Origin of the sequence: Streptomyces aureoversilis (assembly GCF_042657885.1) — a bacterium.
Taxonomy (GTDB): Bacteria; Actinomycetota; Actinomycetes; order Streptomycetales; family Streptomycetaceae; genus Streptomyces; species Streptomyces aureoversilis.
Genome location: NZ_JBHSKJ010000005.1, coordinates 1 through 110,905, shown reverse-complemented (window position 1 = coordinate 110,905; position 110,905 = coordinate 1). Strand labels below are relative to the sequence as shown.

The 110,905-nt window shown below is 72.5% G+C and carries 110 protein-coding genes, 1 tRNA gene and 1 rRNA gene (1 of these 112 cut by a window edge); 74 read left to right on the top strand and 38 right to left on the bottom strand.

Going from position 1 to position 110,905, the window contains the following annotated elements:
- The 3 genes from tmk to ACFPP6_RS10530 all read left to right on the top strand — a co-directional run.
- On the top strand, nt 1–1,545 hold the 3' end of the coding sequence (gene tmk / locus ACFPP6_RS10540; protein ID WP_382039452.1) for a dTMP kinase. The gene continues 1,866 nt to the left of window position 1, outside the view; 1,545 of the gene's 3,411 nt are visible here — the last part of the coding sequence; the start codon falls outside the window, past its left edge; its stop codon occupies nt 1,543–1,545.
- 439 nt (nt 1,546–1,984) lie between these two features.
- Nucleotides 1,985–3,202: a DNA polymerase III subunit delta' gene (locus tag ACFPP6_RS10535; RefSeq protein WP_382039449.1), complete on the top strand. Its 1,218-nt coding sequence runs from the start codon at nt 1,985–1,987 to the stop codon at nt 3,200–3,202.
- A 249-nt stretch (nt 3,203–3,451) separates the two neighbouring features.
- Nucleotides 3,452–5,179: an alpha/beta hydrolase gene (locus ACFPP6_RS10530; RefSeq protein ID WP_382039446.1), complete on the top strand. Its 1,728-nt coding sequence runs from the start codon at nt 3,452–3,454 to the stop codon at nt 5,177–5,179.
- 82 nt (nt 5,180–5,261) lie between these two features.
- On the opposite strand, the gene ACFPP6_RS10525 is transcribed toward ACFPP6_RS10530, so the two are convergent.
- Together ACFPP6_RS10525 and ACFPP6_RS10520 are read right to left on the bottom strand one after the other, a co-directional pair.
- Nucleotides 5,262–5,335: transfer RNA gene (locus ACFPP6_RS10525), tRNA-Thr, on the bottom strand.
- 96 nt (nt 5,336–5,431) lie between these two features.
- Nucleotides 5,432–6,190 carry a thioesterase II family protein gene (locus ACFPP6_RS10520; RefSeq protein WP_382039443.1) on the bottom strand — a complete coding sequence of 253 codons (759 nt, stop codon included), beginning with the start codon at nt 6,188–6,190 and terminating at the stop codon, nt 5,432–5,434.
- A 237-nt stretch (nt 6,191–6,427) separates the two neighbouring features.
- Here ACFPP6_RS10520 and ACFPP6_RS10515 point away from each other — a divergent pair, with 237 nt between their 5' ends.
- Both ACFPP6_RS10515 and ACFPP6_RS10510 read left to right on the top strand, forming a co-directional pair.
- On the top strand, nt 6,428–7,300 hold the full coding sequence (locus ACFPP6_RS10515) for a metallophosphoesterase family protein (protein WP_382039440.1): 873 nt from the start codon (nt 6,428–6,430) through the stop codon (nt 7,298–7,300).
- Nucleotides 7,297–8,088 carry a 4'-phosphopantetheinyl transferase family protein gene (locus ACFPP6_RS10510; RefSeq protein WP_382039438.1) on the top strand — a complete coding sequence of 264 codons (792 nt, stop codon included), beginning with the start codon at nt 7,297–7,299 and terminating at the stop codon, nt 8,086–8,088. Before ACFPP6_RS10515 ends, ACFPP6_RS10510 begins: the two co-directional genes overlap by 4 nt.
- Here the strand turns inward: ACFPP6_RS10510 and ACFPP6_RS10505 are convergent.
- Nucleotides 8,060–9,082: a TauD/TfdA family dioxygenase gene (locus tag ACFPP6_RS10505; protein WP_382039436.1), complete on the bottom strand. Its 1,023-nt coding sequence runs from the start codon at nt 9,080–9,082 to the stop codon at nt 8,060–8,062. The two genes, ACFPP6_RS10510 and ACFPP6_RS10505, sit on opposite strands and share 29 nt — an antisense overlap.
- Nucleotides 9,083–9,329: 247 nt before the next feature.
- On the opposite strand from ACFPP6_RS10505, the gene ACFPP6_RS10500 reads away from it, so the two are divergent.
- From ACFPP6_RS10500 to ACFPP6_RS10480, 5 genes are all read left to right on the top strand, one after another.
- Nucleotides 9,330–10,916 (top strand): ABC transporter substrate-binding protein, encoded by a 1,587-nt coding sequence (locus ACFPP6_RS10500; protein ID WP_382039433.1) that lies wholly within the window; start codon nt 9,330–9,332, stop codon nt 10,914–10,916.
- A gap of 14 nt (nt 10,917–10,930) precedes the next feature.
- The gene (locus ACFPP6_RS10495; protein ID WP_382039430.1) at nt 10,931–11,872 is read left to right on the top strand and encodes an ABC transporter permease; all 942 of its coding nucleotides are present in this window, start codon (nt 10,931–10,933) and stop codon (nt 11,870–11,872) included.
- Nucleotides 11,872–12,858, top strand: a complete 987-nt coding sequence (locus ACFPP6_RS10490; protein WP_382039427.1) for an ABC transporter permease — start codon at nt 11,872–11,874, stop codon at nt 12,856–12,858. Before ACFPP6_RS10495 ends, ACFPP6_RS10490 begins: the two co-directional genes overlap by 1 nt.
- Nucleotides 12,855–14,447 (top strand): dipeptide ABC transporter ATP-binding protein, encoded by a 1,593-nt coding sequence (locus tag ACFPP6_RS10485; RefSeq protein WP_382039425.1) that lies wholly within the window; start codon nt 12,855–12,857, stop codon nt 14,445–14,447. Before ACFPP6_RS10490 ends, ACFPP6_RS10485 begins: the two co-directional genes overlap by 4 nt.
- A 254-nt stretch (nt 14,448–14,701) precedes the next feature.
- Nucleotides 14,702–15,589, top strand: a complete 888-nt coding sequence (locus ACFPP6_RS10480) for a LysR family transcriptional regulator (protein ID WP_382039422.1) — start codon at nt 14,702–14,704, stop codon at nt 15,587–15,589.
- Here the strand turns inward: ACFPP6_RS10480 and ACFPP6_RS10475 are convergent.
- Genes ACFPP6_RS10475 through ACFPP6_RS10460 form a run of 4 tightly spaced genes read right to left on the bottom strand, consistent with a single transcriptional unit; the run spans nt 15,491 to nt 18,523 of the window.
- Nucleotides 15,491–16,648, bottom strand: a complete 1,158-nt coding sequence (locus ACFPP6_RS10475; RefSeq protein ID WP_382039419.1) for a serine hydrolase domain-containing protein — start codon at nt 16,646–16,648, stop codon at nt 15,491–15,493. The two genes, ACFPP6_RS10480 and ACFPP6_RS10475, sit on opposite strands and share 99 nt — an antisense overlap.
- Complete coding sequence (locus ACFPP6_RS10470; RefSeq protein ID WP_382039416.1) at nt 16,645–17,562, bottom strand: DUF6895 family protein; 918 nt, start codon at nt 17,560–17,562, stop codon at nt 16,645–16,647. Before ACFPP6_RS10470 ends, ACFPP6_RS10475 begins: the two co-directional genes overlap by 4 nt.
- Nucleotides 17,559–18,341: a hypothetical protein gene (locus ACFPP6_RS10465; RefSeq protein WP_382039414.1), complete on the bottom strand. Its 783-nt coding sequence runs from the start codon at nt 18,339–18,341 to the stop codon at nt 17,559–17,561. Before ACFPP6_RS10465 ends, ACFPP6_RS10470 begins: the two co-directional genes overlap by 4 nt.
- Entirely contained in the window at nt 18,338–18,523 is a 186-nt protein-coding gene (locus tag ACFPP6_RS10460; protein ID WP_058045576.1) for a hypothetical protein, read from the bottom strand. Before ACFPP6_RS10460 ends, ACFPP6_RS10465 begins: the two co-directional genes overlap by 4 nt.
- A 435-nt stretch (nt 18,524–18,958) precedes the next feature.
- Between ACFPP6_RS10460 and ACFPP6_RS10455 the strand changes: the two genes are divergently transcribed.
- Both ACFPP6_RS10455 and ACFPP6_RS10450 read left to right on the top strand, forming a co-directional pair.
- Nucleotides 18,959–20,236 (top strand): cytochrome P450, encoded by a 1,278-nt coding sequence (locus ACFPP6_RS10455; protein WP_382039410.1) that lies wholly within the window; start codon nt 18,959–18,961, stop codon nt 20,234–20,236.
- A gap of 124 nt (nt 20,237–20,360) precedes the next feature.
- Entirely contained in the window at nt 20,361–21,467 is a 1,107-nt protein-coding gene (locus ACFPP6_RS10450) for a type III polyketide synthase (RefSeq protein ID WP_382039407.1), read from the top strand.
- 112 nt (nt 21,468–21,579) lie between these two features.
- Here ACFPP6_RS10450 and ACFPP6_RS10445 read toward each other — a convergent pair whose 3' ends face one another.
- The 3 genes from ACFPP6_RS10445 to ACFPP6_RS10435 form a co-directional block, all read right to left on the bottom strand.
- On the bottom strand, nt 21,580–22,035 hold the full coding sequence (locus ACFPP6_RS10445; protein WP_058045579.1) for a tellurite resistance TerB family protein: 456 nt from the start codon (nt 22,033–22,035) through the stop codon (nt 21,580–21,582).
- A 168-nt stretch (nt 22,036–22,203) separates the two neighbouring features.
- On the bottom strand, nt 22,204–23,235 hold the full coding sequence (locus tag ACFPP6_RS10440) for a rod shape-determining protein (RefSeq protein ID WP_382039405.1): 1,032 nt from the start codon (nt 23,233–23,235) through the stop codon (nt 22,204–22,206).
- A gap of 219 nt (nt 23,236–23,454) precedes the next feature.
- A complete protein-coding gene (locus tag ACFPP6_RS10435) occupies nt 23,455–25,176 on the bottom strand; it encodes a bifunctional 3'-5' exonuclease/DNA polymerase (protein WP_382039403.1) in 1,722 nt (573 codons plus the stop codon).
- A 75-nt stretch (nt 25,177–25,251) separates the two neighbouring features.
- On the opposite strand from ACFPP6_RS10435, the gene ACFPP6_RS10430 reads away from it, so the two are divergent.
- The 4 genes from ACFPP6_RS10430 to ACFPP6_RS10415 all read left to right on the top strand — a co-directional run bounded on the left by ACFPP6_RS10430 (nt 25,252) and on the right by ACFPP6_RS10415 (nt 27,240).
- Nucleotides 25,252–25,572 (top strand): UBP-type zinc finger domain-containing protein, encoded by a 321-nt coding sequence (locus ACFPP6_RS10430; RefSeq protein ID WP_382039400.1) that lies wholly within the window; start codon nt 25,252–25,254, stop codon nt 25,570–25,572.
- Nucleotides 25,573–26,080: 508 nt separating this feature from the next.
- Nucleotides 26,081–26,368, top strand: coding sequence for a winged helix-turn-helix domain-containing protein (locus tag ACFPP6_RS10425; RefSeq protein WP_382039397.1), 288 nt, complete (start codon nt 26,081–26,083; stop codon nt 26,366–26,368).
- Nucleotides 26,369–26,420: 52 nt separating this feature from the next.
- Nucleotides 26,421–26,765, top strand: a complete 345-nt coding sequence (locus ACFPP6_RS10420; protein ID WP_382040125.1) for a GntR family transcriptional regulator — start codon at nt 26,421–26,423, stop codon at nt 26,763–26,765.
- A 157-nt stretch (nt 26,766–26,922) separates the two neighbouring features.
- Nucleotides 26,923–27,240, top strand: coding sequence for a hypothetical protein (locus ACFPP6_RS10415; protein WP_382039394.1), 318 nt, complete (start codon nt 26,923–26,925; stop codon nt 27,238–27,240).
- 5 nt (nt 27,241–27,245) lie between these two features.
- Here the strand turns inward: ACFPP6_RS10415 and ACFPP6_RS10410 are convergent, their stop codons facing one another.
- The 5 genes from ACFPP6_RS10410 to ACFPP6_RS10390 all read right to left on the bottom strand — a co-directional run bounded on the left by ACFPP6_RS10410 (nt 27,246) and on the right by ACFPP6_RS10390 (nt 30,087).
- A complete protein-coding gene (locus ACFPP6_RS10410) occupies nt 27,246–27,956 on the bottom strand; it encodes a TetR/AcrR family transcriptional regulator (RefSeq protein ID WP_382039392.1) in 711 nt (236 codons plus the stop codon).
- 10 nt (nt 27,957–27,966) lie between these two features.
- A complete protein-coding gene (locus ACFPP6_RS10405) occupies nt 27,967–28,407 on the bottom strand; it encodes a hypothetical protein (RefSeq protein ID WP_382039389.1) in 441 nt (146 codons plus the stop codon).
- Nucleotides 28,394–28,894, bottom strand: coding sequence for a thiol-disulfide oxidoreductase DCC family protein (locus ACFPP6_RS10400; protein ID WP_382039386.1), 501 nt, complete (start codon nt 28,892–28,894; stop codon nt 28,394–28,396). Before ACFPP6_RS10400 ends, ACFPP6_RS10405 begins: the two co-directional genes overlap by 14 nt.
- Nucleotides 28,895–28,899: 5 nt before the next feature.
- Nucleotides 28,900–29,301: a hypothetical protein gene (locus ACFPP6_RS10395; protein WP_382040122.1), complete on the bottom strand. Its 402-nt coding sequence runs from the start codon at nt 29,299–29,301 to the stop codon at nt 28,900–28,902.
- Between the two features lie 120 nt (nt 29,302–29,421).
- Nucleotides 29,422–30,087, bottom strand: coding sequence for a TetR/AcrR family transcriptional regulator (locus tag ACFPP6_RS10390; protein WP_382039384.1), 666 nt, complete (start codon nt 30,085–30,087; stop codon nt 29,422–29,424).
- A gap of 402 nt (nt 30,088–30,489) precedes the next feature.
- Between ACFPP6_RS10390 and ACFPP6_RS10385 the strand changes: the two genes are divergently transcribed.
- Nucleotides 30,490–30,753: a lasso peptide biosynthesis PqqD family chaperone gene (locus ACFPP6_RS10385; RefSeq protein WP_382039381.1), complete on the top strand. Its 264-nt coding sequence runs from the start codon at nt 30,490–30,492 to the stop codon at nt 30,751–30,753.
- Between the two features lie 126 nt (nt 30,754–30,879).
- Here ACFPP6_RS10385 and rpsN read toward each other — a convergent pair whose 3' ends face one another.
- Together rpsN and rpmB are read right to left on the bottom strand one after the other, a co-directional pair.
- Complete coding sequence (gene rpsN, locus ACFPP6_RS10380; RefSeq protein ID WP_382039379.1) at nt 30,880–31,185, bottom strand: 30S ribosomal protein S14; 306 nt, start codon at nt 31,183–31,185, stop codon at nt 30,880–30,882.
- Nucleotides 31,185–31,421 (bottom strand): 50S ribosomal protein L28, encoded by a 237-nt coding sequence (gene rpmB, locus ACFPP6_RS10375; protein ID WP_058045595.1) that lies wholly within the window; start codon nt 31,419–31,421, stop codon nt 31,185–31,187. The genes rpsN and rpmB overlap by 1 nt, the downstream gene beginning before the upstream one ends.
- A 72-nt stretch (nt 31,422–31,493) precedes the next feature.
- Between rpmB and rpmG the strand changes: the two genes are divergently transcribed.
- The 5 genes from rpmG (at nt 31,494) to ACFPP6_RS10350 (ending at nt 33,907) form a co-directional block, all read left to right on the top strand.
- The gene (gene rpmG, locus ACFPP6_RS10370; protein ID WP_058045596.1) at nt 31,494–31,658 is read left to right on the top strand and encodes a 50S ribosomal protein L33; all 165 of its coding nucleotides are present in this window, start codon (nt 31,494–31,496) and stop codon (nt 31,656–31,658) included.
- A 6-nt stretch (nt 31,659–31,664) separates the two neighbouring features.
- Nucleotides 31,665–31,943 carry a type B 50S ribosomal protein L31 gene (locus tag ACFPP6_RS10365; protein WP_382039374.1) on the top strand — a complete coding sequence of 93 codons (279 nt, stop codon included), beginning with the start codon at nt 31,665–31,667 and terminating at the stop codon, nt 31,941–31,943.
- Nucleotides 31,940–33,148 (top strand): CobW family GTP-binding protein, encoded by a 1,209-nt coding sequence (locus ACFPP6_RS10360; protein WP_382039371.1) that lies wholly within the window; start codon nt 31,940–31,942, stop codon nt 33,146–33,148. The genes ACFPP6_RS10365 and ACFPP6_RS10360 overlap by 4 nt, the downstream gene beginning before the upstream one ends.
- Nucleotides 33,149–33,244: 96 nt before the next feature.
- Nucleotides 33,245–33,487 carry a 30S ribosomal protein S18 gene (gene rpsR / locus ACFPP6_RS10355; protein WP_168095153.1) on the top strand — a complete coding sequence of 81 codons (243 nt, stop codon included), beginning with the start codon at nt 33,245–33,247 and terminating at the stop codon, nt 33,485–33,487.
- A gap of 180 nt (nt 33,488–33,667) precedes the next feature.
- Nucleotides 33,668–33,907 (top strand): DUF397 domain-containing protein, encoded by a 240-nt coding sequence (locus ACFPP6_RS10350; RefSeq protein ID WP_106674436.1) that lies wholly within the window; start codon nt 33,668–33,670, stop codon nt 33,905–33,907.
- Between the two features lie 100 nt (nt 33,908–34,007).
- On the opposite strand, the gene ACFPP6_RS10345 is transcribed toward ACFPP6_RS10350, so the two are convergent.
- On the bottom strand, nt 34,008–34,508 hold the full coding sequence (locus ACFPP6_RS10345) for an ATP-binding protein (RefSeq protein WP_382039367.1): 501 nt from the start codon (nt 34,506–34,508) through the stop codon (nt 34,008–34,010).
- A gap of 324 nt (nt 34,509–34,832) precedes the next feature.
- On the opposite strand from ACFPP6_RS10345, the gene ACFPP6_RS10340 reads away from it, so the two are divergent.
- The 5 genes from ACFPP6_RS10340 (at nt 34,833) to ACFPP6_RS10320 (ending at nt 39,531) form a co-directional block, all read left to right on the top strand.
- Nucleotides 34,833–35,696 carry a helix-turn-helix domain-containing protein gene (locus tag ACFPP6_RS10340; RefSeq protein WP_058045601.1) on the top strand — a complete coding sequence of 288 codons (864 nt, stop codon included), beginning with the start codon at nt 34,833–34,835 and terminating at the stop codon, nt 35,694–35,696.
- A gap of 86 nt (nt 35,697–35,782) precedes the next feature.
- Entirely contained in the window at nt 35,783–37,240 is a 1,458-nt protein-coding gene (locus ACFPP6_RS10335) for an aldehyde dehydrogenase family protein (protein WP_382039364.1), read from the top strand.
- Nucleotides 37,241–37,376: 136 nt separating this feature from the next.
- On the top strand, nt 37,377–37,925 hold the full coding sequence (locus tag ACFPP6_RS10330; protein WP_382039362.1) for a DinB family protein: 549 nt from the start codon (nt 37,377–37,379) through the stop codon (nt 37,923–37,925).
- 93 nt (nt 37,926–38,018) lie between these two features.
- On the top strand, nt 38,019–38,627 hold the full coding sequence (locus ACFPP6_RS10325; protein WP_382039359.1) for a PadR family transcriptional regulator: 609 nt from the start codon (nt 38,019–38,021) through the stop codon (nt 38,625–38,627).
- Nucleotides 38,628–38,772: 145 nt separating this feature from the next.
- Nucleotides 38,773–39,531, top strand: coding sequence for a MerR family transcriptional regulator (locus ACFPP6_RS10320; RefSeq protein ID WP_382039356.1), 759 nt, complete (start codon nt 38,773–38,775; stop codon nt 39,529–39,531).
- Nucleotides 39,532–39,604: 73 nt separating this feature from the next.
- On the opposite strand, the gene ACFPP6_RS10315 is transcribed toward ACFPP6_RS10320, so the two are convergent.
- The gene (locus ACFPP6_RS10315) at nt 39,605–39,970 is read right to left on the bottom strand and encodes a YbjQ family protein (protein ID WP_382039353.1); all 366 of its coding nucleotides are present in this window, start codon (nt 39,968–39,970) and stop codon (nt 39,605–39,607) included.
- Between the two features lie 236 nt (nt 39,971–40,206).
- On the opposite strand from ACFPP6_RS10315, the gene ACFPP6_RS10310 reads away from it, so the two are divergent.
- Both ACFPP6_RS10310 and ACFPP6_RS10305 read left to right on the top strand, forming a co-directional pair.
- Nucleotides 40,207–40,929, top strand: coding sequence for a DedA family protein (locus tag ACFPP6_RS10310; RefSeq protein ID WP_382039350.1), 723 nt, complete (start codon nt 40,207–40,209; stop codon nt 40,927–40,929).
- Nucleotides 40,930–41,137: 208 nt separating this feature from the next.
- Complete coding sequence (locus tag ACFPP6_RS10305) at nt 41,138–42,829, top strand: threonine/serine exporter family protein (protein WP_382039348.1); 1,692 nt, start codon at nt 41,138–41,140, stop codon at nt 42,827–42,829.
- Between the two features lie 339 nt (nt 42,830–43,168).
- On the opposite strand, the gene ACFPP6_RS10300 is transcribed toward ACFPP6_RS10305, so the two are convergent.
- Complete coding sequence (locus tag ACFPP6_RS10300; RefSeq protein ID WP_030367366.1) at nt 43,169–43,666, bottom strand: inorganic diphosphatase; 498 nt, start codon at nt 43,664–43,666, stop codon at nt 43,169–43,171.
- Nucleotides 43,667–43,752: 86 nt separating this feature from the next.
- Here ACFPP6_RS10300 and dacB point away from each other — a divergent pair, with 86 nt between their 5' ends.
- The 6 genes from dacB (at nt 43,753) to folE (ending at nt 51,383) form a co-directional block, all read left to right on the top strand.
- A complete protein-coding gene (dacB, locus tag ACFPP6_RS10295) occupies nt 43,753–45,210 on the top strand; it encodes a D-alanyl-D-alanine carboxypeptidase/D-alanyl-D-alanine endopeptidase (RefSeq protein WP_382039346.1) in 1,458 nt (485 codons plus the stop codon).
- A 171-nt stretch (nt 45,211–45,381) separates the two neighbouring features.
- On the top strand, nt 45,382–46,527 hold the full coding sequence (locus tag ACFPP6_RS10290) for a zinc-dependent metalloprotease (RefSeq protein ID WP_382039344.1): 1,146 nt from the start codon (nt 45,382–45,384) through the stop codon (nt 46,525–46,527).
- A 190-nt stretch (nt 46,528–46,717) separates the two neighbouring features.
- Entirely contained in the window at nt 46,718–47,734 is a 1,017-nt protein-coding gene (gene tilS, locus ACFPP6_RS10285) for a tRNA lysidine(34) synthetase TilS (RefSeq protein ID WP_382039342.1), read from the top strand.
- 99 nt (nt 47,735–47,833) lie between these two features.
- The gene (gene hpt, locus ACFPP6_RS10280) at nt 47,834–48,373 is read left to right on the top strand and encodes a hypoxanthine phosphoribosyltransferase (protein ID WP_058047052.1); all 540 of its coding nucleotides are present in this window, start codon (nt 47,834–47,836) and stop codon (nt 48,371–48,373) included.
- A 266-nt stretch (nt 48,374–48,639) separates the two neighbouring features.
- Entirely contained in the window at nt 48,640–50,634 is a 1,995-nt protein-coding gene (gene ftsH, locus ACFPP6_RS10275; RefSeq protein WP_382039340.1) for an ATP-dependent zinc metalloprotease FtsH, read from the top strand.
- Nucleotides 50,635–50,777: 143 nt separating this feature from the next.
- Nucleotides 50,778–51,383, top strand: coding sequence for a GTP cyclohydrolase I FolE (gene folE, locus ACFPP6_RS10270; protein WP_179082001.1), 606 nt, complete (start codon nt 50,778–50,780; stop codon nt 51,381–51,383).
- Between the two features lie 164 nt (nt 51,384–51,547).
- Here folE and ACFPP6_RS10265 read toward each other — a convergent pair whose 3' ends face one another.
- A complete protein-coding gene (locus ACFPP6_RS10265) occupies nt 51,548–52,657 on the bottom strand; it encodes an alpha/beta hydrolase (protein WP_382039338.1) in 1,110 nt (369 codons plus the stop codon).
- Between the two features lie 169 nt (nt 52,658–52,826).
- Here ACFPP6_RS10265 and ACFPP6_RS10260 point away from each other — a divergent pair, with 169 nt between their 5' ends.
- From ACFPP6_RS10260 to ACFPP6_RS10235, 6 genes are all read left to right on the top strand, one after another.
- Entirely contained in the window at nt 52,827–54,680 is a 1,854-nt protein-coding gene (locus ACFPP6_RS10260; protein WP_382039336.1) for a phosphatidylglycerol lysyltransferase domain-containing protein, read from the top strand.
- A 103-nt stretch (nt 54,681–54,783) separates the two neighbouring features.
- Nucleotides 54,784–55,734 carry a dihydropteroate synthase gene (folP, locus tag ACFPP6_RS10255; RefSeq protein ID WP_382039334.1) on the top strand — a complete coding sequence of 317 codons (951 nt, stop codon included), beginning with the start codon at nt 54,784–54,786 and terminating at the stop codon, nt 55,732–55,734.
- Complete coding sequence (locus ACFPP6_RS10250; protein WP_382039333.1) at nt 55,731–56,219, top strand: nuclear transport factor 2 family protein; 489 nt, start codon at nt 55,731–55,733, stop codon at nt 56,217–56,219. The genes folP and ACFPP6_RS10250 overlap by 4 nt, the downstream gene beginning before the upstream one ends.
- 311 nt (nt 56,220–56,530) lie before the next feature.
- The gene (folB, locus tag ACFPP6_RS10245) at nt 56,531–56,890 is read left to right on the top strand and encodes a dihydroneopterin aldolase (RefSeq protein ID WP_058045618.1); all 360 of its coding nucleotides are present in this window, start codon (nt 56,531–56,533) and stop codon (nt 56,888–56,890) included.
- Complete coding sequence (gene folK, locus ACFPP6_RS10240) at nt 56,887–57,480, top strand: 2-amino-4-hydroxy-6-hydroxymethyldihydropteridine diphosphokinase (protein WP_382039330.1); 594 nt, start codon at nt 56,887–56,889, stop codon at nt 57,478–57,480. The genes folB and folK overlap by 4 nt, the downstream gene beginning before the upstream one ends.
- Nucleotides 57,481–57,542: 62 nt before the next feature.
- Nucleotides 57,543–58,037, top strand: coding sequence for a DUF3180 domain-containing protein (locus tag ACFPP6_RS10235; RefSeq protein WP_382039329.1), 495 nt, complete (start codon nt 57,543–57,545; stop codon nt 58,035–58,037).
- Nucleotides 58,038–58,651: 614 nt separating this feature from the next.
- Here the strand turns inward: ACFPP6_RS10235 and ACFPP6_RS10230 are convergent.
- The gene (locus tag ACFPP6_RS10230; protein WP_058045620.1) at nt 58,652–59,818 is read right to left on the bottom strand and encodes an ABC transporter ATP-binding protein; all 1,167 of its coding nucleotides are present in this window, start codon (nt 59,816–59,818) and stop codon (nt 58,652–58,654) included.
- A 136-nt stretch (nt 59,819–59,954) separates the two neighbouring features.
- On the opposite strand from ACFPP6_RS10230, the gene ACFPP6_RS10225 reads away from it, so the two are divergent.
- From ACFPP6_RS10225 to ACFPP6_RS10210, 4 genes are all read left to right on the top strand, one after another.
- Nucleotides 59,955–60,701, top strand: coding sequence for an ABC transporter permease (locus tag ACFPP6_RS10225; protein WP_382039326.1), 747 nt, complete (start codon nt 59,955–59,957; stop codon nt 60,699–60,701).
- Nucleotides 60,701–61,384, top strand: coding sequence for an ABC transporter permease (locus tag ACFPP6_RS10220; RefSeq protein ID WP_256790977.1), 684 nt, complete (start codon nt 60,701–60,703; stop codon nt 61,382–61,384). Before ACFPP6_RS10225 ends, ACFPP6_RS10220 begins: the two co-directional genes overlap by 1 nt.
- 187 nt (nt 61,385–61,571) lie before the next feature.
- On the top strand, nt 61,572–62,507 hold the full coding sequence (locus tag ACFPP6_RS10215; RefSeq protein ID WP_382040118.1) for an ABC transporter substrate-binding protein: 936 nt from the start codon (nt 61,572–61,574) through the stop codon (nt 62,505–62,507).
- 183 nt (nt 62,508–62,690) lie between these two features.
- Nucleotides 62,691–63,707: a hypothetical protein gene (locus tag ACFPP6_RS10210; protein WP_382039324.1), complete on the top strand. Its 1,017-nt coding sequence runs from the start codon at nt 62,691–62,693 to the stop codon at nt 63,705–63,707.
- Between the two features lie 118 nt (nt 63,708–63,825).
- On the opposite strand, the gene ACFPP6_RS10205 is transcribed toward ACFPP6_RS10210, so the two are convergent.
- Nucleotides 63,826–64,968, bottom strand: coding sequence for an NADH-quinone oxidoreductase subunit D (locus tag ACFPP6_RS10205; protein ID WP_382039323.1), 1,143 nt, complete (start codon nt 64,966–64,968; stop codon nt 63,826–63,828).
- Nucleotides 64,969–64,990: 22 nt separating this feature from the next.
- On the bottom strand, nt 64,991–66,019 hold the full coding sequence (locus tag ACFPP6_RS10200) for an SAM-dependent methyltransferase (RefSeq protein ID WP_382039322.1): 1,029 nt from the start codon (nt 66,017–66,019) through the stop codon (nt 64,991–64,993).
- Between the two features lie 121 nt (nt 66,020–66,140).
- Between ACFPP6_RS10200 and ACFPP6_RS10195 the strand changes: the two genes are divergently transcribed.
- Together ACFPP6_RS10195 and ACFPP6_RS10190 are read left to right on the top strand one after the other, a co-directional pair.
- On the top strand, nt 66,141–67,346 hold the full coding sequence (locus tag ACFPP6_RS10195; RefSeq protein WP_382040116.1) for a sensor histidine kinase: 1,206 nt from the start codon (nt 66,141–66,143) through the stop codon (nt 67,344–67,346).
- Nucleotides 67,347–67,410: 64 nt separating this feature from the next.
- Nucleotides 67,411–68,091 carry a response regulator transcription factor gene (locus ACFPP6_RS10190; RefSeq protein WP_382039320.1) on the top strand — a complete coding sequence of 227 codons (681 nt, stop codon included), beginning with the start codon at nt 67,411–67,413 and terminating at the stop codon, nt 68,089–68,091.
- Nucleotides 68,092–68,148: 57 nt separating this feature from the next.
- Here the strand turns inward: ACFPP6_RS10190 and ACFPP6_RS10185 are convergent, their stop codons facing one another.
- The gene (locus ACFPP6_RS10185; RefSeq protein WP_382039318.1) at nt 68,149–69,225 is read right to left on the bottom strand and encodes a DUF5937 family protein; all 1,077 of its coding nucleotides are present in this window, start codon (nt 69,223–69,225) and stop codon (nt 68,149–68,151) included.
- 99 nt (nt 69,226–69,324) lie between these two features.
- Between ACFPP6_RS10185 and ACFPP6_RS10180 the strand changes: the two genes are divergently transcribed.
- From ACFPP6_RS10180 to ACFPP6_RS10125, 12 genes are all read left to right on the top strand, one after another.
- Nucleotides 69,325–69,663 carry a hypothetical protein gene (locus ACFPP6_RS10180; RefSeq protein WP_382039316.1) on the top strand — a complete coding sequence of 113 codons (339 nt, stop codon included), beginning with the start codon at nt 69,325–69,327 and terminating at the stop codon, nt 69,661–69,663.
- A gap of 142 nt (nt 69,664–69,805) precedes the next feature.
- Entirely contained in the window at nt 69,806–70,729 is a 924-nt protein-coding gene (locus ACFPP6_RS10175) for a Rossmann-like and DUF2520 domain-containing protein (protein WP_382039315.1), read from the top strand.
- Nucleotides 70,726–71,592, top strand: a complete 867-nt coding sequence (panC, locus tag ACFPP6_RS10170) for a pantoate--beta-alanine ligase (RefSeq protein ID WP_382039313.1) — start codon at nt 70,726–70,728, stop codon at nt 71,590–71,592. Before ACFPP6_RS10175 ends, panC begins: the two co-directional genes overlap by 4 nt.
- A complete protein-coding gene (locus ACFPP6_RS10165; RefSeq protein WP_382039311.1) occupies nt 71,589–73,301 on the top strand; it encodes an L-aspartate oxidase in 1,713 nt (570 codons plus the stop codon). Before panC ends, ACFPP6_RS10165 begins: the two co-directional genes overlap by 4 nt.
- Entirely contained in the window at nt 73,298–74,341 is a 1,044-nt protein-coding gene (gene nadC, locus ACFPP6_RS10160; protein ID WP_382039309.1) for a carboxylating nicotinate-nucleotide diphosphorylase, read from the top strand. Before ACFPP6_RS10165 ends, nadC begins: the two co-directional genes overlap by 4 nt.
- Nucleotides 74,341–75,138, top strand: coding sequence for a type III pantothenate kinase (locus ACFPP6_RS10155; RefSeq protein ID WP_382039307.1), 798 nt, complete (start codon nt 74,341–74,343; stop codon nt 75,136–75,138). The genes nadC and ACFPP6_RS10155 overlap by 1 nt, the downstream gene beginning before the upstream one ends.
- Before the next feature lie 82 nt (nt 75,139–75,220).
- Complete coding sequence (locus tag ACFPP6_RS10150) at nt 75,221–75,859, top strand: hypothetical protein (RefSeq protein WP_382039305.1); 639 nt, start codon at nt 75,221–75,223, stop codon at nt 75,857–75,859.
- Between the two features lie 100 nt (nt 75,860–75,959).
- Nucleotides 75,960–76,691: a hypothetical protein gene (locus ACFPP6_RS10145; RefSeq protein ID WP_382039303.1), complete on the top strand. Its 732-nt coding sequence runs from the start codon at nt 75,960–75,962 to the stop codon at nt 76,689–76,691.
- Nucleotides 76,692–76,767: 76 nt separating this feature from the next.
- Nucleotides 76,768–76,947 (top strand): hypothetical protein, encoded by a 180-nt coding sequence (locus ACFPP6_RS10140; protein ID WP_168095598.1) that lies wholly within the window; start codon nt 76,768–76,770, stop codon nt 76,945–76,947.
- A 164-nt stretch (nt 76,948–77,111) separates the two neighbouring features.
- Nucleotides 77,112–77,507, top strand: coding sequence for a BlaI/MecI/CopY family transcriptional regulator (locus ACFPP6_RS10135; protein ID WP_382039301.1), 396 nt, complete (start codon nt 77,112–77,114; stop codon nt 77,505–77,507).
- A 9-nt stretch (nt 77,508–77,516) separates the two neighbouring features.
- The gene (locus ACFPP6_RS10130) at nt 77,517–78,035 is read left to right on the top strand and encodes an amino-acid N-acetyltransferase (protein WP_058045638.1); all 519 of its coding nucleotides are present in this window, start codon (nt 77,517–77,519) and stop codon (nt 78,033–78,035) included.
- Nucleotides 78,036–78,195: 160 nt separating this feature from the next.
- The gene (locus ACFPP6_RS10125) at nt 78,196–78,534 is read left to right on the top strand and encodes a histone-like nucleoid-structuring protein Lsr2 (RefSeq protein ID WP_058045639.1); all 339 of its coding nucleotides are present in this window, start codon (nt 78,196–78,198) and stop codon (nt 78,532–78,534) included.
- Here ACFPP6_RS10125 and ACFPP6_RS10120 read toward each other — a convergent pair.
- Nucleotides 78,465–79,142, bottom strand: a complete 678-nt coding sequence (locus ACFPP6_RS10120; RefSeq protein ID WP_382039299.1) for an SCO3374 family protein — start codon at nt 79,140–79,142, stop codon at nt 78,465–78,467. The genes ACFPP6_RS10125 and ACFPP6_RS10120 overlap by 70 nt on opposite strands.
- A 499-nt stretch (nt 79,143–79,641) precedes the next feature.
- On the opposite strand from ACFPP6_RS10120, the gene ACFPP6_RS10115 reads away from it, so the two are divergent.
- Nucleotides 79,642–82,167 (top strand): ATP-dependent Clp protease ATP-binding subunit, encoded by a 2,526-nt coding sequence (locus ACFPP6_RS10115; protein ID WP_058045641.1) that lies wholly within the window; start codon nt 79,642–79,644, stop codon nt 82,165–82,167.
- A gap of 84 nt (nt 82,168–82,251) precedes the next feature.
- On the opposite strand, the gene ACFPP6_RS10110 is transcribed toward ACFPP6_RS10115, so the two are convergent.
- Nucleotides 82,252–84,462 (bottom strand): NACHT domain-containing protein, encoded by a 2,211-nt coding sequence (locus tag ACFPP6_RS10110; RefSeq protein ID WP_382039297.1) that lies wholly within the window; start codon nt 84,460–84,462, stop codon nt 82,252–82,254.
- A 50-nt stretch (nt 84,463–84,512) separates the two neighbouring features.
- Entirely contained in the window at nt 84,513–84,851 is a 339-nt protein-coding gene (locus ACFPP6_RS10105) for a trypco2 family protein (RefSeq protein ID WP_058045643.1), read from the bottom strand.
- Nucleotides 84,852–85,204: 353 nt separating this feature from the next.
- Between ACFPP6_RS10105 and ACFPP6_RS10100 the strand changes: the two genes are divergently transcribed.
- On the top strand, nt 85,205–85,960 hold the full coding sequence (locus ACFPP6_RS10100) for a M23 family metallopeptidase (protein ID WP_382039294.1): 756 nt from the start codon (nt 85,205–85,207) through the stop codon (nt 85,958–85,960).
- 120 nt (nt 85,961–86,080) lie between these two features.
- Nucleotides 86,081–86,542 carry a VOC family protein gene (locus tag ACFPP6_RS10095; protein WP_382039292.1) on the top strand — a complete coding sequence of 154 codons (462 nt, stop codon included), beginning with the start codon at nt 86,081–86,083 and terminating at the stop codon, nt 86,540–86,542.
- 44 nt (nt 86,543–86,586) lie between these two features.
- Here ACFPP6_RS10095 and cseC read toward each other — a convergent pair whose 3' ends face one another.
- The 5 genes from cseC to ACFPP6_RS10070 all read right to left on the bottom strand — a co-directional run bounded on the left by cseC (nt 86,587) and on the right by ACFPP6_RS10070 (nt 91,036).
- Complete coding sequence (gene cseC, locus ACFPP6_RS10090; protein ID WP_382039290.1) at nt 86,587–87,888, bottom strand: two-component system sensor histidine kinase CseC; 1,302 nt, start codon at nt 87,886–87,888, stop codon at nt 86,587–86,589.
- Between the two features lie 90 nt (nt 87,889–87,978).
- Complete coding sequence (gene cseB, locus ACFPP6_RS10085) at nt 87,979–88,686, bottom strand: two-component system response regulator CseB (protein ID WP_382039289.1); 708 nt, start codon at nt 88,684–88,686, stop codon at nt 87,979–87,981.
- Between the two features lie 7 nt (nt 88,687–88,693).
- Nucleotides 88,694–89,362, bottom strand: a complete 669-nt coding sequence (locus tag ACFPP6_RS10080) for a hypothetical protein (RefSeq protein ID WP_382039287.1) — start codon at nt 89,360–89,362, stop codon at nt 88,694–88,696.
- Nucleotides 89,350–89,898 carry a SigE family RNA polymerase sigma factor gene (locus ACFPP6_RS10075; protein ID WP_058045648.1) on the bottom strand — a complete coding sequence of 183 codons (549 nt, stop codon included), beginning with the start codon at nt 89,896–89,898 and terminating at the stop codon, nt 89,350–89,352. The genes ACFPP6_RS10080 and ACFPP6_RS10075 overlap by 13 nt, the downstream gene beginning before the upstream one ends.
- A gap of 211 nt (nt 89,899–90,109) precedes the next feature.
- Nucleotides 90,110–91,036: an HhH-GPD family protein gene (locus ACFPP6_RS10070; RefSeq protein WP_382039285.1), complete on the bottom strand. Its 927-nt coding sequence runs from the start codon at nt 91,034–91,036 to the stop codon at nt 90,110–90,112.
- A gap of 121 nt (nt 91,037–91,157) precedes the next feature.
- Between ACFPP6_RS10070 and ACFPP6_RS10065 the strand changes: the two genes are divergently transcribed.
- Genes ACFPP6_RS10065 through ACFPP6_RS10055 form a run of 3 tightly spaced genes read left to right on the top strand, consistent with a single transcriptional unit; the run spans nt 91,158 to nt 94,024 of the window.
- A complete protein-coding gene (locus tag ACFPP6_RS10065) occupies nt 91,158–92,783 on the top strand; it encodes a sensor histidine kinase (RefSeq protein WP_382039283.1) in 1,626 nt (541 codons plus the stop codon).
- A gap of 35 nt (nt 92,784–92,818) precedes the next feature.
- Complete coding sequence (locus ACFPP6_RS10060) at nt 92,819–93,451, top strand: response regulator (RefSeq protein WP_382040113.1); 633 nt, start codon at nt 92,819–92,821, stop codon at nt 93,449–93,451.
- A 48-nt stretch (nt 93,452–93,499) separates the two neighbouring features.
- Entirely contained in the window at nt 93,500–94,024 is a 525-nt protein-coding gene (locus tag ACFPP6_RS10055) for a pyridoxamine 5'-phosphate oxidase (RefSeq protein WP_382039281.1), read from the top strand.
- Nucleotides 94,025–94,048: 24 nt separating this feature from the next.
- Here the strand turns inward: ACFPP6_RS10055 and ACFPP6_RS10050 are convergent, their stop codons facing one another.
- Nucleotides 94,049–94,639 carry a phosphatase PAP2 family protein gene (locus ACFPP6_RS10050; protein WP_382039279.1) on the bottom strand — a complete coding sequence of 197 codons (591 nt, stop codon included), beginning with the start codon at nt 94,637–94,639 and terminating at the stop codon, nt 94,049–94,051.
- Between the two features lie 184 nt (nt 94,640–94,823).
- Here ACFPP6_RS10050 and ACFPP6_RS10045 point away from each other — a divergent pair, with 184 nt between their 5' ends.
- Nucleotides 94,824–95,651, top strand: coding sequence for a hypothetical protein (locus ACFPP6_RS10045; protein ID WP_382039277.1), 828 nt, complete (start codon nt 94,824–94,826; stop codon nt 95,649–95,651).
- A 206-nt stretch (nt 95,652–95,857) separates the two neighbouring features.
- Here the strand turns inward: ACFPP6_RS10045 and disA are convergent, their stop codons facing one another.
- Complete coding sequence (disA, locus tag ACFPP6_RS10040; RefSeq protein WP_058045652.1) at nt 95,858–96,982, bottom strand: DNA integrity scanning diadenylate cyclase DisA; 1,125 nt, start codon at nt 96,980–96,982, stop codon at nt 95,858–95,860.
- Between the two features lie 120 nt (nt 96,983–97,102).
- Entirely contained in the window at nt 97,103–98,560 is a 1,458-nt protein-coding gene (radA, locus tag ACFPP6_RS10035; protein WP_382039275.1) for a DNA repair protein RadA, read from the bottom strand.
- Nucleotides 98,561–98,803: 243 nt separating this feature from the next.
- Here radA and ACFPP6_RS10030 point away from each other — a divergent pair, with 243 nt between their 5' ends.
- Nucleotides 98,804–100,558 carry a BACON domain-containing protein gene (locus ACFPP6_RS10030; protein ID WP_382039273.1) on the top strand — a complete coding sequence of 585 codons (1,755 nt, stop codon included), beginning with the start codon at nt 98,804–98,806 and terminating at the stop codon, nt 100,556–100,558.
- Between the two features lie 473 nt (nt 100,559–101,031).
- Here ACFPP6_RS10030 and ACFPP6_RS10025 read toward each other — a convergent pair whose 3' ends face one another.
- Complete coding sequence (locus ACFPP6_RS10025) at nt 101,032–101,928, bottom strand: DUF3109 family protein (protein ID WP_382039271.1); 897 nt, start codon at nt 101,926–101,928, stop codon at nt 101,032–101,034.
- Nucleotides 101,929–101,973: 45 nt separating this feature from the next.
- Between ACFPP6_RS10025 and ACFPP6_RS10020 the strand changes: the two genes are divergently transcribed.
- The 4 genes from ACFPP6_RS10020 to ilvD all read left to right on the top strand — a co-directional run bounded on the left by ACFPP6_RS10020 (nt 101,974) and on the right by ilvD (nt 106,609).
- The gene (locus ACFPP6_RS10020) at nt 101,974–102,915 is read left to right on the top strand and encodes a Ppx/GppA family phosphatase (protein WP_382039269.1); all 942 of its coding nucleotides are present in this window, start codon (nt 101,974–101,976) and stop codon (nt 102,913–102,915) included.
- Nucleotides 102,916–103,051: 136 nt separating this feature from the next.
- The gene (locus ACFPP6_RS10015) at nt 103,052–103,876 is read left to right on the top strand and encodes a sugar phosphate isomerase/epimerase family protein (RefSeq protein WP_079110629.1); all 825 of its coding nucleotides are present in this window, start codon (nt 103,052–103,054) and stop codon (nt 103,874–103,876) included.
- The gene (locus ACFPP6_RS10010) at nt 103,873–104,568 is read left to right on the top strand and encodes a TetR/AcrR family transcriptional regulator (protein WP_382039267.1); all 696 of its coding nucleotides are present in this window, start codon (nt 103,873–103,875) and stop codon (nt 104,566–104,568) included. Before ACFPP6_RS10015 ends, ACFPP6_RS10010 begins: the two co-directional genes overlap by 4 nt.
- Nucleotides 104,569–104,755: 187 nt before the next feature.
- Nucleotides 104,756–106,609 (top strand): dihydroxy-acid dehydratase, encoded by a 1,854-nt coding sequence (gene ilvD / locus ACFPP6_RS10005; protein WP_382039265.1) that lies wholly within the window; start codon nt 104,756–104,758, stop codon nt 106,607–106,609.
- A gap of 191 nt (nt 106,610–106,800) precedes the next feature.
- Here the strand turns inward: ilvD and ACFPP6_RS10000 are convergent, their stop codons facing one another.
- Nucleotides 106,801–109,047 carry a protein kinase domain-containing protein gene (locus ACFPP6_RS10000; RefSeq protein ID WP_382039264.1) on the bottom strand — a complete coding sequence of 749 codons (2,247 nt, stop codon included), beginning with the start codon at nt 109,045–109,047 and terminating at the stop codon, nt 106,801–106,803.
- A gap of 197 nt (nt 109,048–109,244) precedes the next feature.
- Here ACFPP6_RS10000 and ACFPP6_RS09995 point away from each other — a divergent pair, with 197 nt between their 5' ends.
- The 3 genes from ACFPP6_RS09995 to ACFPP6_RS09985 all read left to right on the top strand — a co-directional run.
- The gene (locus ACFPP6_RS09995) at nt 109,245–109,631 is read left to right on the top strand and encodes an SH3 domain-containing protein (RefSeq protein ID WP_382039262.1); all 387 of its coding nucleotides are present in this window, start codon (nt 109,245–109,247) and stop codon (nt 109,629–109,631) included.
- A 74-nt stretch (nt 109,632–109,705) separates the two neighbouring features.
- Nucleotides 109,706–110,179, top strand: a complete 474-nt coding sequence (locus tag ACFPP6_RS09990) for a hypothetical protein (RefSeq protein WP_382039260.1) — start codon at nt 109,706–109,708, stop codon at nt 110,177–110,179.
- A 618-nt stretch (nt 110,180–110,797) separates the two neighbouring features.
- Nucleotides 110,798–110,905 (top strand): 16S ribosomal RNA (locus ACFPP6_RS09985); the annotation flags it as partial.

Genomic DNA, 110,905 nt, shown 5'->3' with positions numbered 1-110,905 from the left:
CCGACCGAGATCGCCCGCATCAACCGCTGGGCGACGGGCGGTCTCGTGCCGCACCTGACCGTGCTGCTCGACGTCTCGCCCGAGACCGCGCGAGAACGTTTCACCGAGGCGCCCGACCGGCTCGAATCCGAGCCCATGGAGTTCCACAACCGCGTCCGCACCGGGTTCCTGACCCTGGCCGCCGCCGACCCCTCGCGCTACCTCGTCGTCGACGCCGGGCAGGCGCCCGAGGACATCACCACCGTCGTTCGCCACCGCCTCGACCAGGTCCTGCCGCTCTCCGCGGCCGAGATCGAAGCCCGCGAGCAGGCCCGCAAGGCCGCCGAGGAAGAGGCGCGGCGCAAGGCCGAGGAAGAGGCCGCGCGCAAGGCGGAGGAGGCGCGGCTGGAGCGCGAGCGCCAGGAGCAGCTCGCCAAGCTGCGCGCCGAGGAGGAGGAGCGCAAGCGGCGCGAGGCAGAAGAGGCCCGCATCCGTGAGGAGGCGCGCCTCGCCGAGGAAGCCCGGCAGCGTGCCGAGGAAGCGCGTCGCCAGGCGGAGGAGGAGCGCAAGCGCCGCGAGGCGGAGGAGCGCACCCGCGCCGCCGAGCAGGAGCGGCTTCGCAAGCAGGCCGAGGAAGAGGCGCGGCTGCGCGCCGAGGCCGAGGAGCGGCGCCTGGAGAAGCAGCGCAAGGCGGAGGAGGCGCTGCTGCGGGCGGAGCGGGCGCGGGTGGCGGCGGAGGAGGCTGCGGCTTCGGCTGCGCCGGGCTCCTTCGACGAGGCGGCTTCCGCTTCGGCTCCGGCTTCGGATTCGGCCTCCGAGGCCCCGACCGTCGAGCGGCCCTCGTTCCGCAAGGAGGCTGCGGCTCCGGGGAGCTCGGACGAGACGCAGACCGTCCAGGCCCCGTCCGTCCAGAGCCCGTCCGTCCACCGGCCGGACCCGCGGAACACGGACTTCACCGGCCTGACCGCGGACACGACGCCGACGGTGGAGCGGCCGCGGATCGACCCGCGGGCCTCGCGGGCGGCCGGTGCGGCTGGTGCCGCCGGTGCGTCCGACGACACCGAGGTGCTGCCGCCCGTGCCCGCCGTACGGCCCGTGGATCAGCAGCGCGTGACCTGGGGCCTGGAGCCGCCGCAGGCGGCGCCCGCGCCTGCGCCGCCTGCGCCTGACTCCGCACCGTCGCGGGAGTCGGAGGAGACGGCTGTGCTGCCGCAGCCGCCGGTCGCCGACGCCGCCGATGCCCGCATGGAGGACGTGACGGAGGTGCTGCCTCCGGTACGGTCCGAGCCGCGGACCGAGGACCCGGCGGACCGGGTGCCGGACTGGCTGTTCCGCCCGGAGGAGCGCGCAGGCGCGGGCACGGGCGCGGCTTCGGACACCGAGCAGACGCGAGAGCTGCCGCAGGTGGACGAGGACGCCGCCGGCCGGGGACGCCGCCGTCCGGGCTGGGCGGAGGAGACCTCCTCCGGCGACGACGAGCCGACGCTGGCGGACGAGCTCCTGGGCCGGGGCGGCCGCGATCGGGGCCGTGACGACGACGAGCGCGGCGGCCGCCGCGGCCGCTGAGGCCGGTCCCTTGCCGGGCATTGCCAGGTTTCGCCGGGCGGGGTGGGTTCGGCACCGCCGGGCTGCGCTGTCGTGGTTGATCGCTGTTGCGGCGGGATTGAGGGGCGTGGCTTCTCGGCGGGCTTGTGGTGGGTGGTGGGTGTCGCGTGCGTCTGTCGGGTGCACGCCGCCAAGGGGCCGGGGGTGGGTTCGGCACCGCCGGGCTGCGCCGTCGTGGCCGGTCGCCGTTGCGGCCGATTCGAGAGGTGTGGCCTCTCGGCCGGATGACGGCGGCGCCTGTCGCGCACGCCGTCCCCGAGGCGGGCGTGGTTCCGGCACCCGCCACACCGTGCCGGCCTGGCTGATCGCGGTTGCGGCGGGACGAGGGCCCGACCGGCGTTCGGTGTCGGTGGTGTGGCCCACAATGGACGTCGCAGGACAACCAGTGCGGAGGACAGCCATGGCGGTGTGGGACGACGTGGTCGGTCAGGACCGGGTGACGGAGCAGCTTTCCGCCGCCGCGCGGGATGCGGATGCCCTGGTCACCGCCGCAGAGTCGGCCGCGTCGGGCGCCGCCGTCGGCGGCGGGTCGATGACCCACGCCTGGCTGTTCACCGGGCCCCCCGGATCCGGGCGGGCCGACGCCGCCCGGGCGTTCGCCGCCGCCCTGCAGTGCGTGAGCCCGGACAAGGCGGTCGGTGGGGCCCCCGGCTGCGGGTTCTGCGACGGCTGCCACACGACGCTCGTGGGCACGCACGCGGACGTGGAGATCGTCCGCACCGATCAGCTGTCGATCGGCGTCAAGGAGACCCGTGACCTGGTCCGCCGCGCCCAGCTCTCGCCGGCCGGCGGCCGCTGGCAGGTGATCGTCCTGGAGGACGCCGACCGGCTGACGGAGGGCGCGGGCAACGTCCTTCTGAAGGCGGTCGAAGAGCCCGCGCCCCGTACGGTGTGGCTCCTGTGCGCGCCGTCCCTGGAGGACGTGCTGCCCACGATCCGTTCCCGCTGCCGCCTGCTCACCCTGCGCACGCCGCCGGTGGCCGCCGTGGCGGAGATCCTCGCCCGGCGTGACGGCATCGAGTCCGAGCTGGCCGAGCGGATGGCTCGCGCCACGCAGGGGCACATCGGCCGGGCCCGCCGCCTGGCCACCGACGAGCGGGCCCGTGCCCGCCGCGCGGCCGTGCTCAAGCTGCCGCTGCGCGTCGACGACGTCGGCGGCTGTCTGAAGGCCGCTCAGGAGCTGATCGACGCGGCCGCCGAGGACGCCAAGCAGGTCGCGGAGGAGGTCGACGCCAAGGAGACCGAGGAGCTGCGGGCGGCGCTCGGTGCGGCGGCCGGTACGGGCAGCCGTCTCCCGCGCGGCACGGCGGGTGCGATGAAGGATCTGCAGGACCGCCAGAAGCGCCGCAGCACGCGTACCCAGCGCGACAGCCTGGACCTGGCCCTGGTCGACCTGACGGGCTTCTACCGCGACGTCCTGGCGATGCAGCTCCACTCGCGCGTGGAGATCGCCAACGCGGACATGCAGGACGCGCTGCAGCGCGTGGCCTCCGCGTCCGGCCCGGAGCGGACGCTGCGCCGCATCGAGGCGATCATCGACTGCCGGCGGGCGCTGGACCGCAACGTGGCGCCGCTGCTCGCGGTCGAGGCGATGACGATGGCGCTGCGGGCCGGCTGAGTGCCGCGGACCCGCCCGGACCGGGCACGCGTCCGGTTACGCACTCTCACTCATATGAGGCCTCCTGGGCCCGGCGACTGGCGGCAGCCCGCAGGGGTGCGGATACGCTCCGTCGGTACGCAGTGATTCTCCGTGACGCCGCGTGATGCTCAGCTCCTCCTCGCTGCCGGCGGCCCCACGCCTCCGTCCGTGCAGCGGCACTCCACGCATGCAGCCATGCATCCACGCAGAGGGACAAGGGACCAGCCGATGGACTCCAGCCGCCTGCTCCGTACCTCCGGCACCGTCATCGCGGCAGCGGCGCTGCTGCTCTCCGGCTCCGCCCTCGGGGACACCTCGCCGCGGGCGACGGCGGCGCCGAGAGCGTACGGCGCGGGCGACGGGCAGCCCTCGCCCGCAGGGAGCCGGCACGGCCGCGCGGGGGAGGGGCGGGACGACCGCGGCCTCCCCGGGTTCGGGAGCTTCGGCCAAGGAGGCGCCCTGGGCTCTCTGGGGGGCCTGGGCGGCGCAGGCAGGCCGCCGGGGGACGCCCCGCTGCTCGCCCCCCTGCCGGCCGCCGTCCCCCCGGCCCTGCAGCGCTACTACGCGCAGAAGCTCACCTGGCACCCCTGCCGCACGAGCGGTTTCGAGTGCGCCACGCTGAGGGCCCCGCTGGACTACGACCACCCCCGCGAGGCCGACGACCTCAAGCTCGCCGTCTCGCGCAAGAAGGCCACCGGCGCGGGCCACGCCGGGCGCCTGGGCTCCCTCATGGTCAACCCGGGCGGGCCGGGCGGCTCGGCGGTCGGCTATCTCCAGCGCTACGCGGGCATCGGCTATCCCGCCGCCGTCCGTGCCCACTACGACATGGTGGCCATGGACCCCCGGGGCGTCGCGGGCAGCGAGCCGGTGACGTGCCTGTCCGACGCGGCCATGGACCGCTACACGGAGGTCGACCAGACCCCCGACGACGCCGGCGAGACCGGGGAACTGGTCGCCGCGTACTCCGACTTCGCCGACGGCTGCGCCGCCCGTTCCGGCAAGCTCCTCGGCCACGTGTCCACGATCGAGGCCGCCCGTGACATGGACGTCCTGCGCGCGGTCCTGGACGACGCCAAGCTGACGTACGTGGGCGCCTCGTACGGCACGTTCCTCGGCGCCACCTACGCCGGGCTCTTCCCCTCCCGCGTCGGCCGCCTCGTGCTCGACGGCGCCCTCGACCCGGCCCTCGACTCGGAGCGGGTCAACCGCGACCAGACCGCGGGCTTCCAGACGGCCTTCGACTCCTTCGCCGAGGACTGCGCCCGGCGCAGGGACTGCCCGCTCGGCACCGATCCGGCGAGGGCGGGCGACCGCCTCTCGGCGCTCTTCAAGAAGGCCGACGCGACGCCCCTGGCCACCGGCAAGTCCCGCAAGCTCACGGAGAGCCTCGCCACGACGGGTGTGATCTCCGCCATGTACGACGAGGCGGCGTGGGGTCTGCTGCGCACCGCACTGCGGTCCGCCTTCATGGGCGACGGCGCCCCGCTGCTGAAGCTGTCCGACGCGTACTACGAGCGCGACGCCCGCGGCACGTACCAGAACCTCATGTACGCCAACGCGGCCGTGAACTGCCTCGACCTCCCCCCGGCCTTCCGCTCCCCGGCCGAGGTCCGCAACGCGATGCACGCCTTCCGCAAGGCCTCGCCCGTCTTCGGTACCTCCCTCGCCTGGGCGGCCCTGACCTGCGGATACTGGCCCGTCCAGGCCACGGGCAACCCGCACCGCATCCCCGCCGAGGGCGCCGCGCCCATCCTCGTCATCGGCACCACCCGCGACCCGGCCACCCCCTACGTCTGGGCCCGCTCGCTGGCCTCCCAGCTCTCCTCCGGCCGCCTGCTGACCTACGACGGCGACGGCCACACGGCGTACACGCGGGGCAGCGCCTGCATCGACAACGCGATCAACACCTACCTGCTGACCTCGACCCCGCCCCCGGCGGGCCGGAAGTGCTCCTGAGGTCCGGGGCCCGCACGGTCCGTGAGACCCGCAGGAACCAGAAAAGCCCAGGTCACACAAGGTGTGACCTGGGCTTTGGCGGAGCCGCCTGCGGGATTTGAACCCGCGACCTACGCATTACGAGTGCGTTGCTCTGGCCAACTGAGCTAAGGCGGCAAGCTGCCTGATCCGGAACCGGCTTCAGCAGCGCGCCCAAGTCTACACACTCCGGAGGGGTGCTCCGTACACGGTGGTCAGCGGGGTCTTCCGTGGTCAGCGGGCCGGGGCCGCGATGGCGTCCGAGATGAGGCCGACGATCTCCTGCGCGTGGTCGTTGAGGTAGAAGTGGCCGCCGGAGAAGACGCTGATCGCGAAGGACGCGGTGGTGTGGTGCTCCCAGTCCTGGACCTCGTCGACGGTGGCCTTGGGGTCGTCGTCGCCGGTCAGGGCGTGGACGGGGCAGTTGACGCGGAGGCCGGGGCGGGCGCGGTGGGTCTCGATCGCCCGGTAGTCGGCGCGGAGCGCCGGCAGGACCATCTGCAGAACCTCCTCGTTGTCCAGCATCTGGGTGTCGGTGCCGCTCAGCGCGCGGAGCTCCTGGACCAGCCCCTGCTTGTCGCGCAGGTGCACCGTCTCCTCGCGGTGGCGCGAGGGGGCGCGGCGGCCGGAGGCGAAGAGCACGGTGGGCTTGATGCCCCGCTCCTCCAGCCGCAGGGCCACCTCGTAGGCCAGGGTCGCGCCCATGCTGTGGCCGAAGAGGGCCAGGGGGCGGTCGGTCCAGGGGAGGAGGGCCTCGGTCGTCAGGTCCGCCAGTTCGGCCAGGCTCTCTATGCAGGGGTCCGTACGCCGGTCCTGCCTGCCGGGGTACTGGACAGCCAGCACGTCGACCGCCGGCGAGAGCGCCTTCGACACCGGGAAGAAATAGCTCGCCGCCCCTCCGGCGTGCGGCAGGCACACGAGGCGCACCGGAGCGTCCTGCGCGGGATGGAATCGGCGAATCCACTTTTGGTTGTCAGCGGGGGACATGGTCATCGTGCTGTTTTCCCTTCGGAGCCGTTCAGTTGCTGCCTTTCGGGTCCCGGGCAGGATACGTCGGGCGTCCGTAGGGGCAGGCTCGTGGCCGGTAGGGGTTCCTTCTGGCACCCCCGGCGTATTAGGTTCCCTTGCAGGGTGCAGACATACGTCGTCCCGGCCCGAAGTGCTCCGGAACACACGGGTGTTCCGGTTTGGACAAGGGATTCGTCGAGAAGGACGCGAGAAGGACACACAGTGCCCAACGGAAAACTGCTGGCCGTCAGCGATCTGCACGTCGCCTACAAAGAGAATCGCGCGCTCGTCGAAACGCTCCGGCCCGAGAGCGACGACGACTGGCTCATTGTGGCGGGCGATGTCGGTGAGCAGTACGCGGACATCGAATGGACGCTGCGCCTGCTCGCCGAGCGATTCGCCAAGGTCGTCTGGGCGCCCGGGAATCACGAGTTGTGGACCCACCCGCAGGATCCGGTCGACCTGCGCGGCGAGAAGCGCTATCTGCGCCTGGTGGAGCTGTGCCGCAGCCTCGGCGTCGCCACCCCCGAGGACCCGTACCCCGTGTGGGAGGGCGAGGGCGGCCCGGTCGCCGTGGCCCCGCTGTTCGTGCTCTACGACTACACCTTCCGCGTGCCCGGGGCGCACACCAAGGAGGAGTCGCTGCGCCGGGCCTACGAGGCCGGAGTCGTCTGCGCCGACGAGCACTTCCTGCACCACGAGCCCTACTCCGGCCGCGATACGTGGTGCCACGCGCGCGTGGAGTACACCGAGCGCCGCCTGGCCGCCGTCGATCCCGTCCACCGCACCGTCCTGATCAACCACTGGCCGCTGGTGCGCGAGCCCACCAGGATCCTGCGCTACCCGGACTTCGCGCAGTGGTGCGGCACCGAGCTGACCGCGGACTGGCACGTCCGCTTCCGGGCGGCGGCGGCCGTCTACGGCCACCTCCACATCCCCCGGGTCACCTGGCACGACGGAGTGCGGTTCGAGGAGGTCTCCATCGGCTATCCGCGCGAGTGGCGGCCGCGTCCGCCGCGCAAGCCCCTGCGGCAGATCCTGCCCCGGCCGGCCGGCGAGCGCGTGGGGGACGGCGCGGGGGGTACCTGGTCGTGATCGAGGAGATCCTGCCCGCGGAGGCCGTGGCGGAGGAGAGCTTCGCCGTTCCGCCGCAGCAGTCCGCCTCTGCCTCCGCCTCTGCCTCTGTCTTCGCCTCCGCGCCCCTCGGCACCTTCCCCGGGGATCCCCTCGGCCTCTATCCCGAGGAGGCGGCCGTCGTCGCCCGCGCCGTGCCCAAGCGGCAGCAGGAGTTCGCGGCCGTACGGGCCTGTGCGCGCAGGGCGCTGGGGCGGCTCGGCCTTCCGCCCGTGCCCCTCGTCCCCAACCGGCGCGGTGCTCCGCAGTGGCCCGGCGGCGTGGTCGGCAGCATGACGCACTGCGACGGCTTCCAGGCGGCCGTCGTGGCCCGGGCGGACGCCCTGGCGTCGGTGGGCATCGACGCCGAGCCGAACGGCCCGCTCCCGGAGGGCGTCCTCCGCGTCATCTCGCTGCCGTCCGAGCGTACGGCCGTCCAGCGGCTCGCCGCGGAGCGGCCCGGTGTGCACTGGGACAGGCTGCTGTTCAGCGCCAAGGAGAGCGTCTTCAAGACCTGGTACCCGCTGACCGGGCAGGAGCTGGACTTCGACGAGGCGGAGCTGGAGATCGACCCGGAGGCCCGCACCTTCTCGGCCCGGCTCCTCGTCCCCGGCCCCGTCGTGGGCGGCGTCCGGCTGGGCGGCTTCACCGGCCGGTGGGCCGCGGGCGACGGCTTCGTGCTCACCGCCATCGCCCTCCCCGCCCCCGCCCGGGGGCTGCGGCCCGCGGGCGGCCCGCAGGTCAGCGAGTCCGCGGCATCCCGTGCCTGAAGGCGGCGAAGCCCTCCGGCAGGTTCCGGGCGTGGCGGGTGTTGAGCCACAGCCGCAGCAGGTCGCGGCGCCGGCCCGGCTCGTCCCGGAAGGCGGAGCGGCCGTGGACGACAACGTTGTTGTTCAGCAGCTGCAGGTCGCCGGCGCGCAGGGTCATCTCGACGCGGTGCTCGTCCATGCCCGCGACGTCCTGGAAGACCCGCAGGGCGTGCTGCTCGATCCCGCTCAGCGGGATTCCTGACTTCGGTACCGCGGAGTCGATGTAGTGGGTCATATAGAAGCGGCAGCTCAACTGCCCGTCGAAATAGCCGTACACGGAGTTCCGGTAGTACGGGAGCTCGTCCGAGCCCTCTTCCGTGCGCCGGTCGTAGACGAATCCCCGGTAGTACAGGCCGAGCAGCTCCCGGTGGTGGGCGAGGAGGTGGTTGTGGACGGTCATGGAGCTGCTGAGGGTGCTGACGCCGCCCTCGCCCGCCTGGCGCAGGCACAGCAGGCCCACGATGTCGGAGCTGTCGGTGTGGAAGGGCAGCTCGGAACGGGTCCGGTAGGCGCGGGTGGCGGATTCGGTGACCTCGCCCTCCCCGTAGTCCTTCACGTGCGCGATCAATTCCCCGGCCGCGTTCTGCGATACGGGCGTGCCGAGGTGCAGGGCGATGCCCCAGTACGCCAGACGGGCCTCCTCCGGCGACCAGGTCTCCACCGGAAGACCGCGGAGCAGCGTGAATCCGCGCCCGAACTCCAGGTCGTGGACGGCCGCTTCGAACGTCTTGCCGAGAACCGGAAGGGGAAAGTCGTCGACGGTGAGCTGTTCGAGCGGAAGTCCGCGGCTCTTCACCGCGGTGAGTGCCGTCTGCAACTCACCGATTTCCTCAGGGGTGAGGACGACCGTCCAGTCGTGTTCACCGGTGAAGTCGGAAGCCCGCCAGGCGCTGGGTCCGGTGACGGGCTCGGTGAGGACGGCGGCGGTCTCGGCATCGGCGGACGGTGCAGGCATACGGACTCCACTCGGGATTCTCGGCGCTTGCGGCAGGTGTGCGGCACATCGATCATGAATCGAAGCCCGCGCAGGGTCAATGGAGTTGGCGCCGCTGCACCGGGGGCGGAGTGTCGCGATTGCGCGTGAACTCGATCACCTTCGCGCCCTTCCATGGTGCGGGGAGTGCGCCGGTGGTTAGTTTCCGGGAAGGCACGGCGACGCAGAAAGAAAAGACGGCAGTGGGACGCACAGACACGGAGACACAGTGGCCAAGTCAACCGTCAGGTCAGGGCCGGCGTCAGGAGCGGCCTCCCGGGCATCGTCCAGGGCGGCATCCGGAGCGGCGCTGCGGCGTACCGCCCGCGCGACCGGCTGCGCCCTCCTGGCCGGCACCCTGGCGGCCGCGTGCGGCTCCGGGGGCGGCAGCTCCGGTTCCGGCCCGTCCGACGCGCTCGCCATCGGCCTCATCGCCGAGCCCGCCAGCCTCGACTTCACCACCACCGACGGCGCCGCCGTTCCACAGGCCACGCTGGGCAGCATCTACGAGGGCCTGGTCCGGGTGGACCAGCAGGGGAAGATCCAGCCCCTGCTCGCCGAGCGCTACGAGCGCTCCGGCGACGGCCGCACGTACACCTTCCACCTCCGCAAGGGTGTGAAGTTCACCAGCGGCGCCGAGTTCACCGCCGACGACGCGGTGTTCTCCATCGAGCGGGTGAAGAAGGACTGGAAGCTGAAGACGGCCCGCCAGATGGACGTCGTCGACAAGGCGGAGAAGACCGGCGACCACACGGTCAAGGTCACGCTGAACCACGCGAGCAACGGCTGGCTCTACGCCATGACCACGCGCATCGGCGCCATGTTCAGCCGCACCGGCGTCGCCGACCTCGCCACTCACCCCGTCGGCACCGGGCCCTTCAAGCTGGCCGAGCGCCGCCGCGGCGACCGCATCGTCCTCGAGCGCAACGGCTCCTACTGGGGCAGCAAGCCGGAGCTCGGCAAGGTCACGCTGAAGTACTTCAAGGACGCCGGGGCCATGAACAACGCCCTGCTCACCAAGGGCATCGACGTCGTCGGCACGGTCCAGGCCCCCGAGTCGCTGTCCCGCTTCTCCGACAAGAACCGCTTCCGGACCATCGAGGGCTCCTCCACCGGCGAGGTCGTCCTGTCGATGAACAACTCCCGCGAGCCGTTCAAGGACAAGCGGGTCCGCCAGGCCGTGCGCCACGCCATCGACCACAAGGCGCTCGTGGACACCTCCCGCGCCGGTCACGGCAAGCTCATCGGCACCATGGCCGCCCCCACCGACCCCTGGTACGAGGACCTGACCGGCAGCTACCCCTACGACCCCGCCAAGGCGAAACAGCTGCTGAAGGACGCCGGCGCCGAGGGCCGGACCGTGAAGTTCCGGGTGCCCAACATGCCGTACGCGATGTCCGCCGCGCAGGTCGTGAAGTCCCAGCTCGACCAGGTCGGGCTCAAGGCGGAGATCGAGCCCCTCGAATTCCCCGCCCGCTGGCTGTCCGAGGTCTACAACAAGGCCGACTACGACCTCTCCGTCATCGCCCACACCGAGCCGCGCGACCTGTGGACGTTCGCCGACCCCGGCTACTACTTCCGCTACGGCAACCCGGCCTACGCCAAGCTCCTCAAGGACGCCGACTCCGGCCGGCCCGAGGACGAGGCCGCCCGCTACCGCGAGGCCGCCCGCCTGCTCTCCGACGACGCCGCGGCCGACTGGCTCTACCTGATGCCCAACCTGATGGTGGCCGACAAGGACGTCACCGGTCTGCCGGTCAACCAGGTCGGCGAGGGCCTCGACCTCGCGAACGTCCGCTGGGCGAAGAAGAAGTAGGAAGCGGCCCCGGCATGCGGGTGTACCTGCGCAAAGCGGCGTCGCTGCTGGTCAGCGCCGTGATCGCCAGCTTCGTCGTCTTCGCCTTCCTCTCCGTCCTGCCCGGCGACCCGGCCGAGGTCGTCCTCGGGACGAACGCCGGCGAGGCGGAGCTGGCCGCACTGCGCCACGCCTTCGGCACCGACCGCCCGCTCGTCGTCCAGTACGCCGACTGGGCGCAGGGCCTGCTGCACGGCGACTTCGGCACCTCGTACATCAGCCACGACGCCATCGGCCCCCGGATCGCCGACCGCTTCGGCGTCACCTGCTGGCTGGCCCTCGGCGGCATGCTCGTGGCGGTCCTCTTCGCGCTGCCCGCGGGCGTGCTGGCGGCCGCCTGGCACCGCAGGCCGGCCGGCGCGCTGCTGTCGGCGCTCAGCCAGGCGGGCATCGCGATCCCGGCCTTCCTCGCGGGCATCCTGCTCGTCTACGTCTTCGCGGTCCGGGCCGGGGCGCTGCCGGCCGGCGGGTACACCCCGCTCGCCGAGGACCCCGCGGCCTGGGCGCGGCAGCTCGTCCTGCCGTGCCTGTCCCTCGGGCTCGTCCAGGGCGCGGTGCTCACCCGCTACGTGCGCTCCGCCGTCCTCACCGTCCTGCACCAGGACTTCCTGCGCACGGCACGGGCCAAGGGGCGCCGGCGCCGGGCCGCGCTGTGGCGGCACGGGCTGCCCAATGCGGCGGTGCCCGTCCTGACCGTCCTCGGACTGCAGCTGTCCACCGTCCTCGTCGGGGCCGTCGTGGTCGAGCGGGTCTTCGTCATCCCGGGGCTGGGCGACCTGCTGCTGCAGTCCGTCGCCGACCGCGATCTGCTGGTCGTCCAGGGCGTGGTGATCGTCCTGGTCGTGGCCGTGCTCGTGGTCAACGTCGTTACCGACCTGCTCTACCACCTGCTCGACCCGCGCCTGCGGAGCCGCTGATGCAGCCGCCGATGGAACTGCCCGAGAACCCGCCGGGGAACAGGCCCGAAGGGCCGGAGGCGCTCGCACCGGCGACTGCGCCGGTGCGGCGGCGGCCCGGTCGGCCCGGTCGGCCCGGTCGGCCAGGCCGGTCCAGTCGGTCCAGTCGGTCCAGGAGCCTCCTCGGGCGGCTCGCCCGCCGTCCCACCCTCACCGCCGGAGGCGTCCTCGTCGCCCTCGTCCTCGCCCTGGCCCTGCTGTCCCTGGTCTGGACGCCCTACGACCCGACGCACGTGGACGCCGCCCGCAGGCTGCTGCCGCCCGGCGGCGAGCACCTCCTGGGCACCGACCAGTTCGGGCGCGACGTCGCCAGCCGGCTGATGACCGGTGCCCGCACCACCGTCTTCGTCGGCATCGTCGCCGTCGGTTTCGCCGTCGTCATCGGCGTGCCGATGGGGGTGGCCGCAGGCATGTCGGGCGGTCCGCTCAGTGCGCTGCTGATGAGAGTGAGCGATTTCCTGCTGGCCTTCCCCGCGCTGCTGCTCGCCATCATGCTGGCGGCGGTCTACGGCACGAGCACGCTGACCGCCATGGTGGCCATCGGCATCGCCTCCGCCCCCGGCTTCGCCCGCGTCGCCCGGGCCGCCACGCTGCGCGTCATGGCCGCGGAGTACGTCGACGCCGCCCGGCTCGCGCGGCGCACGCGCGCCGCCATCGCCGTGCGGCACGTCCTGCCGAACATCCGGGACGTCGTCATCGTCCAGGCGTCGGTGGCCTTCGCGACCGCCGTGCTGGCCGAGGCCGCGCTGTCCTACCTCGGGCTCGGCACCCCGCCGCCCACCCCGTCCTGGGGCCGCATGCTGCTCGACTCGCAGGAGCTCCTCTTCGACAAGCCCGAGCTGTGCCTGTGGCCCGGGCTCGCCGTCGCGGCCGCCGTCCTCGGCCTGAACCTCCTCGGCGACGGCCTGCGGGACCGTTTCGACCCCACGCTGGAAGGTGTCCGGTGAGCACGAGCAGGCTGCTGGAGGTCGACGGACTCACCGTCGACGCGGGCGAGCGGCCGCTCGTGCGGGGCGTCGGCTTCACCGTGGACCGGGGCGAGCGCGTCGGCATCATCGGCGAGTCCGGCTCCGGCAAGACCCTCACGGCCCTCGCCCTCCTGGGCCTCCTGGGCGAGGGGCTGCGGGCCGGGGGCAGCGCGCGCCTGGACGGCGTCCCGTTCGACCTGCTGGGCGCCACGGACCGCGAGCTGTCGACCGTACGCGGGAGGCTCGCCGGCATGGTGTTCCAGGAGCCGATGACTGCCCTCAACCCGGTGATGAAGGTGGGCCCCCAGGTCGCCGAGGCACTGCGCCTGCACGGCCCCCGGAGCGAACGCCCCGGCCGGGCCGCGTCCCACGCCGCCGCCGTCGGGCTCCTGGACCGGCTGCGCCTGCCGGACCCCGCCCGGGCCGCCCGCTCCTACCCCCACCAGCTCTCCGGCGGCCAGCGCCAGCGCGCCGTCCTCGGCGGCGCCCTCGCGACCGACCCCGCCCTGCTGATCTGCGACGAACCGACCACCGCCCTGGACGTCACGGTCCAGAAGGAGATCGTCGACCTCGTAACGGGCGTGTCCGACGAGCGCGGCACGGCGGTGCTCTACATCAGCCACGACCTCGCGCTCGTCGCGTCCGTGTGCCACCGCGTGCTGGTGATGTACGACGGGGAGATCGTCGAGAGCGGGCCCGTCGAGCAAGTGCTGCGCAGCCCTGAGCACCCCTACACCCGGACCCTGCTGAAGGCATCCGACCTGACCGTCCCGGCCCCGCGCCCTCCGGCCCCCGCCGAGCCGCGGACGCTGCTCAAGGCCCGCGGCCTGACCCGGCGCTACGCCCGCCCCCGCCGCGGCCTCTTCGCGCCGCGCACGCACTTCACGGCGCTGGAGGGCCTGGACCTGGACCTCCGTGCGGGCGGGCGGACCGGTGTGGTCGGCGAGTCCGGATCGGGGAAGACCACCCTGCTGCGGCTGCTGTCGGGCCTGGACCACCCTACGTCGGGGACGGTCGACCACGTGATGGTCCGGGGCGAGCGGCAAACCCCCGGCCGTAGCCATGGACTCCAAGTGGTCTTCCAGGACCCCATGGGCTCCCTCGACCCCCGCATGCGCGTACGCGACATCATCGCCGAGCCGCTCCCGGACCGGCGCTCGCCCACGGCCACGGCGCGCGTGGCCGAGCTCCTCGCCGACGTGGGCCTGCCCGCGGAGGCAGCCGCCCGCTATCCGCACCAGTTCTCCGGCGGTCAGCGGCAGCGCATCGCCATCGCCCGGGCCCTGGCGCCCCGCCCGTCCGTGCTCCTGGCCGACGAGCCGGTCAGCGCCCTGGACGTCTCCGTCCGGGCGCAGATCCTGGACGTCCTGAGCAAGGTCACCGCCGAGCGGGACATGGCCCTGTGCATCGTGACCCACGACCTCGGCGTTGTGCGTTACCTGTGCGACGAGGTGGTGGTGATGAAGGAAGGGCGCGTCGTGGAGAGGGGACCGGTCGAGCGCGTGTGGGAGGCGCCGGAGCACCCGTACACGCGGCAGCTCCTGGAGGCCGTTCCGGTGCTGCACTGAAGGGGGCGCGGGGCCTCGGAAAGCGGGCCGCGATCCGGCGGGGGCTGGTCGACCGGGAGCTGGTCGACACCTGTCCGCAGCGACGCCTCGGCCCGTTGCCGTGCATGCGCAGCAACGGAGCACTGTGTGCTGCTGTGTGAAGCCGCGGACAGGTTGCCGCCGTTTTTCAGGTAGATCATGACGGTCACCCACGGACCAAGTCAATCCTATGAGTTGACTCGATCCACCCAAGCTTGAGCTTGTATCGTGGCGGCGTGACGCTAGATGACCTGAAGGTGTTCGTCATGGTGTGCGAGGCCCGCAACCTCAGTGCCGTGGCCCGCGAGATGAACTGCAGTCAGTCGGCCGTCAGCCAGCACGTGCGGCGCCTGGAGAAGGAGGTCGGGCTGTCACTGATGGAGCGTCAGCCGCGGGGCGTGGTGCCCACGGCGGCGGGCCGGATCCTCCAGCGGGCCGCCTCGGACGGGCTCACCGCCCTCGGCGAGGGCCTGCGGACGCTGGAGGAGCTGCGCACCGGCCACGGCGGCGGCGTCGTCATCGCCACCGGCGCCACCACCATCCGCCACCTCATGGGCGCGGCCATCGAGGAGTACAGCAGGCGGTTCCCGGACGTGGGGCTGGAGTTCCACACCGAGCGCTCCAGCCACCGCTGCATCGACGCCCTGCGGTCGGGGGCGGTGGACCTGGCCTGGGTGACGGTCTCCGAGGACGCCCAGGGCGTCGAACTGCGCCCGGTCATCAGCCTGGAGTGGGTGCTGGCCGTCCACCCCGGCGACCCGCTCGCGGCCGAGAGCGCGCTCGGCGCGGCGGACCTCGCCCGTACGCGCCTCATCCGGCCGCCCGCCGGGACGAGCTCCGGCCGCCGGGTGGAGGACGTGCTAGGCCCCGGCGGCCTCTCCCCGCGCTCCACCACCCGCGCCACGGACTGGGACACCGCGCTGCTGCTGGCCGAGCTGGGCCTGGGGCACGCCCTGATACCGGCCATGCCGGGGCTGGTCAGCCCGTCCGGCGCGGCCCGGCTGATACCCGTCACCGGCATCCCGTCACTCGACGTGGGCTGGGCCGCCCGGCAGTGGTCGGCCCTCGCGCCCGCCGCCCAGGAGTTCGCGGCCACCGTCACCCGGCACGTCGCGGGCGGCTGACCGCCGCTCCGTCCGGTCCAGGCCGCACAGCGCCGCGTACGACGCCTGGACGAAGGGCGCCGCCGGGGCCGGTGCGGCATTGGCCAGTGCCACGAGGGCGGCGCCGCGGCCGGGCAGGAAGCCGGCGAAGGCGGTGCAGCCGCGCGTGCCCCCGGAGTGGTGCAGCAGCGGGCCGCCGGGCCGCACCCGCAGGTTCCACAGGAGGCAGATGCGGTGGCCCGTGCGCGGCAGCGCCAGCCGGGGGCGCTGCACTTCCGTGAGCGCCACCCGGAGGCTCGGCGGGGCGGCGGCCTCCGGCGCGAGCAGCGCCGTCATGCACCGCAGCAGGTCCCGCGCGCTGGAGCGCAGGGCGCCCGCGGCGGGCATGCCGGGGATGAGCCAGGGCGGCCGGGGCCTGCCGTGCCAGTGCCCGAGGACCTGGGGGCGGGTGGGGTCGCAGTCGGTGTCGGCCAGGCCGAGTGGTTGCAGGACACGCTCGCCGAGCAGCGCCGGATAGTCGTCGGGCCCGCCGCCGGCCGCGCGGGCCAGGGCGAGGCCGAGCAGGGCCGCGCCGTAGTTGGAGTAGCGCACGTGGGTGCCGGGGCGGTGGTGCAGCCGGGTGCGGGGGAGCGCGGCCAGCAGGTCGTCCGTGGTGAAGGCGGCGTACGGGTTGCGGAACCAGCCCGTACGCACCGAGCGGGCGAACAGGCCCGGCGGCAGGCGCGGCAGGCCCGCGGTGTGCGTGGCGAGGTGGAGGAGGGTGACGGCCGGGCCCGGGTCGCGCCGGGCGCCGGGCGGCAGGTAGCGGTCGAGGGGGTCGTCGTAGCGGACCTCGCCGCGGGCGGCGAGCTCGGCGAGCAGCAGCGCGGTGAACGTCTTGGTGAGCGAGCCGGCCTCGAAGCGGGTGTCCTCCCCGGCCGGCCCGCTGCACACCACGATGCGCTCGTCGCCGCGCACGGCGGCGACGGCGACGGCGCTCGCGCCCCGTGCCGTGTCGGGCAGGGGCAGGAGCAGGGCGTTCAGCGGGATGCCGGGAACACTCTCGCTGTCATGGACGGTCTGCTGCAGGGACGGGGTCACTGCTCTCGCGCCGCCCTGGCCAGGGCGATGGAGCCCGCCACGGCGGCCACGACGGTGGTGTGCTGGTGTTCCTTGAACTTGCGGGCCGGGTCGTCGTCGACCGGGTCGCCGTCGCAGGGCACCAGGCCGTCCTCGTGCTGCAGGGCGGCCATCGCCTCCCAGTCGTCCGGATTGCAGTAGGGCTCGGACAAGGAGGCGCCCACGATGAGGAGTTCCGCCACGAGGTCCCACTGCTGGACCTCGCGCCAGATGTCGATCCACACCGGCAGCCAGGTGCGGACGTACGAGGTGAGGGGGGCCGGCAGACCCTCGGGCCGGCCTCCCCAGTCGGTGAGGTGGAAGACCGTGTGGGTCATCGCGTAGGCGGTGATCCAGTTGATCGCCCACGGTTCGGGGGTGGCGCCCAGCCAGGTGGTGCGGGCGAGTGCCCCGAAGTCCTCGCCGTGGTCGAGCCCGGCGATGCGGGCGGCGTTGGCCACGGCCAGGCGGCGGTTGGGCAGCAGCTCGACGTTGTGCACCGAGCGCAGCCGCGCGCGGTGGGCCAGCAGCCGGTCCAGCTCCGCGTGGCGGTAGCCGCAGCGCACGAAGTGGGCGTACATCTCCAGCGGGTCGGTCATCAGGGTGTGCCGCAGCTGGCGTTCGTAGAGCATGTCGCCCTTGCGCAGCTGCATCCAGGTGAAGTCCATCAGGCTCTGTGCGGCGGCGAGCCGGCCGGGACCGGCCATGCCGTCGCGCAGGATGATGGAGGCGGCGAGGGTGCTCTCGCCCAGGGGTTTGTAGACGCCGTCGGGGTCGGTGAGCTCCTCGGTGGTGCCGGGCGGCAGGGCGCCGAGCGCGCGGTGGGCGTGCAGCCAGGACAGCGCGCGGTCGGCCATGGCGCGGGCGGCCGTCGCAACGGGGGCGGAAATCGTCATGCCGGCGCCTCCGGGGGCGGCTGGGGGGCGTTGTCGGAGTCCGCGCGGCTCCCGGTGCGGGTGCCGTCGCCCAGCAGGTGGGCGGCGACCGCCAGGTCGAGCGCCGTGCGCGGGCTCGCACCGCCGAGCAGGCGCACGTGGTCGAGGACGGGTTCGGGCTCCAGGGGCAGGGCGATGCCGTCGTGCCGCAGCAGGGCGAGCCAGCGCAACAGGCGGACGGCGGTGGGGAAGTCGCGGCGCAGCACGGACCGGGTCAGCCCGCGGCCCAGCGGGAGGGCGGCGCCGCGGGCGGCGTCCCGTACGGGCCCGTCCAGGCAGGGGGTGGCGAGGGGCGCGAGCTGGGCCATGCGGACGGACCAGCGCTGCCAGTCGGTGGTGTCGGTGAGGTCGTCGCCGGCCTCTGGCGGGACGGTGGCCACGGGGTGGCCGCCGGCGTAGCCGCGTGTACGGGCCAGGAGTTGAGCGGTCGCCCAGTCGCGCCAGGCTGCGGTGCGTTCGTCGGTGCGGGCGGAGGGGCCGCTGCCCGGCACCGGGAAGGTCTCGAACGAGCGGGCGACGGCGGCCGCGTCGGCGGCGTGGAAGGGAACGCCCGTCAGGACGTGGGGGGTGAAGGTGTCGGCTCCGATCACCCGGACGGCGGCCAGGGCCGCGAGTGCGTCGGGCGAGCTGCTGTCGAGGTGCGGGGCGACGAGCGCTGCGCCCCCCGCGCCCCGGAGGGCACGGAGGACGCGGGACGCGAGTTCGTCGGCCGCCGCGGCGTAGGCCGCACGGGAACTCACTTGCCCTTCGGCTCCTTCGGCTCCTTGGGCGACAGCAGGAGGAGGGCGAGCAGGAAGCCTGCGGCCTCCGGCGCGGGCAGTGGAGCCCCGCTGACGGCCGCTTCGGGCTCCACCATCAGGGAGCCGATCGCGGCCGTTCCGGCCGGATTGGCAAGGGGTCGGAGGGTTTCTTGGGCGAGCATTGCGCCTCCTTGAGGAGATGCGGTCGGGATTGTCATCACTTAATAAGTGATGTCTGAAAAATCAGGCTAAGCATGACTTTTGGGTTCCGCAGCTCGGGACACGCCGGGGCCCGCGGCGAGCCGTCCGTTGGGGCGCATGGCGGAGGGGAAGGGCACTCACGGGGGAATCGGGGGCGCCAAGGAGAAATGAGGGGCGCCAGGAAGGGATCAAGGGCGCCAGGGTGAAGCCGAGGGCGCGCGCAGGGGAGCCGGGGCGGAGCCTGGGGGAGTGGTGAGAAAGAAGGGAAAAGTGGGGGATGCGACGGGTGATTCTCCGAAATTTCCACCATTCGGGTGAACTGCGAAGGCTGGGGTGTGGCGGGGTACCTGGTGCGGCATGGTCTGAAAATAAGCTGGCACGCCACCCGGGCGGGGCCCTTGGGATGGGAGTCTTCGATGACCACCTCCGAGTCGGTGTGGACCTGTCCGTTCCGTCACGATGAGGCCCTGGAGTTCGACCCCTTCCTGGCCCGGCTGCGCAGCGAGCCGCCGATCACCCGCATCCCGATGCCCCGGGGGGACGGCGCGGGCGATGCCGCGGAGGACGGGCCGGGGGGTTCCGCGGCGCCCGGAGCCGGCGGCCCGTCCTCCGGCGCCGCCTGGCTCGTGACGGGCCACCGGCACGTCCGCGCGGTCACCGCCGACCCCCGCTTCAGCCGCGCCGCCCTGATCGGCCGCGGCCTGCCGCCCGTCACGCCCGATCTCGTCGACCACGCCGAGTCGATCAACCTCATGGACCCGCCGGCCCACAGCCGCCTGCGCGGCCTCATGGCCGGCGCCTTCGGCGACCGCCGGGTCGAGGAGCTGCGCCCGCGCACCCGGCGCACGGTGGAGGGCCTGCTCGACGCCATGGCCGACCACGGCTCCCCGGCCGACGTCTCCGACTGGCTGGCCGCCCCCCTCCCGCTCAACACGGTCTTCGAGCTGCTCGACGTCCCCGGGCCGGACCGTGCCCCGCTGCGCCGCTGGGCCACGGCGATGATGTCCCCCGGCACCCCCGACTGCGCGGCGGCCGCCGAAGGGAAGGCCGGACTCCGCGCGTATTTCGCCGAGTTGACCGCCGCGCGCCGCCGTCACCCCGGCAGCGACCTGCTCAGCGCCCTGGCCGCGGTGCGCGAGGACGGCGAGTTCCTGGACGCCCGCGAGGTCGCGGTGATGGGCATGCTCCTGCTCGTCACCGGCCACAACACCAGCGCCCACCAGATCAGCAACATCATCTACACCCTGCTCACCCACCCGGAGCAGCTGGCCCGCCTGCGGGCCCGTCCCGAGCTGCTTCCGGCCGCCATCGAGGAGCTCCTGCGCTTCATCCCGTACCGGCAGGGGGTGGGCATCCCCCGCCAGGCCACGGAGGACGTGGAGCTGGACGGCGTCACCATCCGCGCGGGCGAGACCGTCCACGTCTCGTACCTCGCCGCCAACCGCGACGAGCTCGTCTACGACCGCCCCGACGACCTGGACCTCGAGCGGCAGGACGCCCCTGCCCACCTCACCTTCGGCCACGGCACGCACCACTGCCTCGGGGCCCCGCTGGCGCGCATGGAGCTCCAGGTCGCCATCGGCACGCTGCTCACCCGTTTTCCCGACCTGCGCCTGGCCGTTCCGGCGGAGGAGGTGCGGTGGAACACCGGATCGATCTGGCGGTTCCCCCTCGCCTTGCCCGTCGCCTGGTAGAGCGGCCGGCGCGGCGCACCGACGGGGCGCCCGGCCCACCGCCCGCGCAGGGCGGCGGAACCGGCGCCCGGTAAGTCCACCGGTCAGTCCCCTGGACCGGTAAGTCCCTGGTAAGGAGGCAGTCATGGCTACGCTCTGCCGACCGGCCATCGCCGTACCCGAGCACGTCATCACCATGGAGGAGACCCTGCAGCTGGCTCGGACGCTGCACGCCGACCACCCACAGCTGCCGCTGGCCCTGCGGCTCATCGGCAACACCGGAGTTCAGACCCGGCACATCCTCCAGCCCATCGAGGACACCCTCAAGCACCCCGGCCTCACCTGGCGCAACAACCTCTACGAGACCGAGGCCAAGGCCCGGGTCCCCGCAGTCGTCCGGCGGGCCCTGGAGCACGCCGAACTCACGCCGCGCGACATCGACTTGATCGTCTACGTCTCGTGCACCGGCTTCATGATGCCGTCCATGACCGCCTGGCTCATCAACACCATGGACTTCCCGGTCACCACCAGACAGCTGCCCATCGCCCAGCTCGGCTGTGCCGCGGGCGGCGCCGCCATCAACCGCGCGCACGACTTCTGCACCGCCTACCCCGGCGCCAACGCCCTCATCGTGGCCTGCGAGTTCTGCTCGCTGCTCTACCAGCCCACCGACCTCGGCGTCGGCAACCTCCTGTCCAACGGCCTCTTCGGCGACGCCCTCGCCGCGGCCGTGGTGCGCGGGGAGGGCGGCGAAGGCGTGCGCCTGGAGCGCAACGGCTCCCACCTGGTGCCGGACACCGAGGACTGGATCTCCTACGCGGTCCGCGACACCGGCTTCCACTTCCTGCTCGACAAGCGGGTCCCGGGCACGATGGCCATGCTCGCCCCCGCCATGCGCGACATGGCCGAGCCCCACGACTGGAACGTCTCCGAGCTCGACTTCTACATCGTCCACGCGGGCGGGCCGAGGATCCTCGACGACCTGTGCAAGTACCTCGACCTCGCGCCCGAGTGGTTCCGCTACAGCAGGGCCACGCTCACCGAGCGGGGCAACATCGCCAGCGCCGTCATCTTCGACGCACTGGAGCGCCTGTGGGCCGACGGCGGGGTGGCGCACGACGCCCGGGGTGTCATCGCCGGCTTCGGCCCCGGCATCACCGCCGAGATCTCGCTGGGCACGTGGAGCAGAGCGGCGGGCGGCGGCGAGAGGGAGGGGCAGGCGCCGGGCCGCTCGATGCCGCAGCCCGCGTAACGGGCGCCCGGTCGGGTCGAACGGGCCGGCCGAGCCGGTTGGCCGAACCAGTCGGCCGAGCCGGTCGGTCAGGCCGGTTGGTGCCGGCCCCGCCCCCGTCGCCGGTCGCCCGTCAGAGGTCGAATTCCGCCGGGTTGATGCCCAGCGCGAAGCACGCCTCGCGGACGACGGCCTGCTCGGTCTTGTCGAAGTCGCCGTCGGCGCCGCCGATGACGATGCCGATCTGAACGACCGCACGGGCCTCGGTCGGCTTCTTCTGCACCTTGCCGATGGTCTGCATCACGCTGACCTTGCCGAAGTCGAAGTCGGCCGTGAGCTTCTGGCAGTAGTCGTTGAAGCGGGCCTGCAGGTCGTCGGCGGGGAAGTTCTGCAGCACCTCGTTGGTGGCGATCAGCGAGGCGACGCGCTGCCGCTCCGAGGCGTCGATCGAGCCGTCGGCGGCCGCAACCAGGGCGCACATGGCCATGCTCGCGTCACGGAACGCGCCGCTCTTCAGCTCGTTCTTCTTCGCCACCAGCTGACCCTGCATCGTCGTCGCGGAGTCCTTGAGCCGGTCCCAGAGCGCCATTTGCCGTTTCTCCTCATACATAACGGGGGTGTGTGGGGAGAACGGGGGAGAGGGGTACGGAAGTTCCCAAAGTGACACATCAGCGAGAGAAGTGGCGCGAAAGGTTCGTTGCGAAGGAGGGAGGCTCGCTACGACGAAGCGAGGTTCGTTACGAAGAAGCGAGGCTCGTTACGAAGAAGCGAGCGGATCCAGGTGCAGCGGCTGCACCTTGCCCTCCATCATCGCGCCGAGCCCGAGCACCGCGCAGACGTCCGGCTGGTCGGCGATGCGCACGGTCATCCCCGTCGCATCGGCGATCATCCGGTCCAGGCCCGGCAGCACCGCGCTGCCGCCCGCGAGCATCACCCCGCGGTCGACGAGGTCCGCCACGAGGTCGGGCGGGCAGGAGCGCAGCACGCGGCCGATCGCGTCCAGCACGGCCGTGAGCGGCGTGTGCATCACCTCGCGGACGTCGGCCGTGCTCACCATGACCGTACGGGACAGGCCGGTCGCCACGTCCCGGCCGCGGACCTCCGCGCTCTCCTCCATGGGGTCCGCGGCGAGTGCGAGGTGCAGCGGGTGCAGCCCCTGCGTGGGCAGCATCAGCTCGTGGCGGCTGCGCAGGTGCTCGACGACCGCGTAGTCCATGGCGTCCCCGCCGACCAGCACCTTCTCCGCCGCCACGATCGCGCCCAGCGACAGCACGGCGACCTGGGTGGAGGCCGCCCCGCAGACCACGATCATCGTCGCCTCGGGCAGCTCGACGGGCTGCCCGCAGCCCACGGCGGCGGCGATCAGCGTGTCGACCAGCTCCACGCGCCGCGTCCCCAGCCCCATCAGGGTCTCGACGGCCGCGCGGCGGGCGAGCGGATCCGCGTCGTGCGGGATGCAGACCGCGGCGCGCAGCATCGGCTTGCGCCGCCAGGCGCGGCGCACCTTGTCGCTGACGAGGTTGCGGAGCATCCGCTGCGCCATCTCGACGTCGACGACGGTGCCGCCGGAGACCGGGCGGACGACGCTGATGTGGGCCGGGGTGCGGCCCGCCATGCCCTCGGCGAGCGTGCCGACCGCGATCAGCGAGCCGGTCCTGGTGTTGACCGCGGCGATCGACGGCTCGTCCACGATCAGGCCGCTGTCGCGGAGGTAGACCCGGGTGCGGGCCGCCCCGAGGTCCACGGCGACGGTGCAGCGCCGCAGCTGCTCAAGACTGAAGGACGTCATGGCAGGGCCTCCCCTGGAGCGGCGGTCGGGATACGGGGGAGGGCCGCCGCCGCCGGGCGTCCCTGGGCTCATCGTGCGCGGCTGGACGGGAAACCGCCCGCCCGGGTGGGCCGGACGGGGGACGGAGTGGCCCGCATGGCCGATACCGGGTTGACGGACTGTCAGGACAGGGGGTGTCGGGACAGAGGGTGTCAGGACCGGGGACTCAGGACCGGGGTGTCAGGACAGGGCTGCTTCCGCGGCGGCCGGCTGCGGTCCCTTCGCATCGGCGTAGCACTCCACGATCGCCGTCGTGAACGGGAACAGCACCGGCGTCTCCCCGAAGACGACGTGCGCGGCGCGGCGCGAGGCGGTGCGGATGGCCTCGGCGGCCACGGCCGCCTCGGCCTCGGGGCAGTGCACGATGACCTCGTCGTGCTGGAAGAACACGAGCTCGGCGCGGAGCCCCGCGAGCTCCTGGCGCAGGGCCGCGAGCATCGCCAGGGCCCAGTCGGCGGCGCTTCCCTGCACCACGAAGTTCCGCGTGAAACGGCCGCGGGCCCGGCCGGCCGGGGTGCTGCCGTAGCCGGGCGCGGGCTCCTCTCCCTCGGAGGCCTGGGGGAGGCCGGCCTCGTCGGGCAGGGCCGTGGAGGCCGGCGGGCACGTACGCCCGAGCCACGTCCGTACGAGGCGGCCCTCCTCGCCCGCGCGCGCCGCGTCGTCCACGAGGGCGACGGCCGCGGGGAAGCGGCGGCGCAGGTCCGCGAGGTGCTTCAGGCCGTCGCCGGAGGTCTGCCCGTAGACGGCGCCGAGCATCGCCATCTTGGCCCGCTCGCGGTCACCGGCGAAGGCCCGGTCGGACAGGGCCGCGTACAGATCGCGCTCGCCGCTCGCCGCCTCCATCAGCCCCGGGTCGCGGGAGACGGCGGCGAGGATGCGCGGCTCCATCTGATCGGCGTCCGCGACCACCAGCCGCCACCCGGGGTCGGCGACGACGGCCCGGCGCACGACGCGCGGGATCTGCAGCGCGCCCCCGCCGTTGGTCGTCCAGCGGCCCGAGACGGAACCGCTCGGCACGTACTCGGCGCGGAAACGGCCCTCGCGCACCCACGTCTGCAGCCAGGACCGGCCGTGGGCCGTGTGCAGCCGGTAGAGCTTCTTGTACTGCAGCAGGGGCTCGACGGCGGGGTGGTCGAGCGCCTTGAGCTCCCACGCGCGCGTGGAGGACAGGGAGATGCCCTGGCGCGCGAAGGCCCGGGTGATGTCCGCGGGCAGATCCGGCCGCACGCGCACGCCCTCTTCACCGAACGCGGCGGACACGGCCTCCGCCAGCTCGGCCAGCCGCCGGGGCTCCAGCCCGCCCGGGAAGTGCTCCCCGAGCAGCTCGTCCAGCAGGGCGCGGTGGACGTCGGCGCGCCACGGCAGGCCGGCGCGGTGCATCTCGGCGGCGACCAGGGTGCCCGCGGACTCCAGGGCGAGGAGGAGCAGCATCCGCCCGCGGTGCCCGGCGGCCCCCGCCCGGGCGATCTGCGCGGCGTGGACCTCGACCAGCGCGTCCAGCGGATCCGTGCCGGGCGGCAGCGGCACGGGCCCCGGCTCGAACAGCGACGGCTGCCCGCCGGCTGCCCGCGGCGGCGGATCGGCGGGCACGGGCAGGCCGCGCAGCCGCGCCCACGCGGCGGCGAGCGACCGGGGCTGCCCCGACTGGCCCTCCTCGTGCCCCACGAGCAGGCTCTCGGCCGCCTCCACGTCGTAACACCGCTCGACGCGCAGCCCGGCCGCCAGCAGCTGCGGGTAATGGTGCGCGGTGGACCGCCACACCCACCGCTCCACGTGCGGATGCGACCGCACGGCCTCCGCCAGGCTGCCCGCGGACGCGACCGGCCCGACCGGCGCCCCCGCAAGGTCGACGGCGCGGAGACGGACACCCCCGTCGCCCGTCTCCGCCACCGCCAACCTCACGCGAACGATCCTGCCAGGGGGGTCTGACAATCGCCCTGACCTGCGGGCTTGCGCGTGCCGGGCTACGTTGGGGACATGACTGGAACCTGGCAGGTGGCAGCGGACGTGGAGGGCCGCCCGACCCGGCGGGACTGCGCCCACCTGAACGAGGCGGCCGCGGAGGTCACCCCCAGCACGACGGAAGGCTGCGAGGACTGCCTGCGCACGGGCGGCACCTGGGTGCACCTGCGCGAGTGCCTCGTCTGCGGCCACGTCGCCTGCTGCGACAGCTCCCCGAACCGCCACGCGAGCGCCCACGCCCGCACGGAGCCGGGCCACGACCTCGCCCGGTCCTTCGAACCGGGCGAGGACTGGGCATGGTGCTACGCCGACCAGCTGCTGCTGGTACCGGGCTGACGGGCGTCATTTCCCCCAGGTGCTACGGGAGTTGACCTCGCGGACTTTGGCGCGCAGCGCGTCGTTGTCGTGGGCGGGGTGCGGTTTGGCTGCACAGGTGCAGGCGAGCAACGGGGTGGTCGGCCGGAGGTCGATCCCGTGCGCGGTCGCCCAGACGTAGACACCGCAGTGGGGGCGGAGGGGCTCGGGGGTACGGGGCGCAGGGAGTGCGGGGGGTGATGGGGGCGTCGCCGGAGGCGGCGCCGCGCCTGTCGCCGGCTCAAGTGCGGACGGCGGCGTGCCGGCGCCCGCACGTCGGTTGAAAAGTGCCCTCACGCGCCGGAACCACCCGGCGATAAGGTCATGCATGTCGACGCTCCCTTTAAGCGTTGGCCACGCCCCGGGGCCGTTCGCGCGGCCGCCGGGGCTTTGTGCACCCCTGAACGTAGGCCGCGGTATGGAGCAGAGTGGAGCAGTGCAGCGCTATCCACACTTACGTGTTGTGGGGTGCTGCGCTAAGTTGACGCCCATGGCAGAGGAGCAGGGAGCCCCGCCCGTGGACCCGACGAGGGTCGCCTACGTCTACATGCAGGTCGCAGACCACGTCGCCGCCCAGATCGAGGCAGGGACCCTGCGTCCGGGAGCCCGCCTGGCGGGTGAGAGGGATCTGGCCGAGCAGTACGGCGTGGCCATCGGAACGGTCCGCCGAGCCATCCAAGAGCTACGAGACCGCGGACTCCTGGTCACCCTGCCCGCCAAGGGCACCTTCGTGCCGGAGCAGCTCTCGGCGGACGACGCGGACCTGGGCGACGTCTGATTGCTGAACTCCGCCCGCTGCCAAGGACCCTGTGCGTACAGTCCTGATCGTGATGGAGTTCGACCCCAAGTTCCCCAAGTGGACACAGATCGCCGACGTGATCCGGAAGCGCATCACCAGCGGCGAGTACCCGCTCGACCACCTCATTTCCGAGGTGAAGCTGGAGCAGGAATTCGGCGTTGCGCGAATAACGGTGCGCAAAGTCATGGCGGGGCTTCGTAAGGACGGGCTTATCGTCACCAGCCAAGGCATGGGGTCATTTGTGATCGCCTGCCCGGTGGAGCCGACAAGGGCGAGTGCGCACCCAAGCGCCCCGGCCGTGCGGCAGGTGACAGTGCTCGGGAGGGGCAAGTGCCCGACCTGCGGCGCACGGATGCCGGACCGCCCTCGGTATTGATGCCTCAGGCTGACCGGAACTCTGCCCTCAGTCGCAGAAACGGCGGTCTCGGCACGTGAAGGCAAACCGCCCCGTCACCCCTTCGGGGAATGGGCGCCCGAAGCGTCCCGTGCTGTCCTGAGAGGGGACCGTTCCGTTCCCTCTCGGGAGGCACCGCATGAGAATCGCCCCGATCGTCGCCGCCCTGGCCGTCCCGGCCGCCGTGCTGTTCACGGCCGGCAGCGCGTCGGCCGTGACGCCGCACGTCGTCCAGCAGACGTTCCAGGACAATGCCGATGTCGCCGCCACCCACACCATCCTCTGCCCGCCGGGCGAGCACGCCACCGGCGGTGGGGCGTCGATCAGTGACCCGCGGCGGAATTACATCTCCGGGTCGCACCCCACCCCGACCGCCAATGGCTGGACCGTGACCACCGCCCCCATCAACGCCAACCACGACCCCCGCTTCACCACGGTCCACGCCGTGTGCACCTGACGGCCTCAGGACTTGCGGGCGACCGCCGTCTGGGCCATGCCCGGGAGGAAGTCCGTGAACAGTTCGTGGATTTCGAGGACGAGCGGGCGGAGGACGCGGAAGCGGGCCAGGGAGATGCCGCGCGTCGTCAGGCGGGCGCCGCGGTCGGCGAGGCGGCGGGTGCGTTCGCGGTCGGGGGAGCGGTCGAAGACCCAGTAGAGGACGAGGCCCATCTGGGAGAGCCACATCAGCTCGGGGAGGACGTCGGCGAGCTCGGCCGGGACCTTGGTCCTGGCGCCGGCGAGGACCTCGCGGTGGACGTCGATGGCGGCTTCCCGCGCGTGTTCGGACTCGGCGGAGAAGGGGCTCAGCGGGGAGTCGGGGTCGGCGGCGTTCTTGAAGAACTGGGCCGCGAACTCGTGGTACGGCGTGGCGATGTCCAGCCAGGACTGCAGGACGCCGGAGAGCCGCGCCTCCAGGTCGGTCTCCCGGTCCAGCACCTCGCGGACCGCCGCCTGGTGCTCGGCGGCGATCCGGTCGTAGAAGCCCTGGATCAGGTGTTCCTTGCCGGCGAAGTAGTAGTACGCGTTGCCGACGGAGACGCCGGCCTCCTTGGCGATGGCCCGCATGGTGGTCTTGTCGTAGCCGTTCTCCTGGAAGAGCCGCATCGCGGTTTCCAGGATCAGGGTGCGGGTCTGCTCGCTCTTCGCAGGCCGGGGCTCGTTCTCTGCTGGCACGGTTCAGAGCCTAAGGGGTCCTCTTGAAGCGGAACTGGGTGGTGGTGTCCCGGGAGGGCCTGATGAACAGTCCGTCGCGGGCGCCCTCGCCGGCGATCGAGAGTTCGAACGTCTCGCCGAGGGTGAGCCGGATCCGCTGGTGGCCGAGCTTGGGCTTCTTCTCCAGGTGCCAGGTACCGTCGCCGGTGTACCGCCTGGTGGGCTGCTCGTCGTCGTCCTCGGAGAAGGCGGTGGGCACGCCCACGGCGGTGAGGGTCCCGTCCTCGCGGAGGGTCAGCCGCGCCCCTTGGCCGGCGCGCCAGGAGCCGACGAGCTCGCCGGGTTCCGCCGAGCCGGCGGGCGGGCTCAGGAGGACGACCAGGGCGGCCGGCGCGGCCACGGTGCCGAAGGCGACGAGGCCGACGATCCGCGCGGGGCGGCCGGTGCGGGGGCGGGGGCTACGCGGGGGCACTGCCGGGCTCACAGGCGCTGCCGCAGGCCGGGGCCTGGGCTACGTGGGCCCACCCGCTCGTGCCGGGCGCGGGCCGGGCCTGCCAGTACGCCCCGCGGTACCTGGACGCGGCCAGGAGCGCGTTGCGGGCGAAGCGGAGGCCGGACGGGGTGCTCATGCGGTGGGAGAGCGGGCGGTACTCGCCCAGGGCCCACAGGCAGACGACCCACGCGGCGGCCCCGCGGTAGACCTGCCCGGCGTCGCCGACGACGGTGATCTCCTCGTACGTGGCTGCGTGGTCGAGCTCCGGGAAGCGGCGCCGGGCCTCGTCCGACCCGAGGGGCACCAGGTCGAGCGGTACGAGCTGACGCTGCCTCACGAGCCAGCTGCGCACGAACGTGCAGAGGGGGCACTGTGCGTCGTAGAGCACGGTGAGCCGGCGGACCGGGACGCTCCGGGCGTCCCGGTCGGCGGCGGTGGCCGTGTTGGCCGCCGTGACGGTCGCCATCGGGCTCAGCGCCCGCCGGCCGGCGCGGTCCACGGGCCCTGCTGACCCGCCCACCCCTGCGGCGCGACGGGCGGGAGCTGCTCCCGTTCCATGATTCCGCGGCGGCGGAACTTGTTGAGGGCGTAGACGTTGCCGAGGTGCATGACGCCGAGCACGAGCAGGACGACGCCGAGCTTCTGCGACAGCGCCTCGAAGACCCCGCGGGCGTCGGTGACGGTCGCGTCGTCCTGCAGGTACAGGGCGATGAACCCGAGGTTCACCAGGTAGAAGCCGACCACCAGCAGGTGGTTCACGGCCTCCGCGAGCTTTTCGTTGCCGTGCAGGACGTCGGCGAGGAAGACCCGCCCGTTGCGGCTGAGCGTGCGCGCGACCCAGACCGTGAGGCCAAGGCTGAGCAGCAGGTAGATGACGTAAGCGACGACTGTGAGATCCGCGTCCCCAGCCCTTCTTGAACGTGTTCAAAAGCTCTGATGATCGTGACTGTAGACCTGTTTTTGAACGCGTTCAAGCCGGGCTTCGGTCTCTGTTCACGCCGATTGCGCCCCGGGCGCGCTCGCGTAGTCGCCCAGGGACGGGGTGAGCAGGTCGAAGACGTGCGAGGCCTCCTCGGCCACGATGCCGGCGATCCGGTCGGTGGAGCGGCCCGCCAGCGTGAGCTCCTGGATGCGCTCGAAGAGCAGTCGCTGCGCGGCCGCGAGGAGGGCGGCGGCGGCCCGGGGTGCGATTCCCCCGCCGCCCTGGCCCCCGTTCCGGCCCCCGCTCCCGGCGAGGACCTCGGCGAGGGCCTCCTCGCGCTGGTCGTGCAGTTCGCGCAGGCGGGCCGTGAGGGTGGGGCTTTCGGCGATCATGTGCGCGAACTCGTAACCGGCGAAGCCCGCGACGGGGCTGCGGTCCTCCACGGCCGCCAGGAAGTACCGCCGCAGTGCGGCGAGGGCCGATTCACCCCCGGCCCGGTCCGCGACGACGCCGGCCAGACTCGCGGCGAACTCCTCGTGGTGGTCGAGGGCCAGGTCCTCCTTGCGCGGGAAGTAGTTGGTGACCGTCTTCTTCGCGACCCGGGCCGCTGCGGCGATCTCGGCGATCGTCGTCTGCTCGAAGCCCTGCGCGAGGAAGAGCCGGGTGGCGTGGTCGGAGATCAGCTGCCTGGTCTCCTGCTTCTTGGACTCGCGGAGTCCCATCGTCTCGGCGCTCATGGGGCAATCTTAGCCCCGACGTAAAAATGCCCTTGGTGAACGCAGAAGTGCGGGCTCTGCGGCTCAGCGTCAGGCATATCGTCACACTTGCCTCCTTGTTGTGTGAAATGTTCGCCTGTTCGGCGTAACGGGAGGAGGCGTGGGTATCCCGGGGCTCACGGTGCAGTTGCGTTGCATCTGCCGCACCGATGGACAGCAGTCGCCGGGAGGGGGCCGGGCAGTGGGGTTCGCGGTTCTGCCGGACAGCGAGGCGGGCCCGGCTGCGGCCCGCGTGCAGCGCCTCCGGGCGTGCCGGGCGATCGACCACGCCTCGGGACGGCCCCGGCTGCCGGGCAGTCGGCCGGACGAAAGGTCGCCGGCGGCCCTTCGCGCGACCGCCTCACACGACCACGGGAGACCGCTGTGAACCTCACCCTTCGCCGGGACGTGTCCGCCACGGACACCGAGGACGGCATGGTGCTGCTCGACGAGCAGTCCGGGAGCTACTGGCAGCTCAACAGCACTGCCGCGCTCATCCTGCGCACCCTGCTCGACGGCACCCCGGAGCGGGCGGCGCAGTTGCTCACCGAGCGGTATCCGGCCGTCTCCGCGGAGCGGGCCGCCACCGACGTGGCGGCCCTCATCGACTCCCTCTCCACGGCCCGCCTGGTGGTGACCGGAGGATGAGGCACTGATCGAAGGCGTGTTGCGCCGGCCGACGCCGCAGGGCCGGCCGGGCCCCCAAGCCCGACCGGCCCCGATCCCCGTGAGCCCGCCGGCCCACGCTGAAGCTGTCCGTCGCCGGCCCGGCGTCTACCAGCTGGACTTCCGCACCCCCGGCAGGTGCCCGGCGTGGGCCTCCTTGCGCAGGTTCACGCGCGACAGGCCGAACGCGCGGAAGTAGCCGCGCGGCCGGCCGTCGCCGGAGTCGCGGTTGCGCAGGCGCGTCGCGCTCGCGTCCCGCGGCTGGCTCCGCAGTTCGCGCTCGGCCGCCAGCCGTTCCTCCTCCGGCGTTCGCGGGTTGCGGATGACGGCCTTGAGGAGGGCCCGGCGCGCCGCGTAGCGGGCGACCGTCAGCCGCCGCTGCTCGTTCTTCGCGATCTTGCTCTTCTTGGCCATCAGACCTTCCCCCCGCGGGCCCGGATGCGGGCCACGGCCGCTTCGACGCCGATCGTGTCGACGGTCTTGATCCCCTTCGCGCTCAGCCGCAGCCGTACGTGCCGGCCTTCGGAGGGGAGCCAGTAGCGCTTGCTCTGGATGTTGGGGTCGAACCGCCGTGACGTGCGGCGGTGGGAGTGGGAGATGGTCTTGCCGAATCCGGGCTTGCGGCCGGTCAGCTGGCAGTGCGCCGACAAGGGTCAGACCTCCTGGGAGGGCTCTGGAAGAGCCTTAATGAAAATGGGAACCATTTCTGTATAGTAGCCCCCATGGCCCGCAACGAGCTACGCCCCGTCATCAAGCTCCGGTCCACCGCCGGCACCGGATACACCTACGTGACCCGCAAGAACCGCCGTAACGACCCCGACCGCATGCAACTGCGCAAGTACGACCCGGTCGTCGGCCGCCACGTCACCTTCCGAGAGGAGCGCTGATCCGCCATGAAGCCCGGAATCCACCCGCCCTACGGCCCCGTCGTCTTCCGTGACCGCGCGGCCGGCTTCGCCTTCCTCACGCGCTCGACCGCCACCAGCGACAAGACGGTCGAGTGGGAGGACGGCAGGACGTACCCCGTCATCGACGTCGAGATCTCCTCGGCGAGCCACCCCTTCTACACGGGCACGGCCCGCGTCCTGGACACCGCCGGCCGCGTCGAGCGCTTCGAGCGCCGCTACGGCAGTCGTGGCGGCAGTCGTGATGACCACGGGAGCCGGCGGTGACCGCGTCGCACCCCCTGCCCGTGGCCCTGGTGGGCGGTCTGCACGCGGACGCCCGCCGGGTCGCGGTCGAGCGCCTCCTGCGGACCGTCCCCGGCAGCGTCGCCCTCCACCACGACCTGGCCACCGCCTCCGCCGGAACGGTCCGCCGGACGGTGCGGGACCGCACCGGCACGCTCGACGAGGGCGAGGCGCCGCTCGTCAACGACTGTGCCTGCTGCGCCCTGCGCGAGGACCTCATGCCCGAACTGGAGCGGCTCGCCGCCTCGGGCACGTGCCGGCTCGCCGTCGTCGAACTGTGGGACTCCGTCGAACCCAAGGCCATGGCCGAGGTCGTGGCGGCCCACGCGGGCGAGGACCTGCGGCTCACCGGTGTGATCACGGCCGTGGACCCGGCCCTCGTCCTGCCCGCCCTCGGCTGCGGCGACGACCTCGCGGAGGCCGGACTGGCCGCCGCGGCCGCCGATCAGCGCACCGTGGCCGACACCTTCGCGCGGCAGCTGGAGTACCCGACGGTGCTCGCGCTGGTGGAGGGGACGGCGGCCGGGGAGGACGCCGACGGCGACCGGACCGCCTTCGGCGAGCCCGTGGCCCCGGCCGACGCCGCCGACCACGCCCTCCTCTCCCAACTCGCGCCCACCGCACGTCACATCGCCGCCGACTCCGTCGAACTGGCCGCCGCCGCGGTCGCCGGATTCGACGTGGAGGCGGCCGCGGCCCGGCAGCACCCCGCCTGCGCACTGCTGCCGCAGGAAGCCGACGCGGACGGCGTCGCCACCCTCGTGTGGCGCGGGCGCCGCCCCTTCCACCCGGGGCGGCTCTACGCCGCGCTGGAGGACCTGTGCTGTGCCGCCGCGCGCAGCCGGGGCCGCTTCTGGCTGGCCGACCGGCCGGACATGCTGCTGGCGTGGGACGCCGCGGGCGGCGCGCTGTGCGTGGAGAGCGCGGGGCCGTGGCTCGCGGCACTGCCGGACGCCGCCTGGGACATGGTGCCGCCGGACCGGCGCGTGGCCGCCTCCCTCGACTGGGACCCCGAGCACGGCGACCGCGTCCAGCACCTCACGTTCACCTCGCCGGGGCTCGACGCCGACGGGCTGCGCACGCTGCTGGAGTCCTGCCTGCTGACCGACGCCGAATACGCGGGCGGGCCCGACGCCTGGCGGCTGCTTCCCGCCGCGTTCGACGAACTCCTCGACCCCGTTTCCTGACACCCCTGCAGATGCGCGGTCCGCAGGCCATGGATCCGCAGTTCACAGATTCACAGACCCCCAGTTCCAGCAGTTCCAGAACTTCAAGGACCTTTCATGCCCCGCCGCCCCGACCCCCGCAAGAACCTCAAGCCCCGCCCCAACCCCCTGGATGCGGCAGGCATCACGTACATCGACTACAAGGACACCGATCTGCTGCGGAAGTTCATTTCGGACCGGGGGAAGATCCGCAGCCGCCGGGTGACCCGGGTCACCGTTCAGCAGCAGCGCCTGCTGGCCCGGGCGATCAAGAATGCACGTGAGATGGCACTCCTGCCGTATTCGAGTACGGGCAAGTAGTCGGCGATCGCCTGGTCACGATGGTGTAGTCACCTCGAAGTAATGGTGGGAACACCGTAAGTGCACGTGCATTCGCTCATGCAGAAGCATGTGAACGCAGCTATGATCCGGAGTAGTTGTCAACCCCACCATTCGCCGCCGGGCGTGCCGGGGTGCCCTGCAATTCTCCGGGAGAGTCCTGTGCCTCACGCGTACAACGGCATGGCTGCCGCGGACCTCGACGGCGTCGTCTGGCGGAAGAGCCGGCACTCCAACTCCCAGGGATCGTGCGTGGAGTTCGCCAAGCTGCCGGGCGGCGGGGTCGCCGTGCGCAATTCCCGTCATCCGGACGGTCCGGCCCTCGTCTACACCCCTGCGGAGATCGACGCCATGCTGCGCGGGATCAAGGACGGGGAATTCGACTATCTGGTGACCGACTGATCCGGTAGTCGGTTACTGCTGAGCGCGCCGCTCGTACTGCTGGTACTGCGGGTACTGCCGTGCGCGCCGCTCGTACCGCTGAACGCGCCGCCCGTACCGCTTAAGCGTGCTGCTCGTTCGGCAGCCGGAAGAGGGCCCACACGACCTTGCCGTGCAGCGCCCCCGCGAGCGGGTGCCAGCCCCAGGTGTCGCTGAAGGACTCGACGAGGAAGAGCCCCCGCCCGCACTCCGCCGAAGCGTCCGCCTCGCCGGCCGTCGGGCTCTCCTCGCTGGGGTCGCGCACGGCGCACACGAGCCGCGACGTCCACCGCATCAGGTGCAGCCGCACCGGAGGATCGAATTCGCCGCCGGGTATCGGATCGGCGGGCAGGGCGTAGCGCAAGGAGTTGGTGACCAGCTCCGAGACCACGAGCGCCACGTCGTCGAAGAGTCCCGCCAGGCCCCACCCCTGGAGGGTGGTTCTGGTGAACGTACGGGCGGTCCGGACCGCTTCGAAGCGGGGTGGGAGCGCGCAGGACGCCGAGTTGGGGACGGCCGATGGGGCGATCGGTGGCAGCCCTCGCCACAGAGGAGAGAGCACAGTCGATCCTTCGGTACCCATCCGAGGCACTCCTGGCAATCGTGGACGTGACACGCACGTGTGCGTTCCCCATCGTTCCCAATGCGGATGGCGGATGCAAGGGCAGATGCACGTGCACGTGGGGAGTTTGGGGGCGCACGTTCGCGTTCGGCCGCAATTCTTCCTACGCCCTCTTCCGTACGACCTCCGGCCTACTCCCCTCCGGGTAGCCGGATGCACACTCAATGCACACTCAACCGAGCCCGGAGATGGCAGACTTCACCGCCGGGGGCTGCGGGGGTCGCCCCCGGAGAGGGCGAGCGCGGCAAGGCCGGAAACGGAACCGGAAGAGGAGGAGTCGCAACGATGGCCACGAGCGAGTCGAGCGGTTCAGTGGTGCGCCGCATACTCCTGGGCTCCCAGCTCAGGCGACTGCGTGAGTCACGTGGGATAACCCGCGAGGCGGCCGGCTACTCGATCCGTGCGTCCGAGTCGAAGATCAGCCGTATGGAGCTGGGCCGGGTGAGCTTCAAGGCACGTGATGTGGAAGACCTGCTGACCCTCTACGGCGTCACGGACGAGCTGGAGCGCGAGGCGCTGCTCGGCCTCGCCCGCGAAGCCAACGTCGCCGGGTGGTGGCACAGCTACGGCGACGTGCTGCCGGGCTGGTTCCAGACCTACGTCGGGCTGGAGGGGGCCGCCTCGCACATCGGGATCTACGAGGTGCAGTTCGTGCACGGGCTGCTGCAGACAGAGGGGTACGCCCAGGCCGTCGTGGTCCGCGGCCAGCCCGCGGCCGACGGGGCGGAGGTCGAGCGCCGCGTCTCGCTGCGCATGGAGCGCCAGAAGCTGCTCTTCTCCGAGCGCGCCCCGCACTTCCACGCCGTCCTGGACGAGGCGGCGCTGCACCGCCCGTACGGCGGCGAGGCCGTCATGCGCGGCCAGCTGCAGCACCTGATGGACATCTCCGAGCAGGCCAACGTGACCCTCCAGGTGATGCCCTTCGCGCACGGCGGGCACGCGGGCGAGAGCGGCGCCTTCACCATGCTCCGCTTCCCCGAGTCGGACCTGTCGGACGTGGTCTACCTGGAGCAGCTCACGAGCGCGCTCTACCTCGACAAGCCCGACGAGGTGGCCCAGTACGGAAGGGTGATGGAGCGGCTGCACGAGGACAGCCTCTCGCCGTCGGCCACCCGGGACCTGCTGAGGCGGCTGCTCCAACTCATGTGACACATCAGTACGATGACGTCCCATCAGGAGCGCGTTCCGGTTCGGGCGCCCCCGAGCGCCCCCGTATCTCCAGGCAGGGATGGCACATGTCCTACTTCGAAGAATTGGCCTTCCAGTACATCGACGGCGAGTGGCGCTCCGGCACCGGCTCCTGGGACATCGTCGACTTCAACCCGTACAACGGGGAGAAGCTCGCCTCCATCACCGTCGCCGGCGTGGACGAGATCGACCAGGCCTACCGCGCCGCCGAGCGCGCCCAGCCGGCGTGGGGCGCCACCAATCCGTACACCCGCCGGCTGGTCTTCGAACGGGCGCTGCGCGTCATCGACGACCGGGAGGCCGAGCTGTCCGCCGCGATCACCGCGGAGTGCGGCGGCACGGCCCTGAAGGCGGCGTTCGAGCTGCACCTGGCGCGGGAGTTCCTGCGGGAGGCCGTCCACCTCTCGCTGCGGGCCGAGGGGCGGATCCTGCCCTCCCCGGACGACACCAAGGAGAACCGCCTCTACCGGGTGCCGGTCGGCGTCGTCGGCGTGATCAGCCCGTTCAACTTCCCGTTCCTGCTGTCGCTGAAGTCCGTCGCGCCGGCGCTCGCCCTCGGCAACACCGTCGTCCTCAAACCGCACCAGAACACGCCCATATGCGGCGGCGGCCTGGTGGCCAAGGTCCTGGAGGAGGCCGGGCTGCCGGCGGGCGTGCTCAACGTCGTCGTCACCGACATCGCGGAGATCGGCGACGCGCTCATCGAGCACCCCGTCCCGAAGGTCATCTCGTTCACGGGCTCCGACAAGGTCGGCCGGCACGTGGCCACGGTCGCCGCGTCCCACTTCAAGAAGACGGTCCTGGAGCTCGGCGGCAACAGCGCGCTGATCGTCCTCGACGACGCCGACCTCGACTACGCCGTCGAGGCCGCGGTATTCAGCCGTTTCATCCACCAGGGGCAGGTCTGCATGGCCGCCAACCGGGTGCTCGTCGACCGCTCGGTGGAGCAGGAGTTCACCGAGAAGTTCGTCGCCAAGGTCAAGAGCCTCAAGGTCGGCGACCCGGGCGACCCGGCCACCCACATCGGGCCGCTCATCCACGCCGGGCAGGCCGAGGCCATCGGTTCCCTGGTCGAGCAGGCCGTCGCCGACGGCGCGACCGCGCTGGTGCGCGGCCGGGCGGAGGGCACGCTCGTCGAGCCGTCCGTACTGACCGGGCTGAAGGCAGACGCCGCGATCCTCGGCCAGGAGATCTTCGGGCCGGTCGCGCTGATCATCCCCTTCGACGGCGAGGAGGAGGCCGTCCGGCTGGCCAACGCCACGCCGTACGGGCTGAGCGGCGCGGTCCACACGGGGGACACCGAGCGCGGCGTGCGCGTGGCGAAGCGCATCGACGCCGGGATGGTCCACGTGAACGACGGGACCGTGCACGACGAGCCGATCGTGCCCTTCGGGGGCGAGAAGGCGTCGGGCGTGGGACGGCTGAACGGCGACGCGATGGTCGACGTGTTCACGACGACGAAGTGGATCTCGATCCAGCACGGGAAGAGCCGTTTCCCGTTCTGAGGGGTGTTCCGAGGGGTGTTCTGAGGGGCGTTCTGAGGGTGCTGCGACGCCTGCGCGAGTTGAGGACAGAACCTGACCGCATGGGGTCCTACGTTTGCCTCAACAGCCCAGCGGAGCAAAAGAAGAGGCGGACCCCATGGTTACTCACGTCATCGAGAAGAACCCCTCCGACGAGCGCGCCACGCTGCTGGCGTTCGTGGAGGCCCAGCGGGGCGGCCTGCGGCGGGCGGTGCTCGGGCTGACCGACGAGCAGGCGGCGCTGAAACCGAGCGCGAGCGAGCTGTCCCTGGGCGGACTGCTCAAGCACGTGACGCAGGCCGAGCGGAACTGGCTGCTGCTGGCGCAGGGCCGGGCGGACGAGACCGGGCACGACGAGTCGGCGTGGGCCGACGGCTTCCGGCTCCTGGAGGGCGAGACCGTTGCCGGGGTGCTCGCCCGCTGGGAGCAGGTGGCGGCGGAGACGGAGGAGTTCATCCGCTCCGTGCCCAGCCTGGAGGACACGTTCCCGCTGCCCCCGGCGCCGTGGTTCCCCGCGGACGCGCGGGTGTCCATGCGCTGGCTGCTGCTCCACCTGGTCGAGGAGATGGGGCGGCACGCGGGACACGCGGACGTCATCCGCGAGTCCCTCGACGGGAAGACCGCGTTCGAGCTGGTGGCGCTGGCCTCCGGGGAGGACGGGGCCTGACGCGGCCCGGCCCCTCGTTCCACCTAGTCTGGGCTCCGTCCGGGCGCTGTCCGGGGATCCGGGCGGCGGTGGAGCGAGGAGGCTGAGGGCGCGATGTCGGCGATCCGGTTGCTGGTCCTGGGCGCGGTCCGGCAGCACGGGCGGGCCCACGGCTACCAGGTCCGCAACGACCTGGAGCTCTGGGGCGCGCACCAGTGGTCCAACGCCAAGCCGGGGTCGATCTACCACGCGCTCAAGGCGATGGCCAGGCAAGGGCTGATGGTCGCCCACGACACGGCGCCGAGCGAGGCCGGCGGCCCGCCCCGCACGGAGTACGAGCTGACGCCCGCCGGCCAGGAGGAGTACTTCCGGCTGCTGCGGCACGCGCTGGCCGCCCACGACGAGAAGATCGACGTCCTCACCGCCGGCGTGGGCTTCCTCGTCGACCTGCCGCGCGCCGAGGCCGTGGCCCTGCTGAAGCAGCGGGTGGCGGCCCTGGAGGAGTGGCGCGAGGAGATCCGCCGGAACTGGACCCCGGCCGAGGGCGAGGACTGGGGCCACATCGCCGAGATCATGGGCCTGTGGGTCCACACGGCGGAGACCGGCGGCCAGTGGACCCGCGGGCTGATCGAACGCCTGGAGGCCGGGGCGTACGAGATGGCCGGGGAGGGCGAGACGTGGCGGGGCGGGATCGCCCCGGAGCCGGGCTCCACGGCCGGCTGAGCCTTCCCGGCGCCGGTGGCGGAACACCGTTCGCCGCCGTCCCGCTCGTACCTGCGTGCCACCCGAACGGCGACCGGGCTTGCACCTCACGCAACGGGAGGGCGCACCGTGGAGCCCGCAAGCCCGTAACGGGAAAGGAGCGGAGATGAGCTACTCCGTGGGACAGGTCGCCGCCTTCGCCGGGGTGACCGTGCGGACGCTGCACCACTACGACGAGATCGGGCTGCTCTCGCCCGGTGAGCGCAGTCACGCCGGGCACCGGCGCTACGACGACGCCGACCTCGACCGGCTGCAGCAGATCCTGTTCTACCGGGAGCTCGGCTTTCCGCTGGACGAGGTGGCGGTGCTGCTGGACGAGCCGGGTGCGGATCCGGTCGAGCACCTGCGCCGCCAGCACGGTCTGCTCGTCGAGCGGATCGAGAAGCTCCAGCGCATGGCCACCGCCGTGGAGCACGCCATGGAGGCGAAGAAGATGGGGATCAGGCTGACGCCGGAGGAGAAGTTCGAGGTGTTCGGGGACTTCGACCCCGACGAGCACGCGGAGGAGGTCGAGCAGCGGTGGGGCGACACGGAGGCCTACCGCGAGTCGCAGCGCCGGGTCGCCTCGTACACGAAGGAGGACTGGCTGCGGATCCAGGCCGAGGCGAACGGGCTCAACGAGCGCATCGCCGCCCTCATGGGCACCGGCGCGGCCGCGGACTCCCCGGAGGCCATGGACCTCGCCGAGGAGCACCGGCAGCAGATCGTGCGCTTCTACTACGACTGCACGTACGAGATTCACACCTGCCTCGCCGAGATGTACGTCACAGACGAGCGGTTCACCGCCACCTATGAGGCCATTCGGCCCGGCATGGCCGGCTACCTCCGGGACGCCATCCTGGCCAATGCGGTGCGCAACGTGTGAAACGCGTGAAGCGTGTGAGCAGCAGGGGGCGGCCCGGGCTTCGACGCCCGGACCGCCCCCGTCGGCCGTCCCGTCACGGGCGGGGCGAGATCACCACCGCCGTGCCGTACGCACACACCTCCGTGCCCACGTCCGCCGCCTCCGTCACGTCGAAGCGGAACATCAGCACCGCGTTCGCGCCCCGGGCCCGCGCCTGCTCGACCAGCCGCTCCATGGCCTGGTTGCGGGTCTCCACCAGGGTCTTCGTCAGGCCCTTGAGCTCGCCGCCGACCAGGGACTTCAGGCCCGCGCCGATCTGGCTGCCGATGTGGCGGGAGCGCACGGTGAGGCCGAAGACCTCGCCGATGACGCGGTCGACCTTGTAGCCGGGGACGTCGTTCGTCGTCACGACCAGGACGTCGGACTGGCTCTGCCCGCCGCCGTACTCCTCGATGCCCATCGCATCCACCTCCGTGTGTGCAGTTTTGCCGGTGCCTGACCAGGACGCATGCGGGGGTCCGGGGGTTGCTCCGAACGGGTGTACACAGCACGGGGCGGTCGTTGCCGGACCGCTGCCGCACACTGGAACGCGGAGGCTCCCGGTCGCGTTGGTAACTTGGGGCCGCACATCACCCCGCCCAGCCTGTGCCCGGGCCTCGCACGAGCCTGCGCCCTCGACCCAGGAGCCTGTCACCCGTGACCCCCACGACCACTCTCGCGCTCGGTCCCCAGTGGCTGGACGCGAACTATCTGATCGAGCAATTCGGTCTGATCGGCGTCCTGGCCATCGTCTTCGCGGAGTCCGGCCTCCTGATCGGCTTCTTCCTCCCCGGTGACTCCCTGCTGTTCACCACGGGCCTGCTGGTGACCACCGGCCAGATCAGCAAGCCGCTGTGGGTCGTCTGCACGCTGGTGGCGGTCGCGGCGATCGCCGGCGACCAGGCGGGCTACCTCTTCGGCCGCAAGGTCGGCCCCTCGCTGTTCAAGCGCCCCGACTCCAAGCTCTTCAAGCAGGAGAACGTGGAGAAGGCGCACGAGTTCTTCGAGAAGTACGGCCCGAAATCGCTGGTCCTGGCCCGTTTCGTGCCCGTGATCCGCACCTTCACGCCGATCATCGCCGGCGTGAGCCGGATGAACTACCGCTCGTTCCTCATCTTCAACATCGTCGGCGGCATCCTGTGGGGCGTCGGCGTGACGGTGCTCGGTGCGGCGCTGGGCAAGATCGAGTTCGTTCACAAGAACATCGAGATGATGCTGATCGCCATCGTGCTGATCTCGGTGGTGCCGATCATCGTCGAGTTCCTGCGGGCCCGCTCCAAGAGCAAGAAGGCCGCGGCGCAGGGCGGCGCCCACCCGGGCGCGGTGGGCGGCCCCCGCCCGCCGGCCCAGCAGCAGCGCGGCCGCCACGCGCGCCGCTGACGCCCGCGAGCAGATCCGCCCGCAGATCTGCTCGCAAATCCCCTCGTGGGGCCCCTCGTAGGCCCGCTCGCAGGTCCGCTCGCCGGATCTTCGTTCCGCATAGTCCTCGCCCCACTGGGCACACGCCCCCCTGATCAGGCATGGTGACCCTAGGGCTAGTGCGCCGCCGGGGTTCCACCGGCGGCGCGGGGCGTACGAGGAGCGCGAGGTGGCTGAGCGGCAGCGGGGTGGCAGCGGGGCCGGAGAGGCTCCCGAGGACCGCAAGCCCCAGTCCGACGAGGCGCGCAGCGCCTTCACCCCGCCGCTCGGCGTCCCGCTCCCGCAACCGCCCGAGGAAGAGCACCCCACCTCGGAGTTCGCCATTCCGGAGGGCGTCGCCCCCGAGCCGCCCAGCGAACCCGAAGGCTCGGCCTTCACCCTCCCCGCGGGCGCCGTCGCCCCCGACTCCAGCACCACCCAGAGCACGCTCCTGCCCGGCTACACGCCGCCCTACGGCTCGCCCAAGGTCAGCCTGACCAAGGACACGCCCTGGCAGGACCGCATGCGCACCATGCTGCGCATGCCCGTCGGCGAGCGGCCCGCCCCCGAGCGGGCCGCCAAGCAGGACGAGCCCGGCCCGCCCGTCCCGCGCGTCCTCGACCTGACCCTGCGCATCGGCGAGCTGCTGCTCGCGGGCGGCGAGGGCGCCGAGGACGTGGAAGCGGCGATGTTCGGCGTCGCGCACGCCTACGGGCTCCACCGCTGCGAGCCGACGGTCACCTTCACGCTGCTGACCGTCAGCTACCAGCCGTCCCTCGTCGACGACCCCGTCACCGCCAACCGCACGGTGCGGCGGCGCGGCACCGACTACACCCGCCTGGACGCCGTCTTCCGGCTCGTCCACGCCATCACGTCGCAGGGGCTGACGCTGGAGGAGGCCTACCGCGGCCTCGCCGAGATCCGCCGCAACCGCCACCCGTACCCCGGCTGGGGCCTGACCGCCGCCTCCGGGCTGCTCGCCGGCGCGGCGAGCATGCTCGTGGGCGGCGGGCTCGTCGTCTTCCTCGCCGCCGCGGTCGGCGCGATGCTGGGCGACCGGCTGGCGTGGCTCGCCTCCGGGCGCGGGCTGCCGGAGTTCTACCAGTTCGTGGCGGCCGGGCTGCCGCCCGCGGCGATGGGCGTCGCGCTCAGCGCCCTCCACGACTACGTGGACGTCCAGGCGTCCGCGGTGATCACCGGTGGGCTGTTCGCCCTGATCCCCGGGCGGGCGCTCGTGGCGGGCGTCCAGGACGGCCTGACCGGCTACTACATCACCGCCGCGGCCCGGCTCCTCGAAGTCGGCTACCTGATCGCCGGCATCGTCTGCGGCGTGCTGATGGTCCTCTACGGGGGCGTGCACATCGGCGGGGCCACGCTCAACCCGGAGGCGGCACTGGAGCGCGTGGAGCGGCCGGTGATCCAGATCATCGCCGCGATGCTGCTGTCCTTCGCCTTCGCGGTGCTGCTCCAGCAGGAACGTCACTCTGTGTGGGTCGCCACGCTCAACGGCGGGGTCGCCTGGGTCGTCTACGGCGCGCTCGCCGACACCGCCAGGCTGGACCCCGTGCCCGCCACGGCCATCGCCGCCGGGCTCGTCGGCCTCTTCGGGCAGCTGCTCTCGCGCTACCGGTACGCGTCCGCGCTGCCGTACGTGACGGCGGCGATCGGGCCGCTGCTGCCCGGTAGCGCCGTCTACTTCGCGCTGCTGAACTTCGCCAAGAACGAGCTGAACACCGGCATCGCCAGCCTCACCAAGGCGGCCGCCCTGGCCCTGGCGATCGCCATCGGCGTGAACCTGGGCTCGGAGATGGCCCGGATGTTCCTGAAGGTCCCGGGCGAGGCGGCGGGCCGCCGCGCGGCAAAGCGCACGCGAGGCTTCTAGCAAGCCTTACGCGGAGGGCACCGGCACGCTTCCGGGTGCCCCGGAAGCCCTCTGCCGCCAATGGTGGGAAGGTTCCTGCGCGGAGTGCGCACGATTGTGTCCGCCGCGACGGCGATCTGCCACAACGTGCGTGTCCGGCGGTGCCGAGCCCACCTGAGCCCGTACGGCACCGCCGGGCTTCGCCGTCGTGGCGTATCGCCGTCGCGGCGGTTTCAAGGATGCGAGCGCATCCTTGACCGGCCGGGGCGCGGCCGGGGCGCGGCACAGAAACGGCGCGGGGCCGGGGTTGCCGTACGACTCGTACGGCAACCCCGGCCCCGCGCGAAGCGAGCCGCAGGCTCAGTGGTGGGCGCCGCCCGCAGCCTCGAGGCGCTTGTACGAGGCCTCGATCTCGGCCTCGGCCTCGGCGCGGCCGACCCAGTCCGCACCCTCGACCGACTTGCCCGGCTCAAGGTCCTTGTAGACCTCGAAGAAGTGCTGGATCTCCAGGCGGTCGAACTCCGACACGTGGTGGATGTCGCGCAGGTGCTCCATGCGCGGGTCGTTCGCCGGGACGCACAGCAGCTTGTCGTCGCCGCCGGCCTCGTCCGTCATGCGGAACATGCCGATGGCGCGGCACTTGATGAGGCAGCCCGGGAAAGTGGGCTCGTCGAGGATGACGAGGGCGTCCAGCGGGTCGCCGTCCTCACCGAGGGTGTTCTCGACGAAGCCGTAGTCCGCCGGGTAGCTGGTCGAGGTGAAGAGGCGGCGGTCCAGGCGGATGCGACCGGTCTCGTGGTCCACCTCGTACTTGTTCCGCGAACCCTTCGGGATCTCGATGGTGACGTCGAACTCCACGGGTGGCTCCTCCATGATCAACACATACGTCTGGTGGTTAAGTGTCTCTCACGTGGGTGTGTGCTGGCGAAAGGGGCTGGTCCGGGATGTCGGAGACCAGGTCGTGGCGGCTGCGGCCGCGGCCGTGGCCGGGCACGCCCCGGGCGCGGACCGCGCGGTTCGCGGCGGTTTCCGCCGTGGCGGGGCTCGTCGTGGCGGGTACCGCGGTGGGCGCGGCCGGCCCCTGGGAGGGCGGCCAGCGCAAGGCCGAGCGGGCGCGGGCGGCCGCGGACACGGCGGCCGGCGGCGGCCGTCGCGCCGAGCCCGTACGCCCGGACGCGCCGCCCGTGCTCGCGGCCCTCGGCGGCCGGGCGACGGCTCCGCAGCCGACCCGGGACGGGCTCGGCGGCGCCCTCGACGGCCTGCTGAAGGACTCCGCGCTGGGCGCGCAGACCTCGGCGGCGGTCGTCGACGTCGCCACCGGGCGGCAGCTGTACGGGTCCGACCAGGACACGCCGTACACCCCGGCCTCCACGATCAAGACGGCCACGGCCGCGGCGGCGCTGGCCGCGCTGGGGCCCGCGCACCGCATCGAGACCACCGCCGTGGCCGACGGCGACACCGTCGTGCTCGTCGGCGGGGGAGACCCCACGCTCACGGCCCGCCCCGCCAGGGAGGGGGCGCAGCCCGCCGCGAGCCTGAAGGAGCTGGCGGACGCCACCGCGCGCGGCCTCAAGGCGCGGGGCAAGGGCCGGGTGAAGGTCGCCTACGACGCCTCCCGCTACTCCGGTCCCGCCGCCCACCCCATAGGGCCCAACGAGAACATCGCGCCGGTCAGCGCCCTGATGGTCGACGAGGGCCGCCTGGACGACTCCGACCGCGGCCCCGCCGAGCGCACCGCGGACCCGGCCGGCGACGCGGGGCGGAAGTTCGCCGGGATGCTGCGCGAGGCGGGCGTCGACGTGGACGGCGACCCGGCCGCGGGGCGCGCGGGCGACAAGGCGGAACGTCTCGCCGCGGTCTCCTCGCCGCCGCTGGCCGCGCTCGTCGAGCGCACCCTGACCAACAGCGACAACGACATCGCCGAGGCGCTGGCCCGGCAGACGGCGCTGGCGTCCGGGCAGCCCGCCGACTTCGAGGGCGCGGCCAGGGCGGTGACCGGCCGCCTGGAGAAGCTCGGCCTGCCGCTGTCCGGGGCGCGCATCGCCGACGGCAGCGGGCTCGACCGCGCGGACAACGTCTCGGCGGCCTTCCTGGCCTCCCTCCTCGCCCGGGCGGCCGATCCGGCCCGCCCGGAGCTGCGGCCGGTGCTGACGGGACTGCCCGTGGCGGGCTTCAGCGGGACGCTGAGCGGGCGGTACGGGGCGGACGCGGCGGGGCGTGGCGTCGTCCGCGCCAAGACCGGCACGCTCACGGGGGTGAACACGCTGTCCGGCACCGTCGTGGACGCGGACGGGCGGTTGCTGTCGTTCGCCTTCATGACGACGGGCGCCGCGTCCGGCGAGGGCGCACAGGGGGCGCTGGACCGGCTGGCGACGGCGGTCGCGGGCTGCGGGTGCCGCTGAGCGCTGCGCCGCAGGCGTGGTCGGTCGGCTGCGGGCCGGACGTGGCCGGTCGCGCGGTTCCCCGCGGCCCTTACGGGGCGGTGCACCCCCACGGCGAGGGCGTCCGGCGGAATGCGCAACCGCCCCGGGCGATGGGTCCCGCTCGCGGAGCGGCCCACGTACGGTGAAGCCATGACGAGCATCAGTGGTGCGGAGATGGTCGACTGGAAGCTCGCGGTGGCGACCGCGACCCGGTTCGTACGGCCCGGGCCGGAGGTGAGCCGGGAGGAGGCGCGGGCGGTCGTCGCGGAGCTGCGGCGGCACGCGGCGACGTCGGAGGAGCACGTCAGGGCGTTCACCCGGATGGCGCCCGGCCCGGGCGAGGACGGCGCGGGACACGACACCCCGGTGCTCGTGGTGGACAGGGCGGGCTGGATCAAGGCGAACGTGGCCGGGTTCCGCGCACTCCTGGGCCCGCTGCTGGAGAAGATGCAGGACCGGCGGGCGAACGTGCCCGGCGGCGCGGTGCTCGGCGCGGTCGGCGGCAAGGTGACCGGCGTGGAGCTGGGGATGCTGCTGTCGTTCCTGGCGTCGCGGGTGCTGGGCCAGTACGAGACGTTCGCCCCGGCGAGCAGGGACCTGCCGGGCTCGGCGACGGGCGGCGGCCGCCTGCTGCTGGTGGCGCCGAACATCGTCCACGTCGAGCGCGAGCTGGACGTGGACCCGCACGACTTCCGCCTGTGGGTGTGCCTGCACGAGGAGACGCACCGGACGCAGTTCACGGCCGTGCCCTGGCTGCGCGACCACATCGAGGGCGAGATCCAGTCCTTCCTGGGGGAGACCGAGGTCGACCCCGCGACGCTGCTGGAGCGGATCCGGGAGGCCGCCCAGTCGCTGGCGGGCGGCCGCCCGCCGGAGGAGGAGGGCGCGGACGAGGGCGGGCGCAGCATCGTGGACCTGGTGCAGACGCCCGCGCAGCGGGAGATCCTGGCCCGGCTGACGGCGGTGATGTCGCTGCTGGAGGGCCATGCGGACTACGTGATGGACGGCGTCGGGCCGCAGGTCGTGCCGTCGGTGGCGGAGATCCGGGAGAAGTTCCAGCAGCGGCGGGCCAAGGGCGCGGGCCGGCTGGACGCGGCGCTGCGCCGGCTGCTGGGCCTGGACGCGAAGCTGCGCCAGTACCGTGATGGTGAGCGTTTCGTGCGGGCCGTCGTCGACGAGGTCGGCATGGACGGCTTCAACAGGGTGTGGACATCCCCGAACACCCTGCCCACCAAGGCGGAGATCGCCAAACCGGCGGACTGGGTCGCAAGGGTGCACCGCAAGAACGAGCCGTGAACCGGAAGCTCCTCCTCCGGGTAGAACGCCTCCGTAATCACCCGTCCGAGGGACCGTGGGTCAGGGGTGGGCGTGCGATGCTCGGGTAATGGCTCGCTTCTGTCACCATCGACGCACACAGCGTGACTGAAGGCCTCGAAGCTCGCGCAGCTCCGAACGATCTCCATATGGAACGATTGGACACACGGACATGGGTCCACATCCCGCGGTCGCCGCGATACGCCTGGCGGTCCGCCGCGTACTTCACGACGTCCTCACCCCCACCACACCCGAATCCGTCCCCCCCGGCGGCCGTGAGCCGCTCGTCCTCGTCGCCTGCTCCGGCGGCGCGGATTCCATGGCCCTCGCCTCCGCCCTGGCCTTCGAGGCCCCCCGGCTCGGCATCCGGGCCGGCGGAGTCACCGTCGACCACGGCCTCCAGCACGGCTCCGACCTGCGCGCCGCCGAGGTGGCGAGCCGCCTCGCCGCCTTCGACCTCGACCCCGTCGAGGCCCTGACCGTCACCGTCGGCAGGGACGGCGGCCCCGAAGCCGCCGCCCGCGACGCGCGCTACGCCGCCCTCGACGCCGCCGCCGAGCGGCACGGCGCCGTGGCCGTCCTCCTCGGCCACACCCGGGACGACCAGGCCGAGACGGTGCTCCTCGGCCTCGCCCGCGGCTCCGGCACCCGCTCCCTCGCCGGCATGGCCGTCACCTCCGGCGTCGGCGGCCGCTACCGCCGTCCCTTCCTCGGCCTCGACCGGCAGACCGCGCGCAAGGCCTGCATGGTCCAGTCCCTGCCCGTCTGGGACGACCCGCACAACGCCGACCCGGCCTACACCCGCTCCCGGGTCCGCCACGAGGCCCTCCCCGTCCTGGAGAAGGCCCTCGGCAAGGGCGTGATCGAGGCCCTCGCCCGCACCGCCCAGCTCTCCCGGGACGACGCCGACGCCCTGGACGACTGGGCCGCCACCGTAGAGCCCTCCGTCCGGGACGACAGCGGCGCCCTGGAGACCGCCAAGCTCTACGCCCTGCCGCCCGCGGTCCGCCGCCGGGTGCTGCGCCGGGCGGCCATCTCGGCGGGTTCCCCGGCCGGTTCGCTCTTCGCCCGGCACATCGAGGAAGTCGACCGGCTGATCACCGGATGGCGCGGCCAAGGGGCCATCAATCTGCCCGGGCGGGTCGCGGTCCGCAGGCAGGGTGGCAGACTGGTCCTCCGGCAGGGCTGATTCGAACGGGCACGAACGTCACGAACGGGCCTCAGCTCGCCGCGGAAATGCCGGACGATCCGTAGACAAGCGAGAGTGGCGCGGGTGGACGACAAGGACATGGGCACCGACCTCAAGTCGGTGCTCATCACCAAGGAAGAGATCGACGCGAAGCTGGCGGAGCTGGCTGCGAAGATCGACGCGGAGTACGCGGGCAAGGACCTGCTGATCGTCGGTGTCCTCAAGGGCGCCGTCATGGTGATGGCGGACCTGGCGCGCGCGCTCTCCAACCCCGTGACGATGGACTGGATGGCCGTGTCCTCGTACGGCGCGGGCACCCAGTCCTCCGGTGTGGTCCGCATCCTCAAGGACCTCGACACCGACATCAAGGGCAAGGACGTCCTGATCGTCGAGGACATCATCGACTCGGGCCTGACGCTGTCGTGGCTGCTGTCGAACCTGGGCTCCCGTGAGCCCGCCTCGCTCAACGTCGTCACCCTCCTGCGCAAGCCGGAGGCGGCCAAGGTTGCGATCGACGTCAAGTGGGTCGGCTTCGACATCCCCAACGAGTTCGTCGTCGGCTATGGTCTCGACTTCGCCGAGAAGTACCGCAACCTGCCCTTCGTGGGCACGCTCGCGCCGCACGTCTACGGCGGCTGAGCCCCCGGGCCTGGTCGGCGGGCACCCACCGGCGCGCGGGAACCGAATGAGGGTTCCCGCCGTTGGAGCAGGGTAAGGCGGGTTGGTTGACCGTCTGCAGCGGCGTCGGGAGACAATGCTGGGGTACCGTCCGAAGGTCAGTCTTTTTCAGGCTTTCAAGTCAAGCTTTCAAGGTCGAGCAGGACACCGTACGCACAGGCACCCCGTCCAGGGGCTGGCCGTGCCTCACTGTGGCAGGAGGGACGGGGCGCTCGCGCCCCGTATGGATGGACGTGAAGCGCTACTTCCGTGGGCCGGTCATGTGGATCGTGCTGGCCGTCCTCGCCGTGGTCGTGTTGATGCAGGTCGTCGGCTCCGGCGGCGGCTACAAGTCGGTGGACACCAGCCAGGTCGTCAACGCGATCAACAAGGACCTGGTGAAATCGGCCGAGCTGACGACCGGCGACGAGAACAAGATCAAGGTTGAGCTCAAGGACGGCCAGAAGGTCAAGGGCTCGAGCAAGATCCAGGCGAACTACATCGGCGAGCAGGGCGTCGACATCGCGAAGTCCCTGCAGGCCAACGCCGAGAAGAACATGATCCCGGAGGGATACAACGTCTCGACGTCCAAGCAGAACCCGTTCATCGGCGTCCTGCTGTCGTTGCTGCCGTTCGTCCTCATCGTCGTGGTCTTCCTGTTCCTGATGAATCAGATGCAGGGCGGCGGCTCCCGGGTGATGAACTTCGGGAAGTCCAAGGCCAAGCTGATCACCAAGGACACCCCCAAGACGACCTTCGCCGACGTCGCCGGCGCCGACGAGGCCGTCGAGGAGCTCCACGAGATCAAGGAGTTCCTGCAGGAGCCGGCGAAGTTCCAGGCCGTCGGCGCCAAGATCCCCAAGGGTGTGCTGCTCTACGGCCCGCCCGGTACGGGTAAGACGCTCCTCGCGCGCGCCGTCGCCGGCGAGGCGGGCGTGCCGTTCTACTCGATCTCCGGCTCCGACTTCGTCGAGATGTTCGTGGGTGTCGGTGCCTCCCGGGTCCGTGACCTCTTCGAGCAGGCCAAGGCCAACGCCCCGGCCATCGTCTTCGTCGACGAGATCGACGCCGTCGGCCGGCACCGCGGCGCGGGCCTCGGCGGCGGTCACGACGAGCGCGAGCAGACCCTGAACCAGCTCCTCGTCGAGATGGACGGCTTCGACGTCAAGGGCGGCGTCATCCTGATCGCCGCCACCAACCGTCCCGACATCCTCGACCCGGCGCTGCTGCGCCCCGGCCGTTTCGACCGGCAGATCGCCGTCGACCGCCCGGACATGCAGGGCCGTCTGGAGATCCTCAAGGTCCACCAGAAGGGCAAGCCGGTCGCCCCGGACGTCGACCTGTCGGCCGTCGCCCGCCGCACCCCCGGCTTCACGGGTGCCGATCTCTCCAATGTGCTGAACGAGGCCGCCCTGCTGACGGCCCGCAGCGACCGGAAGCTGATCGACAACCACATGCTGGACGAGGCGATCGACCGCGTCGTGGCCGGCCCGCAGAAGCGGACCCGGATCATGAGCGACAAGGAGAAGAAGATCACCGCGTACCACGAGGGCGGTCACGCCCTGGTCGCGGCGGCTTCCCCGAACTCCGACCCGGTGCACAAGATCACGATCCTGTCCCGCGGCCGCGCCCTCGGCTACACCATGGTCCTGCCCGACGAGGACAAGTACTCCACCACCCGCAACGAGATGCTCGACCAGCTGGCGTACATGCTGGGCGGCCGCGCGGCGGAGGAGCTCGTCTTCCACGACCCGACCACCGGTGCCGCCAACGACATCGAGAAGGCCACCGCCACGGCCCGCGCGATGGTCACGCAGTACGGCATGACCGAGCGCCTCGGCGCGATCAAGTTCGGCTCCGACAATTCCGAGCCGTTCCTGGGCCGCGAGATGTCGCACCAGCGCGACTATTCCGAAGAGGTCGCCGCGCTGGTCGACGAAGAGGTCAAGAAGCTCATCGAGACCGCGCACAACGAGGCGTGGGAGATCCTCGTCGAGAACCGCGACGTGCTCGACAACCTGGTTCTGGCGCTCCTGGAGAAGGAGACGCTGAACAAGGAGGAGATCGCCGAGGTCTTCAAGCACATCGTGAAGCGCCCGGCCCGCCCGGCGTGGACCGGTTCCTCGCGCCGCACCCCCTCCACCCGCCCGCCGGTGCTCTCCCCCAAGGAGCTCGCCCCGAGCAACGGCGGTCAGAGCATGGAGACGCTCGACCTCCCGGACGACGCCCGCCCGGAGAACTGAGCCGCCGTACAGGCCCTGCCGGGCCCTGCACCACAGGGCCCGGAATGGATGCCGCGTCACCCAGGTTTTAGCCTGGGGGACGCGGCATCCCGTTTATCCGGCCGTGCCGGTTGCTACGAACGCACGAGAGAACGAGGCACTCCATGACCGACCCGGTGACGCTGGACGCCGAGCGGAACATCGGCGCATTCGACGAGAAGCGCGCCGAGAACGCGGTGCGTGAGCTGCTGCTCGCCGTGGGTGAGGACCCGGACCGGGAGGGCCTGCGCGAGACGCCGGCCCGGGTGGCACGCGCCTACAAGGAGATATTCGCGGGTCTCTGGCAGGAGCCGGAGGACGTGCTCACCACGACGTTCGACCTCGGGCACGACGAGATGGTGCTCGTGCGCGACATCGAGGTCTACAGCACCTGTGAGCACCACCTGGTGCCGTTCCACGGCGTGGCGCACGTCGGCTACATCCCGTCGACCAGCGGGAAGATCACCGGCCTGTCGAAGCTGGCCCGCCTGGTGGACGTCTACGCCCGCCGGCCGCAGGTCCAGGAGCGGCTGACCACGCAGATCGCGGACTCGCTGATGGAGATCCTGGAGCCGCGCGGCGTGGTCGTGGTCATCGAGTGCGAGCACATGTGCATGTCCATGCGGGGCATCCGCAAGCCCGGCGCGAAGACGCTGACCTCGGCGGTCCGGGGCCAGCTGCGCGACCCCGCGACGCGCGCGGAGGCGATGAGCCTGATCATGGCCCGGTAACCGGGGCCGCTCCCGCGGGGGGCTCGGCGGCCGGGCCGTAATACCGGCCGGGCCGGCACCGCCGGAAAGGAAAAGCCCGCCGCAGCGGTGCGAAGCCACTTCGGCGGGTGTCCGGCGGAATGCGGACGGCGGAACCGGCAATGCTGCGGGAACCGCCGGAGGCGCTAGGCGGAAAGGCGGCTGCCCATCCACTTCAGGGTCGGGTTCAGCTCACGTCGCCACGTGTTGAAGTTGTGGCCGCCGCTGTCCAGGATGATCGAGGAAACCCGGGCCGAGCCCTTGGCCATCTCGATGAACTTCAGCGTGTCCTTGTAGTTGTGCTCGCCCTGCTTGCTGCTGGTCACCAGAACGGAGATCGGCGGCGTCTTCTCGTGCTTGAGGCGCCACATCACGTCGTTCTCGTTCTCCAGCTTCTTGCTGCCGCCGAAGAGGGAACCGGTCGTGGGGTCCTGGAGGGCCTTGTAGTAGCCCGAGAGGGAAGCCGCGGCGCTGTAGGAGTCCGGGTTGCGCATGGCGATCTTCAGGGCGCAGTAGCCGCCGGTCGAGTTGCCGATGATTCCCCAGTTGGCGGCCTTGTCGCCGACCCGGTACTGCTCGGTGATGGCCTTGCGCAGGTCCTTGGCGAAGAACGTCTCGGCCTGCGGGCCGTTCGGTATGTTGATGCACTCGGTGTCGCGCTGGCCGACGATGGACGGACGCATCATCACCAGAACGGTGGGCTGCATCTTCTTGTCCTTGCTCAGCTTGTGAGCGCGGACCGGGTAGTCGAGCCCTTTGATGAGCGCCTCCGCGGTGCCCGGGTATCCGGTCAGGACGACGGACGCGGGAAATTTGCGGTTCGCGTACTCCGGCTGGAAGTACTCCGGCGGAAGATAGACGTAGGCCGGGCCGTTGATCTTCGACTCGACGCCCGCGACCTGGATCTTCTCGATCTTTCCGCCGACGCGCGGGACGTTGCCCCGCGGCACCTTCACGGCCTGGGTGTTCACGACCTGCACCCGCTTGCCGCCGGCGCTGTGGTCGACGACGACGCCCTCTTCCTTGACCTGGCCGAAAAGGTCGGCCCAGGAGCCGTAGAAGCCGAAGGACTGGTTGGCCCAGAGACCGATCGCGGCGAACAGGGTGAGCTGTGTGGCCAGCATCATGCCCACCCTGCCGAGTATGGAGCCCACGCTCCGTTTGCCCAGGCGGGGCCAGAGCCAAATGGTCAACGCGAAGAGCACTACCGCAGCCGCGATGGCAAGCAGCAGAACTGCCATGCTGGTGAGACCCATGAGGTGCTTTCTGCCGAGCGACCCGGCGCCGAGTCGCGGAATGGTTACTTCTTTCCGGGCTCGGCCCCCCGCGGAACCTCAACCCCGAAACCGTCGTCCTACAGGGCGCACATTGTCCGGGCGCTGCCGCCAGATGGCGCAGGTCCACTCGACAGGACGACGGGAAGAGATGTCTGTCAGGGTAGATGGCAAAAAGTCCGATGGGGTTCCCGAGGGAACCAAGCGACTGTCGAGGCTTGCGCGTATCGTCAGAGGGCCCAAGCCCGAGAACGTGCCTGCCGTCGTGGGAACGGTCGCTGCCCTCATCGGCCTGCTCGACGTCCTTGCCGGTGTCGTTCCTCGGTTCCGCTGGAGCAAGGTCCACAGCCTCGCCGAGGTGCTGCCCGGCTCCGTGACCCAGCTGGCCGCGGCCGGCTCGATCATCGTCGGCATCCTGCTGCTGATGCTCGCCCACGGACTCAAGCGGGCCAAGCAGCGCGCCTGGCTCGCCGCCGTCGTGCTGCTGCCGATAGGCGCCGCCGCGCAGCTGGTCTACCGCCACTCCTACATCGGCGCGATCCTCTCCCTGCTGCTCTTCATCTACCTCGTGTGGCACAAGAGCTCCTTCTACGCGCTGCCGGACCCGCGCAGCCGCTGGAAGGTCGCGGCCAACTTCGTCCTGATGGGCGCGGCCAGCTTCGGCCTCGGCTGGGTGATCGTCGGCTCGCACCCGGACCAGATGATCGGCGACCCGCCGGTCAGCGAGCAGATCCAGCACGTGCTCTGGGGCCTCTTCGGCTTCGAGGGCTCTATCCGCTACACCGAGCACGTCGACTACACCGTCGGCTACTCCCTGGGCGCCCTCGGCCTGCTGACCGTCGCCACCACCGCGTACCTGGCCTTCATGCCCGCGTACCCGGCCGCCGTCCTCACCGAGGAGGACGAGGACAGGCTGCGCGAGCTGCTCGCCAAGCACGGCGCCCGCGACTCGCTGGGCCACTTCGCGCTGCGCCGCGACAAGAGCGCGGTCTTCTCGCCCTCCGGCAAGGCGGCCGTCTCCTACCGCGTCGTCTCCGGCGTGATGCTCGCGAGCGGCGACCCCATCGGTGACGTCGAGGCCTGGCCCGGCGCGATCGAGCAGTTCATGGCGCTGGCCAAGCGCCACTCCTGGACGCCCGCCGTCGCCGGCTGCAGCGAGACCGGCGGCGAGGTGTGGACCCGCGAGACCGGTCTGGACGCCCTGGAGATGGGCGACGAGGCCATCGTCGAGGTGGCCGACTTCTCCCTGACCGGCCGTTCCATGCGCAACGTCCGCCAGATGGTCAAGCGCATCGAGCGCAACGGCTACAGCACCAAGGTGCGCCGCGTCGGCGACCTGGGCCCCGAGGAGCTCGAGGCCGTCCAGAAGGCCGCCAACGCCTGGCGCGACACCGAGGACGAGCGCGGCTTCTCCATGGCCCTGGGCCGCATCGGCGACCCGAAGGACCTGGACGCCATCATCGCCACCGCCCACAAGGACCCGGAGGAGGGCGAGGACTGCCCGTTCGGCGACCTCCGCGCCATGCAGCACTACGTGCCGTGGGGCCCGGACGGCAGCTCCCTGGAGCTCATGCGCCGCGACCGCAGCGCGGACCCGGGCATGAACGAGCTCCTGATCGTCGCCTTCCTGCAGGCCGCGCCCGAGCTCAAGGTCAAGCGCCTGTCGCTGAACTTCGCGTTCTTCCGCTCCGCCCTGGAGCGCGGCGGCAAGCTGGGCGCCGGCCCGGTCGTGCGCATCCAGCGCTCGGTGCTGGTCTTCCTCTCGCGCTGGTTCCAGATCGAGTCGCTGTACAAGTTCAACGAGAAGTTCCGGCCGCGCTGGGAGCCGCGCTTCATCGTCTTCCCCAACAGCCGCGACCTGCCCCGCATCGGCTTCGCGATGATGCAGGCGGAGGGCTTCCTGGAGCTGCCGCGCCTGCTGCGCCGCCGCCCGGCGCCCCCGAAGGACGTCCTGGACGACGCCGACGAGCAGGTGTCGGCCTCGGAGGTCACGCGCGCGGCGTGAGCGCCCGCGCCGTGGTGACCCCGCGGAAAGTGTGTGCGGCAGTGCCCCCGACCGGCTTCCGGTCGGGGGCACTCCTCTTTGCGGCACGCCCTAGGCTGGTCCCATGAGTACCTTGCGCGGTCGTCACGGGCCCGTCGGTCTGCCGGAGTGGAATCGCTGTGCGGTGATGGGCGTCGTCAACGTCACGCCGGACTCGTTCTCCGACGGCGGGCGCTGGTTCGACACCGAACTCGCGGTCAAGCGCGGTCTCGACCTCATCGCCGGCGGCGCGGACCTGGTCGACGTGGGCGGCGAGTCCACGCGCCCCGGGGCGTCGCGGGTGGACGAGGGCGAGGAGCTGCGCCGGGTGGTCCCGGTGGTCCGCGAGCTGGTGGCCGAGGGCGCCGTGGTGTCGGTGGACACCATGCGGGCCTCGGTCGCGGAGGCGGCCGTCGAGGCCGGAGCGGCTCTGGTCAACGATGTGAGCGGCGGGCTCGCCGATCCGGCGATGGTGCCCGTGGTGGCCACGGCCCGGGTGCCCTTCGTGGTGATGCACTGGCGCGGCTTCAGCGCCGACATGAACAGCCGGGCGGTCTACGGGGACGTGGTCGGCGAGGTGATCGCCGAGCTGCAGCAGCGGCTGGACGCCGTGGTCGCCGCGGGCGTCGACCCCGAGCGGCTCGTCGTGGACCCGGGCCTGGGCTTCGCCAAGAACGCCGGGCACGACCTCGCGCTGGTGGCGGGCCTGGCGCGGCTGCGCCGGGAGCTGGGGCTGCCGATGCTGGTGGCCGCCTCCCGCAAGCGCTTCCTCGGCCGGGTGCTGGCCGGCCCCGGGGGCGAGCCGCCGCCGGCCCGGGAGCGGGACGCCGCGACGGCCGCGGTCTCGGCGCTCTCGGCGCGCGAGGGTGCCTGGGCGGTGCGGGTGCACGAGGTGCGGGCCAGCGCGGATGCGGTGCGCGTGGTGCAGGCGGTGCGGGATGCGGCGGCGGGCGCGGCGGCTGCGGCGGGCGGCGTGGCGGACGGGGCAGGCGTGACCGGCGGGGCGGGCGCGGCAGGCGCCGAGGAGGCCGTGTGAGCACCGCCCGTACGGACGGCGAGCTGGTCGAGCTGGCGAACACCGCGCTGTACGAGGCGGTGGAGCGCGGCGACACGGACGCGATGGGCCGGCTGTGGCTGGACGACCCCGACACCGAGGTCTCGTGCGTCCACCCCGGGTGGCCGGTGCTGCGCGGGCGCAAGGAGGTGCTCCGCTCGTACGCGCTGATCATGGCGAGCACGGACTACATCCAGTTCTTCCTCACCGACGTCGAGGTCTCGGTCTCCGGCGACACCGCGCTCGTCACCTGCACGGAGAACATCCTCAGCGGCGGCCCGGCCGAGGAGGAGGGCGAGCTCGGGCCCCTGGTGGGGCAGCTCGTCGTGGCGACGAACGCCTTCCGGCGCGTCGGCGAGGAGTGGAAGGTGTGGTCGCACCACGGCTCGCCGGTGCTCGCCGGGCGCGACGACGAGGAGGACGAAACGGACGGCCCGGACGACGCGGACGGTATTTCGGGAGCGTGACGTATCTCGCGTCACACCCGCCTCACGAGGCGTGATCCACGTCAGCGCGGCGGAATGCCCGCCACTCGTTCGGGCTGCTGGGCGGGCGGGTAGGGGTGGGGAACGGGGTCGCCGGGTAAGCGCGGCGCGAGTCGGGAGCGGCCGGGCGCGCGGGCCGTCCGAAAGGCCCTGAAACGTCCGGAAGTATCCGCAGATATGTACACCAACCCCTAGCCTCCATGTGCGAGCGCTGTCGGCGCTCGCAGGTAGATTCGACGTGGGTACCGGGCATCAGAGGTGCCCCCGTCCGACGACCAGCAGGAGTGATTCGTGTGGATCGTGTCGCGCTGCGCGGCCTGAAGGCCCGTGGGCACCACGGCGTGTTCCCCCGGGAGCGCGAAGAGGGGCAGACCTTCATCGTGGACCTCGTCCTGAGCCTGGACACCCGGCCCGCGGCCGCCTCCGACGACCTCGCGAAGACCGTGCACTACGGCGTCGTGGCGGAGGAAGTGGTCGGCATCGTCCAGGGTGAGCCCGTCGACCTCATCGAGACCCTGGCCGAGCGGATCGCCCAGAACTGCCTCAAGCACGATGCGGTGCGCGAAGTGGAGGTCGTCGTCCACAAGCCGGACGCCCCCATCACCGTGCCCTTTGACGATGTGACGATCACTATTACGCGGAGCCGAGTATGAGCAGCAGCGACCCGACCGTGCAGCCGGTGCCCGCCTCCGTGGTGGAGCAGGTGGACGCGGCGGACGTGACCCTGAGCAATCCCAAACGAGCCGTGATCTCCCTGGGCAGCAACCTCGGCAACCGACTGGAGACCCTCCAGGGCGCGGTCGACGCCCTCGAGGACACGCCCGGCCTGCGGGTCAAGGCCGTCTCCCCGGTCTACGAGACGGAGCCGTGGGGCGTCGAGCCCGGCACCCAGCCGTCCTACTTCAACGCCGTCGTCCTCGTGAAGACCACCCTCCCGCCGGACTCCCTGCTCGAGCGCGGCCACGCCATCGAGGAGGCCTTCGAGCGCGTGCGGGACGAGCGCTGGGGCCCGCGCACCCTCGACGTCGACATCGTCGCCTACCAGGACGTGGTCTCCGCCGACCCCGTGCTCACCCTGCCGCACCCGCGCGCCCACGAGCGCGCATTCGTCCTCGCTCCCTGGCACGATGTGGATCCCGAGGCCGTGGTCCCGGGCCGCGGCGCCGTGGTCGAGCTCCTCGCCGCCGTCGGCCTCGACGGCGTGCAGCCGCGGGTCGACCTGGAACTCCGGCTGCCCGAGTAGGCGTTTGCCCGAGTAGGCCCCCGGTTTTCGGGGATGTGATCGAGAAGAGGAGCGACGGCTCGGTGAAGCAACTGCGGATCGGTGTCCTGGCCGGGCTGTTCGCCGTGGCCGGGGTGCTCTCCTGGGCGGGTGCCCGGCTGTGGGACGCGGTCGGCACGCTGCCGCGGGTGCCGGTGGCCGCGCCCATCGTGCTCGCGGTCATCGCCGTCGTCCTCGCCGCCACGGCGCTGTCCCTGCGCGCCCGGCTGCGCGCGCAGCGCGAGCGGCGTCCCGGGGCGAAGGGCGTCGATCCGCTGCTCGCCGCCCGCGCGGTCGTCTTCGGCCAGGCCAGCGCGCTGGTCGCGGCGCTCGTCGCCGGCATGTACGGCGGCGTCGGCGTCTTCCTCGGCCTCGACGGCCTGGACGTCGCGATCCGCCGCGAACAGGTGATCTACGCGGGCGCGTCGGTCGTCGCGGGCATGGCCGTGATCGCCGCGGCGTTCTTCCTGGAGCGCGTCTGCAAACTCCCCGAGGACGAGGACGAGGGCCCGGGCGGCCCGGGCACGGCCCGGGGGTAAAGGGCGCGCAGCGCCCTTTGAATCCGCCGCGACGGCACCCTCACGAGTGTCCGCACGCTTGATTCCGCCGCGTCGGCGCGTGACCACGACGGTGGATTCCGGCGGTGCCGTACGGGCCTCGGTGGGCTTGGCGCCGCCGGGTGTCGCCGTGATGGCTGATCGCCGTTGCGGCGGGATGAGGGTGGCGGGGCCACCGTTTCCGGGCTGCGCCGCCGGGGCCGGCCCGTGGGTCAAGGGTGTCCGCACGCTTGATTCCGCCGCGTCGGCGCGTGACCACGACGGTGGATTCCGGCGGTGCCGTACGAACCTCGGGTGGGCTTGGCGCCGCCGGGTGTCGCCGTGGTGGCTGATCGCCGTTGCGGCGGGATGAGGGTGGCGGGGTCACCGTTTCCGGGCTGCGCCCCTGGGGCCCGGCCCGTGGGTCACGGGTGTCCGCACGCTTGATTCCGCCGCGTCGGCGCGTGACCACGACGGTGGATTCCGGCGGTGCCGTACGAACCTCGGGTGGGCTTGGCACCGCCGGGTGTCGCCGTGGTGGCTGATCGCCGTTGCGGCGGAGGGGAAGCGGGCGGGGTCGCCTCGCTCCGTACGAACTGTCGGAGAGTATCCCCGGGCTACGCCCCGGGGATGCTCTCCAGATCGACCTCGCTGCGCGCAGCGCCCCTCGCGTCGGCGTCGATCGAGCGGCGCAGCGCCTCGTGCAGCCGGGCGGGGGTCAGGACGCCCACGAAGCGGTCGGCCGCGGCGCCGTCGAGGACGGCGATCCAGCCCGCGTCGTGCTGCAGCATCGTGCTGAAGGCCTGCTTGAGCGAGGCTCCCACCGGGAGCCAGGCGTCCATGCGGCGCGCCCGTTCCCGCACCGTGCCCCCGCCGTCGGCGAGCGCTTCGGCCGAGATCCAGCCGTGCAGCCGGTCGGCGTCGTCCAGGACGACGGCCCACCGGGCGTCGTCCACGGCCAGTGCGGCGCCGGCGGCGGCCACGGTGTCGTCCAGGTGGACGACCGGCGGCTGTTCGAGGTCACCCGCTTCGATCGGGGTGACCGAGAGCCGCTTCAGGCCCCGGTCGGCCCCGACGAAGTCGGCGACGTAGGGCGTGGCGGGCGCGCCCAGCACCGTCGCCGGGGCGTCGAACTGTTCGATGCGGCCGTGGCCGTAGACGGCGATGCGGTCGCCGAGGCGGACGGCCTCCTCGATGTCGTGCGTGACGAACAGGACGGTCTTGCGGACCTGCGACTGCAGCCGCAGGAACTCGCTCTGGAGCCGCTCCCGCACCACCGGGTCGACCGCCCCGAACGGCTCGTCCATGAGCAGCACGGGCGGGTCCGCGGCGAGCGCCCGCGCGACGCCGACCCGCTGCCGCTGCCCGCCGGAGAGCTGGTGGGGGTAGCGGGCGCCGTGGACGGCCGGGTCGAGGCCGACGAGGTCGAGCAGTTCGGCGGCCCGCTCCCGGGCCTTCTTCCGCTGCCAGCCCAGCAGGTGGGGGACGGTCGCGGTGTTCTCCAGCACGGTCTTGTGGGGGAAGAGCCCGACCTGCTGGATGACGTAGCCGATGCGGCGCCGCAGCTCGACGGGGTCGACGCCGGCGATGTCGTCGCCGTCGAGGAGGATCCGTCCCGACGTGGGCTCGATGAGCCGGTTGACCATCTTCATCGTGGTGGTCTTGCCGCATCCGGACGGCCCCACGAGCGTGACCAGCTCGCCCTCCGCCACTTCGAAGGACAGGTCGTCCACGGCGGTCGTGCCGTCGGCGTAGCGCTTGGTGACGTGCTCGAAGCGGATCATGGTTCCCCATTCTGGCCGTACTCCCTGCGGACATTGTTGCCGTTGTGTGGCGGCCGGCTCGAATGTCAGTGCCCCGGGTTAGGGTCGCTGGTAACCGGCAAACCGACGGTCGACGGCCTGGGGGAGGTGGGAGCGCATGGCCGGTCAGGACTGCCTGATCAGCAATGACTGGATCTGCGGCGAGTATCTGCGCACGCGCGGCCAGGAGTTGACGGACGCCACGCTCCAGCACATCGGCATCACGCTCGCCTCGGTCGCGATCGGGCTCCTCGTGGCGTTCCCGCTGGCGCTGCTGGCCCGCAGGTGGCGCGCGGTGGCGGGCCCGGTCCTCGGCCTGACCACCGTGTTGTACACGGTGCCGTCGCTGGCGATGTTCTCGCTCCTGGTGCCGTTCTTCGGGCTGTCGCCGGCCGTTGTCATCACGGGCCTCGTGCTGTATTCGCTCACGATCCTCGTGCGCAACATCCTCGCCGGGCTCGCCGCGGTTCCGGAGGAGACGCGGGAGGCCGCCCGCGGCATGGGCTACGGCCCGGTGCGCCTGCTCCTCGGGGTGGAACTGCCCCTGGCGCTCCCGGCCCTGATGGCGGGTCTGCGGATCACCACGGTCTCCACGATCTCGCTCACCACCGTCGGAGCGATCCTCCACTACGGCGGCCTGGGCAATCTCGTCTACGACGGGATGCACAGCTACTTCAAGGCGCAGGTGCTCACCGCTTCGGTGCTCTGCGTGGCCCTGGCCGTCGCGGCCGATCTGCTCCTGCTGCTCGTCCAGCGGCTGCTCACCCCGTGGACGAGGGCGGGGAAGAAGGCCGGGAAGGCGAAGTCCGGCCCCGGGGGCGGCAAGGCCACCGGCCGGCCGGCGGCCGTCGAGGGGGCGCTCTGATGGGAGTCGTCGAGCGTACGTGGACGTGGCTGGCCACCGGCGCGCACTGGTCGGGCACCGACGGCGTGTGGCACCGGCTCGGTGAGCACCTCTTCCTGACGGTCGTGTGCCTGGCACTCTCCTGCGCGATAGCGCTTCCGGTGGCCGTGCTGCTGGGCCATCTGGGCAAGGGCGGGGCCCTCGCGGTGAACCTTTCCAACGCGGGCCGCGCGGTGCCCACTTTCGCCGTGCTGGTGCTGTTGCTGCTCAGTCCGCTGGGTACGCACGGCTCCTGGCCCACCGTCATCGCCCTGGTGCTCTTCGCGATACCCCCGCTGCTGACCAACGCCTACGTCGGCATGCGCGAGGTGGATCGCGACGTGGTCGAGGCGGCCCGCGGCATGGGAATGACGGGCCGTCAGCTCATCGCCCGCGTCGAGCTGCCGCTGGCCTTCCCGCTGATCGTGACGGGCGTGCGGACCGCCGCCGTCCAGGTCGTGGCGACGACCACCCTCGCCGCCCTGCCCGGCGGCGGTGGCCTGGGCCGCATCATCACGGCCGGCTTCCGGCTCACCGACACCGCCCAAGTGGTGGCGGGCGCCCTGCTGGTGGCGGTGCTCGCCCTGCTCGTCGAGGGCGTGCTGGTGGTGGCCGAGCGGCTGCTGGATCCGGTGCGCCGGCGTACGGGGCCGGTGCCGGGGTAGGCGCGGCGCCGGTCATCGAAGCGACGGCGGCCGGAGAGCCGGGCGCCGGAACCGAAGGGCGGATCTTTCCGTGTTTTCTGTGTTTTCTGTGTTCTCTCCATCTTCCACGGGGTCTTCCACGGGGCCTTCTGCGGGAGCCGTGAGCGGCACCCCGCGCCGGGCGCGGACCTCCCGCGCCCTGCTGGCGATGGCCGGTGTCACCGCCCTGACGGCGGGCCTCTCCGCGTGCGGGGGCGACAGCCTGGAGAAGTCCGGGGGAGGGGGCGGCGGGTCGGCGAAGCCGGGCGGAGGTTCCCTCGTCATCGGGTCGGCGGGGTTCACGGAGTCCAAGGTGCTCGCCGAGATATACGCCGGCCTGCTGAAGGACGCCGGATATTCCCCGTCGATCAGGACGGCCGAGGCCCGCGAGCTCTATGAACCGGAGCTGGAGAAGGGCCGGATCGACGTCGTCCCGGAGTATGCGGCGACGCTCGCCGAATTCCTGAACAAGAAGCAGAACGGCAAGGACGCCCCCGCCGTCGCGTCGGCCGACGCGGATGCCACGGTGAAGGCCCTGCGGAAACTCGCGGAGCCGCGCGGACTGAAGGTGCTCGACCCGGGCCGTGCGGTCGATCAGAACGCCTTCGCGGTGACGGCGGAGTTTGCGGAGAAACACCAGCTCAAGACGCTTTCCGATCTTGGAAAGTCGGGCCAGGAGGTCACGCTCGCGGCCGGCGACGAATGCCCGCAGCGGCCCTTCTGCCGGCCCGGCCTGGAGAAGACCTACGGCATCAAGGTCGCCGGCATCACCCCGCTGGAGGTGGGCAGCGTCCAGGCCAAGCAGGCGGTCAAGGACGGCAAGGCGCAGCTGCTCCTGACCACCACGACGGACGCCACGCTCGAACAGTTCGGACTGGTCCTGCTCAAGGACGACAAGAAGCTGCAGAACTCCGACAACGTGCTGCCCGTGGTGAATGCGGAGAAGGCCGGTTCGCAGAAGGTCGCCGATGCTCTCGCGAAGCTCACCAGGGTGCTGACCACAGAGGATCTCACCGAACTCAACAAGAAGGTTGATGCGCGTCGGCTCAAGCCCGCGGATGTCGCCGCGCAGTACCTCAAGGAGAAGGGGCTGCTGACGAAGTGAGAGGTGTAGGGGACAAGTAAGATCAAGGGAAGAGTTTCGTGGTGGAGTCACACTCCGAAGGCGACGCACGGTAAGTTTCAGGCCATGCCACGAGGACGCCACCGCCATTCGCCATCCCTGCACAGGCTTCTTCCCCCATCGGCGGTCGCCGCGACATCCGTCGCCTGCGCCGCCGGTGCCTGGGTGGTAGGTGAAACGGTCGTCATCCGGGGCCTCGCCGCGGCGGCGGCCGCCGCCGCGGTGGTCGGTGCCGTGCTGATGCGCCGTTGGGACCGCTCCGCCGGAAGGCGGGTCGCCCAGCTCACCGCCGCCCGCACGCGGGACGAGTGGAAGACCGAGGAGCGCATAGCCGAGCTGGAGACGGACCTGGAGGACACCCGGGCGGCCAAGGCCCGGCTGGAGTCCAAGCTGCGCGGCAAGCGCGCCGAGCTGGCCCGTCTCCGCACCGAGCACGCCGACCTGCTGCGCCGTTACGCCGCCGCCGAGACCGGGCGGGCCAGCGCGCTGGAGAGCGGCCGGATCGCCCGGGGCGGTGCGCCCCTCGGCGCTCCGGCACTGGGGCCCGGCGCGCCGCTCACGGTGCCCGGCCCGGCCGTCGACCCGGCCGCGTACCGCAAGGCCGCGGAGGCGCTGCGCAGCCTGAGCGGCGGCGCGGCGGAGGCGGAAGCGGAGCCCAAGGCCGGAGCCCGGCCCGCCGCCGGGTCCGCCGCCGAGCCCGCGGCCCTGCCCCGGCAGAAGCCCGCGAGCGCGTCCCGGACGGCGTCCGAGGCCGTGCCGCAGCCGCGCCCGGAAGCGCGTCCGGGTACGGAGCGGGCGCCCGGGTCGTCGGCCAAGGCGGGCAAGCCGGTCGAGGCGGGCAAGCCTGCCGAGCCGGCCACCGAGGACAAGCAGCCGGAGCCCGGCGCCGCCCTCAAGCCCGTGCTCCGCGCCGCCGTGCCGCAGGCCCCCGCCCGCCGTCCCGCCTCCCGTGCCACGGGCGGCTTCGACTTCTTCGGCACCCAGCGCCCGGCCCCGGCCCAGCGCCCCGTCGAGGAGACGGACCTCGCGGACGTCGTCGGCGAGGAGGCGCTCGCCGAGGCCAAGGCCGAGGCGGAGGCCGGGAAAGACGGCGAGCGCGCCGGGGACGACGTCATCGACCTGACCGCGCACGACGAGACCGAGCAGATAGACGTGGCCGAGCTGCGTACGGCCGCCTCGTAGGCGGTCCGCAACCCGGCCCGCAGAAACGAAACCCCCGGTGGATGCCCACCGGGGGTTCTTCGTCCACTCGTCGATGCTCACTTGCCGACCTTGCCGACCTTGCCGACCTTGCCGACGTCTACTTGTCGATGTCGCCGACCACGAAGAACAGCGACCCCAGGATCGCCACCATGTCGGCGACCAGCGTCCCCGGCAGCAGCTCGGTCAGCGCCTGGATGTTGTTGAAGGAGGCGGAGCGCAGTTTCAGCCGGTACGGCGTCTTCTCGCCCTTCGAGACCAGGTAGTAGCCGTTGAGGCCGAGCGGGTTCTCGGTCCACGCGTAGGTCGCGCCCTCGGGGGCCTTGAGGACCTTCGGCAGCCGCTGGTTGATCGGCCCGGGCGGCAGCTCGGCGATCCGGTCGAGGCAGGCCTCGGCGAGCTCCAGCGCGTTGTGGGTCTGCTCCAGCAGGCACTCGAAGCGGGCCAGGCAGTCGCCTTCCTCGCGGGTGACGACCTTCAGGGTGTCCTGCAGCTCCCCGTAGGCGAGGTACGGCTCGTCGCGGCGCAGGTCGAAGTCGACGCCGGACGCGCGGGCGATGGGGCCGCTGACCCCGTACGCGTGCACCGTCTCGCGCGTGAGCACGCCGACGCCGCGCGTACGGGCCCGGAAGATCTCGTTGCCGAGCACGAGCCGGTCGTAGACGTCCATCCGGGAGCGGACCTGCGCCACGGCGTGCCGCGCCCGGCCCAGCCAGCCGGCGGGCAGGTCCTCCTTGAGGCCGCCCACGCGGTTGAACATGTAGTGCATGCGGCCGCCGGAGACCTCCTCCATCACCGTCTGGAGCTCCTCGCGCTCGTGGAAGGCGTGGAAGACGGGGGTGATGCCGCCGAGCTCCAGGGGGTAGGAGCCGAGGAACATCAGGTGGTTGAGGACCCGGTTCAGCTCGGCGAGGAGCGTACGGGTCCACACGGCGCGCTCGGGCACCTCCATGCCGAGCATCCGCTCGACGGCCAGGACGACGCCCAGCTCGTTGGAGAACGCCGACAGCCAGTCGTGGCGGTTGGCGAGCATGATGATCTGCCGGTAGTCGCGCGCCTCGAAGAGCTTCTCCGCGCCGCGGTGCATGTAGCCGACGATCGGCTCGGCCTCGCGGACCCGCTCGCCGTCGAGGACGAGCCGCAGGCGCAGCACGCCGTGCGTGGACGGGTGCTGGGGTCCGATGTTGAGCACCATGTCGGTGCTCTCCGCCGCACCGCCGATGCCGACTGTCGTCTCCGTCATGGGGGTCATGGGGACAAGTCTGTCAGCCTTCCGGCCCGGCCCGGTCCGGGGCGGGGTCCGGACGGCCCGGGAGCAGCCCCCGGCAGGCCTCGCCGACGGGCTGCACCAGCCAGCCGAAGGCGCCCAGGCCCGCCGGGGAGGTGAGCTCGGCCGCCTCGCCCGCCCGCCCCAGCGCCCGGACGTAGGCGGCCGGGTCGCTCGAGGCGAGCGACAGCGGCGGGCGGCCGCCGTCCACGCCGAGGGCGTGCAGCGCCTCGCGCTGGGTCAGCACGGCGCTGCCCGGGCCCGCGCACGCGTCCATGGCCACGTGGGCGGTGATGTCGCACGAGCCGTCCGGCACCGGCCGCACCTCGCGGCCCTCGCGGAAGCCGGCCAGGGTGCCGAAGGGCGGGCGGCCGGCCCGCTCGTGGGCGTAGTCGACGGCCACGGCGAGGCCGGCGCGCAGGCTGCCCACGGCCCGCGCCCAGGCGGCGTCGCGCGGGTGCCCGATCTCGGCGCGGGTGCCGGGGGGCGCGCCGTGGACGGGCCACCAGCGGGCGAGCCACGCGGCGTCCCCGCCCGCGACCGGTTCGCCGAGCATCTCCTCGCCGTCCTCCTGGACGAGCACCTGGCGCGCGACGCCCTCGGCGTCGGTCTCGGCGACGTCCACGGGCACGTTGTCGAGCCACTCGTTGGCGAACAGCAAACCCTCGGTGCCGTCCGGGATGTCACCCACCCAGGTGATGCGCGGGTCCAGGCCGTCCGGGCGGGCCGCCCGCTCGACGGCGACCGGCCGCAGCCGCGCCGTCACCTTCTCCGGCAGCTGTGCGAGGACGCCGGTGAGCAGTTCGCCGCGGCCGGCGCCGACGTCCGTGAACGTCAGCTCCGCCGGGTGCCCGAGCGCCTCGTCGACCCGGCGCAGCAGCTCGGCGACGGCTCCGGCGTACAGCGGGGAGGCGTGCACGGAGGTACGGAAGTGCCCGGCGGGGCCCTCGGGGCGCCGGTAGAAGCCGCCGGGACCGTAGAGCGCGGCCTCGGTCGCGGCGCGCCATGTCATCGTTCCGCTTGCCATACGCACACGCTATGCGCCCTTCGCGGACACGCCGCCTCCACCTTGCGGAGTAGAAGGAGCGTCACCGGATCGATCGCCGGGCTGACCCCGGCACGTACCCGGCATGCCTACGCTGGGTGACGTGCACCGCCTCTACGACTTTCTCCGCAGGCACCCGACGGGTGTGGACACCTTCTGGGCCGTCCTGCTGTTCGGGATCAGCATGCTGGCCACAGCCGAAGAACACGGCGTGTCGGGGACCCAGCAGGCCGTGAACGTCGTCACGGTGGTGACCCTCAGCCTCGTGATCGCCCTGCGCCGCCGGGCCCCCGTGCCGATGCTGTTCCTGGCGATCGCCAGCGGCCTCGCACAGCTCGCGGCCGACGTCCAGGGCACGATCGCCGACATCGCGATGCTCGCGATCGTCTACACCGTCGCCTCCGGCCCCGTCCGCTGGGCGTCGCGCCTGGCGCTGGCCGGCGGGCTGGCCGCGCCGGTGCTCTTCCTGCTCCGGTGGCCGCTGGTCGACCGCGGGATCGGCTCCGTGCTCATCTCGCTGGCCTTCCTCACCGCCCCCTTCGTCCTGGCCTGGGTGCTCGGCGACTCCATGCGCACCCGCCGCGCGTACTGGGCCCAGCTGGAGGAGCGGGCCGCCCGCCTGGAGAAGGACCGCGAGCAGCAGGCGCGGATGGCCGTGACGGCCGAGCGGGCGCGCATCGCCCGCGAGCTGCACGACGTCGTCGCGCACAACGTCTCGGTGATGGTCGTCCAGGCCGACGGCGCCGCGTACGTCCTCGACGCCTCGCCCGACCAGGCCAAGCAGGCCCTGGAGACGATCTCCGGAACGGGCCGCCAGGCGCTGGCCGAGATGCGCCGCCTGCTGGGCGTCCTGCGCACCGAGGAGGGCACCACCGAGGGCGGGGACTACGTGCCGCAGCCCGACGTGGAGCAGATCGGCGACCTGGTCGAGCAGGTGCGCGGCGCGGGCCTGCCCGTGCAGTACGAGGTCGAGGGCGCGCCCCGCCCGCTGCCCAGCGGCGTGGAGCTGACCGCCTACCGCATCGTGCAGGAAGCCCTGACCAACACCCGTAAGCACGGCGGCCCCGAGGCCGGTGCGAGCGTCCGCCTGACGTACTTCGACGACGGGCTCGGCCTGCTCGTCGAGGACGACGGCCGGGGCGCGCAGCACGAGCTGTACGAGGCGGGCGGCGCCGACGGCATGGGCCACGGCCTGATCGGGATGCGCGAGCGCGTCGGCATGGTCGGGGGCACGCTGGACGCGGGCCCGCGTCCGGGCGGCGGGTTCCGGATCAGCGTGCTGCTGCCGGTGAAGCCGGGCGGTCGCTGACCATGGTGTTTGCTGGTGTCGGACGTTTTGCCGCCGTACTCCGACCGAGGGAAGGGACATCTGCATGTCCATCCGGGTGATGCTCGTCGACGACCAGGTACTCCTGCGTACCGGCTTCCGCATGGTGCTGGCCGCCCAGCCCGACATGGAGGTCGTCGCCGAGGCCGGGGACGGGGCGGAGGCCCTGGAGGTGCTGGCCGGCACCGAGGTGGACGTCGTCCTGATGGACGTGCGCATGCCCCGGCTCGACGGAGTGGAGGCGACGCGCCGGATCTGCGCCCAGCAGGACCCGCCGAAGGTGCTCATCCTGACCACCTTCGACCTGGACGAGTACGCGTTCTCGGCGCTCAAGGTCGGCGCGAGCGGCTTCATGCTCAAGGACGTGCCGCCGGCCGAGCTGCTCGGGGCGATCCGGGCCGTGCACAGCGGCGACGCGGTCGTCGCGCCCAGCACCACCCGCCGGCTGCTGGATCGTTTCACCCCGATGCTGCCGAGCACGACGAAGGAGCCGGCCGGCACGGAGCTGGGGCGCCTGACCGAGCGGGAGCGCGAAGTCATGCTGCTGGTGGCGCAGGGCCTGTCCAACGGCGAGATCGCGGCGCGGCTCGTGCTCTCGGAGGCCACGGTCAAGACGCACGTGGGACGCATCCTGACCAAGCTGGGGCTGCGCGACCGGGTGCAGGTGGTGGTGCTGGCCTACGAGAGCGGTCTCGTCCGGGCCGGGGGCGGGGCACCGCAGAAGTAGCGCCCGGGGCGCGGTGAGCCCGGCGGTGGCGGCCGGGCCTCTGAACCTCGGGTCCCGCTACCTCAGGACCGTCTCCAGGAAGTCGCTTCCCAGGCGGGCCACCACCGGCAGGTCCAGCTGGTGCAGGACGTAGCGGCCGCGGCGGCGCGTGGTCAGCAGGCCCGCCTTCTTCATCACGGCTATGTGCCGGGACACCTCGGGCGGCGTCAGGCCGAAGACGGTGGCCAGCTCGCTGGTGGTGTGCGGGCCGCGGGCCAGCGTGCGGCACAGCCGCATCCGGACGGGGTGCGCGAGCGCCTCCATCCGCTGCTGCACCAGCTGCAGGGCCGGGCCCTTCGGGAGCTCGGGCGCGGCCACGGGGTACTGCACCATCGGCTGCCAGCCGGGCCGGTTCAGCACGATGAGGTGCGGCCACCCGAACGCGGTCGGTACGAACGTCAGGCCGTCCGCGCAGGCCGTCGCCCGGCCGTTCTGCAGCTTGTCGAAGACGATCCGCGTGCCGCCCGCGCCGAGGGAGACGGCCGTGGAGACCGCGGTCATGGCCTCGGCGAGCCCCTTGCGCCGCAGCAGATCCGCCTTGTGCCGGGCGTCCGAGGCGAGCTGCACCCGTACGCGCTGCCAGTTGTCGGCGAAGAAGGCCTCCTCGCAGTCCTCCAGGAGCCTGCGCAGCCAGGCGCGCAGCGCGGGCGGGTCCTCCAGCATGCGGTCGGTGAACTGCGCCTGCCGCGGACCGCGGGCGGCGGACAGCTCGCGCACCCGCACCCGCTGCCCGGCGTCGACCAGCGGGGAGGGCTCGGGCCGCTCGGAGCTGCAGGTGACCTCGAAGGCCGCGGCCACGAACTTCTCGTCGTCCATGCGGTCGAGGTCGTCGAGCTCTTCGGCGAGCGTGGCCCGGGGCGTGGCGGGCAGGAGCAGGTCGGAGCGGGCCGAGCGCCACAGGAAGTCGGCTTCGGTCAGCCGGTCGGCGAGGTCGGGCCGGAGCCCGGAGGCGGTCGCCGTGGCCCAGCCGTGCAGCCCGGGGTGGTGGCCGGGCTCCGCCAGGACGTGCAGCATCGCACCGAGCTCCGCCAGCGGTGACGGGGTGAAAAGGATGCGCTCGTGCGGCAGTCCGGCGATGTCGATCTCCACGCTCATGCGCCCATCGTGCCTCTCCCTTTTGGGCTCCGGCCGTCACTTGACGGCTCTCGTCAATCGACGCGGCAAGGGCGCATCCACCGGCGCACCGTGGATCACATGAACGCAGCCCAGCAGCACATGCTCGACCTCTACCGCGCCGCCCAGCACGGGGAGTCGGCCCCGCCCGCCCCCGGCACCGGGGACGTGGAGGCCTACCGCTCCTTCCGCACCTGGCGCGCCTTCCAGGCCGTCGTCGACGAGCGGGTGGCCGCCCGCCGCGCCCGCCGGGCGGGGCTGTTCCGCTTCCTCCGCCCCGCCGCCCGCCTCCGCCCGGCGGCGGTCCGCCCGCCGGCCGTCCGCCCGGCAGCCGCTCGCCCGTCGGCCGTCCGGCCGTCTCCGGCCCAGGACACCGGCCGCCGCGTCCCGGACGCCTGCGGCCGCCCGGCCGAGTGCTGACACGACGCCCCCGGCCCGCCGGTCCCCAGTAGCGTTGTCCACAGGGCTGGGGACGGCCGGGGACCGCCCCTCGCGCCTCACGTAGCATGACGAAGGAATCGTCCGGTACCCGCCGCGGACTGGAACGGAAGGCCATCGCCGCGTGAACGCACATACCCATCCGGAGCAGCACCCGAGCCCCCAGGACCGACCCGCCCGGCTCACCGTCGGCGTCGTCGGCACGGGCCGCGTCGGCCCGGCGCTCGCCGCCGCGCTCCGGCTCGCCGGGCACCGCCCGGTCGCCGCCTCCGGAGTCTCCGACGCCTCGGTGCGGCGGGCCGCCGCCCTGCTCCCGGAGGTCCCGCTCGTCACCCCCGCCGAGGTGCTCGCGCGCGCCGAGCTCGTCCTGCTCACCGTGCCCGACGACGCCCTGCCGGGCCTGGTCGCGGGGCTCGCCGAGACCGGCGCCGTCCGCCCGGGCCAGCTCATCGTGCACACCTCGGGCCGGTACGGCACCGCCGTGCTCGACCCCGCCCGCCGCGCGGGCGCCCTGCCGCTCGCCCTGCACCCCGCCATGACGTTCACCGGCACCCCGGTCGACGTCGACCGGCTCGCGGGCTGCTCCTTCGGCGTCACCGCACCCGACGAGCTGCGGCTCGCCGCGGAGGCCCTGGTCATCGAGATGGGCGGCGAGCCCGAGTGGATAGCGGAAGAGGCCCGCCCGCTCTACCACGCGGCCCTCGCCCTCGGCGCGAACCACCTGGTCACCCTGGTCTCCCAGGCCATGGACCTGCTGCGGACCGCCGGCGTCGGGGCGCCCGACCGCATGCTCGGCCCCCTCCTCGGCGCCGCGCTCGACAACGTCCTGCGCAGCGGCGACGCGGCCCTGACCGGCCCGGTGGCCCGCGGCGACGCCGGCACCGTCGCCGCGCACATCGCCGAGCTGCGCGCCCACGCCCCCCAGGCCGTCCCGGGATACCTGGCGATGGCCCGTACGACCGCCGACCGCGCCCTCGCGGCCGGCCTGCTCAAGCCGGAACTGGCGGAGGACCTGCTCGGCGTCCTCGCGGACGGAGGCACCGCATGACCACCCAGCTCACCCGCGACGCCGAGGAGCTGAAGGCCCTCCCGCGCCAAGGCCGCCGCGCCGTCGTGATGACGATGGGCGCCCTGCACGAGGGCCACGCCACCCTCGTCCGCGAAGCGCGCCGGCTGGCCGGGCCGGACGGCCAGGTCGTCGTCACGGTCTTCGTCAACCCGCTGCAGTTCGGCGCGGGTGAGGATCTCGACCGCTACCCGCGCACCCTCGACGCCGACCTCGCCATCGCCGGGCAGGCGGGCGCCGACGCCGTCTTCGCCCCTTCCGTGGACGAGGTCTACCCCGGCGGGGAGCCCCAGGTCCGCATCACCGCCGGCCCCATGGGCGAGCGCCTGGAAGGCGCCTCCCGCCCCGGGCACTTCGACGGCGTGCTCACCGTCGTCGCCAAGCTCCTGCACCTGACCGCGCCGGACGTCGCGCTGTTCGGCCAGAAGGACGCCCAGCAGCTCGCCCTGATCCGCCGCATGGTGCGCGACCTCAACTTCCCCGTGGAGGTCGTCGGCGTGCCGACGGTCCGCGAGGGCGACAACCTCGCGCTGTCGAGCCGCAACCGCTACCTCTCCGAGGCCGACCGGGCCACGGCGCTGGAGCTCTCCCGGGCCCTGCTCGCCGGTGCCGCGGCCGTGGACGGCGGCGCGGCCGCGGTCCGCGGCGCCGCCCGCGGCATCCTGGAAGCAGCGGCGAAGCTGGAGCCCCCGGTCCTCCTGGACTACCTGGCCCTGGTCGACCCCTCCGACTTCACCGAGGTCCCCGACGACTACGCGGGCGAAGCCGTCCTGGCCGTCGCCGCCAAGGTCGGCACCACCCGCCTGATCGACAACGTCCCCCTGCAGCTCGGAGCCGAGCGATGACCGGCATACGCCTCCACGCCCCCAAGCCGGGCTGGTCCGTCGACGCCGACGTGGTCGTCGTGGGCTCCGGCGTCGCCGGGCTCACCGTCGCCCTGCGCTGCGCCGCCGCCGGCGCGAAGGTCACCGTCGTCACCAAGGCCCTCCTGGACGACGGCTCCACCCGCTGGGCGCAGGGCGGCATAGCGGCCGCGCTCGGCGAGGGCGACACCCCCGGGCAGCACCTGGACGACACGCTCGTCGCAGGCGCGGGCCTGTGCGACGACGAGGCCGTGCGCACCCTGGTCACCGAGGGCCCCGACGCGGTGCGCCGGCTCATCGCCACGGGCGCGCAGTTCGACACCGACGCCGACACCGGCGCCATCCTGCTCACCCGCGAGGGCGGCCACCACCGCCGCCGCATCGCCCACGCGGGCGGCGACGCCACCGGCGCCGAGATCTCCCGCGCCCTGGTCGACGCCGTGCGCGCGGCGGGCATCGAGACCATCGAGCACGCCCTGGTCCTCGACCTCCTCAAGGACGCGGACGGCCGCGCCGCGGGCGTCACCCTGCACGTCATGGGCGAGGGCGAGCGCGACGGCGTGGGTGCCGTGCGGGCCCGGGCCGTCGTCCTCGCCACCGGCGGCATGGGCCAGGTCTTCTCCGCCACCACGAACCCCGCCGTCTCCACGGGCGACGGCGTCGCCCTCGCCCTGCGCGCCGGGGCCGAGGTGTCCGACCTGGAGTTCGTCCAGTTCCACCCCACCGTGCTGTGGCTCGGCCCGGACGCCGAGGGCCAGCAGCCGCTGGTGTCGGAGGCGGTACGGGGCGAAGGCGCCCACCTCGTCGATGCGGACGGCCACCGCTTCATGGTCGGTGCGCACGAGCTCGCGGAGCTGGCCCCGCGCGACATCGTCGCCAAGGGCATCACGCGCCGCATGCAGGAGCGCGGCGCCGAGCACATGTACCTGGACGCCCGCCACTTCGGCGCCGAGATGTGGGAGCACCGCTTCCCCACGATCCTCGCCGCCTGCCGCGCGCACGGCATCGACCCGGTGACGGAGCCGATCCCGGTCGCGCCCGCGGCGCACTACGCCTCCGGCGGCGTCCGCACGGACCTGCTCGGCCGCTCCACCCTCCCCCGGCTCTACGCCTGCGGCGAGGTCGCCTGCACGGGCGTGCACGGCGCCAACCGCCTGGCGTCGAACTCCCTGCTGGAGGGCCTGGTCTTCGCGGAGCGCATCGCCGCCGACGTGACCGCCGGCCTGCGGGAGGCCAGCGGTCCGGGGGAGGCCCTCCCGCCGGAGGCCTCCGCCGCCGGCACGGTGCTCGCCGGCCCGAAGGCCCGCCTCGAGATCCAGCGCATCATGACGGAGGGCGCCGGGGTCCTGCGCTCCAGGGAGAGCCTCGAGCGGGCGGCCGCCGAGCTGGCGCGCATCGACGAGGACGCCGCCACCGCGCTGGAGGCGCCCGGCACGGAGAGCTGGGAGGCCACCAACCTCCTGCTCGTCGCCCGCGTCCTCGTCGCCGCCGCGCTCCGCCGCGAGGAGACCCGCGGCTGCCACTGGCGCGAGGACCGCCCCGACCGCGACGACACCGCCTGGCGCCGGCATCTTTTGGTGACCCTGCGCCCGGACCGTACGCTCTCGGTCTCCACCACCGGGACGGCGGCCTTCCCGTCCGTCACGCCCGACCCGCCCACGACCGGCGCCGAACCGAGGAGCACCACGTGACCACCCCGAACGAACTCCCCCTCCACCAGATCGGCCAGGACATCCAGGTGAACCTCGAGACGGCCACCGGCGGCTGCGGTGACGGCTGTGGCTGCGGTGAGACGTTCGCGGAGGACGCGCTGGAGTGCGGGCTCGACCCCGACCTGGCCCGGCTGCTCGCCGAGGCCGGCCTCGACCCCCTGCAGATCGAGGACATCGCCCACCTCGCCATCGAGGAGGACCTCGACGGCGGCCAGGACGTCACCACCGTGGCGACCATCCCCGCCGACGCCGTCGCCACCGGCGACTTCACCGCCCGCGAGGACGGCACCGTCTCCGGCCTGCACATCGCCGAGGCGGTCCTCTCGGTCGTCTGCACCGAGGAGTTCGAGGTCGAGCGGCACGTCGAGGACGGCGACCGGGTGACCGCCGGCCAGAAACTGCTCACCGTCCGCACCCGCACCCGCGACCTGCTCACCGCCGAGCGCAGCGCCCTGAACCTCCTGTGCCGCCTGTCCGGCATCGCCACCGCGACCCGCGAGTGGGCCGACCTGCTGGACGGCACCAAGGCCGCAGTCCGCGACACCCGCAAGACCACGGTCGGCCTGCGCGCCCTGGAGAAGTACGCGGTGCGCTGCGGCGGCGGCGTCAACCACCGCATGTCCCTGTCGGACGCGGCACTCATCAAGGACAACCACGTGGTCGCGGCCGGCGGCGTGGCCGAGGCCTTCAGGGCCGTGCGGAAGGCCTTCCCGGGCCTGCCCGTCGAGGTCGAGGTCGACCGGATCGACCAGATCCCGCCCGTCCTCGCCGAGGGCGCCAACCTCATCCTGCTGGACAACTTCACCCCCGAGCAGACCCGCGAGGCCGTCGAACTCGTCGCGGGCCGCGCCCTGCTGGAGTCCTCCGGCCGCCTCACGCTCGTCAACGCCCACGCCTACGCCGAGACCGGCGTGGACTACCTGGCGGTCGGCTCGCTGATCCACTCGTCCCCGATCCTCGACATCGGCCTCGACCTGCGGGAGCGCGACGAGGACGACACGCAGGAGGAAGCCGCCTGATGCTGCTCACCATCGATGTCGGCAACACCCATACGGTCCTCGGCCTGTTCGACGGCGAGGAGATCGTCGAGCACTGGCGGGTGTCGACCGACGCCCGCCGCACGGCCGACGAACTGGCGGTCCTGCTCCAGGGCCTGATGGGCATGCACCCGCTGCTGGGCGAGGAGCTGGGGGACGGCATCGACGGCATCGCCATCTGCTCCACGGTCCCCGCCGTCCTGCACGAGCTGCGGGAGGTCACCCGCCGCTATTACGGGGACGTGCCCGCGGTGCTGGTCGAGCCGGGCGTGAAGACCGGCGTGCCGATCCTGATGGACAACCCCAAGGAGGTCGGCGCCGACCGGATCGTCAACGCCGTCGCGGCCGTCGAGCTCTACGGCGGCCCGTGCATCGTCGTCGACTTCGGCACGGCCACCACCTTCGACGCGATCAGCGCCCGCGGCGAGTACACGGGCGGCGTGATCGCCCCGGGCATCGAGATCTCGGTGGAGGCGCTGGGCGTCAAGGGCGCGCAGCTGCGCAAGATCGAGCTGGCCCGCCCGCGCGGCGTCATCGGGAAGAACACGGTCGAGGCCATGCAGTCCGGCATCCTCTACGGCTTCGCCGGGCAGGTGGACGGCGTCGTCGAGCGGATGGCCCGCGAGCTCGCCGACGACCCGGACGACGTCACCGTCATCGCCACCGGCGGCCTGTCGCCCCTGGTGCTCGGCGAGGCGTCCGTCATCGACGAACACGAGCCGTGGCTCACGCTGATCGGCCTGCGCCTGGTCTACGAACGGAACGTCTCCCGCACGTAGGACGCAACCAACCGTCCGTTTCAACTGTCCTGTCAGCTGCGGAACCTGATTCCGTATCCGACGGCCATGGGGTGTATGGGGAATGAAGCGGACAATGCGGTGGGCGGTGGTCCCCGCCGCGGCGCTGGCGGCCGGGCTGGGGCTGTGCGCCGGCCCGGCGCGGGCCGGAGCGGCGCCCCGCGCCGACTACCAGGCCATCGCCCATCCGGTCGTCGGGCAGGTCGGCGAGACCGTCGAGGTCGAGCTGGGGGTCAGGAACGGCGGCCCCGGCCCGGCCGGCGGGCTGCCCGGGCACGGCGCCGGCACGTACGAGGTGACGCCGCCGCCCGGCACGACGATCGTCGCGGCCCCGCACAGCGGCATCCGGCAGCCCTGCGTCGCGAAGCCGGGCCCGTCCGCGGAGCCTGGTTCGTACATCTGTTCCATCGGGGAGAACTTCACCGCCGGGGAGCGGGAGACGCTCGGCTTCCGGGTCCGCATCGACGAGAAGGTCGACGGCGCCGAGGGCCGGGTCCGGATCCTCGACCGCGACGGCGAGCCGTCCGCCGACCCGGACCCCGGCAACGACTCGGCGCCGATCCGCGTCGAGGTCGTGGACCGGATGCCCGCGCCGTACGCCGAACCGGCCACCAACAGCACCCTGCTGCTGGCCACCACCTCCGGCACCGCCGTCTCGGCGGGCGCCATCGCGCTCGGGGTCACCCGCCGCAAGCGGCGCTGACCCCGCGGACGCCCGCGGATTTCCGAGGGTGACCGGCCCGTGCCACGCCGTAAATCTCCAGCTAGGCGAAAATTGTCCGTTTAGCACTTAAAGTCGGCGCATGCCCACGCCCTATGGATCACGCGGCGGCATGGCGTTCAGCGCGGACGAACTGCGCGTGCTGCGCCGAGCCCTCGCCATCGCCCTCCATCCCCACGCCGTCCCCGGGCGCCCCGGCCCCGAGCGCGCCGCGGAGGCGCGCGACTGCCACCGGCTCGCCGCGGCCGTGGACGAGGCCGTGCTGGAGAGCGGAAGGCTGCGCGCCTTCCTCCTCGCCGACCTCGCCCGCTACCGCGCCGCCCTCCCCGGCGCCGCCTCCGGCTACGCCGAGCGCCTCCAGGACGCCCTCGCGGCGGGCTACCGGCCGCGCCCGGAGGACCTCGACGCTCTCCGGGCCCTGTGCTCGACCCCCTCGGCAGGGCCCGCCACGGCCGGCTACCGGGCCCTGCTGCGCCGCTGCGAGCTCGTCGCGGGCCCGGCCGGGCCCGCCGCGGCGGCCGACCGCGTGGCCTGCGCGGTGCCCGCGGCGCGCATCCGGCTGCGCCGCACTCCGCTGCTCGCCCTGCCCGGCGGCCTGCCGCCCACCGCCGACGGCCCGGCGGGCCCCGGACAGAAGCCGGGCCGCAAGCAGCCGGGGGAGAAGCCCCCGGGCAAGCCCGGCACGGATCCCGCCAAGCAGCCGTCCGGGCCGCGCCCGGACCGGCCGATCCCCACGCCGGGCGAGGTCTTCCCGCCCCGGCGCAAGCCCACGCCGCCCCCGGCGGGCGAGGCGCCGCACGCCCGACCCGCCTGAGCGGCCTTCCGGGGCGCGCGTAATCTGGACGGGTCGCTCAATCCGCGCAAGCCAGACCCAGAAGGAGCCGACGGCCATGGACTATGTCGCCGCGCTGGTGCCGCCCGTCGTGATGGCGATCGCCTTCACCGCCCTGGTCGTGACGATCATCAAGAGCCAGGGCGGTGCGAACAAGGCCAAGGAGGACGCCCTGGTCGACGCGGCCCTGGCCCGGGCCGAGGCCGCCCAGCAGGCCGGCAAGGGCAGCGCCGCCTGACACGCCTCCGCGCGGCGCGACGGCCGCCGGACGCGCCCCCGGCGGGCGCGGGTGCTCACGGGCGTACGGTTCGAGACCGCATTTCTCGGCCGTGCGCCCTTTTTGCCGCCCCTTTGCCGCCCCGATAAAGCGTCATTCCAGACATCTCCCACTATTATTCGCGTGTGGTCAGACGCCTGGGTGATCTGGAAGACGCCGTCATGACGCGCGTGTGGGAGTGGAACCGGCCGGTCACTGTTCGAGAAGTGCTGGAAGACCTTCAACAGGAACGGTCCATCGCCTACACCACGGTCATGACCGTAATGGACAACCTGTATCAGAAGGGCTGGCTGCGCAGGGAAGCGGAAGGCCGCGCCTATCGATATGAGGCGGTCTCGAACCGGGCCGCCTACTCAGCCGCACTGATGAACGAAGCGTGGTCCGTGAGCGACAACCCCGCGGCCGCTCTCGTCGCCTTCTTCGGCATGATGTCGGCCGAACAACGCGAAGCCCTGCGGGACGCCATCCGGGTCGTGCAACTCGACGGGCCCGGCGACGGCACCGGGACCCCGGGGCGATAGCGTCCGGGCATGCCCGCGCTATCAAAAGTCGTCACCGTCCGCCGTGCCCGGACCAGCGATGTGCCGGCGCTGCGCCGTCTCATCAACACGTACGTTCGTGACCGCATCCTCCTCGACAAAGCCACCGTCACTCTTTACGAGGACATCCAGGAGTTCTGGGTGGCGGAGCGGGACGAGGACGGCAGTGTCATCGGCTGCGGGGCCCTGCACGTGATGTGGGAAGACCTGGCCGAGGTGCGCACTCTCGCGGTGGACCCGGACGTCAAGGGCGGCGGGGTGGGCCACGCCGTACTGGGCAAGCTGCTGCAGACGGCGCGCTGGCTCGGCGTGCGGCGCATTTTCTGCCTCACCTTCGAAGTGGACTTCTTCGCGAAGCACGGCTTCGTGGAGATCGGTGAGACACCCGTGGACGGTGATGTCTACAGCGAGCTGCTGCGTTCCTATGACGAGGGCGTCGCCGAGTTCCTGGGTCTCGAACGGGTGAAGCCGAACACCCTTGGCAACAGCCGGATGCTTCTGCATCTGTGATCGCGGTCCCTATGTCCGAATCGCGCCCCTATCACATGCCTCCGGAAGGGATGGTTCCCACGCGGAAGGCGGGCTGAACCTTCCCGGGGGGTTTGTGTTTTTCCGGGAAAGGCGGTTTGCTATTCCTCCGTAATCCCATTTTCCACTGAAAGGATTCCCCGTGGCGCAGAAGGTTCAGGTCCTTCTTGTCGATGACCTCGACGGTGGCGAGGCCGACGAGACCGTGACGTTCGCCCTGGACGGGAAGACGTACGAGATCGACCTCACCACGGCCAACGCTGACAAGCTCCGCGGCCTGCTGGAGCCGTACACCCGCAGCGGGCGCCGCACCGGCGGCCGTGCCGCGGGCGCTCGCGGCAAGGTGCGCGCCGCCGCCGCTGCCGGCAGCCCGGACACCGCGAAGATCCGCGCCTGGGCCAAGAAGAACGGCTACAGCGTCAACGACCGCGGCCGCGTGCCCGCCGACATCCGTGAGGCGTACGAGAAGGCCAACGGCTGATCTTCCGCCGGCCCCTGCGAGCGTGCCCTGCGGGCGCGCAGCAACCGGGCCCGGTGGACCTCCGTGGCCGCCGCGCCCACGAGCCGTGCGAGATCGGGGGCGTCCCCCTCGCCCCCGAGGCCGGTCACCGGCAGTGACGGCTCGACCCCGCCCCCGGGGCTCCCCGGTGCGGGAGGCCGTACCCACACGGCCCTCCCCGGCTTGTCCGGCTTTCCCGGGCCGAGCGCCCCGAGGCGCCCGTGGCCCGGGCCGACGGGCACCGGCGCGGCGATCCGCCCGCCCTGCCCCAGCACGGCCAGGTCCAGGGGCACCGCGCCCCACTCCAGCCAGTCGAGCAGCTCCGGCAGCTCGTCCGCGCTGCCCGCGGCGACCAGGAACCACACCCTCCGCGTCCGGACGTCGAGGGCGACGGGACCGGTGCGCACCGGGCGGCCGAGCACGGCGGAGCCGGCGTCCAGGGGAAGGTCCAGGACGTCGAAGCGGAAGCCGGTCAGCAGCTCCAGGGGTGCCGCGCCGGAGGTCGGCCAGCCCAGCTCGTGCTCGTACCACCGACGCGCCTGGCACCATTGATCTGCGGGACCGCCGGGGCGCGGGAGGGCAACGGTCATGTGCGGTGCAACTGTGAAACCGCCAAGAGGTTACTCTGGGTGGGTAGTTGGGCACACTCCGTATAAGGAGTGGGGGGCGCACAGGCGCTCCGGGCGGCGTGAGGGTGTTCGCCCGTAGCGGATGGACGGTGCCCGCGCCGCATGGACTGTCAATCCTTGCGGGTAAGAGGTTCCCCATGGGAAGAGGCGGTGCGACACCGCGCGGAGCGCGTCATCAAGGGTGGCGGCGGGCGATGGGCGGGCGTGTCGGGCCGGGCTCGCGTTCGCCGTCGGCGTAGTGACGGCGAGCGTATATGCCTGGCCTGCGGGAACATCGTCTCCCACCATCGGGTTGGAGGAGATGTCGGCTGTTCGGCAGCAGGTTTCCCCGCCGACGCGGGGTGATCCGGACGGATGTCGGCAGTTGGAATGAGCTGTCCCGTCCCGCGGGACTAGCATGCGGAAGGACAGGGAGGGGACCGACCCCTACTTGCCTGACCGCTCTGAGGAGCGATTAACGATGTTCGAGAGGTTCACCGACCGTGCGCGGCGGGTTGTCGTCCTGGCTCAGGAAGAAGCCCGGATGCTCAACCACAACTACATCGGCACCGAGCACATCCTCCTGGGCCTGATCCACGAGGGTGAGGGTGTCGCCGCTAAGGCCCTGGAGAGCCTCGGGATTTCGCTCGAGGCGGTCCGCCAGCAGGTGGAGGAGATCATCGGCCAGGGCCAGCAGGCCCCGTCCGGGCACATCCCCTTCACCCCCCGTGCGAAGAAGGTCCTGGAGCTCTCGCTCCGCGAGGCCCTTCAGCTCGGCCACAACTACATCGGCACCGAGCACATCCTGCTCGGCCTGATCCGCGAGGGCGAGGGCGTCGCCGCCCAGGTCCTCGTGAAGCTGGGCGCCGATCTCAACCGAGTCCGGCAGCAGGTCATCCAGCTGCTCTCCGGCTACCAGGGCAAGGAAGCCGCCACGGCCGGCGGCCCGGCCGAGGGCACGCCCTCGACCTCGCTCGTCCTGGACCAGTTCGGCCGCAACCTGACGCAGGCCGCCCGCGAATCCAAGCTCGACCCGGTCATCGGGCGCGAGAAGGAGATCGAGCGGGTCATGCAGGTCCTGTCCCGCCGTACGAAGAACAACCCGGTGCTCATCGGCGAGCCCGGCGTCGGCAAGACCGCCGTCGTCGAGGGCCTGGCCCAGGCCATCGTCAAGGGCGAGGTGCCCGAGACCCTCAAGGACAAGCACCTCTACACCCTCGACCTCGGCGCCCTGGTCGCCGGCTCCCGCTACCGCGGTGACTTCGAGGAGCGCCTGAAGAAGGTCCTCAAGGAGATCCGCACCCGCGGCGACATCATCCTGTTCATCGACGAGCTCCACACCCTGGTGGGTGCGGGCGCCGCCGAGGGCGCGATCGACGCCGCCAGCATCCTCAAGCCGATGCTGGCCCGCGGCGAGCTGCAGACCATCGGTGCCACCACGCTCGACGAGTACCGCAAGCACCTGGAGAAGGACGCCGCCCTCGAGCGCCGCTTCCAGCCCATCCAGGTCGCCGAGCCCTCGCTGCCGCACACCATCGAGATCCTCAAGGGTCTGCGCGACCGCTACGAGGCCCACCACCGCGTCTCCATCACGGACGAGGCGCTGGTCCAGGCCGCCACGCTCGCCGACCGCTACATCTCCGACCGCTTCCTGCCGGACAAGGCGATCGACCTGATCGACGAGGCCGGCTCCCGGATGCGCATCCGCCGGATGACCGCGCCGCCGGACCTCCGCGAGTTCGACGAGAAGATCGCCGACGTGCGCCGGGAGAAGGAGTCCGCGATCGACTCGCAGGACTTCGAGAAGGCCGCCTCCCTGCGCGACAAGGAGAAGCAGCTCCTCGCCGCGAAGACCAAGCGGGAGAAGGAGTGGAAGGCCGGCGACATGGACGTCGTCGCCGAGGTCGACGGCGAGCTGATCGCCGAGGTCCTCGCCACGGCCACCGGCATCCCGGTCTTCAAGCTGACGGAGGAGGAGTCCTCCCGTCTGCTGCGCATGGAGGACGAGCTGCACAAGCGCGTCATCGGCCAGAAGGACGCCATCAAGGCGCTCTCCCAGGCCATCCGGCGCACCCGTGCGGGCCTCAAGGACCCCAAGCGCCCGGGCGGATCGTTCATCTTCGCCGGCCCCTCGGGTGTCGGTAAGACCGAGCTGTCCAAGACCCTCGCCGAGTTCCTCTTCGGCGACGAGGACGCCCTGATCTCCCTCGACATGTCGGAGTTCAGCGAGAAGCACACCGTCTCGCGCCTCTTCGGCTCGCCCCCCGGCTACGTGGGCTACGAAGAGGGCGGCCAGCTGACGGAGAAGGTCCGCCGCAAGCCGTTCTCGGTGGTCCTGTTCGACGAGGTCGAGAAGGCCCACCCGGACATCTTCAACTCGCTCCTGCAGATCCTGGAGGACGGTCGCCTGACCGACTCCCAGGGCCGGGTCGTGGACTTCAAGAACACCGTCATCATCATGACGACGAACCTCGGCACCCGGGACATCTCCAAGGGCTTCAACCTGGGCTTCGCCGCCCAGGGCGACGTCAAGACCGGCTACGAGCGCATGAAGGCCAAGGTCAACGAGGAGCTCAAGCAGCACTTCCGGCCCGAGTTCCTCAACCGTGTCGACGACACGGTGGTCTTCCACCAGCTCACCGAGGAAGACATCATCCAGATCGTCGACCTCATGGTCGCCAAGGTGGACGAGCGGCTCAAGGACCGCGACATGGGCATCGAGCTCAGCTCCGAGGCCAAGTCGCTCCTGGCGAAGAAGGGCTACGACCCGATCCTGGGCGCCCGCCCGCTGCGCCGCACGATCCAGCGCGAGATCGAGGACATCCTCTCGGAGAAGATCCTCTTCGGCGAGCTGCGCCCCGGCCACATCGTGGTCGTCGGCACCGAGGGCGAGGGTGAGGAGAAGAAGTTCACCTTCCGCGGCGAGGAGAAGTCGGCCCTGCCGGACACCCCGCCGATCGAGTCGGCTGCGGGCGGGGCGGGTCCGAACCTGTCCAAGGACGCGTAAGCGCTCTTGGCTCAGCTCATTCCGCGACAGCGGGGCGGCCCCGGAACCTCACGGTTCCGGGGCCGCCCCGCTTTTCAGCGCGTTTCAGTGGAGGGCTGCGACGACGTCCCAGCCGAGGGCATGCAGCTCCCTCTCGTTGCGGGCCGGAAGGAGTCTCCTCAGGCCTTTCCACACCTGCTTGTACTGCTCGTCCTCGATGTACCGGGCATTCAGCGCGCAATGGGCCGCCAGTGCGCGCAAGGGCCACTCCGTCTCCCGGTCCGGGGCCTTGTCCGCCGTCGCCGTCAGCCCCGCGATCAGCCGCTGCTCCTCGCTCCGGCTGCAGTGGCCGACGGCCAGCCGGAGCACGTCCTGCCACTGTTCCTCCGCCGCGTGGCGCAGCAATTCGTCCAGGGAGTCGCTCTCCTGGAGTTCCTTCGCCGCCAGGTAGTCCTGGAAGGTGCGGTGAACGAACTGGATCGCATCCGGTGAGCGTTCCTGGAGCAGCCCGCTGCGGTTGAGCAGGTGCGTCAGAACGGCGTGGGCCGTGCCCTGTGCCCGTACGCGGCGCAGGCCCCGCAGGGCATCTTCGAGCCGGCCGACGGCCTGCGCGCGCGTGAGCTCGGCGCGGCCGTTGCGGACCAGCCAGAGGGCGATGCGCTGCAACAGCTGACGGCCTTCGTCCGCCGTGAGTTCAATGCCTTCCGGCTGATGAATGCGGCGGTGGATGTCGCGGGACGCCAGCATCAGGTTCAGCGCGGCGCTGTAGAGGTCCCAGCGGGTCTCCGGGAGGAATCCGTTGCGCTGCCGGTGCAGGGCGCAGATGACGGCGCACAGCAGTGGTGTCCGCGCCAGATCGCGGAGTACGTCGTTGCGCCGGAATTCCCGGTCGAGCTCCTGTTCGAGCGCATCAAGTCGTTTGCGCTGGCGTTTCGCCCAGTACTCGTCCGCGTATCTGTCGCATTCCAGCCGGGCGGCCCTGTGCCACGCGCCGGTGAACGACTGGATGTCCTCGTCGCCCAGGGGGAGCAGCCGGAGCTCTTCGAAGCCCTCCTGCTCCAGCCAGTCGCTGCCGACGGCCAGGGGGCGCACGGTGACCAGGCAGCGCGTTCGCGGATACATCCGCAGGAGCCCGGCGAGCCACTTGCGGGCCAGCTCGCGGTCGGCCTGCGGGATCTCGTCCATCCCGTCCACCAGGAGCAGCCCGCGGCCCGCGTCCAGGACGCGCCCCGCCCAGCCGTCGGGCGGTCTGTCGACCGGCAGGCGGGCGATCTTGGGGAGCTGGGACGGGGTGGGAGAGGTGATGCCCCGGGCGGCGAGGCTGCGCATGGGGACCACGAAGGGGATCAGCCCGTCGAGCTCGGCCAGCTGCGCGGGCAGGGTGCGGCACACGGCGTGGGAGGCCAGCCACCACACGAGGGTCGTCTTGCCCGCGCCCGCCTCGCCCCGCAGGACGGTCCGGGGGCGCGAGCCGAGGAGGTCCTCGATCCGCCCCCGGGGCTCCGGCGTGCCCGGCCGCGCCGCGGACGAGGACTGGGCCTCCAGGCTCAGGTAGGCCGTGTCCAGGTCCCAGTCGCCCGAGCTCAGCTCGTCCAGGCCGAAGATCTCCAGCCTGCTGTACGCGGCCTTGACCGCTTTCGCGTACGCGGGCTCGTAGGCCAGGTCCTCGGGATAGGCGGAGGAGATCTCCTCGAACTCCGGCGGGTCGGGCCAGTGCTCCAGCAGGGCCTTCCGGAAGCCGGGGTCGTCGATCACGGCGGTCAGCGGCACCGACTCGATGGACGAGTGCTGCCAGCCCAGCGGGTCCCCGCTCGCGATGCCGATCAGCAGCGGGCCCGCGAACACCGGCCCGCCCGACAGGCCGGCCCAGGGCGAGCCGTCCGGGACGGGCGCCGGGGGATGGTGGTCGGCGTGCAGGACGTACCGGCCGCGCATCCGGCCCGACAGGGGCATCAGGGTGCCGGGGATCTGTGCGGCCTCCAGCTCGCCGGGCCCGTACCGCTGGACCTGGGGGAAGCCCAGGACCTGGCAGCGCGGCATGGGCTGCCAGCCGGCGCACTTGCCCCACCGCAGCGGCGGTGGGAGCCCGCGGAGCGGCGCGAGCCTGAGGGGCAGCACGGGCCTTCGTGCCACGAGGAGCGCCACGTCGCACGCATCCGGGTCGCCCGACCAGGCGACGTCACAGGGAACGGGCCCGTAGCCGCCCGGTGCGGCGACCTCGACCCCGTCACCGGGCTCGAACAAATGTGCGCTCGTCAGCACCAGCTCCGGCGTCAGCAGCACCCCGCTGCCCTGCCGCGCGCCCAGCACCGCCACCAGCCGGTCCTCGACCGACGGGATCGGCGTTCTCGCCCGGCCATCCACCGCTACTGCCCGGAGGACCCGAACCGCGACACCCCGCCCGGCCGCTCGTTGCCCACGCGCCAGCTGCCGCCCGTGCGCGTGTCCCTCGGCGTCAGGGTGAAGGAGACCTTGTGGGTACGGGTCGAGCCGCGCGACGCCTCCGCGTCCGCGCTGACCACCCAGGCCTTCACCCCGCCCGAGCCCTTGGCGTCCTTGCGGATCTCGACGGTGAACTCCATGGCGATCTCGCCCACGTCGAAGGCCAGGTCCTGGCCCGCGCCCCGGGCCGCCGCCGAGGTCAGACCCTCCCGCACCGCCTGGACGGCATCCGCCAGCTCCACTTCCTCGAACCCGCTGCTCATCGCTGCTCCACCCCCGGTCCCGGCGGCCGCTGCGCTGCGTGCGCGGCCGCTGACGGGGAGCGTACCGCCGCGGCCGGGACTTTGGTCCCGGAACCGGGGAGGCCGAATGTCCTTCGGCGGTGACACCTGCCATAGGGCGTGGGTCACGTACTAAGGGAATTAGCAGTCGGACCGCCCCACATTTCCCCGGAAAAACACAGGGAATCCCTGGTCAGGGCGGCATGAATTACCTCCCCGTCGCTACGGCATTCGTTAGTAGAGGCCGTCCTTGGCAGCCCGGCGAAAGCGGGTTACCAAGGTATGGCGATCCCGGTCCGCAGCCGGGACCTGTTTATGCCTGGAGGTTTATCCGTATGTCGAAGCGCACCGCTTTCCGTAACCCGAGCAAGACCGTTCTCCGTACCCGCGTCGCCGTCGTGGCAGCCGGCCTGGGAGCCTCGGTCGCGCTGGGTTCCGGGGTCGCGCTCGCAGCCGACACCACCGCCTCGGTGAGCGAGTTCCCGGCCTTCGCGTCCCTCGCGATGCTGGACGACTCGCTGCACAAGCAGGCCGAGACGCAGCTGAAGGTGGCGGAGAAGGAGAAGCGGAACGCCGAGGAGGCCAAGCGGAACGCCGAGCAGGCCAAGCGGGACGCGGCCAAGCGCGCCGAGGAGGCCCGCAAGCAGGCCGAGGCCTCCCGTAACCGCGCCGACGCCTGGGTCGCCCCCCTGGCCGAGTACCAGGTCGGCCAGCCGTTCGGCAAGGCCGGCAAGATGTGGGCCGCCAAGCACAGCGGCCAGGACCTGGTCGTCGGCAGCGGCACGCCCGTCATGTCCGTCCACGGCGGCACCGTCGTCAAGGCCGGCCCGAACGGTGGCGGCGACGGCCCCGCGTACGGCAACGCCATCGTGATCAAGCACGACGACAACACGTACTCCCAGTACGCCCACCTCTCGCAGGTGAAGGTCTCGGTCGGCCAGAGCGTCAGCACCGGCCAGGTCATCGGCCTGTCGGGCTCCACCGGCAATTCGTCCGGCCCCCACCTGCACTTCGAGATCCGCACCACCCCGAACTACGGCTCCGCCGTCGAGCCGGTCGGCTTCCTGAAGGCCCACGGCGGGTCCCTCTGATCCATCGGATCCACCTGATCCATCGGATCCACCCGGAGCCGGTGCACCGCGACACGCGGTGCACCGGCTCCTGCTTTTACGGTGGTAATGCAGCGCAAAAGCCGGTGATCGGAGCGCGTCATGATCAAGGGAATTGCCATCACCACCGTCTGGGTCCTCGACCAGGACCGGGCGAAGGATTTCTACACGGAGAAGCTCGGCCTCAAGGTCCGCACCGATATGACCATGGGCGGCGAGGAGGGAATGCGCTGGCTCACGGTGGGTGCCGAGGACCAGCCGGACGTCGAGCTGACGCTGATGGTCCCCGGCCCGCCCGGGCTCGACCCCGAGTCGGCGGAGGCCATGAAGAAGCTGGTGTCCAAGGGCGCGCTGGGTGCGGGGGTGCTGAGCACCGACGACATCCACCGCGACTACGAGACGCTCAAGGCCAGGGGCGTGGAGTTCCTGCAGGAGCCCCAGGAGCGGCCGTACGGCACGGAGGCGATCCTGCGCGACGACTCCGGCAACTGGTTCTCGCTGACGCAGCGCAACGAGCAGCTGGACCTCGACAAGGCCTGGGGCGAGTGCGTCGACCCGATGTGACGCCGCCGACGCCCGTGACGCGCTCGTGAGGCCCGGCGGGCGCGCTAGTCCGGCACCTGGATGATCGGGAACGTCCCCGTGCTCGTCGGCGCCGACTCCGGCAGCCACAGCACCGCGATGGCCCCCGTGCCGCCCTCGACCTCCGGGTCGGCGTTGCGGAAGGACAGGCGTGCGCCCAGCACCCGGGCCTGTCCGGCGGCGATGGTCAGGCCCAGGCCGTGGCCCTTGCCCGCACGGTCCTTGCTGCCCGTGCGGAACCGGCTCGGCCCGTCCTGGAGCAGCTCCTCGGGGAAGCCGGGCCCGTGGTCGCGCACGCGCAGGACGCGCCCCTCGACGGTGACGTCGAACGGGGCCTTGCCGTGCTTGGCGGCATTGGCCAGGAGGTTGCCGATGATGCGCTCCAGGCGGCGCGGGTCCGTGGAGACGTAGGCGTCGCGGGCGACCCGTACGCGGGCCCGGGGCTCGAACGTGCGGACCCGGCGCTCGACGAACTCGCCCAGCAGGATCTCCTGCATCTCGGCGCGCTCGGCGAAGCCGTCCAGCCGGGCGACCTCCAGGACGTCCTCGACGAGCGTGCGCATGGCCTGGGCGCGGTCGCGGACGAGCTCGGTGGGCCGGCCCGGCGGCAGCAGCTCGGCGGCGGTGAGCAGGCCGGTGACGGGGGTGCGCAGCTCGTGGGCGATGTCGGCGGTGACGCGCCGCTCGGCCTCCAGGCGGCGCTGGAGCGCCTCGGCCATGCCGTCGACGGCGCGGGCCAGGTCGTCGGTCTCGTCGCGGACGCGGCCGCCGATGGCCTCCCGCACGCGCACCTCGGAGTCGCCGTCGGCGAGCTTGCGGGCGGCCGTCGCGGCCTTGCGCAGCCGGCGGGAGAGCTGGTCGCCGATGAGGATGCCGAGCGCGCAGCCGCCGAGCACGACGGAGACCGAGCCGATGATCAGCGCCTTGTCGAGCGCGTCGATGATGGAGAACCGGTCCTTGAACCGGGTGTGGATCGAGAGGATCTTGCCGTTGCGGACCGGCACCGAGGCCCAGACCTCGGGCGAGCCCTTGCCGCCGGAGTCCTGCAGGAACGTGGCGCGCTGGCCGATGGCGGCGGCGTCGCGCAGCGGCTTGGGCAGCGTGGGATCGTCGAGCTTGGCGTGCAGCATCAGCCGGCCGGTGTTCTCGTAGTACCGCTGGGCGATCTGTACGCGCTCGTCCATGACGTCGCGGCTGTTGTCGAGCATCGACAGGCGGGCGGCGTTGTGCACGACGAGGCTGAGCGCCACCGCGACCAGCGCGCTGACGCCCGCGATGGCGAGGCTGACCTTCCAGCGCAGACCGGAGCGGAGGGCGAGCTTCACCACGAGCCGGTCTCCGCCGGGCGGATCGCCGTGGGGCGGATCGCCGCAGGGCGGGGCACCACGGGGCTGATCACCATGGGGTGGTCACCCTCGTCACCCTCTGAGCTTGTAGCCGAAGCCGCGGACCGTCTCGATCCGGTCCTGGCCGATCTTGCCGCGCAGCCGCTGCACGTGGACGTCGACGACCCGGGTGTCGCCGCCCCAGCCGTAGTCCCACACCCGCTCCAGCAGCCGGTCGCGGGAGAGCACCGTGCCGGGCGCGGCGGAGAACTCCAGCAGCAGCCGCATCTCGGTCGGGGTCAGCGCGACGGGCGCGCCGCCCTTGCGGACCTCCATGCCCTCCGTGTCGACCTCCAGGTCGCCGAAGCGCAGCACGCCGCCCTCCAGCTCCTCCGGGGTGTCGGCCCCGGCGGCGCCGTTCGGGCCGCTGGCGTGCCCGAAGCGGCGCAGCACGGCCCGTATGCGGGCGACGAGCACGGCGCCGTCGAAGGGCTTGGTGACGTAGTCGTCGGCCCCGGCCTCCAGGCCCAGGACGACGTCGATGGAGTCCGCGCGCGCCGACAGCATGATCACGGGAACGGTCGACTCGTCACGGATCCGGCGGCAGAGGCTCACCCCGTCCAGGCCCGGGACCATGACGTCGAGCAGCGCGATGTCGGGCTTGCGGGCGCGGAACTTCTCCAGCCCCAGCAGCCCGTCCGGCACCGCGGTCACCTCGAAGCCGTCGCGCTCCAGTGCCAGCTGGGTCGCCTCACGGATGACGTCGTCGTCCTCCACGAAGAGCACATGCGTATCGGCCACGCTGCCCTCAGCCCTCCGTCCCCACGCTGGGGAGATCGCCCTTGTCGGTGTTGCCGACCTTGCTGTAGTCGGTGTGCGTGCGACCGGTCTCCCGGAACTCCGTACCCGACCAGTGGTACGTCATGACATCTTCGCCCGAGGCGCAGCAGACCGCGTCACCGGGGCCGTACACCTGCTTGGTGACGCGGAGGTCGCGGCGGTCGATCTCGGAGTAGACGGGCGCCTGCTCGATCATGAACACGTTCTCGTAGGAGCCGTCGCTCTTCGCACGGTACACATATGAGCCCACGCCCACGGAATCGCCGCACGTGAGGATGTTGACGATGATGTCGTCACGGCTGCCGTCGGTCAGCTTCCCGTAGATCACGTCCAGCGGGTACTGGTTCTTCACGCACGGCTTCAGGTCCTTCTTGACCTGGCTGCCGATCTTCGGATCGTTCTTGATCAGCTTTACCGCGTCGATCTTCTCGTGCGGCCGGTCCGCCGTCGCCGAGGCCGAGGGCACGCGGGTCGGCTTCGCCGCGGACTGCGTCTGCGCGGTGCCTTCCTTGCGGACGCCCTCGCTGCCCGCATCGCATCCGGCAAGCAGAAGACCGGCGGCCGCGGCCAGCGCTGTGACCGTGCCGCCGGTGATCAGTACCGGCCTGGGGGGAGCCGCCTTTTTCAGGCTGCGCACCGTTCCTGCCCCCGCTCGTTGCGCTCGAGGGCGTGGAAGTCCAGGTCGCGGCTCTCCAGCTCCTGGCGCAGCCGGGCCAGGGCCCGGTGCAGCGTGCTCTTGACCGTGCCGGTCGACATGCCGAGCGCCTCCGCGGTCTCCTCGGTGCTCATCTGCTCCCAGTGTCGCAGCACGACGACGCTGCGCTGCTTGGGCGCCAGGACCCCGAGGACGTCCATCAGCAGGGCGCGGTCGGCGTGCTGCTCCGTGCTGTCCTCGACGCTCGCGTCGGGGAGCTGCTCGGTGGGCACCTCGTCGAGCTTGCGGGCGCGCCACCACTCCGTACGAGTGTTGATCATGACGCGGCGGAGGTAGGCGTCGGCCAGCGACTTGTCCGCTATGCCTTCCCAGCGGCCGTAGGTGCGCACCAGTGCGGTCTGGAGGAGGTCCTGGGCGTCGATGGGGTCCGGCACGAGACGGCGGGCGCTGCGCAGGAGGGCGTCCTGACGGTTGCGCACGTACTCCTCGAAGTCCAGAACCTTGCCGCTGCTGGCCATCTCGCAGCCTCCATTCCGCTTGCATTCCCCGCGTCACGCTGGTGGTCTCCCAGCACGGGTAGGACGCTACGGAGGAGCTGTTGCGACGTGATGTGCGGCAGCACTGCGGCAGGTGCACAGCTGTCCATAGGTTGTGTAACAGCGGTGCGGGAGCAGGGGCGGTAGGGCGTGAAAAGGGGGCTCTGTCCCGTTCGGGAGCCCCCTTTCGCGGTTACGTGAGCGGCAGCCGGTACCTGCCGCCGGCCAGCGGCTCCACCAGGCCGTCCGCCACCAGCCCGTCCAGCGCCCGGGCCCGCTGCACCGGCTCGTCCCACACCGCGTCCAGCACCACCTGCGGTACGGGCTCCATCGCCTCGCGCAGCACCGCGAGCAGCTTGCCGCGCACCTGCCGGTCCGTCCCCGCGTACGTCTGGCCGCGGCGCGGCGGGCCGTCGTGCGCGGGGGATCCCGCGGCGCGCCAGGCACACCGGTCGGCGATCGGGCAGCGCCCGCACACCGGCGTGCGCGCCGTGCACACCAGAGCACCGAGCTCCATGGTCGCCGCGGCCCAGCGGGCGGCCACCGGCTCGGTCTCCGGCAGCAGCGACCGGGCCAGCTTGCGCTCGGCAGCGGTGGTCGCGTTCGGCGGGTACTGCGCGCCGCTCACGGCGCGCGCGAACACCCTGCGCACGTTGGTGTCGAGGACCGCGTGCCGCTGCCCGTAGGCGAAGGAGGCCACCGCGGCCGCCGTGTACTCGCCGACGCCCGGCAGGGCCAGCAGCTTGGCGTGGTCGCGCGGCACGTCGCCGCCGTGCACCTCCGTGATCGCCATCGCGGCGGCGTGCAGCCGCAGCGCCCGCCGCGGATAGCCCAGCCGGCCCCACGCGCGCACCGCCTCCCCGGGCGGCTCAGCCGCCAGGTCCGCCGGGCGCGGCCAGCGCGCGAGCCACTGCTCGTAGACGGGCAGCACCCGGCTGACCGGCGTCTGCTGCAGCATGAACTCGCTGACCATCACGCCCCAGGCGCCGGCTTCGGGGCGGCGCCAGGGCAGATCGCGGGCGTTCGCGGCGAACCAGTCGATGACCGGGCCGTGGAGCTCCCCGGGAAGGGGCTCGGAGGAGGACTCGGAACGGGTGGTGGTGCGGTCTGTGACAGTCATGGCGCTTCCGATCCTGGCACGGCCGCGCACGACGGAGAAACGCGCCGGGCCCCGTTTCCCCTGACTTTCGTCTGACTTTCGTCAGGGGTGCGCGGACGGGCCGGCTTGTACCGTCGGACCGGTGAGCCGCCGCACGATCACCGCCTCGCCCGGGGCCCTGCCCGACGCCCTGCTGTGGGCGGTGCTCGCCGTGCCCGGCGCACTCGCGGACCTGACCGGCGTGAACGCGCCCCGGCCCTGGTGGCAGAGCGCGGCCGGCGCGGCCGTCCTCGCCGTGGCCGTGGCCGCCTCCCGGGCCCGCCCGGTGCTCGCCCTGGCCCTCGCCGCCGGACTCGGGCTCGCCACGTCCCCCTCCCTCTTCACGCTCTCCTACGGGCCCGCGCTCTCCGTCCTCGCCTACCTGCTGGGCCGCCGCTCGGCCGCCGCCCGCCCCGCGCTGTACGCCTTCCCGGCCGTCGCGGCCGCCGGCACGCTGCTCGTCCTCGCCCGCGACGTCGACCCCGTCGTCGAATGGCTGGTTCTGACCGGCACGTTGCTCTTCGGCGCGGTCTTCCCCTGGCTGGCCGGCCGGTACCGGCGCCAGGCCCGCGAGCTCGTCGCCGCGGGCTGGAGCCGGGCGGCGCAGCTGGAGCGCGAGCAGGAGATCGTCGCGGACCGGGCCCGGCTGCGCGAACGCACCCGCATCGCCCAGGACATGCACGACTCCCTCGGCCACGAACTGAGCCTGATCGCCCTGCGCGCCGGGGCCCTGCAGGTCGCACCCGGCCTCGACGCGGCGCACCGGGCGGCCGCGGCGGAGCTGCGCGAGGCCGCGGCATCGGCGACGGACCGGCTCCGCGACATCATCGGCGTCCTCCGCGACGCCGGCCCGGCCGCGCCCGCGCCGCTGACCCCGCCGGACGACTCGCTCCGCGCCCTCGTGGACCGCGCGGCGGCCTCGGGCCTGCCCGTACGCGCCCGGCTGTCCCGCGGGACGGCGCTGCCCCCGCTCGTGGAGCGGGCCGCGTACCGCGTCGTCCAGGAGGCGCTGACGAACGCGGCCAAGCACGCGCCGGGGGCGGAGGTTTCGGTGACCGTGACGAGCGGGGCGGGGGAGACCTCCGTGACGGTCGTGACCGGCCCGGGCCCCGGGCCCGCGGCCGCGTCCCCGGCACCCGGAGGCGGTACGGGCCTGCTGGGCCTGCGGGAGCGGGTGGCGCTCGCGGGCGGCGAGTTCACGGCGGGCCCCTCCGGGGACGACGGCGGGTTCGAGGTGAGCGCGCGGCTGCCGCACGAGCCGGGGCTCGGCCCCGCACCCCGGCCCCCGATGGCCGGAGGGTCCGGACAACCGGCGGGCCTCGCACAGGCCCACCGCACCGCCCGGCGGCGGTTCGCCGTCCCCTTCGCCCTCGCGGCAGCCGCCGGTGCCGTCTTCGTCGCCGCGGCCTTCGGCTGGTACGCGTACGTCAAGGGCCACTCGGTCCTGAAGCCCGCCGATTACGCGGCCTTGGACGTCGGTGCGCCGTACGCCGACGTCGCGCCGTTCCTGCCGGACCGGCAGGTCGCCGACCCGCCGGCCGACCGGGCCCCGGTGGGTCCGCCCGCCGGCGCGGAGTGCCGCTACTACCGGGCGAGCGGCGAACTCTTCGTCAGCGTCGACCATTTCCGGCTCTGCTTCCGCGACGGGCACCTCGTCGCCAAGAGCCGCATCCCGCGCGCCGGCGCCTCGGGCGCCGTGGAACAGGAAGAGAAGGAGTGGCCGCGGTGAGCACCGTCAAAGTCCTCGTCGCCGACGACGAGGCGATGATCCGCGCCGGAGTCTGCGCGATCCTGTCCGCCGACCCCGGCATCGAGGTGGTCGCGGAGGCGGCGGACGGCCACGAGGCCGTCGAAGCCGCCCGCGCCCACCGCCCGGACGTGGCGCTCCTCGACATCCGCATGCCCCGTCTGGACGGCCTCGCCGCCTGCGAGGAGATCCGCCGCAGCGCGCCCGGCACGGCCGTCGCGATCCTCACCACCTTCTCCGAGGACGCCTACGTCTCCCGCGCCCTGGGCGGCGGCGCCACCGGCTTCCTGCTCAAGTCCGGCGACCCCTACGAACTGATGGCCGGTGTCCGCGCCGTCGCGGACGGCGGCGCCTACCTCTCCCCCAAGGTCGCCCTGCACGTCATCGCCGGGCTCGGCGGCGAGCGCCTGACGCGCGGAGCCGCCGCCCGCGCCCGGATCGCCGGGCTGACGGCCCGCGAGCGCGAGGTCCTCGCCCTGCTGGGCGAAGGGCTCCCGAACGCCGAGATCGGCCGGCGCCTCCACCTGGTGGAGGGCACCGTCAAGGGCTACGTCAGCGCGGTCCTCGACCGGCTGGGTGTCGGCAACCGGGTGCAGGCCGCGATCGTCGCCCACGAGGCGGGGCTGGTGACCGGTTCGGCCGTGGGCTGACCGGCCCCCCGATTGGTCGGCTCCGGCCGGACGCGGTGGAATGGGGCCATGAGCGATACGGAGCAGCGGCCGCCGCGCGAGATCCGGGCGGCTCTCGACGCGCACTCGACCCTCACCCTGGCCTACGCGGACGAGGACGGCCCGCAGGCGTGCGCGGTGCTCTACGCCCTCGCCGGGCCCGCCGACCCGGCCGGACCGCCCGGCGACGACGCCACCGCGCTGCTTTTTGTCACCTCGGCCACCACCCGGCACGGCCGCGCCCTCGTCGCCGCGAGCACGGGCGACCCGGGCGCGGGCGCCCGGGTCGCGTTCACCGCCCAGCGCGACGGGCAGGTGTGGACGGCCCTGACGGGCCTTCAAGGGCGCGGCACCTGCCGCCGCCTGGAGGGCGCGGAGCGCGAGGCCGGGTGGCGCGCGTACACCGAGCGCTTCCCGTACGTCGACCACAACGACCGGCTCCGGCAGGCGATGGAGCGCACCGACCTGTGGGAGCTGCGCCCCGACTGGCTGCGGCTGATCGACAACGGCCAGGGCTTCGGCCACAAGACGGAGTGGACGCGCCCCACGGCGTGAGGCCCGCGTGAGCCCTGCGGGACCTTACGCCCGCACCAGCACCCGCAGCCGCCCCCGGCCCGCCCGGTCCACGAGCGAGGTGGCCCACCGTGCGAGCAGCAGCCCGCCCAGGAGCGCCACGGCGGCACCGAGCAGGAGGCCCACGGCCACGTCGTGCGGGTAGTGCACGCCGAGGAAGACCCGCGAGAAGGCGACGAGCAGGGCCATGGGCAGCACGGCCCACGCCAGCACCCGTCGTGCGAGGACGATTCCGGTGGCCAGCGCCGCCGCGAGCGTCGCGTGGTTGCTGGGGAACGACCAGTCGCCGTGCGGCGGGCAGGGCGCGAGCGAGGCGACCGCGCCCCGGACCGCCCGGCACGGCCGCTCCTCGTCGACCAGGATCTTGACGATCTCGCTGATCCCGTAGGCGACCGCGGTCGTGACCGGTACGAGCAGCGCGAGGGCGACGCCGCGCGCCCCCGTCCGCCTGTTGCGCCACCAGACGGCGACGGCCACGGCCATCAGCAGCAACAGCCCGGCCTCCGTGCCGATTTCCGCAAGGCTGTGCACCCACTCCGGTGTGGAGCGGGCGAATTCGGTGACGTCGCGATAGAGGTCGTTGTCCACGGTGTCCATGGTTCCGGGAGCCTACGGTCCGTCACTTCGGCGCCACACCGGGCTATCGGCAGGCAGTCCATCCGACTTTCGTCAGGCGGCGGCCCGCGAAAACCGCCTGACGGCGGGCTGATGATGAGAAAATCGGGCACCCACCCGGCGGGTATGGGCTGGTGCCCCCGCCGATGTCTCGTAGAGTCTTCGCGTGGGATCTCTGCGCAATCCGATCGGGCCGCTTCCCTCCTCCATCTATTGGCGGCGGAGGGCAGTTGCGCTTGGCCTGCTCGGCCTTCTCGTTCTCGTCGGGCTCTGGTTCGTCACCCTCGGGGGTGACGGTGGCTCAGGTGATGACCAGGGCAAGGGCTCGGACGGGAAGAACCCGGCCGACAACACCACCATCACCCCCGGACCGGTGCCCTCCGGCCCGCACTTCAGCCAACGCCCGGGCGGGCGCGGCGAGTCGGGCAGCGGCGGCACCGGCGGCGGTGCCGGTGACGGCCGCTCCGGCGGCGGCGCCGCGGGGACCGGTGGTTCCGGCACGGGCGGCGGCGGGACGACGGGCACGGGCGGCGGCGGCAGCGGCGCGCTCGGCACCGGCGACGGCAAGGCCGTTCCGGCCGGCTCGTCCCTGCCCGACTGCGGGCCCGGCTCGGTGCGGCTCGCGATCCGCAGTGTGAAGGACTCCTACGGGCCCGACGAGAAGCCGAAGTTCGAGATCGTCGTGAAGAACTCCGGCGGAAGTGCCTGCAAGGTGAACTTCGGTTCCACCGCCGCCATTCTGAAGATTGCGCATATCGACGGGGACGACCACGTGTGGGCCTCCGACGACTGCCCCCGTGCCACGGGCGCGGTGCTGGTCGAGCTCCCCGGTTCGGGCGAGACGAAGCGCACGGTGGAATGGGACCGCAAGCGCAGCGCCCCGCGCTGTGCGACGCCTTCCGGCGAGGGTGCGGCGGGTGCCGGTAAGTACCGGGCCGAGGTCAGGATCGCGGGCGTCACCGAAAAGGTGGAATTCACCCTGGAGAAGGCCTGACGAAAAGGGTTGACGACCGGGCGTGCGGCCGCGCCGCCCGGCCGTTCGACCCGGGTGCGGCGGGAGCCGTACGGCCGATCCGTCCTGAAGGGGACGTTCGAGGGCCCGGCCCTCGGGTGCGGGGGCTTCTGACGGAGGGTCCTCTGACGGACGGACGCAGGGTCCTCAGGCGGCGGGCGCAGGGGCCTCAGGCGTACGCAGAAGCCTCAGACGTAGCGTTCGAGGATCGAGGACTCCGCCAGCCGCGACAGCCCCTCGCGGACCGAGCGGGCGCGGGCCTCGCCGACGCCGTCGACCGTCTGCAGGTCGTCCACACTGGCGGCCAGAAGCTTCTGCAGCCCGCCGAAGTGGTCGACCAGCCGCTCTATGATCGCGCCCGGCAGGCGCGGCACCTTCGCCAGCAGGCGGTAGCCGCGCGGCGAGACCGCCGAGTCCAGCGTCTCCGGAGAGCCGCTGTAGCCCAGGGCGCGCGCCACGATGGGCAGTTCCAGCAGCTCGGGGTGGGTGAGGGCGTCCAGCTCGGACAGGGCCTCGGGGACCGTGCGGGTGCGCTTGGCGGTCGGCTCCGGCACGTAGTCCCGCACGACCAGGTCGCGCTCGGGCTCGACGCCCGCGATCAGCTCGTCCAGCTGGAGGGAGAGCAGGCGGCCGTCGGTGCCCAGCTCCACCACGTACTCCGCGATCTCCGTGGCGATGCGGCGCACCAGCTCCAGGCGCTGGCAGACCGCGGTCACGTCGCGGACGGTGACCAGATCCTCGATCTCCAGGGCGGAGAGGGTGCCGGCGACCTCGTCCAGCCGGAGCTTGTAGCGCTCCAGGGTGGCCAGGGCCTGGTTGGCCCGGGAGAGGATCGCCCCGGACTCCTCCAGCACGCGCCGCTCGCCACCCACGTACAGCGCGATCAGACGCATCGACTGGCTGACGGAGACCACGGGGAAGCCGCACTGGATGGAGACGCGCTGCGCCGTACGGTGCCGGGTGCCCGTCTCCTCGGTGGGGATCGACGCGTCCGGCAGGAGCTGCACGCCCGCCCGCACGATCTTGGTGATGTCCTTGTCGAGGATCAGGGCGCCGTCCAGCTTGCAGAGCTCGCGCAGGCGGGTGGCGGTGAACTCCACGTCCAGGACGAAACCGCCCGTGCACATGGACTCCACCGTCTTGTCCATGCCCAGGACGATGAGACCGCCCGTATTGCCGCGGAGGATGCGTTCGAGGCCGTCGCGCAAGGCCGTGCCGGGCGCGACGGCGCTCAGCGAGGCGCGCATCAGACCGTCGGCACCGGAGGAACCCCCGGCCTTGCCGGGGCCCGATGCCCGGTCGTTGGCTGCCACTGCACTCCTCCGGTCGCAAGGTCAACGGTGCCGCAGGCCGCCCTGCTATCCGTACGTACGGGCGAGACCAGGGCAAAGTCTACTGGCGTATGCGGGCGTCCAGCCTATTCGTCCAGCCTATTAAAGAGGGCCCCCACCCGCTTGGACAGGGCTCTCCCCGGCTCGGTCGTCCGACCCGGCTCTGCGCCGGTTCTCCCGGGGTACCCGCTTGGGCAGCACTCGAAGCGCCTCGCCTATGTCCGCCACCTCCACCACGCGCATGCCGGCGGGGACCTTTCCGGGGTCGCCCGGGACCAGTGCGTGGGTGAAGCCCAGCCGGGCCGCCTCCGCCAGCCGGCGCTGCACTCCGGTGACCCGGCGGACCTCGCCGGCCAGGCCCACCTCGCCGATCGCCACCAGGTTCTTCGGCAGCGGGGTGTCGCTCGCGGCGCTCGCCAGGGCCAGCGCCACGGCCAGGTCCGCGGCCGGCTCGGACAGCTTCACGCCGCCCACCGTGGCGCTGTAGATGTCCCGCTTGCCCAGCGCGCTGATCCGGCCCCGCTGCTCCAGCACCGCCAGCATCATCGACACCCGCGAGGTCTCCAGGCCCGAGGTGGTGCGGCGGGGCGAGGGGATCTGCGAATCGACCGTCAGCGCCTGCACCTCGGCCACCAGCGGGCGGCGCCCCTCCAGCGTGACCGTCAGGCACGTGCCCGGGACGGGCTCGTCACGGCGGGTGAGGAACAGGCCGCTCGGATCGGCCAGACCGGTGATGCCCTCGTCGTGCAGCTCGAAGCAGCCGACCTCGTCCGTCGCCCCGTAGCGGTTCTTCACGCCGCGCACCAGGCGCAGCCGCGCGTGCCGGTCGCCCTCGAAGCTCAGGACCACGTCGACCAGGTGCTCCAGCAGGCGCGGGCCCGCGATCGCGCCGTCCTTGGTGACGTGACCGACCAGGAGCGTGGCCATGCCCCGCTCCTTGGAGGCCCGGATCAGCGCGCCCGCCACCTCGCGCACCTGCGCCATGCCGCCCGGGGCGCCGTCGATCTCCGGCGAGGCCACCGTCTGCACCGAGTCCAGGATCAGCAGGGACGGCTTGACGGAGTCGAGGTGGCCCAGCACGGCGGCCAGATCCGTCTCCGCCGCCAGATAGAGGTGGTCGTCGATCGCATTGATGCGGTCCGCGCGCATGCGCACCTGGCTCGCGGACTCCTCACCCGTCACATAGAGCGTGCGGTGCTCCTCGGACGCGGCCTTCGCCGCCACGTCCAGCAGGAGCGTGGACTTGCCGACGCCCGGCTCGCCCGCGATCAGCACCACCGCACCGGGCACGAGCCCGCCGCCCAGGACGCGGTCCAGCTCGTCCACACCCGTGCTGCGCGCCGTGGCCTGCCGGCCGTCGACCTGGCCGATGGGCAGCGCGGCCGAGGAGACCCGGCCGGGCGCGGTCGTCCGCACGGCGGGCGCGCCGTACTCCTCGACCGTGCCCCACGCCTGGCACTCGGGGCAGCGGCCGAGCCACTTGACGGTGGTCCAGCCGCACTCGGTGCAGCGGTAGGAGGGCCGGTCCTTGGCGGACGAGCGAGAAGTGCGGGCAGCCATGCGAGCCACCGTAGCGGGGGCCACTGACATTCCGGGGCCCCCGTCCGGCACGGGGTGCGCAGGGCTCCGTCCATTACCAGAACCGCGGAGCCGTCTGTTTCTGCGGTCCGGCGGGGCTTCCCCCGCAAACACAGGGGGGACAGCGCAGCCGTGTCCCTATTTTGTGGGAGAACGTCACCCGAATGGGTTAAACCTGCGTCGGCAGTGGCGGCAACGGCCCGTCACCCGCCTACCGTCGCCGGGATGATGACCAGGAGGCCAGAGCACCGACCGCATGCCACCGGCGCGCACCGCGCACACCGCGGTGCGCCGCGCGAGGCCCGCCCGCCTCGGGACAATCAGAACGCACAGCCGGCCTACGAGGAGCAGCCGGAGTACGAGGCGCAGCCCGCCCACGAGGCCGCGGCGGCCGCCGCCGCGGTGGCCGAGACGGCCCGCATCCCCGCCGTGCCCGCCGGCCCGCACGACACCCTCGCCCAGCAGCCGCCCCTCCGCTACGACCCCCACCTCGACGGGCTCTTCACCTACTGCCTGTCGGTGCTGTGCGAGCACGACGCCGCGACCGCCGCCCTCGGCGAAGCCCTCGCCCTCGCCGAGAAGCGGGCCGAGCGCGCCCCCGCCGACGAGGAACTGCGCCGCTCCTGGCTCTACGCACTCGCCCGCTGGGCCTGCCTGCGCCGGCTCGTCGCCCCGGAGAACCCGGACGCCCCGGGCTCCGAGCCGCCCGCCCAGCCGGATTCCTACCGCCGGGCCGAGCTCGCCCTGCTCGCCTGGCCCGAGGCCGCCGGGACCACCGCCGAGCAGCGCGAAGCGCTCGAACTGGCCGTCCGGCACGGCCTGACCGCCCCCGAGGTCGCGGCCGTCCTCGGCCTGGAGACCGAGGACGCGCGCGCCCTGATGTCCTCCGCGGCCTGCGAGGTCGAGCGCACGCGGACGGCGCTGGCCGTCGTGGAATCGGGCCGCTGCCCCGTCGTCGCCCGCTTCGCGGGCGACACCCAGGTGCTGCTCGGCGCGGCCCTGCGGCGCGAGCTCGTACGGCACGTCGACGACTGCGCCGACTGCCGCCGCACCGCCGAGCGGTCCACCGCCGGCGAGCCCTGGCCCGGTACGACCGCCTCCTCGGCCCCCCTGCCCCTCCTCCAGGCACCCCGGGCCGCCGCCTACGCCGCCATGCTGTCCGCCGTGAGCGCGGGCCGGCAGCGCGGCGCCCAGGCGCCCGCCGCACCCCGCTTCGACCGGCGCGGCTACCCCGTCGACCCCAAGGACCGCACGGCGCGCCGCGGCCGCCTGCGCAGCCGGGCCGTCACCACGACCGTCGTCGCCACGGTCATCGCCGCGCCCGTGCTCGCCCTGTGGGCCGCGTGGAGCGGCGCGCCGGAGACGGGGGAGACGCGCCCGGACCCCGCGGCCGTCGCCTCGAAGGAGTCCGGCGCCACCGGCGAGCGCCCCTACCGGGGGCCGGGGCCCGCCCCGCGTCCGGTCGGCACGGGCGCCACGCCCGGGCGGGTGGTCGCCGGGGTCTCGGTGGCGGTCATCGGGCCGGACGGCAGACCCGTACCGCCCCCGCGGCCCGGCACCGCCCCGCCCTCCCCGGCGGGCGGTGCCGCCGCGCCTTCCGCGCCGCCCGCCGCCCGGGCGCCCGGCCCCGGCCGGCTGACCGTCGCGGCGCAGCCCAGCGGAACCGCCACGGTCGTCACGCTGACGGCGAGCGGCGGGCAGGCGGTGGTCTGGTCGATGACGGCCGACGCGCCCTGGCTGCGGCTGAGCCGGCCGGGCGGCGTGCTGCAGCCCGGGCAGACCGTGACCGTAGTGATCGAAGTCGACGGCGAGCGGGAGCCGGTGGGGCCGTGGCGCGCGCGGGTGACCGTCGCGCCGGGCGGCACGGCGATCACGATCGACGGCCGGGGCCGCCCGGTGGTCTCGTCCCCCGCGGCGACCCAGCCTCCGGCGACGCCGGCAGGCACACCCCCGGCACCGGCGGGCTCGACACCGCCGTAACCCGAGCCCGGCTCGGCACCGCCGGGCTCCGCCGCTGTGGTGGCGCGCCGTTGCGGCGGATTCAAGGGTGCGTGCACCAGGCCCTCATGCCGATCCGGCGATGCATCCTCCGCCGCGACGGCGCGCAACCACGATGTCGCGGCCCGGCGGTGCCGGACCGGCCGACAGGCACCCTGGCGGCAGGCCCGCCGCCTGGTGTCAGGGCCGTGCGTCCGCTGGATGCGGCAGGCGCCTATGCCGCCGGGCCATGCATCCTCCGCCGCGACGGCGCGTAACCACGATGCCGCAGACCGGCGGTGCCGGACCGGCCGCCTGGTGTCAGGGCTGCGCGTCCGCCCTATGCGGCAGGTGCTCATGCCGAGCCGGCCATGGATCCTCCGCCGCGACGGCGCGCCACCACGACATCGCGGCCCGGCGGTGCCGGACAGGCCGGCCGCCCCCTGGCAGCACGCCCGCCGCCAGGCACCCCGTGGTTACGGGCGGGCGTCCGCCGGATGCGGGGCCATCGGCAGCAGCGCAGCCATTCGCTCCTCGCAGAGCTCGACCAGCCGCTCGTAGGCCTCCTTGCCCATCATTTCCGTGAGCTCCGGCCGGTACGTCACGTACACCGGGTCGCCGGCGCCGTGCGCCGACGTCGCCGAGGTGCACCACCAGTGCAGGTCGTGGCCGCCGGGGCCCCAGCCGCGGCGGTCGTACTCCCCGATGGAGATCTGCAGGACGCGCGTGTCGTCCGGCCGGTCGATCCAGTCGTACGTCCGCCGCACCGGCAGCTGCCAGCACACGTCCGGTTTGGTCTCGAGCGGCTCGCGGCCCTCCTTCAGGGCCAGGATGTGCAGCGAGCACCCCGCGCCGCCGGCGAAGCCCGGCCGGTTCTGGAAGATGCACGAGCCCTTCCAGCGGCGCGTCTGGCGGTCGCCGTCCTCGTCGAGCTGGGTCCAGCCGGAGTCCGTGCCCACGTCGTGGAACTGCCAGATCTCGGGCGTGAGCCGCGCCACGTGCCCGGCGACCCGCTGCTCGTCGTCCTCGTCGGAGAAGTGCGCGCCCAGCGTGCAGCAGCCGTCGTCGGCGCGGCCGGCCTGGATGCCCTGGCACCCGCTGCCGAAGATGCACGTCCAGCGCGACGTCAGCCACGTCAGGTCGCAGCGGAAGACCTGTTCGTCGTCGGCCGGGTCCGGGAACTCGACCCAGGCGCGGGCGAAGTCGAGCCCGACCTCGTCGGAGACCTCCGGCCGCTTCGCCGGTGCCACCGGGGCCGCTGCCGCCACCGGGGCCGGCGCGTTCTTCGAGGTCACCGAGGTGCTGGAGGCCGCGGCGGAGCGGTCGCGCTTTTTGCCCTGCTTGCCCTGCTTGGCCTTCTTCGTCTTTGCCACCCCACAAGCCTATGCGCCCCCGGCCCCCGCAGTAGCGTTCAGGCCATGAGACTCGGTGTCCTCGACGTGGGTTCGAATACGGTCCATCTGCTCGTGGTGGACGCGCACCCGGGCGCGCGCCCGCTGCCCGCCCACTCGCACAAGGCCGAGCTGCGCCTCGCCCAGCTCATCGACCGGGACGGGGCGATCAGCGACAAGGGCATAGACCGCCTCGTCGCCGTACTCCAGGACGCCCTGCAGGCCGCCGAGGACAAGGGCTGCGAGGACGTCCTGCCCTTCGCCACCTCCGCGGTCCGCGAGGCCGCCAACGCCGACACGGTCCTGGCCCGGGTGCAGAAGGAGACCGGTCTCACGCTGCCGGTTCTGACCGGCGACGAGGAGGCGCGCCTGACCTTCCTGGCCGCCCGCCGCTGGTTCGGCTGGTCGGCCGGAAAGCTTCTGGTGCTCGACATCGGCGGCGGCTCCCTGGAGATCGCCCTCGGCCTGGACGAGGAACCGGACGCCGCCGCCTCCCTCCCCCTCGGCGCCGGCCGCCTCACCACCGCCTGGCTGCCCGGCGACCCGTCCGACCCCACGGACGTCCGGGCCCTGCGCCGCCACGTCCGGGCCCAGATCGCCCGCATCGTCGGCGACTTCGTGCGCCTCGGCCCGCCCGACCGCGTCGTCGCCACCTCCAAGACCTTCAAACAGCTCGCCCGCATCGCCGGCGCCGCCCGCTCCACCGAGGGCCTCTACGTCCAGCGCGCCCTCGGCCGCCGCGCCCTGGAGGACTGGGTCCCCCGGCTCGCCACCATGACCACGGCCCAGCGCGCCCAGCTGCCCGGCGTGTCGGAGGGCCGGGCGCACCAGCTGCTGGCCGGGGCGCTGGTCGCCGAGGGCGCGATGGACCTGTTCGGGGTGGACGAGCTGGAGATCTGCCCGTGGGCGCTGCGGGAGGGGGTCATCCTGCGCAGGCTGGACCATCTGCCGACGCCGGGGGAGAACTGACGGGGAACGGACGGAGAACCGACCCGCCGCACCGGGGAAGCGAGAGGGAGAGCCCACCCGCCGCATCGGGGAGAGCTGACCCGCCACATCGGAGGTACCCGCACACCGTACGAGAGGCGGTCGTACGCTGTCCTTCGTGACAGAGCCAGTGGTGCGCATCCCGGATGCGAAGGTCGCGCTGTCCACGGCCTCGGTCTATCCCGAGTCGACGGCGACGGCCTTCGAGATCGCCGCACGCCTGGGCTACGACGGTGTCGAGGTCATGGTCTGGACCGACCCGGTCAGCCAGGACATCGAGGCGCTCCGCCGCCTCTCGGACTACCACCAGGTGCCGATCCTGGCCGTGCACGCACCCTGCCTGCTGATCACCCAGCGCGTCTGGTCGACCGATCCGTGGGTGAAGCTCCAGCGCGCCCGGGCGGCCGCCGAGAAGCTCGGCGCGAGCACCGTCGTGGTGCACCCGCCCTTCCGCTGGCAGCGCGGTTACGCCCGCGAGTTCGTCCGAGGCGTCTGGCGGATGGCCGACGAGACCGACGTCCGCTTCGCCGTCGAGAACATGTACCCGTGGCGCTACCGCGACCGCGAGATGCTCGCCTACGCGCCCGACTGGGACGTCACCAAGGACGACTACCGCCACTTCACCGTCGACCTCTCGCACACGTCCACCGCCCGGACGGACGCCATCGCGATGATCGACCGGATGGGCGACCGGCTCGCCCACGTCCACCTCGCCGACGGCAACGGCTCCGCCAAGGACGAGCACCTCGTGCCCGGCCGCGGCAAGCAGCCCTGCGCCGAGCTGCTGGAGCGCCTCGCGACCCGCGGCTTCGACGGCCACGTGGTGATCGAGGTCAACACCCGGCGCGCGATGTCCGCGGCCGAGCGCGAGGCCGACCTCGCCGAGGCCCTCGCCTTCACCCGGCTGCACCTGGCCTCGCCCAGCCGCGTGCCGCGGCCGTGAGCGCGCCAGTGGCGGGCGGGGCCGCGGCCGGTGCCGGAAGTGGTGGTGCCGGAAGCGGCAGTGGCGCCGGAGCCGGCGGCGCCGGAGCCCCCAGGAGGCGCGGGCGGCCCGCCCGGACGGACGCGGGCAGCGGCCCCGGCGCCCGCGAGCGCATCCTCGCCGCCGCCCGCGCCGAATTCGCCGAGCGCGGCTACGACAAGGCGTCCATCCGCGCCATCGCGAGGGGCGCGGACGTCGACCCGGCGCTCGTCCACCACTACTACGGCCCCAAGGAACAGATCTTCGCGGCCGCCATCGCCACCGACTTCGCCCCCGCACTCGAAGCGCCGGACGTCGTCCAGGCCGGCGGCCCGGACGCCCTGGGGGAGCGGCTCACCCGCTTCATCCTCGGCGTGTGGGAGAACCCGGACACTCGCGAACAACTGCTCGCGATCGTCCGCTCGGCCGTCGCCAACGAGACCGCCGCGGCCGTCTTCCGCGACCTCGTCACCACCCGGCTGATGGCCCGCATCGCGGGCGAGCTCGACATCCCCGACCCGAAGCTGCGTTCGGAGCTGGCCGCGGCCCACCTCGTCGGCGTCGCCATGCTGCGCTACGTGATCAAGGTCGAGCCGCTGGCGTCGGCGGATCTGGAGCAGGTGATCGCGATGGTGGCGCCGGCGGTGCAGCGGCACCTGGCGGGAGGCGTGTGACGGCGCCCGGCGGGGCAGGGGCAACGGCGCCCGCGCCGCCGCCGACGCGCGCCCCGGCCTGCACCGCGGACGCGCGTCTCACATGGCGGAAAAACTGTCCGAACCCTGGAGGGCGGGCGTAGGCTCGAAGGACGCCGACACGTCGATACGCCGACGCGGCGCCACACACTGCGAGGAGTGGAGCAGGATGCCCGAGCTGAGGTCCCGCACCGTCACCCACGGCCGCAACATGGCGGGCGCCCGCGCCCTCATGCGGGCCTCGGGCGTAGCGAGCGAGGACATCGGCAAGCCGATCATCGCCGTGGCCAACTCCTTCACCGAGTTCGTCCCGGGCCACACCCACCTCGCCCCGGTCGGCCGGATCGTCTCCGAGGCGATCAAGGCGGCGGGCGCGGTCCCGCGCGAGTTCAACACCATCGCCGTCGACGACGGCATCGCCATGGGCCACGCCGGCATGCTCTACTCGCTGCCCTCCCGCGACCTCATCGCCGACTCCGTCGAGTACATGGTCGAGGCCCACTGCGCCGACGCCCTGATCTGCATCTCCAACTGCGACAAGATCACCCCCGGCATGCTGATGGCCGCCATGCGCCTCAACATCCCCGTGGTCTTCGTCTCCGGCGGCCCCATGGAGGCCGGCCAGGCCACCCTCGTCGACGGCACGGTCCGCAAGCTCGACCTCATCAACGCCATCGTCGACGCGGTCAACGAGAACGTCTCCGACGAGGACGTGCTGCGCATCGAGGAGAACGCCTGCCCGACCTGCGGCTCCTGTTCCGGTATGTTCACCGCCAACTCCATGAACTGCCTCACCGAGGCCATCGGCCTCTCCCTGCCGGGCAACGGCTCCGTCCTCGCCACGCACACGGCCCGCAAGGCCCTCTACGAGAACGCCGCCCGCACGGTCGTCGAGATCACCAAGCGCTACTACGAGGACGGCGACGACTCCGTCCTCCCGCGCAACATCGCCACCCGCGCCGCCTTCGACAACGCCATGGCCCTCGACATCGCCATGGGCGGCTCGACCAACACGATCCTGCACCTGCTCGCCGCCGCCCAGGAGGCCGGGCTGGACTACGACCTCAGCGACATCGACGCCGTCTCGCGCCGCGTCCCCTGCCTCGCCAAGGTCGCCCCGAACGTCGCCCCCGGCGGCACGTACTACATGGAGGACGTGCACCGCGCCGGCGGCATCCCCGCCATCCTCGGCGAGCTCTACCGCGCGGGCCTCCTCAACGAGGACGTGCACACCGTCCACTCGCCCGGCATCAAGGAATGGCTGGAGGCGTGGGACGTGCGCGGCGGCTCGCCCACCCCCGAGGCCGTCGAGCTGTGGCACGCCGCCCCCGGCTGCGTCCGCTCCGCCACCGCCTTCTCCCAGTCCGAGCGCTGGGAGTCCCTCGACGTGGACGCCGCGGGCGGCTGCATCCGCGACGCCGCCCACGCCTACTCCAAGGACGGCGGCCTGGCGGTGCTGAAGGGCAACCTCGCCGTGGACGGCTGCGTGGTGAAGACCGCCGGTGTCGACGAGTCGATCTGGACCTTCGAGGGCCCGGCCGTCGTCTGCGAATCGCAGGAGGAGGCGGTCGACAAGATCCTCACCAAGTCGGTGAAGGAGGGCGACGTCGTCGTCATCCGCTACGAGGGCCCGCGCGGCGGCCCCGGCATGCAGGAGATGCTCTACCCCACGTCCTTCCTCAAGGGCCGCGGCCTCGGCAAGGCCTGCGCGCTCGTCACCGACGGCCGCTTCTCCGGCGGCACGTCGGGCCTGTCGATCGGCCACGCCTCGCCGGAGGCGGCCTCGGGCGGCACGATCGCCCTGGTGCAGGACGGCGACCGCATCCGCATCGACATCCCCAACCGCTCGATCGAACTCCTCGTCGACGAGCCCGAGCTCGCCGCCCGCCGCGAGGCCCTCGGCGGCACGTACGCCCCGAAGAACCGCGAACGCAAGGTCTCGGCGGCGCTGCGGGCGTACGCGGCGATGGCGACGAGCGCGGACCGGGGCGCGGTGCGGGACGTCAGCCTTCTGGAAGGCTGACTGACGGGCTTGAGCGGGCGGGCTTGAACGCTGGCAGCTCGTAACCCGTCGGCGCTGCCGGACCGGGAATGTATGGGTGCCGGGAACCGGCACCATCCTTCCGCCGCGATGGTGAGCGACCCCGACGGCGGTGACCGGCGGTGCCGCACCGGGCGAGCCCGGGCAGTTCTCGGTTCGGCCGGTGGCCGACGTCAGTGCCAGCTCGCCGGGTCCCGGGCGCTCACCGCGAACACCGTGCCGTCCGGCGCCGCACCGAAGACCCGGCCGTCCGCCGCGACCGGCGCCGGCAGCAGATCGAGGTAGCCGCGCCCGGCCCGGGTCAGGCGGGGGGACGTCTGCCCGAGCAGCGTCCCCTTGGCCGTGCCGACGGCCAGCAGCCGTCCGTCCGCCGCCGAGAAGTACACCCGGTCGCCGTCGGCGGCGACCAGCGCGGACGCATTGGCCACGGACGTGTCCAGCCGCCACAGCTGCCCCCGGCGCTCAGCAGTCCCCACAGCCGTCAGCCCGCCGTCCGTGGACAGCAGATACACCGCGTCACCCCGGGCCGCAGCGACCGCGCTCGCCACGTTGAGCGGCGTCGCGAGCGGCACGCGTGTCTCGCGCCGCGTGCCCGGCTCGTACCGGACGACGGCCGCCACCCGGTTGTCCTTGTCGGGAGCCGTCAGCAACAGCGCACCGCCCGCTCCGGCCCCGGCCCCGACCGCGGTCAGGTCGCCGTCGGCCGTACGGTCCCACAGCGTCGTCCCCCGCGCCGGGTCGACCGCGAGGATCCGCGTGCGGTGGCGGCCCTGACCGGCCGGCGCCACGGCGTACACCGGCCCCCGGCCGTAGAACGAGAAGACCGGCTTGGACCGCTCCGGCAGCCCCAGCCCGTGCCGCCAGCGCTCCTTGTTCGTACCGCCGTCGACGGCCGTCACCGTTCCGTCGGCGGCGACCAGCAGCACGGTGTCGCCCGCGTGGTACACCCGGCCGCGGTACGCGGACACGTCCCGCGTCCAGCGCGGCTCACCGCCCGCCGGGTCCAGTGCCGACAGCCGCCCGCCGTCCCCCGACAGGACGTGGACGAGACCGCCGGAGACCACGGGGGCGGGGACGGCAGCGGTGGAGGCGGCCCCGGAGCCTCCCTCGTCGGCGCTCCTCCGCCAGGCGACCTTGCCGTCGGCGGCGTCGATACGAGCCGCCTGCACACCTCGCGCGGAGCAGTACAGCGCGTCCCCTCCGTACACACAGGACCCCGCCCGCACCGTGCCGTCCCCCGCCGCAGCCTCCGGCACGACGGACGTCTCCCACGGCCGCCAGTCCGCCGAGGCCATGGTGGGCCCCGTCTGCAGCGGCCGGTCCGCATCGCCGCTGCGGCTCAGCGCCCACGTCCCGCCGGCGACGAGCGCGGCGGTCGCGAGACCGGCGGCGACGAGCCACGGCAGACGGCGCCGCCGCCGGGGGAGGGGAGAGGCCGGGGCGGCGGGCCCGGAGAGAGAAGAGGGAGGAGAGGGAGGAGAGGAGGAAGAAGGGGGAGAGGCCGGGGCGTCCTCGCGAGCGTGGGGGACGCGGACATGCGTCGGCACGGACGCGTCCGGCCCGGCCGCCTCGACGAGACGCCCCCCGCCGTACTGCGGAACCCGCGGCAGCCGAGCCATGATCTCGTCCGGCGTCGGACGCTGCTCCGGCTCCTTCGCCAGGCAGTCCTGGATCAGCGGTACGAGATCGGCCGGCACCCCCGTCAGATCCGGCTCGGTGTGCACCACCTGGTACGCGACGATGTACGGGCTCTCCGACTCGAACGGCCCCCGCCCGGTCGCGGCGTGCACGAGCAGCGAGGCCAGCGCGAACACATCCGCCGCGGGCCCCACCTCGCGCGGCCGCTGGAACTGCTCCGGCGCCATGAACGGCGGCGTACCGATCAGCTTCCCGGTCTCGGTCCGCAGCTCGCTGTCGTAGGGGCGGGAGATGCCGAAGTCGATGACCTTGGGCCCGTCCTCGGCGAGCAGCACGTTGCTCGGCTTGAGATCCCGGTGCACGACGCCGGCCCGGTGGATGTCCCGCAGCGCCTCGGCCAGCCCGGCCGCCAGGCGCCGCACCTCCGCCGGTCCGAGAGGCCCGTTCCGCTTCACGCGCTCGGAGAGGGTGGGCCCGGGGATGTAGAGGGTGGCCATCCAGGGCCGCTCGCCGTCGGGGTCGGCGTCCACCAGGGGCGCGGTGAACGCGCCGCTCACGCGCCGGGCGGCCGCGACCTCCTGCCGGAACCGCGCCCTGAACTCGGGATCCTCCGCGTACTCGGCGTGCACCACCTTGACCGCGAGGCGCATTCCGGAGGAGGAGCGGGCCAGGTGCACGACCCCCATGCCGCCGGAGCCGAGACGCCCTTCGAGCCGGTACCGGCCGGCGAATTCCGGATCCTCCGCTTCCGGGCCCGTCCCGGCACTGCGCAGCGGCGGCATTCCCCCACCCCCGTTGTCTGTCGGCCGCGAGGTGCGCGGCTTCCGGAGCCTAATCGATGACATCCGGCAATCCCGGGAAGCCGTGCCGCGCCTTGCTAGCCTGCACTGCACATGACATTGCATGTCTTTGATCTACACAGCATTGATCAACACGTCATTGATCGACGGTGAACGCTCAAGCGGGGGAGGGGCCGAAAATGGCCACCAGCGAGATCAACGAGACGGATGGGGCCGACGGGATCGACGGCGCCGGCAGTGCCGGAAGTGTCGGCAGTGCCAGCAGTGTCGGCCACGCAATCGAGAACGACGCGCTGTCCGCCCGGTCGGCGGCCGGCACCATCTACTACCCGGTCGCCCCGGGCGAGCAGGTCAACGTACGCCGCGGCCCGAACACCGGCAGCCAGATCGTCCGCGTCCTCCCGGAGGACTCCCGCATCGCGATCCGCTGCCAGACCCGCGGCGAAACGATCACCGGCCCCTACGGCACCACCGACATCTGGGACAGCATCGCCCCCGGCCAGTACGTGTCCGACGCGTACGTGAAGACGGGCAGCGACGGCTTTGTGACCATCCGCTGCTCCTGACGGCGGCTTCCGGCGGCTCCTGCCGGCTCCTGACGCTCCCGTCGGCTTCTGACCTCGGCCGGGATAATCGAGACATGAGCGAAGAGCTGCCGGAAGGACCCCAGCCGGAACCGATCAGGTTCTTCGGCACCACGTGGCTGAATCACGACGGCGGGTACGCGCTGCGCCGCGTCGGCGCGGGCCTCGGCGCACTGGCCGCCGCCGCGGCGGGAGCACTGGTCCTCCGCTTCGGCTACGAGGGCCTGGCCATCGCCCAGGTGGGCGGCCTGGTCAACACCATGGTGGTCGTCGCGTTCGCGGTGTGCAGCGCCCTGGCCTTCCGCCGCACCTGGGAACGCTTCGGCCGCCGCCCCGACCCCGGGGCCGACCCCCACGCCGAGCGGTCGATGCAGAGCCTGATGATGATCGGCTTCGTCGGCGCCCTGCTCGCCTACGCGCTCCGCACGCTCAAGGAAGCACCCGGCGAGCAGCTCCACCGCCGGGAGTACGAGGAGGCCGTCGCGCGGTACGAGCGGCGGGGCGAGCGGAAGCGCCGCCGCAAGCGCTAGGGGGAGCGCCGGGCGAGCGCCGGGCGAACACCTCAGGGGGGTGGCAACACGGCCCCCAAACCTCGTGTAGTGTTCTCCGAGTTGCCGCGGGGTCCGCAAGGACAGCGGGGCAGCCACTCGAGCCGCACCGGCGGCAATCACCACTGCACGGCCCCTGAACGGGATGGATTTCGGTGTGCCGAAATTCGGACTGTGAAGGCCTCGGACTCCGATTAGGAGTCACCGGGGAAATCCGCTAAAGTAGTGATCACGCCGGAAGGCGCGAAACAAACCCCGCTCCAACAGGGGGCCGGAAACGGAATTCGGACCGGAAACGGACCGGAAAACGGATCTGGTAAGGTTGGAAACAACGAAGGGAAGCGCCCGGAGGAAAGCCCGAGAGGGTGAGTACAAAGGAAGCGTCCGTTCCTTGAGAACTCAACAGCGTGCCAAAAGTCAACGCCAGACTATAAAATACCCCGTCCTCGGTCAGTTCTGACCGGGACGCGGTTCCTTTGAAAGTCCTGCCGGTCCTTCGGGAGCGAGCAGGCAACACAGCGAGGACGCTGTGAACGACCGGGATTATTCCTCCTGGTCGTTCCGCTCAACGCGAGTGTCACACCGGATTACCGGTAAACATTCACGGAGAGTTTGATCCTGGCTCAGGACGAACGCTGGCGGCGTGCTTAACACATGCAAGTCGAACGATGAAGCCCTTCGGGGTGGATTAGTGGCGAACGGGTGAGT

Coding starts and splice junctions, on each gene's coding strand:
- ACFPP6_RS10265 (WP_382039338.1), bottom strand. CDS start 52,657: ATGGGTCTCACCAGCATGGCAGTTCTGCTGCTTGCCATCGCGGCTGCG.
- ACFPP6_RS10460 (WP_058045576.1), bottom strand. CDS start 18,523: ATGCTCGCCCAAGAAACCCTCCGACCCCTTGCCAATCCGGCCGGAACG.
- ACFPP6_RS10190 (WP_382039320.1), top strand. CDS start 67,411: ATGTCCATCCGGGTGATGCTCGTCGACGACCAGGTACTCCTGCGTACC.
- ftsH (WP_382039340.1), top strand. CDS start 48,640: ATGGACGTGAAGCGCTACTTCCGTGGGCCGGTCATGTGGATCGTGCTG.
- ACFPP6_RS10115 (WP_058045641.1), top strand. CDS start 79,642: ATGTTCGAGAGGTTCACCGACCGTGCGCGGCGGGTTGTCGTCCTGGCT.
- ACFPP6_RS10495 (WP_382039430.1), top strand. CDS start 10,931: ATGCGGGTGTACCTGCGCAAAGCGGCGTCGCTGCTGGTCAGCGCCGTG.
- rpmG (WP_058045596.1), top strand. CDS start 31,494: ATGGCCCGCAACGAGCTACGCCCCGTCATCAAGCTCCGGTCCACCGCC.
- ACFPP6_RS10075 (WP_058045648.1), bottom strand. CDS start 89,898: ATGGCCAGCAGCGGCAAGGTTCTGGACTTCGAGGAGTACGTGCGCAAC.
- ACFPP6_RS10425 (WP_382039397.1), top strand. CDS start 26,081: ATGGCAGAGGAGCAGGGAGCCCCGCCCGTGGACCCGACGAGGGTCGCC.
- ACFPP6_RS10055 (WP_382039281.1), top strand. CDS start 93,500: ATGAGCGATACGGAGCAGCGGCCGCCGCGCGAGATCCGGGCGGCTCTC.
- ACFPP6_RS10400 (WP_382039386.1), bottom strand. CDS start 28,894: ATGGCGACCGTCACGGCGGCCAACACGGCCACCGCCGCCGACCGGGAC.
- ACFPP6_RS09995 (WP_382039262.1), top strand. CDS start 109,245: ATGGCCACCAGCGAGATCAACGAGACGGATGGGGCCGACGGGATCGAC.
- ACFPP6_RS10050 (WP_382039279.1), bottom strand. CDS start 94,639: ATGGACACCGTGGACAACGACCTCTATCGCGACGTCACCGAATTCGCC.
- dacB (WP_382039346.1), top strand. CDS start 43,753: ATGTCGGAGACCAGGTCGTGGCGGCTGCGGCCGCGGCCGTGGCCGGGC.
- rpsN (WP_382039379.1), bottom strand. CDS start 31,185: ATGGCCAAGAAGAGCAAGATCGCGAAGAACGAGCAGCGGCGGCTGACG.
- ACFPP6_RS10095 (WP_382039292.1), top strand. CDS start 86,081: ATGATCAAGGGAATTGCCATCACCACCGTCTGGGTCCTCGACCAGGAC.
- ACFPP6_RS10320 (WP_382039356.1), top strand. CDS start 38,773: ATGAGCTACTCCGTGGGACAGGTCGCCGCCTTCGCCGGGGTGACCGTG.
- ACFPP6_RS10155 (WP_382039307.1), top strand. CDS start 74,341: ATGCTGCTCACCATCGATGTCGGCAACACCCATACGGTCCTCGGCCTG.
- ACFPP6_RS10060 (WP_382040113.1), top strand. CDS start 92,819: ATGATCCGCGCCGGAGTCTGCGCGATCCTGTCCGCCGACCCCGGCATC.
- panC (WP_382039313.1), top strand. CDS start 70,726: ATGACCACCCAGCTCACCCGCGACGCCGAGGAGCTGAAGGCCCTCCCG.
- folE (WP_179082001.1), top strand. CDS start 50,778: ATGACCGACCCGGTGACGCTGGACGCCGAGCGGAACATCGGCGCATTC.
- ilvD (WP_382039265.1), top strand. CDS start 104,756: ATGCCCGAGCTGAGGTCCCGCACCGTCACCCACGGCCGCAACATGGCG.
- ACFPP6_RS10070 (WP_382039285.1), bottom strand. CDS start 91,036: ATGACTGTCACAGACCGCACCACCACCCGTTCCGAGTCCTCCTCCGAG.
- ACFPP6_RS10220 (WP_256790977.1), top strand. CDS start 60,701: ATGGGAGTCGTCGAGCGTACGTGGACGTGGCTGGCCACCGGCGCGCAC.
- ACFPP6_RS10130 (WP_058045638.1), top strand. CDS start 77,517: ATGCCCGCGCTATCAAAAGTCGTCACCGTCCGCCGTGCCCGGACCAGC.
- radA (WP_382039275.1), bottom strand. CDS start 98,560: ATGGCTGCCCGCACTTCTCGCTCGTCCGCCAAGGACCGGCCCTCCTAC.
- ACFPP6_RS10535 (WP_382039449.1), top strand. CDS start 1,985: ATGGCGGTGTGGGACGACGTGGTCGGTCAGGACCGGGTGACGGAGCAG.
- ACFPP6_RS10455 (WP_382039410.1), top strand. CDS start 18,959: ATGACCACCTCCGAGTCGGTGTGGACCTGTCCGTTCCGTCACGATGAG.
- ACFPP6_RS10260 (WP_382039336.1), top strand. CDS start 52,827: ATGTCTGTCAGGGTAGATGGCAAAAAGTCCGATGGGGTTCCCGAGGGA.
- tilS (WP_382039342.1), top strand. CDS start 46,718: ATGGGTCCACATCCCGCGGTCGCCGCGATACGCCTGGCGGTCCGCCGC.
- ACFPP6_RS10200 (WP_382039322.1), bottom strand. CDS start 66,019: ATGGCAAGCGGAACGATGACATGGCGCGCCGCGACCGAGGCCGCGCTC.
- ACFPP6_RS10445 (WP_058045579.1), bottom strand. CDS start 22,035: ATGGCGCTCTGGGACCGGCTCAAGGACTCCGCGACGACGATGCAGGGT.
- ACFPP6_RS10120 (WP_382039299.1), bottom strand. CDS start 79,142: ATGACCGTTGCCCTCCCGCGCCCCGGCGGTCCCGCAGATCAATGGTGC.
- ACFPP6_RS10230 (WP_058045620.1), bottom strand. CDS start 59,818: ATGATCCGCTTCGAGCACGTCACCAAGCGCTACGCCGACGGCACGACC.
- ACFPP6_RS10000 (WP_382039264.1), bottom strand. CDS start 109,047: ATGCCGCCGCTGCGCAGTGCCGGGACGGGCCCGGAAGCGGAGGATCCG.
- ACFPP6_RS10335 (WP_382039364.1), top strand. CDS start 35,783: ATGTCCTACTTCGAAGAATTGGCCTTCCAGTACATCGACGGCGAGTGG.
- folP (WP_382039334.1), top strand. CDS start 54,784: ATGAGTACCTTGCGCGGTCGTCACGGGCCCGTCGGTCTGCCGGAGTGG.
- ACFPP6_RS10205 (WP_382039323.1), bottom strand. CDS start 64,968: ATGACGGAGACGACAGTCGGCATCGGCGGTGCGGCGGAGAGCACCGAC.
- ACFPP6_RS10105 (WP_058045643.1), bottom strand. CDS start 84,851: ATGAGCAGCGGGTTCGAGGAAGTGGAGCTGGCGGATGCCGTCCAGGCG.
- ACFPP6_RS10100 (WP_382039294.1), top strand. CDS start 85,205: ATGTCGAAGCGCACCGCTTTCCGTAACCCGAGCAAGACCGTTCTCCGT.
- ACFPP6_RS10225 (WP_382039326.1), top strand. CDS start 59,955: ATGGCCGGTCAGGACTGCCTGATCAGCAATGACTGGATCTGCGGCGAG.
- ACFPP6_RS10505 (WP_382039436.1), bottom strand. CDS start 9,082: ATGCCTGCACCGTCCGCCGATGCCGAGACCGCCGCCGTCCTCACCGAG.
- ACFPP6_RS10030 (WP_382039273.1), top strand. CDS start 98,804: ATGATGACCAGGAGGCCAGAGCACCGACCGCATGCCACCGGCGCGCAC.
- ACFPP6_RS10165 (WP_382039311.1), top strand. CDS start 71,589: ATGACCGGCATACGCCTCCACGCCCCCAAGCCGGGCTGGTCCGTCGAC.
- ACFPP6_RS10330 (WP_382039362.1), top strand. CDS start 37,377: ATGGTTACTCACGTCATCGAGAAGAACCCCTCCGACGAGCGCGCCACG.
- ACFPP6_RS10325 (WP_382039359.1), top strand. CDS start 38,019: ATGTCGGCGATCCGGTTGCTGGTCCTGGGCGCGGTCCGGCAGCACGGG.
- ACFPP6_RS10345 (WP_382039367.1), bottom strand. CDS start 34,508: ATGGGTACCGAAGGATCGACTGTGCTCTCTCCTCTGTGGCGAGGGCTG.
- ACFPP6_RS10140 (WP_168095598.1), top strand. CDS start 76,768: ATGGACTATGTCGCCGCGCTGGTGCCGCCCGTCGTGATGGCGATCGCC.
- ACFPP6_RS09990 (WP_382039260.1), top strand. CDS start 109,706: ATGAGCGAAGAGCTGCCGGAAGGACCCCAGCCGGAACCGATCAGGTTC.
- folK (WP_382039330.1), top strand. CDS start 56,887: ATGAGCAGCAGCGACCCGACCGTGCAGCCGGTGCCCGCCTCCGTGGTG.
- ACFPP6_RS10440 (WP_382039405.1), bottom strand. CDS start 23,235: ATGACGTCCTTCAGTCTTGAGCAGCTGCGGCGCTGCACCGTCGCCGTG.
- ACFPP6_RS10020 (WP_382039269.1), top strand. CDS start 101,974: ATGAGACTCGGTGTCCTCGACGTGGGTTCGAATACGGTCCATCTGCTC.
- ACFPP6_RS10530 (WP_382039446.1), top strand. CDS start 3,452: ATGGACTCCAGCCGCCTGCTCCGTACCTCCGGCACCGTCATCGCGGCA.
- ACFPP6_RS10490 (WP_382039427.1), top strand. CDS start 11,872: ATGCAGCCGCCGATGGAACTGCCCGAGAACCCGCCGGGGAACAGGCCC.
- ACFPP6_RS10215 (WP_382040118.1), top strand. CDS start 61,572: ATGGCCGGTGTCACCGCCCTGACGGCGGGCCTCTCCGCGTGCGGGGGC.
- ACFPP6_RS10145 (WP_382039303.1), top strand. CDS start 75,960: ATGCCCACGCCCTATGGATCACGCGGCGGCATGGCGTTCAGCGCGGAC.
- ACFPP6_RS10185 (WP_382039318.1), bottom strand. CDS start 69,225: ATGAGCGTGGAGATCGACATCGCCGGACTGCCGCACGAGCGCATCCTT.
- ACFPP6_RS10470 (WP_382039416.1), bottom strand. CDS start 17,562: ATGACGATTTCCGCCCCCGTTGCGACGGCCGCCCGCGCCATGGCCGAC.
- ACFPP6_RS10290 (WP_382039344.1), top strand. CDS start 45,382: ATGACGAGCATCAGTGGTGCGGAGATGGTCGACTGGAAGCTCGCGGTG.
- ACFPP6_RS10390 (WP_382039384.1), bottom strand. CDS start 30,087: ATGAGCGCCGAGACGATGGGACTCCGCGAGTCCAAGAAGCAGGAGACC.
- ACFPP6_RS10340 (WP_058045601.1), top strand. CDS start 34,833: ATGGCCACGAGCGAGTCGAGCGGTTCAGTGGTGCGCCGCATACTCCTG.
- ACFPP6_RS10315 (WP_382039353.1), bottom strand. CDS start 39,970: ATGGGCATCGAGGAGTACGGCGGCGGGCAGAGCCAGTCCGACGTCCTG.
- rpsR (WP_168095153.1), top strand. CDS start 33,245: ATGCCCCGCCGCCCCGACCCCCGCAAGAACCTCAAGCCCCGCCCCAAC.
- ACFPP6_RS10150 (WP_382039305.1), top strand. CDS start 75,221: ATGAAGCGGACAATGCGGTGGGCGGTGGTCCCCGCCGCGGCGCTGGCG.
- ACFPP6_RS10365 (WP_382039374.1), top strand. CDS start 31,665: ATGAAGCCCGGAATCCACCCGCCCTACGGCCCCGTCGTCTTCCGTGAC.
- ACFPP6_RS10420 (WP_382040125.1), top strand. CDS start 26,421: ATGGAGTTCGACCCCAAGTTCCCCAAGTGGACACAGATCGCCGACGTG.
- ACFPP6_RS10415 (WP_382039394.1), top strand. CDS start 26,923: ATGAGAATCGCCCCGATCGTCGCCGCCCTGGCCGTCCCGGCCGCCGTG.
- ACFPP6_RS10520 (WP_382039443.1), bottom strand. CDS start 6,190: ATGACCATGTCCCCCGCTGACAACCAAAAGTGGATTCGCCGATTCCAT.
- ACFPP6_RS10450 (WP_382039407.1), top strand. CDS start 20,361: ATGGCTACGCTCTGCCGACCGGCCATCGCCGTACCCGAGCACGTCATC.
- hpt (WP_058047052.1), top strand. CDS start 47,834: ATGGGCACCGACCTCAAGTCGGTGCTCATCACCAAGGAAGAGATCGAC.
- ACFPP6_RS10180 (WP_382039316.1), top strand. CDS start 69,325: ATGAACGCAGCCCAGCAGCACATGCTCGACCTCTACCGCGCCGCCCAG.
- ACFPP6_RS10430 (WP_382039400.1), top strand. CDS start 25,252: ATGACTGGAACCTGGCAGGTGGCAGCGGACGTGGAGGGCCGCCCGACC.